The following is a 115343-nucleotide window of genomic DNA, read 5'->3' as shown; positions in this document are numbered from 1 at the left end:
TGGACGTCACTGATAATGACAAAAGCCCGGGGGTCAACGGACCTGACGATGGTTTGCAGACGCCTGAATTCCTGACGGGAAATAACGCAGTAGGCAACATGTTTCGCTTGCTTGGAGTAAGCACCGATGGCTGGAATCAGTGTTACGCCGCGGTCCATTTCCTTTGTAATCAGTTCGGCAATCTCGGGGGCATGGTCACTGATGATCATGAATGCTCGAGCGGAATATGCCCCTTCCTGAATAAAGTCGATAACCTTGGAAGCGATAAATACGGCAACCAGCGTATACAGTATTTTTTCTTTTGGAATGTAGATTAGGGAGATGCCAATAATAATAAAATCGATCCCCAGAAGGATCCGGCCCATACTCCATCCATATTTCCGGTTGAGAATGCGTGCGATAATATCGGAGCCGCCTGTCGTACCGCCGGAGCGGAATACAATGCCCAGACCAGCCCCAAGAGTGACACCTGCATAAAGTGCCGCCAGCAAGAGATCGTTCTCCGTATGGAGCGGCTCAATCCACCCCCAATGAATCATTTTCTCAAACAACCACAGAAACACGGTGAGCGCGCCGATCCCCACCCCTGTGTAGATCATCTGTCTGCCACCCAATATTTTGAGTCCGACCAGAAAGAGAGGAACGTTAATAACCAGGGTTGTCAGAGAAGGAGAGAAGCCGAACGCGTAATTTAACAGGACGGTGACCCCGGTAACGCCGCCTTCCATCAGCTGGTTGGGGATTATAAAGTACAGCAGTCCAAAGGCATACAAAGCGGTACCCAGCAGAATAGGGAGAATCAGTTTGAATTGAACCCATGTTTTGGCAGTGCTCATAAGATCCCTCTCCATATGTAAATTAATGATGAAGCAATACTTCCCATATAGTATACCTATTTATTGATTCTTTAAAAATGATTTGTGCCTTATGATGGTGGAAGTAAAACGGAATAACTGATATATTAGGAACAAATACGACACAATTTCAAAAGGAGAATCCGTTCTCATGGAGAAAAGCATCGCAGAAATGCAGCGCGAGGTTGACCTCTACATCTCCCAGTTCAAGGAGGGCTACTTCAGTCCGCTGGCCATGCTGGCCCGTATGTCCGAAGAGGTTGGAGAGCTTGCTCGGGAAGTCAATCACGAGTTCGGTGAAAAGCCGAAAAAAGCATCCGAAGCAGACAATTCCATTGAACTGGAGCTTGGGGATATTTTGTTTATCACGATTTGTTTTGCCAACTCGCTCGGGATCGATCTCGCGCAGGCACACGACAAAGTCATGCATAAATTCAATACACGCGATGCAAATCGGTGGACTCCAAAAAACACCGATTAGGCGTAGATTACATATGCTGTACCATCACCCGATTGGGGAGGGACAGCTTGGATGATGAAGCCGGAAGATTATATGCAGCAGGCTTACCGCTGTATTTTGCAAAATGATTTTGAGCAGGCGATCCGTTGGTTTGAATCGGCCATTCTTGCTCACCCGGAACATGCGGAGCTCCACTATCGCTGTTCCATTACGCATGCCCGCAGCCAGCATCTGGGCCCGGCGCTGGAACATGCACGCAAGGCAGTTGATCTGTCCGGCGGCACAGAGGAATATGTCCTGCATTTGCAGACATTGGAAGCCAAGCAGCTAAGCACACAGGCGAAGGTTTTGCTTGAACAGGCGGGCAGCGGTATGCAGGAGCGTTACGCTCGGGCAGCTGCTTTGCTACAACAGGCGGTTAAGCTTGATCCCCTGTATGTTGAAGCTCATGTGATGCTTGCACTGGCATATAGCGATCTAAATGAGTTCGATCGTGCAATGAAGGCTGTCCGGGATGCGTTATCGCTGGACCCGCAGAACGGGCAACTGCATCAGTTGTACCAACAAATCAAGCAGCGTAAAAATTCCATTCAATAAGAAATCCATTTTATCTGCATCGTGAAGGCGATGTGAAGAAATGGATTCAAATGATTGATCCAACATACAGTGAGGAGATGCAGCCAAGATGAGTGAAGTAATAAGAGTTGCCGTAATCGGAGCGGCTGGCCGGATGGGCCGGGAAGTGGTGAAGCTGGTGCTTCAGGATCCAGAACTGGAGCTCGCTGCCGCGGTTAACCGCTCCGGTGCAGGCACGGATGCCGGAACCCTTGTCGGTCTTCCCGAGTGCGGAGTGCTCGTAACCGATGATATCGAAATGGCCTTTGCTGAGACCAAACCGCAGGTTATGGTTGATTTTACAATACCGCAATATGCTTTCGCTCATACAGAACTTGCGATCCGTTATGGAGTCAGACCCGTTATGGGGGTTACCGGCTTCACAACGGAGCAGATTGAACAACTGGACAAGCAGTGTCAGGATAAAGGGATTGGAGGCCTGATTGCTCCAAACTTCTCCATCGGTGCCATATTAATGATGAGATTCGCAGCCCAGGCAGCCAAACATATGCCTAATGTTGAAATTATTGAGTACCACGGGGATCAAAAGCTGGATGCGCCTTCAGGAACAGCGATTAAAACGGCTGAATTGATTGCAGCCAACCGGGAAGAACTTCGTCAGGGTAACCCGAATGAAGAGGAGACCATTGAAGGCTCACGGGGTGGATACTATAACGGATTCCGTATTCATAGTGTTCGTTTACCAGGTGTATTTGCACAGCAGGAAGTGGTATTCGGCGATTTTGGCCAAACGCTCAAAATTCGTCATGACTCCTACGAACGTGCAGGATACATGCCTGGTGTTAAAATCGGAGTGCAGAAGGTTATGGAATATACAGGACTCATCTACGGATTTGATCACTTTATCGACTAAAGGAGATTATCATGTTGAAAATCGCATTTATCGCCCATGATCGCAAAAAAGAAGAGATGGTTAACTTTGTCACTGCCTATGAACCCGTATTTACTGACCATCAACTATATTCTACAGGTACAACGGGCCTTCGTATTATGGAAGGTACGTCCCTGAAAATTCACCGGTTTGAATCCGGTCCTCTAGGTGGAGACCAACAGATCGGTGCTTTGGTTGCACAAAATGAAATGGATCTGATTATTTTCCTGCGTGATCCGCTGATGGCTCAGCCACACGAACCGGATATCAATGCACTGCTTCGATTGTGTGATGTACAGGGCATTCCGCTCGCAACCAATATCGCAACGGCCGAAATTCTGGTTAAAGCACTGGATCGCGGAGATTTTGGCTGGAGAGAACTTGTGCATAAATACAAACCGGAAGCTGGACTGAATCAAGGTGATTCCCAATGAGTCTCGATATTCTGATTTTTGGGGCACACGCTGATGATGCGGAGATTGGTATGGCGGGAACAATCGCCAAACATACTGCCGCAGGCTTGAAAGTTGGCGTGTGTGATCTGACAAAAGCAGAAATGTCATCCAACGGGACTGTAGAGCGCAGAGCCGAGGAAGCGGAGGAAGCCTCCCGCGTCCTCGGTCTTTCGTGTCGAACCAATCTGGGTTTGCCAGACCGTGGCTTATACATAACCCCTGAACATATTCAGGCTGTGACGGCAGAGATTCGTCGTCACGCACCGCGAATTGTATTTGCACCTTATTGGGAAGACCGCCATCCGGATCATGTCATGTGCAGCAAGCTTGTACAGGAAGCGGTATTCAATGCCAAGTTGCGAAATTATATGCCGGACATGCCTGCCATCCAAGTGAAGGAACTGTATTTTTACTTCATTAATGATATTGGGCCAACGGATTTGATTGTCGATATTACGGAACACTATGAGCAAAAGGAAAGATCGCTGCTCAGTTATCGTTCTCAATTTGAATCAGGAGCAGGTACGGTTTCTACCCCATTAAATCAAGGGTATATTGAACGGGTAAGAGCCCGAGATTCCTTGCTGGGTCAGCGGAGCCTGATACCCTTTGCTGAAGGATTTGCAAGTATTACACCTTATGTCGTTGGGCAGTTTGGCGCAGCAGTCAGGTAATATCCTGCTGCGCTTGCTCGTATCCTGATATATCGTTTTATTTTCCGTTGCATTACATCAACCTGCAAACGCGGGAGATCAAAGGAGCGTCCACCGGATGGATCAAAAATTAAAGATTGGTATCACCTGTTATCCGTCCCTCGGAGGGTCTGGCGTTGTCGCAACGGAGCTCGGCAAATTGCTTGCCGAACAGGGTCACCAGGTTCATTTTATTGCGAATAGTATCCCGTTCCGTTTGGGTACTTTTCAGAAAAATATTTTTTACCATGAAGTTGAAGTGAACGATTATTATGTTTTTCGGTATCCACCATATGATCTGTCGCTGGCAACCAAGATGGCCCAAGTTGCTAAGGCCCAGCAGCTGGATCTGCTGCATGTGCATTATGCAGTTCCACACGCCGTATGTGCCTTCTTGGCCAAACAAATGGTGGGCGAAGACCTGAAGGTAGTTACGACGCTGCACGGGACAGACATTACCGTTCTTGCACAGGACGAATCCCTGAAGGATCTCATTCGCCTTGCGATTAACGAAAGTGATGCCGTAACTGCGGTCTCACAGGATTTGATTCGGGAAACGGTAGATCTGCTGGACATACAGCGTCCAATTGATTTGACCTACAATTTTATAGATAAACGAATATACTACCCTCGGGATGCTGCCAGTCTGCGCAGGGATTTTGCAGCGCCGCACGAGAAAATATTGATGCATATCTCCAACTTCCGACCAGTGAAGAGAACACAGGATGTTGTTGAAGTTTTCCGTCAGGTACAGGAGCAGGTTCCAGCCAAATTGTTATTTGTTGGTGAGGGGCCTGATCTGCCTAAAATCCAATGGAAAATCAATGACATGGGATTGAATGATAAAGTTCATTTCCTGGGTAAACAGGATGATATTGCACAAGTCATTTCCATGGCGGACATCCTTATGCTGCCTTCCGAGAAAGAAAGCTTCGGACTCGTGGCTCTGGAAGCGATGGCTTGCGGTGTGCCAACGGTCGGATCGCAGGCGGGAGGAATTCCGGAACTCGTACTGCACGGCAAAACCGGATATTTATCCCCGATCGGCGATACACAGTCCATGGCTGAGAACGCGATTCGTATATTAACAGACGATCGACTGGCTGCTGATTTCAGGGAAGCTTGTCTTCGTAGGGCTCATCATGATTTTTGTAACGATGCAATCCGGCATGAATATGAACAAATATACTATCGGGTGCTGGGACGTGAAGTTCCCAAACTGAAGCCCGTTTGTGGTTGATCTGTCGTAATCTTCGGCAGAAACAGCGGACTAAGGGAATACTGAGCAACAGGCAGGTAATGAGGTGATTGGTTTGGTGCAATGGACAAAGGTAGACCCGGAAATGGCTAGGCAGAGTGAAGAGGTGCTGCTGAAGTTAAACGAAGAAGGCTATGATGCCTTTTGGGTCGGTGGTTGTGTCCGTGACGAGCTGCTTGGACGCAGTGTAGATGATATGGATATTACAACCTCGGCTTCTCCTGAACAAGTGATGGAACTGTTCGCGGACTGTATTCCGACAGGACTTCAGCACGGTACGGTTACCGTACGTTCAGGCGGCTATTTTTTTGAGGTCACAACATTCCGCACGGAATCGGAATATAAGGACAATCGAAGGCCGTCTGAGGTTCGGTTTGTCAAGGATATAAAAGAAGACTTGCAGCGTCGTGACTTTACGATGAATGCCCTTGCGATGGACAGAAACGGCAAAATCGTGGATCCCTTTGGGGGCCAGGCGGATATTCGTGAAGAATGGATCAGATGTGTGGGTGCAGCAAACGAGAGATTCGGTGAGGATGCACTTCGTATGCTTCGCTGTGTCCGGTTTGCATCGGTATTTGATTTTAAGATTGCATATAACACATGGAAAGCCCTTGTGAAACAAAGAGATCTGCTTCAACATATTGCCATGGAACGGGTTCGTACCGAAATGGTGAAAATGATGGCTGGCCCCCATCCGCTGAGAGGATTGGAACTGCTCTCCCGCAGCCGAGCGTTGGAATTTATCAAGGCCCCAGTTTACGGGGAACGATTTGATAAAAACGTATTGGTTTGTATCGAACAATTGTCGGGAGTAAACGTCTTGCTGCGCTGGTCCCTCCTGCTGATCTCGGGTCAGTATATAAGGGAGGAAGCGGATGCTTTACTGCGCAAGTGGACCTTTTCCAATGATGATCGTTTGCGGATTACAGGGGTTCTTCAAGTTAAGGAATTAATGAAAACGGTGATTCGTGATAACAAGGACCAACGAATGCTACGATCGGAATGGATTATTACCGTATTAACGTGTGGGCGTCAGGCAGCCGAGGACTGGCTCAAAATACAACCACTTCTTCCTTCTGATTCGAGCCTTTCCGCTTCAGCAGAAAAGTTGTATCAAGATATCTATGCCAATGCAGCGGAGTGGAGTCAATCCATGAAGGTGCACGAACTGAAGGATCTCGAAATTACCGGAGAGAATATTCTTGAACAGCTGCAGCGTAAGGGTGGACCTTGGCTCGGTCAGCTGATGAAGCACTTGTTGCGTGAAACGGCGATTGGAAATATAGCGAATCAGCGTGAAGCGCTGACCGCTGAAGTGAAGCGGGTGGTTGCAGATGACCAAGCATGAAGAACTGTTACATATGTTAATGAATGCGGACGGGCAATTCGTGTCTGGTGAAGAAATCAGTAAGAACCTGTCCATTAGCAGAACGGCAGTCTGGAAACATGTGAACAAATTGCGTGATCTTGGGTACGAATTTGAGGCTGTTTCCCGCAAAGGATATCGCCTAATAACGAAGCCCGACAGTATTGATGCAGCAGGGCTCCAGCTGGCTCTGCAAACGTCAGTCTTCGGCCGTAAGGCAGTGATTCTGAATTCGACGTTGTCTACTCAAGGCGATGTTCAGCAAATGGCTGAACAGGGGCAGGCCGAAGGTGCAGTGGTCCTTGCTGAAGAACAAACGGGCGGACGGGGCCGATTCGGTCGTAAGTGGTATTCTCCGCCTGGCAAAGGCATCTGGATGAGCATACTGCTGCGTCCAAAGCAGCCCCTTCGGAACACTCCCCAGCTGACATTGTTAACGGGTGTTGCCGTCTGCCGGGCCGTTCGGGCCTATACCGGGGCAGATGCTGGTATCAAATGGCCGAATGATCTTTTGATCAATGGTCGCAAGATGTGTGGCATTTTGCTTGAATCTGCGGTTGAAGATCATGAACTGCGATACTGCATCGCAGGCATTGGGGTGGATGTCAATTTTGAGCTTGCGGATTATCCGGAAGACTTAACTTCAATTGCCACTTCGATCAAAGTGGAGACAGGGCAGCAGGTGGATCGAACGAAGTTGGCAGCGGCCATTTTGAACGAGCTGGAACATCTGTACTTTATGTATCAAAAAGAAGGTTTCGGTGTAATTGCGTCATTGTGGGAAGCTTTGTCCGTTTCAATTCACCGTGAGGTGAAGGTTTCAAACCCGCAGGGAAGCATCGAGGGAATGGCTATTGGTCTGGATCCTTCAGGTGCATTGATTGTAGAGAAGCCAAGTGGAGAACGCATCACCGTTGTATCGGGTGAAATATCTCTGATAGAGTAAGGAACTTGTCGAATTTCCACTAAAATAATGAACATAACACGTGAAGTTTGGGCTGATCTTTGGTATACTGTGTTCGTGAGGCGATATCGGCTATTGCAGACCGAATTGCACTCCGGCAACAGTATGCCTAATTGGCTTGAATATGAACAGATGCATAGCAAAATTGAAGATGTGTTAAGTGAGTTGTTGGATTCTGCTCTGAGCCGAAGAGGACCGAGACAGAAGGGACGATCGCAAGTGACTCTTTTTTGACTTTTCGGGACTTTTTAGTGGAAAACTAAAAGGTTTTTTTGTTGCGTTTTGAATTGAAAAGGAGAAAGGAGCCATGAAGAAAATGGCTAACAAACAAGCGTTGAATATTGTGAAAATGAAAAAATACAAGCAGGATGGCGTGCCGCTCAGCATGATAACAGCCTACGATTATCCAACCGCGCTACTGGCTGAGGAAGCAGGCATTGATCTGATACTGGTCGGCGATTCCCTCGGCAATGTAGTACTGGGATATGATTCTACCCTGCCTGTAACCATAGACGATATGGTATATCATACGCGTTCCGTGGTACGGGGTGCAGGAAACACATTTATCGTAGCCGATATGCCTTTCATGACCTACCACGGCAGTGTGGATGAGACACTGAAAGGTGTTCGTCGACTGATGCAGGAAGGGCATGCGCATGCAGTCAAAATGGAAGGCGGCGGGGAAATTGCGGATACGGTCAAAGCCGTGGTGCAAGCAGGTGTACCTGTCCTGGGTCACATCGGACTGACCCCGCAATCGGTAAATCAAATTGGTGGTTATCGCATTCAGGGTAAGGATGCAGCGGATGCCAGACGATTGATGGATGAAGCAAAGGCACTTGAAGCAGCAGGAGCCTTCGGGATTGTGCTTGAACTGGTTACCGAAGAAGTGGCAAGAGCCATTTCGGAAGAGCTGTCTATTCCTACCATTGGTATTGGAGCAGGTAGAGGATGTGATGGCCAGGTATTGGTGTTCCATGATGTCGTTCAGTATGCTTCTCCGTACATGCCCAAACGTTTTGTCAAAACCTATGGCGATGTGGGCACATTGATCCGCAGCAGCATTGAAGCTTATGTGAAGGAAGTCAAGGATCGTTCGTTCCCTGCCCAAGAGCATGTATTTACGGCTGCTGACGGCGTCGTGGAGCAATTGTACGGACATCGTAAAGAAAAGGTGGAGAGCAACTCATGAAAGTGATTCGGACCATCGCAGAATTAAGACAGGAAATTGGCTTGATGCGTCAAGCGAACCCGTCCAGAGAAGCCTCTGTTGGCCTGGTGCCTACAATGGGATATCTTCATGAAGGGCATGCGAGTCTGATGCATGCTGCCAAACAGCAGAGTGATATTGTAGTATTGAGCATTTTCGTGAATCCGATTCAGTTTGGGCCTAATGAAGACTTTGACAGCTATCCAAGGGATGAAGCCAGAGATGTGGAAACGGCACGTAAGCAGGGAGTGGATATCGTATTTATTCCCACCGTTGCAGAGATGTATCCACAGCCAACACAAACGACAGTATCCGTATCCCGTTTGACTAACCGATTGTGCGGCGCTTCTCGTCCTGGACACTTTGATGGAGTGACAACTGTTGTATCCAAGCTGTTTAACATCGTTCAGCCACAGCGTGCATTTTTTGGGATGAAAGATGCCCAGCAGGTCGCAGTCATTCAGCAAATGGTCAATGACCTCAACATGCCGGTTGAGATCGTTCCGTGTCCCATTGTACGGGAGCAGGATGGATTGGCTCTTAGTTCACGTAACGTCTACCTGAGCGCTGAAGATCGTCAGGAAGCTCTGGTACTGTCCAAGGCACTGCGTGCGGCCCAAGAAGCAGTCGATTCCAGACACAACACAACCGCTGCAGATATTCGCCGTATTCTGCGCGAGAACATTGCACGATCATCACGAGCTGTCATTGATTATGCGGAAATTCAGGCTTTTCCAAGTCTGGAACCACTCGCTGATCCGGAAAAAGTACATGGTCGTGACGATCTGCTGATTGCACTCGCAGTGAAATTTGGCAAAACAAGACTGATTGACAATACAAGACTGCAAACTACGGAGGTCATGTCCCATGTTTAGAACACTAATGAAATCCAAAATTCACCGTGCCACCGTTACGGAAGCCAACCTGAATTATGTGGGGAGCATTACCATTGATGAAGATTTGATGGAAACATCCGATTTGATGGAAAATGAAAAAGTGCAAATTGTAAACAACAATAATGGCGCACGCCTTGAAACATACGTGATTCCTGGTCCACGCGGCAGCGGAGTGATTTGTCTAAATGGTGCTGCTGCACGTCTCGTACAGCCCGGGGATACAGTCATCATTATTTCCTATGCGATGTTGTCTCAGGAAGAGGCTAATACGCACAAACCTACAGTTGTATTTGTAGATGGTCAGAACAAACCTGTTCAGACCATGAAGCATGAGGTTCACGCGACAATTATGTAATCGACTGGTAAGGGGAATGAAATCGGTCCCCCCTGCAAAAAATGAGTACAGGTCACGCACTAATCCATTTTTTCAAGGGTGGGGATGCATCGATGTTCCAGCATGTTTTCGCCGAGATGAACGACATGTTAGATGAAATTATCAAGCGCTACCCTTCCGCTGAAGGTCTGAACAAACAGGAACTGCTGCAAAAGTGGAACTTGCTGAAGCGGATGAGTGACGGGATGATTGATGAGTGGCTGATGTTTGAGGAGAAAATGAGTCAGGTTAAGGATTTGGAACAACCGGCTGCTCTTCAACCGGAACAGGAGGCAGTTACCGCACTGCCGGAGATCCATCTGGAAGCCTTTAGTCGCGGTCAGGGATACTTCAAGTTGCAAATGTATCCACAAGCCATCATGCAATTTTCACGGATTGTTGACGAATATCCTGACAGTGCACTGACTCGGTACTATCTGGGACTTGCACACATGAACCTCAACCAAACCGCTGAAGCGGGAAGTCATTTGCGGCTCATTGTGCACCTGAAGGGTTCCCCGAGGCTGAAGGGGCTAGCCTGTAATGCTCTGGGATGCATCGAAGCCAAGCTCGCGAATCCGAAGGGAGCCTGTTCTCTGTTTGCTCAGGCACTCCAGCATGACCCAACGCTGACCGAACCACTGTATAATATGGAAGCCTGCAGGCTGAACAGCGGACAACTGCAATATGGAATTAGCTGATTGTACCTGAACTTGAAGTACTTTTCAGCAGCATCAAGACGGTGTTTCCTCCTTGAACCTAATGGAGGGAACACCGCCTTTTTTGTCAGTTAATTTTCAAATGCCCGTTTTTTTGCTATGCTGTAACATAGACTGGAATGGAAGGGAATTGTACATTGCAATGAAATTTGCCGTATTGGATTTCGAAACAACCGGCACGCAGTCCGACGGTGAGATTATTCAAGCCGGACTTGCCATCATAGATCATGACTACAGCATAACTCAAATATATAGTTCTTATGTAAACCCGGGTGTTCCTATTCCGCCGTTTATTACGGGGTTAACCGGGATTACGGATGAAGATGTGGCGGACGCTCCCTCACTCGAAGAGATGATGATGGAGATGGTTCCGCTCCTTGACGATGTTGTCCTGGTCGGACACAACGTTGCTTTTGATTTTCATTTCCTCCAAAATGCGCTTGACCGATGTGGCTATTTGCCGTTCACCGGGCGTATTTTGGATACGATTGATTTTCTCAAAATCTCTTTTCCTTCTCTTGGCTCTTATCAGCTTGGGTATGTATCAGCCGAGTTCGGATTTCAACACGACCGGCCTCATCAGGCAGACAGCGATGCTCTAGCAACGGCCCATGTGCTGCTGAAGTGCCTGGACGAGCTGCGTGAATTGCCCTTGATTACCATACAGCGTCTCAGTGACCTGTTTGCTCCAGAGGACAGTGATCTGGGCTGGTTCTTCGACGGCATGCGCAGCGAGAGGGAAGCGGAGCCTATTCAGGATCTCGACGGACATACGTATTACCGTCAGCTGGCCTTAAACGTAAGTGACTGGACCGAGATTGGTGCACCACGCGATGAACGTGAAGGCAATCCGCTTGAAGGTATCAGTTTTGAACAGTATATGGATCAGGTTAGAGATAATCTGAAAGATACACTGGATCATTACGAAGAACGCGAGGCGCAGACGCAAATGTTCAGCAGCGTAAGACAGGCCCTGGACGAAGAAAAGCATCTGTTAATCGAAGCGGGTACAGGTACGGGGAAATCCCTCGGTTACTTGCTGCCTGCCATTTATGAAAGTGTGAAGCAGGAACGAAAAGTGATGGTTAGCACGCATACAATCAACCTGCAGGAGCAGCTTCGAGAGCGGGATATCCCTCTGCTCACCAAAGTAGTTCCTTTTCCGTTTAAGGCTGCTCTGTTCAAAGGACGGGGGCACTATCTGTGTCTGCGGAAGTTTGAGCACAAGATTAACAAACGTGAATTCGCCACACCAAAAGAAGACTATTTTACAGCGGCACAGATGATCGTCTGGCTCACCCAGACGGAAACCGGGGATGATGAGGAGTTAAACCTCAGCGCTCGCGGTGGGGATTTCTGGGAGACCGTGCAGAGTGAGTCTGAATCCTGTCTGGGACGCTCCTGTCCGTGGTTCAGGAAGTGTTTTTATCATCGGGCAAAACATGAAGCAGGTTTGTCTGATATCGTGATTACGAATCATTCCAAGTTGTTTACCGATGTCAAAGCAGCTCATCAGCTTCTGCCGGCTTATGACAGTCTTGTGATCGACGAGGCCCATCATCTGGAGGATGTAGCAGGCAAGCATTTGGGTCTTCATATGAAATATTTCACGTTGGTTCATACATTAACCCGATTGTTTAAAGATAGTCGGAATGGTCAGCTTCCCATGCTGCGAACTCAATTGTCTGGTCATGAGAAATCGGTACAATGGGGCTCAGTGATTGACCAGATGTTCCCGCTTGCTGTTGAAGTCAAGGAAATGTGGGATCGGCTGAGTGAGGCTTTATTTAGCCTGCTGCCTGAGCGAAGTGATGCTTCTCCGGGAGAAACAGGACAGTTTTCCCTTCGGTTGAAGCCTTCGCAAAAACCGGCAAAGTGGCAGGAGTTGCAGGATTATGAGAACCAGATTTATGTCACCCTTGGTGACTTGATCCGTAAGGGAGACAAGCTGCTTCTTGAAGTCAAAGAGGATCAGGACGACTATCAATCGGATAGCCTGATTACGGACATTACAGGTTTGCTTAAAGACTTGGCAACGCTAAAAGAGAATCTTCGCTTTTTCATGCGGATGGATGATGCCAAGACCGTATATTGGATGGAGGCAAGCGGGCAATTCCGCAGCAAATCACTACAGCTCTATGCCGTTCCTGTCGATGTTAGTGCACAGTTGAAGGACATGTTCTTCGATAAAAAGAAAAGCGTTGTTCTTACTTCGGCTACGCTCTCTGTGGATAAGTCATTTCAATTCATGATTGAACAGCTTGGTCTGCAGGAAGCTGCAGACAATAACCGTCTGCTTACATCCATGCTGCCGTCGCCATTCCGCTACCGGGATCAGGCTTTGCTGGTTATCCCGCGTGATTTCCCTAGCGTGAAGGGCAGTGTTGGTGATGCACACTTTGTGGACATGCTGGTGCGGTCGCTTGCCGAAACGGCTATTGCTACACGGGGACGCATGATGGTGCTCTTCACTTCATACAGGATGCTTCGTCAGGTCTATGATCCGTTAAAAGAAGCATTGTCCGGTAACGATATCTCGCTGCTCGGACAAGGTGTAGACAGTGGCAGCCGCTCCAAGTTAACACGTCGGTTCCAGGATGCCAAAGCCACGGTTCTGTTGGGGACCAGCAGTTTCTGGGAGGGTGTCGATATTCCCGGGGAAGCACTGACTTGTCTGGCGATCGTCAGATTGCCTTTCCAGCCGCCGAATCATCCGCTGGTGGAGGCGAAGAGCGAATTGCTGCAGGAACAGAAAAAGAACCCGTTTATGAAGCTATCGGTTCCACAGGCCGTCATTCGTTTCAAGCAGGGATTCGGAAGGCTTGTCCGTACAGCCAAGGACAGGGGCATTGTCATCGTCTATGATACACGGGTGATTGAGTCCTACTATGGCAAATACTTTTTATATTCATTACCCGGTCCCAAAATGGAGCATATGCTGACAGAACAGATGGTTCCACGGATTAGCGAGTGGCTGGAAGCGCCTGCGCATGACGAACCTGCTACAGAATAGGAATCAACATCATTGCGCAATGAGGTCTTCTCGCTGTAAACTTTATTAGATCATCAAAGTGATGATTCATTCATGAAGCACTTTTAATTTTATACTTGATAAGGCATCTTGCATGATTACATTCGGAAACGAAAACGTTATGCAGGATGCTCCATTTTTATTTATCTATCGTGGCCTTGGTAAGGGGGAGTTATGTAATGAAATCAGATAAAATTTCGGAAGCCGTGGTACGCAGATTGCCTGTTTATTTACGCTATTTGAGTGAACTGCATCAACGTGAGGTTAACACGGTTTCATCACAGGAGCTTGGACTCCGGCTGGATCTTAATCCTGCCCAGATTCGCAAAGATCTTGCATACTTTGGGGACTTCGGCCGCAAAGGTATTGGATATGACGTATCGTATTTGATTGAAAAAATTCGCCAAATTTTGAAGATTGATCAGCAAATCAATGTTGCACTGGTCGGAGCCGGTAACTTGGGGCATGCTTTGTCCAATTACAATGCGTACCTGAAAGACAACATGAAGATCGTTGCTGTTTTCGATGCTTACGGTCCCAAGATTGGCAGTCAGATTAACAGCCTGAAGGTACAGCCCATGAATGAATTATCGGATTCGGTCAAAAAGGATAATATTCGCATCGGCATTATTACCGTACCGGATACGGAAGCTCAGAATGTAGCCGATCAGTTAATTGAATCCGGCATTGAAGCGATTCTTAATTTTGCACCAACTATCCTCAAAACACCGCCGCATGTCCGTATTCATCATGCCGATTTTACAACGGATCTGCTTAGCCTTGCTTATTATCTGGAGAATGGAAAGGACGACGAGGAAGATGACGATAAATAGATGGGTAATTCATAACGGCAAATTTGCTGTTAACAGCGGTACGGAATGGAAAGTGGTATCAGGTTACATGGTAGTCGAAGATGACAAGATTGTGCATATTGGTGAGACATTGCCGGATGGGGATGAGAACCTGCCGAAGGTTGATGGTAAAGGACTGGTCTTTTTGCCGGGTCTGATCAATACGCATGGTCATGCAGCCATGTCGCTTCTGAGAGGCCACGGGGATGATCTGGCCTTACAGGTATGGCTTCAGGAGAAAATGTGGCCTATGGAGGCGAAAATGACGTCTGAGGACGTATATTGGGGCACCTCCCTGTCTGTCCTGGAAATGTTGAAAGGTGGCACAACTGCATTCCTGGACATGTATGACCATATGGACCAGGTGGCTAAAGTGGTGGAACAATCCGGTATCCGGGCTGCATTGGCACGTGGTGTAATCGGTCTGTGTTCCGAAGAAGAGCAAATGCGCAAACTGCAGGAATCGGCTGCCTTTGCACGCGAGTGGAATGGACAGGCTGGTGGCCGCATTACGACGATCATCTCACCGCATGCGCCATATACATGCCCTCCGGATTACATAGAGAAGCTTGTACAGGTTGCGCATGATCTGGATCTGCCGCTGCATACCCATATGTCGGAGACGCTTCGTGAAGTGGAGCAGAATGTGACGGATTATGGGTTGCGTCCTGTAGCACATTTGGAGAAGCTTGGCTTCTTCTCACGGCCTTCTCTCGTTGCACATGCGGTGCATCTGAATGATGAGGAGATTGAAATTTTGGCACGGCATGATGTTGCTGTCTCCCATAATCCGGGAAGCAACCTGAAACTCGCTTCAGGTGTAGCACGGGTTCCGGATTTGCTGAAAGCTGGTGTAACGGTATCCTTGGGAACAGATGGACCTGCGAGCAACAACAATCTGGACATGTTTGAAGAGATGAGACTTGCTGCGCTGATTCACAAAGGAGTATCCGGTGACCCTACGGCTGTTCCGGCAGGAGAGGCGTTGCTGCTTGGAACGGGCTATGGTGCCAAATCCATATTCCTGAACAATACAGGAGCACTTCAAGTAGGCATGAAGGCCGATTTCATTGCACTGAACATTGAACAAGCTCATTTCTATCCGCACACGGATCTCATATCCCACACGATCTACTCGGCTTCAGCCAAGGATGTGGAGCATGTATGGGTCGACGGCAAACAATTGGTGAAGCATGGGGAATGTCTTACTATGGATGAAGAGCGCATTCTGCGCGAGTCTCAACTTGCATTTGACGGACTGCTCGCCCGTTAATTTCAGAATTGCAGCAGCGTCATAGGGGAAAGGAAGTTCGGCTTTTGAAAAGAAAAAAGAAATGGATATGGATCTCGCTGCTCATCCTGATTTTGATCCTGTTTGGACTTCAGCGCTTTTATATCTATATAACCCAGGACCAGCGCAATGAAGAAGCACTAGCTATTCAAGCGGCACAGGATCAGCTGGGGATTACATCTTACGAGGATCTCCGAAAATACGTGTGGGGCCAAAAAGAAGGCGAAGACAATATTTACTGGACCATGATGGCCAAAAATAAAGATAATCAGGACATTGCCGTCTGGGTCAAGTTCGATGCAGCCAACAAACCTGTCACAGGGAATAACGCTGTACACAGTGAGCTGCTGCAGAACGGGTTGTCTGAAGCTCAGGTTCGGAATCGATTCAGCTCTGAAGTTCCCGGCGGAGAGATCAAGCGGATTATGCCTGGAGTTGTCAATGGAATCTATGTGTGGCAAGTGTATTACAAAGACGATACGCATAACTACTATCGATTCTATCGTTTTAGCAATGGCGAACAAGTTGATTTGGTTTATACCATTCCAAACAGCTAATCGATATAACAGAACTTTTTCTTAGGTAATTTCTTCAAAGAACCGGCAGACGGAAGCCCGTCTGATCCGGTTTTTTGGCGTACCCTGTGAATCATCCTGGATTTGAATAGTTAAAATTAATAATTTATTCATATTTTCGCCTTCGAAATTGTATATACGATGTGATATACTCAAATATGTATTCAAGGATACATTAAACAGGAATAAAACCTGTTGGGCACATCACAGGTCATTCGTACACAATTCATATTATGCCTATAAGCTATAGGGATGGGCTCAAAATTTGGGAGGGGAAACTCACTTGAAGCTAAAAGTATTGCCTATTGCTTTAACTGCCGTCATTTCAGCCGTTGTGTTGTTTGGAGGTTGGTTTGTGTATCGTCAAGTGGCCATGCAGAATCCGATTGAAAAAATGGTAACCCAATATGACGGGGTTAATGACGTTCAATTAACTATTAACCGCAATGACGTTCAATTGAAACTTGATTTGCAGCCAGATGTGGATCTGGGCAGATTGGTTCAATATATTCAGAAAGAAGGACAGACACTGATCGGCACGCGTGCATTGAAACTGGACGTGGTGGATCATTCTAATGAAGCCCTGGAAAACTGGTGGGGCGATGCCATGTTTACTGTCGCTCAAGCGATGGAGAACAAGCAGTACACAGATATTACACCTACATTATCCAAAATGGCGACCAATGGTATTCAAGTGAATACGGCCATGGATGACAATAACGTATACGTAAGTCTCCGGGATGGAGATGCCAGCAAGTTTATTATTCTGCCGCGTGTACCCGGTCAGATAGGAGTGTGGCCTAATGCCTAAATGGACGAAGGAAGTTGCCATTGGATTTGTCCCTGTTTTGATTATCTTTCTTGCTTTTATTGGTGTGAATATTTTCCCCATTTTGATTGCAGCAGCGGTTGTTGGCGGATTGCTGCTTATGATGCAGATGCGCGGGGGAATTACGGTTGGAGCAGGTCAGGAACGCAAGCGCAAGAAAAAAGGACCTTCTAAACTGACTTTTGAAGAAATCGGCGGCCAGGACAGTGCCAAGCAGGAGCTGCGGGAAGCGCTTGATTTTCTGATCCGTCATGAAGAAATTCAGAAGTTCGGGATTCGTCCTTTGAAGGGCATCCTACTTACCGGCCCTCCGGGAACAGGGAAAACGCTAATGGCCAAAGCGGCCGCACACTATACCGATTCCGTGTTCGTTGCAGCATCAGGCAGTGAGTTTGTAGAGATGTATGTCGGTGTCGGTGCCGGCAGAATTCGTGATTTATTTCGCGATGCGAGAACACGCGCAGCAAAAGAAAATAAAGAGAACGCCATTATTTTTATTGATGAGATTGATGTAATCGGCGGTAAACGTGAAGGCGGTCAGCAGCGCGAGTATGATCAGACACTCAACCAGCTGTTGACGGAAATGGACGGAATTTATACATCCGATACACCTCGCATCCTTGTTATAGCGGCAACAAACCGCAAAGAAATGCTGGACAGCGCCTTAACTCGTCCTGGACGTTTTGACCGTCATATCCAGGTAGACCTGCCTGACAAGAAAGGCAGAAAGCACATCCTGGAGCTCCATGCGGTGAATAAACCTCTGCTCGAGGGTGTAAGCCTGGAGAAAACGGCGGAAGAATCCTATGGCTTCTCAGGTGCACAGCTGGAAAGTGTCATGAATGAAGCAGCAATCTACGCCATGAGAGATGGACTGCTCAACATAGAACAGCGACACTTGTCTATGGCGATTGATAAAGTCATGATGGGTGAGAAAACGGATCGTGAATCCAGTGTAGAAGAGAAAAAACGGGTTGCCATTCATGAATTGGGACATGCCATCATGGCAGAGCTCGTACGTCCCGGCAGTGTGAGCCAAGTGGCGCTCAGCCCGCGTGGACAGGCACTCGGTTATGTACGTCACAATCCGCAGCAGGAGCAATTCTTATACACCAAACGTTTTCTGGAAGAGCAGATCATGATTGCACTTGGCGGCGCAGCTGCCGAGGAAATGTATTACGGTGGCCGCAGTACAGGTTCACGCAATGACTTTGAACAGGCGACCAATGTGGTACAGACCATGATGGCTTCTGGATTGACTTCCCTCGGAATCGTGAACATGGATATGGTTACAACGGAAGAGCTTATGCGTGAAAATAAAATGATTCTGCAGGATTTGATGGAACAGACCAAACGGCTTCTTGAAGAACAGCGGACAATTTTCGACAATTCATTGGATACACTGATGAGAGAAGAAGTGTTGTCTGGCGAACAATTTCGTTGTCAATTTCGTGACAGCGCCCTTTTACCGGCATAATTTATTTATGCCGGTTATTTTTTTTTACATTTCACTCGTGCTAAGATATTATTATATGTTGGGTCGAAATTTGTAATTTTCGGCGAACAGGGTACAATAGAGAAATAGAGAACCGAAAGGATGGAGCAGAACCATGTTTTTTAAAAAAATAGGAGTTGTCGGCGGCGGCACCATGGGACAAGGCATTTCCCAAATGCTTGCAGCCAAAGGACTTGATGTGCTTCTGGTAGAGCATACGACGGAGAAGCTTGACCATGCCTATGACATGATCGAAACAAACCTGGATAAACAATTGGAGAAATGGGCGATTACTAAAGCCGAGAAAAAATTGATTCTTTCCCGTATTACCAAAGTAGCTCATTTGGCTGAACTGGGATCATGCGATATGGTTATTGAGACGATTTCAGAGGATCTGGAAGCCAAAAAAGCAGTATTTGGTCAACTGGATCAAGTTTGCCCAAGCAATGTTATTCTTGCAAGTAACACATCCACGCTGAGTTTGACCGAGCTTGCAAGCTCGACCAAATACCCAGAGCGTGTTATTGGTATGCACTTTATTCACCCGGTTTCCCGGGTTGACCTTGTAGAGATTATTCGTGGCTTGAAAACATCCGATTCCACATTCGATGAAACAAGAAGATTTGTGGAAGAAGTCGTTGATAAAAAAGGCGTAATGATTTATGAATCCCCTGGATTCGTTACGTCCAGACTGATCTGCCTTTTGATCAATGAAGCACTTCATGTACTTCAAGAAGGCGTAGCTTCTGCTGAAGATATTGATGATGCAATGCGTATCGGATACAATTTCCAACATGGCCCGCTTGAGATGGCTGACCGTTTCGGATTGGATTCTGTGGAAGCTGCACTGGAAAGAATGTTCCGTGAATTCGGTGAACTGAAATACCGTCCTTCCATCGTACTGAAGAAAATGGTACGTGCAGGACATCTTGGTGTTAAAACGGGCGAAGGATTCTTCAAGTACGACAAGGATGGTGACCGGCTGTGAAAGTACTCGTAATCAACGCGGGGAGTTCCTCGCTTAAATATCAATTGTATGACATGACGGATGAGTCCGTATTGGCTAAAGGCTTGGTAGAACGGATCGGAATGGATTCCTCCATTCTGACGCACAAACCGACTGGCCGCGAGGATGTTACAGAAGTTAGTGAAATTCTGGAGCACACAACGGCAATTCGTAAAGTCATTGACATTTTGACAGATAAAGAAAACGGCGTTCTGGGTTCGGTAGATGAGATTCAGGCTGTTGGACACCGTGTCGTTCATGGTGGGGAAGCATTTAAGGAGTCCGCTCTGGTTGATGATGCATCCAAGGCTGAGATCCGTCGTTTGTTCGATTTGGCGCCTCTTCACAACCCAGCAGCAATGATGGGTATTCGTGCAGCTGAATCCAATATGCCAGGTGTACCTCAGGTTATGGTATTTGATACGGCATTCCATCAAACGATGCCTGAGAAAGCCTATCTCTACGCGATCCCTCGTGTGCTGTACAAAAAATACAAAGTGCGTCGTTACGGTGCCCATGGTACTTCCCATGATTACGTAAGCAAGACTGCAGCCGAGTATTTGGGTCGTCCGGTAGAAGATCTGAAAATCATCACTTGTCACGTCGGTAATGGCGGTAGTGTAACGGCAGTTCAAGGTGGCGTGTCTGTGGATACATCCATGGGTATGACTCCGCTTGAAGGTTTGATGATGGGAACACGCAGTGGTGACCTTGATCCGGCCATCGTACCTTACGTGATGAACAAGGAAGAACTGAGCGTGAGCGAAGTGAACTCCATGTTGAACAAACACAGTGGACTGCTGGCGATCTCTGGAATCAGCAGTGACATGCGTGAGATTACAGAAGGAATGGAGAACGGTGATGCGAACTCCACCCTTGCTTTCGAAATGTACGAATATCGTTTGCGTAAATACATCGGTTCCTATGCAGCTGCAATGAACGGTGTGGACGTAATCGTATTTACTGCAGGGGTCGGCGAGAACTCCGTAGTTCTTCGTCAAAAAGTATGTGAACAACTTACTTACCTGGGTGTTGAAGTGGATGAAGCTCTTAATGCCATCCGTTCCGGCGAACCGCGCCGGATCACAACAGCGAATTCCAAAGTGGAGGTACTCGTCGTACCTACCAATGAAGAATTGGTAATTGCTCGTGATACACACCGAATCGTATTGAATTCTAAGTAATCTAATTGTAAAGTGAATATAGCATGTCAAGGAAGTGCAGGGGACAGGCCGAGGCCTGCCCGCTGCATTTTCAAATTTAGGAATCAAGGGGAGATATGGGCATGAGTACGGATTGTGTAATTCGTAATGTGAATGAGCATGTGGGCGAAACCGTTAAGATCGGGGCCTGGATTAATAACAAACGTTCCAGCGGTAAAATTCAATTTTTGCAGCTGCGCGATGGAACCGGATATATTCAAGGGGTAGTCGTAAAGAGTGAAGTTAGCGAAGAAGTATGGAATGATGCCAAAAGTCTGACGCAAGAAAGTTCCTTGTATGTAACGGGAATTATTCGTGAAGAACCTCGCAGCGCATCCGGATATGAAATGACGGTTACAGGCGTCGAGATCATTCATTTGACAGAAAACTATCCGATTACACCGAAGGAGCATGGTGTTGATTTCTTGATGGATCATCGTCATCTTTGGCTTCGTTCCACGAAACAACGTGCTGTTATGGTGATCCGTGCAGAGATCATCCGCGCAGTTCAGCAGTTTTTTGATGGTAACGGATTCACACAGGTTGATCCTCCGATTCTGACACCTTCGTCTGCCGAGGGTACAACGAACCTGTTCCACATCAAATACTTTGATGAAGATGCTTATCTTACTCAAAGTGGACAATTGTACATGGAAGCTGCGGCAATGGCGCTGGGTAAAGTATATTCCTTCGGACCAACGTTCCGTGCCGAGAAATCCAAAACCCGCCGCCATCTGATCGAGTTCTGGATGATTGAGCCGGAAATGGCATTTGTGGATCACGAAGAAAGTTTGCGGGTACAAGAGAAGTTCATCGCACACGTGGTTCAGTCTGTCGTGAAAAACTGTCGTGCAGAACTGGAATCCATCGGGCGTGATGTATCCAAACTCGAAGGTATTGTAGCCCCATTCCCGCGTATTACGTATGATGAGGCAATTGAGTTCCTGAATGGACAAGGCTTCGATATTCCTTGGGGAGAAGATTTTGGTGCGCCTCATGAGACTGCAATTGCCGAGAAGTATAATACACCGGTATTTATTACGCATTACCCGGCTGGCATCAAGGCCTTTTACATGAAACCGGATCCGAATCGTCCCGAAGTTGTTCTTTGTGCTGATATGATCGCACCAGAGGGCTATGGAGAAATCATTGGTGGCTCGCAACGTATCGATGATCCCGAGTTGATGCAACAGCGCTTTGAAGAGCACAAGTTGTCCGACGAGGCATATCAATGGTACCTGGATCTGCGTAAATACGGATCGGTTCCTCATTCCGGCTTCGGCCTCGGATTGGAGCGGACGGTAGCATGGATCTGTGGATTGGATCATGTACGTGAGACAATTGCATTCCCACGTATGCTCTACCGTCTGTACCCTTAATGATTAATCGCGAATCTATGGAAGAAACCGGCTCCAAAGCGTGGCTGAGTGGCGTAGCTTACGGGTTGACGTCTGGGACAGCACAGCTCCCGTATGCTTTGTTGCGTTATTATCATCAACTTGGATTAACAGATTCCGAAGTGCTTTTGCTGATTCAATTGCTGGGTTACCGTCAGGCAGAATTCAATGAGTTTCCCACCTTGGAAGAGCTCGCGGCACGTATGGGACTTGCCCCTGAAGGCATCGCCAGAATGCTGCAGCGACTGATGCGGGATGGATATATATCCATTGATGAGCATCGGGACGAGGAGCGGGATATTCAGTACGAGCGTTACGATTTGCATGGACTGTATGCCAAGCTCGCAGCGTGTGTCGCTGAAGATGCAGCAGCAGCGCGAGCACAGCAGATGAGCATGAACGCACGTCCAAATTCGAACAGTGTTCAAATAGAAGAGGAAGAACGAAACATGTTCTCCATCTTTGAAAAAGAATTTGGTCGTCCGCTATCACCTATGGAATGCGAAACGATCTCCAGCTGGCTGGATCAGGACCGATATCAGGAAGAGCTGATTTTGATGGCCCTGAAGGAAGCCGTATTTGCCGGCAAAGTGCATTTCCGTTACATTGACCGCATTTTGCTGGAATGGAGCCGCAACCGGGTGAAGAATGTTCAGGACGCGAAGGCATACACGCAGCGTTTCCGAAGCGGGGGACGTTAATCCGCGTTTTAAAGGAACAATCAACGAACAGGCCAGAAGACATTCTGCGCCTGTTTTTTGAATTCTAGATTGAATTGATCAAGCTACCCATGGAATGATTTTATCTTTTCAGGCAATGTAATCACATGAATTTAAAAAATTTAAATAAATACGCAGGGGCAGCCCAGAAAGCTGTCGTCTATTGTAGTGGAGAGGAGGGGAGAGTCATTGACGAAGCGCGCTTAATCGAACAAATCCGTCAAGGGGATACATCCAAGTTTCGTTTATTGATCGATAAGTACAGCCAGCATGTATACCATGTGGCGTATTCCGTACTCAGGAACGATCAGGAAGCGCAGGATGCAGCTCAGGAGGCGTTCATCCAGATGTATAAATCTCTCCCCGATTACCGTTCCGAAGGGTTTAAAACATGGCTTACCCGAATTGCCTTTCACAAAGCCATCGATGCAAAACGCAGGCTGGGCAGACGAAGCAGTGAAGATCTGGGTGGAGAAGAACGAATAATCAACCTGCCTGGAAGCGAAGACGATATCCTGGCCCGTCTCGTTCGAGAAGAACGAAAAGAAACACTGCGAGAACGAATCAATCAACTGCCTGCCCAGCATCGGGACATTATTACTGCGTATTATTTAAGCGAAAAAAATTATGAGCAGATCGCCCATGATGCCCAGGTGGCTGTCAAAACCGTGGAATCCCGTTTGTACCGTGCCCGGCAGTGGATCAGAAGTCATTGGAAGGAGGATGAGTGGCGTGAGTAAAATCGAGATGTACGGCGTTCAGGACTGGACGGATTATATCGAAGGCCGAATTACCGGGGACCAAGCGATTCACATGGAAAAGGTATTAATCGAAGATCCGGAAGCCATGGATCACTATCTGGAAGCTATGGGTATTCATCAAACATTGCCGAAACTGGACAATCCGGCTCACTTTGCGGATTCTATTATGGAACGTATCACAATTTTGGAACATTCAAAGAGCAAGCGCAAATCACGTTCAGGGCGGAGCAGACGCTGGCTGGAGCATAAAGTGTTTCACTACGCGGTAGCGGCCTGTCTGACGTTAATCTTCCTCTCTTCTGGGGTGTTTGACAAGGTCGCACCTTATCACAAGTTCCACGAAGGCGAGCAGAGGGGATCTTTCACTCAAAAATGGACGGAGACAGCCACTTCATGGCTGGATAACTTCAAGCCTAAACCATAAATAATTCGCATTGCCTGAAAAGAAAGGATGACGACTGTGCAATCAGATCGTAACAAATTACTTGCATTTCTGTTAAATGCGGTCCCGGGTCTTGGTTTTCTGTACTGGGGTCGAACCGCAAAGGCCATGATTTATCCATTGCTCTTCTTTGGCACTTTGATCGGTGCATTCATGTTGATGGTGGTAACCAATGAAGATGAGCTTATGGTTATGGGAGCAGTAGCTGCCTTTTTCTTCTGGTGTATCAGCATGCTGGACATCACAATCACTCTGCTGCGCGCACCTTCTGCACGGAATGCTCATTACGGCGGCTATGGAGCCCATTATGGTCCTCATCAGGGAGCACCATATCAGCAGGCATATCCGGATCCAAGTGACCCTATGGAGCAAATGAATGGAGAAGAGATGCATCAGCATTCTACTCATGGATACGGCATACCAGAAGGTACATATGGTCAACCTATGTATCCAAAACGCAGCGAAGGTGAACGATTCTTTACGATTTTGCTGTCTTTCATCCCGGGCCTTGGGCATCTACATTTGGGCCTCCTGCATCGGGGATTATCGTTTCTGATTGCATTCTTTGGTTCCTTCGCGATGATGGTCTTTGTAGCCTCCATTACCAATGAAGATACCTTTCTGATGTTTCTGCTCATTCTTCCTGTCATTTGGGTGTACTGCATGTTTGACGCCGTGCAGCATGCGCACCGGAAGCAGGCAGGAGAAGTGCTGCAGGACCGAACGTTGTTCGAAGAACTGGAAATGGGAAGAGCTTCCGGACGACGAAGCAAGGTGTTGGCCACCCTTTTGTCCGCTTTTCCTGGGGCAGGTCATCTGTATTTGGGTCTTCAGAAACGCGGAATGCAATTAATGATCCTGTTCCTTGGCAGCATTTATATTTTGGACCTGCTTCATTTATCCGTATTCCTGTTCATGATTCCGTTGATCTGGTTCTACAGCTTTTTTGATGGACTTCAGTGTTCAAGCCGTTATGGCCGGGAACCGCTCACCGATCAACCTATTTTCAAAGATTGGGCTAAACATCAGCGTCTGATTGGCTTCGGGATCGCAGCGCTTGGTGTGTATTACCTGGCCATCCGGCTTGTCATCCCGCAACTGAATGAGATGTTCCCCAATCTCTTCATGACTTACGAGATCCGTTCCTATGTGAATACTGTTATTGTTTCCCTGTTGCTCATTTTTGGTGGTTTGAAACTGCTCTTCGGCAAGCAGCGTCCAATTGGACAGCATAGCGGAGTAAACGGAAAAGACGAGGAATCAGCCAATCTCTTCTTGTTCAGGGATCGGGATGATCGATTGTAAGTTGTAGTAATGCGCTAGACAAAAACACGCCATAGGCTGAATAAGCAGCCCGTGGCGTGTTTTTCGTTTGTTGAATATCGGAGAGGGATGATTTCTATTTCGTAGCACCTTTCAGCAGCAGTTGACGATACATCACTTCGAACAAAAACTCGAATGCTTCCAGATGTCTTTTTGCTTCAAACGCATCTTTACCCCAGGCATAAATGCCATGGTTGCGAAGCAAAATCCCTGGCACCTTCGGATCAAGTACACCTGGGACCAACTCGGCAATGGATGGTATATCGGCAAAGTTAGGCAGGACTGGCACACGAATCTCGGCATTTTCTTCCCAAATATTAAAAGCCTTGATCAATTCGATTCCTTGAATTGGCACATGTGCTTCTGCACCAAAGAACTCGCTAATCAGGTTGTTAAACACGGTGTGCACATGGAACACGGCACCACAGCCAGTCAAACGATAGATTTCACAGTGAATCAACGTTTCTGCACTAGGTTTCAGGGTTGTCGTTTCAATGGCTTGGCCATGCTTGTCCACAAACAGAAAATCTTCCGGTGTACGAAGAGATTTGTCTTTACCCGAAGCCGTAACCGCAAAATAAAATTGCTCCGGATCAAACTCTCCCACACGCATCGACAGATTGCCGCTTGTACCCGGGAACCAGTTGCGGCTGGCAAACAGTGCTTTAATATCAGCAAGTTCTTCCAGTACCTGGCGTTTGTGTTCCAATGTAATTTTTTCAAAACCCATCTTTACAGCACTCCTTGTGTTTGCTTCTGTTTCATGTCTTCCATGATATCGTAAAAGGTAGCGAAAGGCACATGATCTACGCCAAGCTCAATGCACTTGTCCGTCAAAATGGAGCGGGAGTAGACAAGATCGGCAATTTTGGCACCTTCAAAATCGGTTAAACTATCTCCAATCAAAATCCGATTATATTGATCTTCCGGGAACGTACGGATCACCGTTGTTTTGCACATGCCGCAGCCATTCTCACAAGGGGGCTGGCACGGATTGGGCCACTCAATGCGTATAAATTCACCCGTAAAGTCAGCACCGTTACAATAGACGTGGTCTTGCGGAATGTTGAATGGCGCAAGCAGAGGCTCGATAAAAAAGTCCATGCCGCCGCTGGTTACATTGAATTCAATGCCCTCATTTCGTACGTATTCCAGAAACTCACTGAATCCCTCGCGGATGCCTGCTTGTCCAAGAACAAATTCCACAATTTCATCTTTTTGCGATGCAGGTAGCAGAGCAAACATGGCACCGACACCTTCTCGCAGCGATATTTTCTGTTCGACAGTGTCTTTCATGATCGGTTCAATGCCTTCAGGCTTAAAATGCTTCATGATGGCTACGATATTGTCCGAAAGGGTGATCGTACCATCAAAATCGCAGAAAATGACCGTTTTCTTATCACTTCTCATCGTTCTCCACCCCATAGATCCAGTGCGCTTTTCAGCTCGGGATGTTCAGCAGCATATTCTGAAAGTGGAATCGAGCGTTGTGCTGCCTCGATGGCTTGCAAAAATGCGCGTCCACCCGCTTCAGTGCCCATTGGATGTCCGTGAATGCCTCCGCCTGCGTTAACGATGACGTCGGTGCCAAAGTCACGCAGAATAAGCGGCACAAGCCCTGGATGAATTCCTGCCGAAGGAACCGGCATACTGGTTCTTACCGGGAGCTCTTTTGAGAGCAGCTGTTCCGTAATGGCCATATTCTCCTCTTTCGGCATGGTCACCGATCCATAAGGTGATGGGAAGAGAACGAGATCTGCTCCGGCAAGACGCATCAGCTGACCGAGCAGCACCGAAGCCGAAATACCGTAATGCGGCGAAGGATAGAGTGCGCCTGCAAGCGCAGGGTGGGCCATGATGGGCACGTTGATGTCCGGATCGCTGCTAAGCTCATGCAGAACGTCATAGCCGTAGGATAGCACGTTAAACAATAAGGCATTTGCTCCAGCATCGATCGCTCGTTCAGCCTGCTTCTTCAACCGCGAAGTCGGGCCGGTCAGGTTGGCAGCGTAGAGCAGTTTCTTGCCAGTCTCGCGGCGAGCCTGTTCGGCAGCCTTCATGCAGACCTCGACTCTTTTTTCAATAGGTGTCAGCTTGTTCTCAAACAGAATTTCGTCATCCTTGATCAGATCGACTCCGCCTAGAGCCTGGCGGATAAACTGTTCGCGCAGCTCATCTGCATCCAGGCCAATAACCGATTTGAAGATGCTCATTAACAGTGGACGATCTTGGACACCAAGCAGATCACGGACACCATTCAGACCAAACTTGGGACCAGGGAACGCGCTCAGGAATCCGTCCGAGAAACCAAGTCTTGTCAACTTGATTCGGCCATCCATCGAAATTTTGCCAAAGACAGTGACAAGCAGGGCCGGAATATCGCGACTGAAGTTTACATCGGGATAACCAATTGTAATATCAGCATACCGCTCGCCCGGAGCCATGCCCTCAGTTTCATGTACGTTTACACTGATGACTTCGCCTAGATGTTTCTGCATCGCTTCACGCTTGGCTTGTGGCAATTCGGTCCAGCTGCCGACAGTCATGCCAACAGCAATGGATTCCGCCTTTTTGCGAAAATCCGCACGATCATCGTGCAGACGATATGTGGCAGTGCACATGTTATTCATCTTAAATCTCCTTCCAAGGCAGCCCCCATCTCCCGTGAGCGCTCTGCACAGCGGTTGACGGCTGCAATTACATTTTCAAAGAAATCGCCCTCATCCAGTGTTTTCAGTGCGGCTTGTGTAGCGCCTCCAGGTGAGGTGACATCACTGCGAAGCTTCATGGGTTCCGCTCCAGTCTGTTGAACCATCCGCGCTGCACCGAGTACGGTTTGTACGGTTAGATCGCGCGATTGCTGACTGGACAGACCACCACGGATTCCTGCGGCAATCATGGCTTCCATTAAATAGTATACATAAGCCGGGCCACTTCCGGAAATACCCGTGAGCACTTCCAGTTTCTCCTCAGGTACAATGGTCACGATGCCAACCGCTTCAAACATCGTCATAACCGTGCTGCGCTGTTCATCCGTAATTTCTGCGGAGAAAGCAAGACCGGTTGCACCGAGTCCAATGGTGCTGGATGTATTCGGCATGGAACGTGCAATCGGCTGTTTGCGGCCGAGCAGTGTTTGCATCGTACGAATGGATAATCCCGCAATAACAGAAACAATGAGTTGATCCGGTGAAAGGAGGGGACCCAACTCGCGAAGAGCTCCAGCAGCGTCTTTTGGTTTCATGGCCAGTACGATAACGGGAGAAGCGGAGAGCAGTTCAAGTGATTGGGAGGCTGTTCCGGTATGAACGGCATACCGGGTACTCAGCTCTTCCTGACGTTTCTGGTTGCTCCGGTTCAGCATTGTAATATCCTGGGGACGTACAACGAGGCGGGAGATCAGTCCGCGCACGATGGCTTCTGCCATGGCACCTGCTCCGTGGAAAGTAATCTTATGCTGTAATAACGTCTGTTGTTCTTGACTCATGGTTATCGTTCCTCCTATATGTCTGTAACTGCGATTTTACTGCCGAATTTGTCCGTTGCCAGTAATGCGATATTTAGTTGAAGTAAGAGCTGGCAGACCCATTGGGCCACGTGCATGCAGCTTCTGCGTGCTGATACCAATTTCGGCTCCATAGCCGAATTCGAATCCGTCCGTGAAACGTGTGGATGCATTGTGGTACACCGCGGCAGCATCTACGTCATGCAAGAAGCGTTCCGCATGAGCTGTATCGCGAGTGACGATACATTCGGAATGTTTTGTGCCATAGGTTGCTATATGATTCATTGCTTCTTCCAAATTCTGTACAACCCGTATGTTCAAAATATAATCGTTATACTCTGTCGCGTAGTCTTCCTCCGTCACGGGAATGGCATCAGGTACGAGACGGCGAGTGGTGTCACAGCCTTTCAATGAGACATTAGCCTCACGGAATTGTTCGGCCAGGGCAGGCAAATGCTGTTCTGCGTAAACGGCATGAAGCAGCAGGGTTTCCATGGAATTACATACGGACGGACGCTGTGCTTTTGCATTAATTGCAATTTCTGCTGCCATCACCGGATCAGCCGATTCATCCACATACGTATGGCAGATTCCTGCACCTGTTTCAATGACAGGTACGGTCGCGTTGGCAACCACGTTGCGGATCAGAGAGGCACCGCCGCGAGGAATAATTACATCCAGCAGGCCATTCAGCTTAAGCATTTCATCGACTGAAGAGCGGTTTGCATCTTCCACGAGCTGCAGCGCATCTGGCGGCAGGTCTGTTTTTGCCAGTGCTTGGTGCAGCACCTCCACAATTTTCCGGTTGGATGAGAGAGCAGAAGAACCACCTCGAAGCAGAACGGCGTTTCCGGTCTTGAGGCATAAACCGGCTGCATCCACCGTAACATTGGGACGAGCCTCATAGATGATGCCAATCAGACCGATCGGCACTCTCAATTTTTCAATATGCAGCCCGTCTGGACGTGTGAACGACTCCAGCACTTCACCAACAGGGTCTGGCAGCTCGACAATTTGACGTAAGCCTTCAGCGATTCCTGCAATGCGCTCTTTATTTAAGGAGAGGCGGTCCAGCATGGATTCTGGCGTGCCTTGTTCTCTTCCGCGTTCGAGATCCTCAGCATTGGCTGAAATAATGGATTCCGATTCGGTAATTAATGCGTCCGCCATGGCGAGCAAGGCCTTGTTCTTCTGTTCTGTACTCAAGCGGTTCAACTGTGGAACGCTGCTTTGAGCCTTGCTGGCTTTTTGTCTAACTTCACTCATCTGGAATTCCTCCTTGATATATAAGTTCAAGTCATTACCTTATACAAGTACTTGTTATTTTAACGTAATCCACTCGTCTCGATGAATGACCTCAAGTCGATGGATGGCATTTAGTGTATTCATCACTTCGCCGCTTGGCTTACCTGCGATGAGACGAAGTTGATCATCATCATAATTGACAATGCCTCGGCCCAGAAGCGTCTCATCCATGCCAATGACTTCTACGACGTCACCTGCGTGGAACGTGCCAAGCACGTGTTTGACTCCTACGGGCAGCAGACTATGACCACCGTGGACAAGGGCTTCTTCGGCGCCGGCATCCACTACAACTGTACCGAGGGGGGTCGACATGAAGCCGAGCCATTGCTTTTTGCGGGAGAGTGCAGCCAGACGAGTCTCGAAGTAGGTCCCCTTACCACAGCCCTCAACAGCATTTTGCAAGTCCCCGGGTTCCTTGACACTACCAACAAAAACGGGAACCCCTCCGCGTGTTGCCACTTTGGCTGCATCGACCTTGGAGCGCATGCCGCCTGTACCGACCGACGAACCTGAACCTCCGGCATAAGCATAGATTTCTTCAGTAATTTCAGGTATCCGATCATAACGCACAGCGGAGGGATCCTTACGAGGATCTGCTGTGTAGAGTCCGTTGGTATCGGTGAGAATAACGAGATGCTGCGCTTTTACCAAATTGGCAACGAGTGCCGATAGCAGATCGTTATCCCCGAATTTCAGCTCGTCTACAGAAACCGTATCATTCTCGTTAAAAATGGGAATGACCCGCTGTCTGAGCAGCTCTTCCACCGTCATGCCAGCATTACCCATCCGTTTTCGGCTGTGAAAATCGGTTCTTGTCAGCAGAATTTGCGCTGTAGTAACGCGGTGCGCTGCAAAAGCTTGTTGATACGCCTGCATCAATAATGCCTGCCCAACTGCGGCCGCAGCCTGCTTCTCATGCAGCATTTTGGGACGATGGGGGTAACCGATCTCGCGGAATCCGGCAGCAACGGCTCCGGAAGTGACCAAGAGGACTTCATGCCCCTGTTCAGCGAGCGAAGCGATCTCATCGGCAAAAAATGAAATGGAACTGCGATCAAGTCCACCTTCCTCCGTGGTAAGGGAACTGCTTCCAATCTTAACTACAATACGTGAAGGCATGCTTTCACTTCCTTAAACATGATTAATGAGATACCAGCGGACGGTTATCCCGGTACAAAAAAAACTCCCGTCCTTTGTTGTAAAAAGGACGAAAGTTTGTGACTTCCGCGGTACCACCTTTATTGATGATTGGTTCATCCGGCTTTGCGCCCTGTAACAGAAGGCACCGTCCTGCATAAACAGGCCGCTCAGGGGTAGGTTTCGGAGAGAAGCCGCGGTAAATTCTTGCAGCCCGGTGGAATTTACTCTCTGGGCGCGGCCTGTTCTCTCGTACTGGTCCCGTCATCACGTTTCGTTCGATATTTGTTAATAACATACCATGGAAACTTGGCAGATGCAAAGGGGTATGTACCCTCTAATTACTTAAACAAGTTCAGCTTGCCAATCCGCTCAGCGGCTTCCTGCAATCGTTTTTCGTCACTCAGCAGACCTGCCCGAACGTAACCTTCCCCGTGAGTACCAAACCCTATTCCTGGGGCCACAGCCACTTTCGCTTCCCGAAGCAGCAAATCTGCAAAGTCAGCTGAAGTAAAGCCGGCAGGAACAGGCAGCCAGCTGAAGAACGAACCTCCTGGCTTCGCAGCCTGCCAGCCTATGGATGCGAGTGCCTCGTAGAATGCATTACGTCGGGATTCATATCGTGCTACCAGATCCGTAACACATTGTTGTGAGGAAGTCAGTGCAGCAGCAGCTGCAGCCTGAATGCCGCCAAAGAGGCTGACATAAATATGATCCTGCAGCAAATTGATCTTGGAGATAATCTCCGCATTACCTAGGGCAAAGCCAACCCGCCAGCCTGCCATATTGTAGGTTTTGGATAATGTATAAAATTCGATGCCGACTTCCTTGGCACCCGGAGCCTGCAAGAAACTGACCGGACGATGACCGTCGTATCCAATCGCGCCATAGGCGAAGTCGCTGGCGACTACGATCTTATTTTGAATGGCGAATTCCACCGTGTCTTCATAGAAGGAAAGTGGGGCCGTTGCAGACGTTGGATTGTTGGGATAATTCAAGTACATCAGCTTGGCCTTCTCCCGATCTTCAGCCGAGATGGCCTCATAATCAGGAAGGAATGCGTTTGAATCGAGCAGCGGCATAAAAGACATGTGTGCTTTGGCAAGAGCAACACCGGACCAGTAATCCGGATAACCTGGATCAGGAACGAGACATACGTCTCCAGGATTAAGCAGCACTTGAGGCAGCTGGACGAGACCTGTTTTTCCTCCAAACAGAATTGCAACTTCAGTCTCCGGATCAAGGTCAACGTTGTAGTCCTCCTTATAACGGTGGGCGATTGCCTCCTTCAGGAAAGCATGACCGCTAAAAGGAGAATATTTATGATAAAGCGGATTTTCAGCGGACTCTTGCAATGTTTTTACAATGTGTGGAGGGGTAGGCGTGTCCGGATTCCCTTGACCGAGATTAATTACGTCATGACCACTGGCGATTTCGCGATTCACATTTTGCACAAGGGTTGCAAAAAATTGCGTTGGCAGCTGTGTCATGACATCTGAGGTAGGTATATTAAAAGCCGAACGACCCGAATGTTGCTGTTGATTATTCATTATTTTTATCACTCCGGTTCATAAAGATGGGAATAGTATTCATTAATTTATCACGCTAATCCCGAGCTGTATAGAGGGGATAGTTTAGAATGGTCCTTTTTGTACAGGGGGTAAATAGGATTTTGCACAAAACCCAAATCGCCGGATTCGTGGTTGTCCATTTTCGAAAAAACCTTTATTTTATGATCATTGACTGGACCGGTCACGAAGTAGAAGTTCCGACCAATCCACAGCGTGTCATTTACCAAGGTGAAGTTACAGGCGATTTACTAGCCTTAAGTGTAGTTCCTGTAGGTATCCTTAAAAATGAAGGTACCGTGTTTGATGATCAGGTGGCACAACCAGAAGACGTTGGCTTTCCAATCCGTGTTGAAATGTCGCTATCACTGAATCCCGACCTGATTCAGAAGGATCAAAACGATGTTGCAGGCTTTCCGGTGATCACGCTATGATAACAGGTATTACGGTTCAGAGGAGTGCATGTCATGACAGAACAACAACAGGGGGAAATGCGTGTTGCCCTGATTCAGGGGGATATTCAGCTCGGAAATCCTGAGGCCAATCATAAACATATGCAGACATTGCTCGAACGAGCGGTGGAACAATATCCGGATCTGAAACTGGCAGTGCTGCCGGAAATGTGGAATACAGGCTATGCTTTGGAGAAAATCCAGGAGCTTGCTGACCCGGAAGGTCAAAGATCACGGGCATGGTTATCGGCTTTTGCCCTGAAACATCAGATTTCCATTGTTGGGGGATCCATAGCCGAGAAGCGAAATGGCCAAATTTTCAATACAATGTATGCTTATAACAGAAATGGAGATCAGGTCACCCGTTATGATAAATTGCATCTGTTTCGTCTTATGGATGAAGAGAAGTATTTGCAGCCAGGCGCCGATCCTGAAATTTTCGAACTGGAGAACGGTCTTACAGCGGGTGCTTCCATCTGTTACGATATTCGCTTTCCTGAACTTGCCCGTACGCTTGCGTTGAATGGGGCGAGAGCATTGATAGTACCTGCTGAATGGCCGAATCCGCGTTTGCACCACTGGCGTACACTATTGACGGCACGGGCCATTGAAAATCAGATGTACGTCATCGCCTGCAACCGGGTAGGTAAAGGGGGAGACACGGAATTTTTCGGACATTCTCTCATTATTGATCCTTGGGGTGAAATTGTAGCTGAGGGCGGAGAAGGGGAAGAAATCGTGACAGGACTGATTCGTCCTTCTCTCGTAGATGAAGTGCGGGGACGTATTCCGGTTTTTGAAGACCGCAGACCTGGCATTTATTTTGGGGGAAAATAATAAAAGATATTTCAGTAAGGTGTTTATTCTTCCAGGAGGCGGGTAATGATAACTATCCCGTCACCAAGGAGGATGATCAATCAATGGACAACCATGTGAAAGATACGCTCAGGAGACTGGAACAGGAAAACACAAGGGAAGATCACTTGAGGCCATTCTTAGAGAATGGGGCAGGAGGGCTATCACCCCCTGAACAAGCTGTTCAGGACGAAGGCCGACTGGTCAATCAGCAGAACAGGCTGACGAGTGAACGTAATTTGCGAAAATAAACAGCTAGAATTGAAAATCTCTTATGTACGTTTCTACGTTAACTTAAATCATGATATCAGCAACATGGTGCTGTAACGAAGCATTGCGATCTCATGCAAGAACTTGATCCTGCTTATGCGGGAGACGAGTATATAACAAAGGCTTGGCCCGTACGGGTCAGGCCTTTGTTTGTTTTGATCATGGAGATGTTTATTTTACGTAAGCAGTATTTTCGTGATCACCCTCAGAGAGCTTGGCAACGGTCTGTTTAAATGTGTCAATAAAAGCTTCTGCTGCCTTGGACAGTACGCGTCCCTGGCGGTAAGCGACGACGAGAGTACGACTCGGGACAGGTTCAGCGAGCGGCACATATACAGGCACGAATTCACTTCGTGGTGCCCTCGCAATAAAGCGTGGAACAAGCGTGATTCCCATGCCTGTAGCTACAAGGGACTGCACGGTTTCAATGTTGTTGCTTTCAAACACGACACTTGGATCAAATCCGGCCTGCTCGCACAGATCAAAGGTCAGTTTACGGAAGCCTTGCCCTTTCTTCAGGACAACAAAAGACTCATCCCGCAGCTCCTCCATGTGCACGGGAATCGGATGTTCCGGATTTCCTCTGATGGCCAGGGGATGATTAGGTGGAACCGCCAGATCGATCCGCTCTTCACCGATCGCAACGTAAGCCAAGCTCGGCTCCTGGAGAGGCAAGGAGAGCAGACTAAGATCTGCCTTGCCGCTTGCTGTCAATTTCTCCAGTGTAAGTCCGGCGTCTTCGAGCAAGGTAACTTCGATATCCGGATAAGCTTGCTGGTAAGCAGGGAGAACATGCGGAAGGAGGTGTGAACCGGTGATCGGCATGCTGCCCACAACGACTTTGCCCTTGCGCAGCTGGGAGATATCCGACATTTCCTGTCTGAGCAGCTCCACGGCATCAACGATTTTCTGGGCTTGCTCCACAAATGTGACCCCGGCATGGGTCAACTCGACGGTGCTTGTATTACGCTGGAAGAGCAGAACACCCAGCTCTTTCTCCAGTTTGGATAATTGCTGACTCAGTGAAGGCTGAGCGATATGAAGCTTCTCGGCTGCCCGGGAAAAATTCCGTTCCGCAGCAATCTGCAGCGTATATTGAAGTTGTCTGAATTCCATATGCACTTGTCATTCCTTTCGTTATGCCACCATTATAACATTCCGGGTGAATAAATCATTTTCCTGTTGTGAATCCGTAGAAAAAGCATTGACACCATTGGTGAAGGAACGTAGTATAAGTTGTATGTGATAATGATAATTGTTATCAATTGAATGCCGCTGTGTATGCAGTGGTCTATTGGCATTTGCCTCATTATAGGTCAAACCTATTACATCTATAGATATTATATCTTGGAACAATGAAGGACAGGGTGATATATTTATGTCATTCAAGAGCTTCACCGTTTGGACAAAAAAGAAGCTCTTCCAAGGACCGAACTTATGATGAGGTGAAAATGATGAGTAAAAAAACGATGTTTGAGAAAATCTGGGAAAATCACGTGATTCATCAGGAAGAAGGAAAACCAAGTATTTTGTATATCGATCTGCATCTGGTACACGAAGTAACTTCTCCACAGGCATTTGAAGGACTGCGCTTGAGTGGTCGTAAAGTACGTCGCCCTGAGCTTACATTCGCAACAATGGATCACAACGTACCAACCAAGGATCGCTTCAACATTACAGATCCGATTTCCAAACAGCAAATTGATACGCTCTCTCAGAACTGCCGTGATTTCGGCGTTAAACTGTATGATCTGGATACGATTGATCAAGGTGTCGTACACGTTATGGGACCGGAATTGGGTCTGACTCACCCAGGTAAAACCATCGTTTGTGGTGACAGCCATACGTCCACGCACGGTGCATTTGGTGCACTGGCATTCGGAATCGGAACAAGTGAAGTTGAGCATGTTATGGCAACCCAATGTTTGCAACAAGCGAAAGCCAAAACGATGGAAGTTCGCTTCGTCGGGAAGCGTAATCCGGGTGTAACCGCAAAAGACATGATCCTCGCAGTGATTGCCAAATACGGCACAGACTTTGCGACAGGTTATGTTATTGAGTATACTGGCGAATCCATTCGCGAACTCAGCATGGAAGAGCGTATGACGGTCTGCAACATGTCCATCGAAGGTGGGGCAAGAGCAGGAATGATCGCACCGGACGAAACGACGTTTGAGTATCTTCGTGGACGTGAATATGTACCTGCAGATGCCAAATTCGATGAAGCTGTTGCAGCATGGAAAGAGCTTGTTACCGACGAGGGTGCTGAGTTTGATCGTGTCGTTGAGATTGATGTGGAATCCCTGATTCCGCAAGTAACTTGGGGTACGAGTCCGGGTATGGGAACGGATATCTCATCCAAAGTACCGGTACCAGCTGAACTGCCAACTGAAAATGAACGTAAAGCAGCTGAAAAAGCGCTTGAATATATGGGACTTACACCAGGAACACCGATCTCTGAAATTCCGGTTGATTATGTATTCATCGGTTCTTGTACCAACGGACGAATTGAAGATCTGCGTGCGGCAGCACAGGTTGCCAAGGGTCATAAGGTGTCCAGTAATGTTACGGCAATCGTTGTTCCTGGCTCAGGCCGTGTTAAAATTCAGGCTGAAAAAGAAGGTTTGGACAAAATCTTCACAGAAGCAGGATTCGAATGGCGTGATGCGGGATGCAGCATGTGTCTCGCAATGAACCCGGATGTATTAAAGCCAGGACAACGCTGTGCATCGACTTCCAACCGTAACTTCGAAGGACGTCAAGGACGCGGAGGACGTACGCACTTGGTATCTCCAGCAATGGCAGCTGCAGCAGCAGTTAAAGGTCACTTCGTTGACGTACGTGACTGGAATTTCAAAACGGAAGCAGTTATCTAACCAGTAACGGACAGAAGGGAGAACGGATCACATGGAAGAATTTAAAACACTGCAAGGCATCGTTGCACCGGTAGACCGGGTCAATGTAGATACAGACGCAATCATTCCGAAACAATTTTTGAAACGAATTGAACGTACCGGATTTGGACAATTTTTGTTCTATGAATGGCGTTTTGATGAAGAGGGGAACAACAATCCTTCCTTCGAAATGAATAAATCCCGCTACGAAGGAGCGTCCATCCTGATCTCCCGTGCGAACTTTGGCTGTGGCTCATCCCGTGAGCATGCACCGTGGGCGATTATGGATTATGGATTCCGTTGCGTCATCGCACCGTCTTTTGCGGACATCTTCTATAATAACTGTTTCAAAAATGGCATCCTGCCAATCAAGTTGTCCGAAGAGCAGGTAGAGGATCTGTTCCAGCGTACAGCTGCGCATGAAGGTTATGAACTGAATGTGAATCTGGAAAACAAAACGATTACAGATACACACGGACTGCATATTGATTTTGATCTGGATGAGCATCGCCGTCAATTTTTGCTGCAAGGTCTGGATGATATCGGTCTGACGCTGCAGCATGATGATGAGATTACGGCTTATGAGCAGCGGCACGCGGCGAAGCTGTTTGGATAAGTTACTCCCTAAATAGCATTTCATAACATGTATAGTCTATCAGCCTCCATAATGGGCAGGAACCTGGTGTTCCTTACTCAATATGGGGGTTGTTTTATTTTTTTGTGCATGCGCTTATCTGCGGGAATACAGGGTTTTTCCGACTAAATATGACAACGTTGTAACCGGATGATCAGACAATATCTGATAAACTGTTTAGTATATTATGGAAAGTTACATAGAGGAGAAGTGGAAGGTAGTTAAAGGTACAAAACACAACAGAACGGTGGATGATTTATGAAGAAATGGTCTGTTGCAGTCGTTTTCTTTCTGTTTATGTGTTTATTTCCTGTCATGGCCAATGCCGATGCGGGGCCCTCGATTGTGCTTGATGGTGTGACAATTGATCAGCGATCTGGAGCGCCAGCCGAGAATATAGGGAAGACCGTGATGGTACCTATTCGCATTGTTTCGGAAAATCTTGGTTATCAGGTGAAGTGGGAAAAGGCAACGAAGTCGGTTCTTGTTCAAAAAGGAAACAGCAGCATTGAGATGACGGCTGGCAAAGATGCAGCAACGGTCAATGGAAGCGTTGTGGAGCTGGATTCCCCACCTCTGATCAAACAAGGAACCACACTGGTCCCCTTACGTTTTGTCGGGGAAGGCATGGGGCTAAAAGTGGGATGGGACAATGGGACCAAGACGGTAAGCCTATTCACCGTTCCGCCAGTGGCAGAATCGAATGAAGAGAAGGATGCAAGCGAAGCCCCTGCGCCGAGCATGAATGCAGAGCTGCAGAATATCAGTTTCAGCGGGGATCGACTAATTGTTGCAGTGAATGGTGAGATCATGCCAAAGCTGTCTACGCTTGGTGAGCCGGATCGCATTATCGTAGATTTGCCTGGCACAACCTTCTCTCAGGATTTCCTTCAGGGACAAGCCTCCAGACCCGATGGCAGCGGCAGTATTGAAGTGGCGGATTCCGATCTGGTGTCCAAGGTTCGATATGCTATGTTCAGCAGCTCACCATCTACGGTTCGTGTCGTGTTTGACTTGAAACAGGCCGCAACAGCCAAATGGTCTCTTGGAGAAGACAATGTGATGCTTGTCGATCTGACAGCAAGTAGTGGTGAGTCTGCAAGTAAACAAGCCTTACCAAACGATGACGGCAAGAAAATAGTAATTATTGATCCGGGACATGGCGGAAGGCAGTCGGGAGCTGTAAGTATTTCTGGCAAATATGAGAAGGATTTTAATTTAGCTGTGGGTTTAAAGGTACAGGCACTGCTGCAGCAATACGATGACATTCAAACAGTGATCACACGACAGGATGATACGGAACTGTCATTAAAGCAGAGAGTAGATATTGCGGAACTCAATCAGGCGGACATCTTCATCTCCATTCACGGCAACAAATTTACGACTCCTGTTCCGAACGGAATAGAGACACTTTATAGTCGTAAAGACAGTAAATCTTTGGCGGATACACTTCACAAATATGTGTTGCCGGTTACGGGACTTAAGGATCGTGGTGTGAAAATGGTCAGCCTGCATGTAACCCGTGAAACAACCATGCCTGCCGTTTTGCTAGAGCTCGGTTTTATGAGCAATCCAACAGATGAGGCAACTATGCTCACTGAGGATTATCAGGACCAGTGCGCTCAGGCGATTGCAGACGGAATAGCAGAATATTTGGGGCTCTAAGGCTGGTTATTCGTAAAAACGCAGTTTAGGACAGTCCGTTGTTTTCAGATGTTTAATTGATAAAAAAGGAAATAAACAGACATTAAAATGTAGAAAAAGCTTGATTTGACAACGTTTTTTTTCTGTTATGTTGGAATATATTCGCAACTTTTGAGAGCGTGTGGCGTCTAATAGGTGTCTGGTAATGCCCACGTGGTCAGTCGGAGCTGTAAGTTGCAACATGCGGCGAAAAAATATGAGAATGGTAGGGGTGAAGGATGAAGAAGTTCGGTTTTTTGGTACTGTTATTTGTCTTTGGGCTCGTTTTCCCGGGCTATAGTCATGCAGCAGCAGATACGAAAATTATCCTAGACGGGAAAGAGATTGTGCAGCCATCGGATGCCAAGGCGGAGATCATCAACAGCAAAGTGATGGTTCCGATTCGGGTAATTTCCGAGAGTCTGGGGTACGGTGTGGACTGGAAACAGAGTACAGGCACTGTGACTATAAGCAAAGACAACACTGCCATGCAGATGATTGTTGGACAGAAGACGGCAACGGTGAACGGCAGTAACGTGAACCTGGATGCCCCGCCACTCGTAAAAAATGGTACTACGCTTGTGCCACTCCGATTTATCGGTGAACAAATGGGTCTTAAGGTGGGTTGGAACAACACCACGAAGACGGTAACATTAGTTACCCAGAATTCAGGTTCCGGAAACGGGACAACCACTCCTCCGAACTCCGGGAATAATGGCGGAGGATCCAATGAGGAAGGTCTTGTACTGGTGAACGGCATCAGCTTCAGCGACAACCGCTTTTTGATTGCAACAAGCGGAAGTACGAAGCCGAACGTCTTCACGATGACAGGACCGGATCGAATTGTTATCGACTTACCTAATACCGCATTCGCTGATTCTTTCAGTGAGGGACAGGCTCTTGACAGCAACCAGAATGGACAGCTTGTAGTCAACGGTTATCCCGATGTATCCAAGATTCGGTATTCGTTATACAGCAACAGTCCTTCTACAGTACGTTTTGTCATTGACCTCTCCAGTGCCAAAGGTTATGACGTCCAAAACGATTCTGGTTTAGTTATGATTGATCTGAACAAACAAGGTGAAACAACTGCTCCTCCGGTCGGAGATAATGGCAGAAAGGTTGTCGTAATTGATGCAGGGCACGGGGATCATGATCCTGGAGCAACCGGTGTAACCGGAAAACGGGAGAAAGATTTTAACTTGGCGATGGCTTTGAAAGTGGAAGCTTTGCTGAAGAAGGAGTCCAAAATTGACGTTGTATTGACACGCAGCGACGATACTTTCCTGGCTTTGAAGGAACGTGTGAAAATTGCCGAAAAAGTAAACGCGGATATCTTCATTTCCATTCATGCCAATAGTGGACCTGCTGCTGCAAACGGTGTAGAAACGTTCTATACTCGCTCCAACAGCAAGGCTCTTGCTACAGTCATGCATAAGTATCTTTTGCAGTCCTCAGGACTGAAGGATCGTGGTGTGAAAACGGCAAGTCTCCATGTTACCCGTGAAACGACAATGCCAGCGGTTCTGCTGGAAGGAGGTTTCCTCAGCAATAAGAGCGATGAAGCGGCGCTGTTCACTGAAAGTTTCCAGAACAGTGTAGCCAAAGGTATTGTTGCAGGAATCAAGGAGTATCTGGGAATTAAATAAGGGTTAGCCCTTATGATCAGGAGGCGGAGTTAGAATGAACAAAAAATTATGGATTGCAGCACTGTTGGTAACGGTTATGGCAGTTGCTGCCGGATGTGGAAGCAAGCCAACAGCAGCTCCTGCTCCAAGTCAGACTCAGGGTGCTGGAACTGAAACTAATGTTCCTGAGGATCAAAATGTGACGGATGACACAAATGATAGTGAAATTACGGATCCGGTAACCGTGGAGACGGAAGGTACGACATCTACACCGGATTCGACACCAACCAGCTCGGGTTCGGAAGGAGCAACTTCTTCGGGAGGAACTTCTTCGGATTCCAGTAGTACTTCACAGAGTACAGAACAAAAAACAATCAATGTCTTTTATACCGATCCGGAAGAGCTGGATCTGCATGAAGCCACTGCGAGTATCTCCTACGCAACAGATGACGACAAATACAAGGAAGCATTTGCAGCTTTACAACAAACAGCAGATGACAAACTCGTTCCACTATGGGCAAAAGAAATCGAATTGAAGTCCGTGAAATTTGATGCAGGTGCACTTACGTTGGATATTCATATGCCTGATACGGCGCGTCTTGGTGCAGGTGGAGAAGCATATGCTATTGATGCCTTGCAGAAAACATTCTTCCAGTTTGATGAAGTCAAATCGCTTGATTTGTTGGTGGACGGGCAGCAATCTGAGAGCTTGATGGGCCATGTTGATCTTGAGCATCCCATGACGAGATCCGAATAGGTTCGCTGCAGCATGTTGTTTTACCGTTTTCCAAGGGATATCGACCGTTTTACATGAGAGGGGAAATCATAGGTGACTTTTAAATATAACAATCCATCACACTCTAAAAAAGTAGTATCAGCCGTGCTTGCAGGCATGATGGCCCTTAGCGCTGGCGGAGCTGCAATGGCAGCAGAATCAACAGAAGCGGAGCAAAGCCAGACTGCAGCTGTTAGCAATACGACTGCACCTGCAGGTTTATTCAGTGATATCAAGGTTGGATACTGGGCTGAGAAGCATGTATATAAACTGGCAAACCAAGGTATCCTTCTCGGTAACAATGGTCTGTTCCGTCCAGGAGATGCGGTAACACAACAAGAAGCTGTAACCATGGCGATCCGTTTTATGAACCAGGAAGGCCAGTTGAACGACAGCACGGCTGCGGCATTACCGACAAATATGGAAGTGGGGAACTATTTCAAGCCATATGTCGCTTTGGCGCTTCAACTGGGACTGATTGATAAAACGGAAGAATCCACAGCAGACGTCTCCAAAACAATATGGGGACAAAAGCCTGCATCGCGTGAGTGGATTACCAAATTACTGATCCGCTCATTGAACAAAGAAGCTGAAGCAAAGGCACAGAACAGTCAGTCCACTGGCTTCGCCGATGATGCAAGCATCTCCGAAGATGGGAAAGGTTACGTCAATCTGGCGGTGAGCCTGGAGCTTGCCAAAGGAGTGGAGGGCAACAAATTTAATCCTACTGGCTCGGTAACGCGCGCCCAACTGGCGACTTTCTTCAGCAGAGGAGAGGCGTTAACAGATACGGCATATCCGAACACCTTTACGGGTTATGTGACTGGATTAAAGGATGGTCAGATCAGCATGCTGGTTGATGGCAAAGCAATGAACTTTGCGGTGAACAGCAGCACACCATATTTTACAAAAGACAGTGAAACACGTGCGCCAGAAGCCAATGTTAAGCTCTATACCAAGGTACAGGTGGTTGGCTCTGCTGGAAATGCTTCTTATGTGGAAGTTGTGGATCCGACACCACAGGTGGAGAGCGTGGAAGGTACTTTTGCGCGTTCATTGTCAGGCAATAAAATTGGTATCTTTGTAGGCGAGAACTATGAAACGTATGGATATGATGAAGCTACGGCTTTTATTGATCAGAACGGTAATGCGATTAAATTGTCTGATATTACAGCAGACAGCCTCATTGAAGTGCAGCGCGAGACCTTCTCTGCTGACAAAAAGACCGTTGCCATTCGCGTGAAGTCGGGTATCGTTAACAAGAGTGACAGCGGTGTGATTGCGGAAGTGAGCACGACTGGAAAAACGATCAAGTTTACGAATGCCGCAGGAACCACTGAGCAGTTTGCGTATAGTGATAACCTGATCATTCGCTATCAGGATCGAATATTGTCCCTCGCGGAGCTTAAAGCAGGTAGTGCCGTTAAGTACACCGTTAAGGACAGTGTTCTGCAAACCATTGAATTATCTCAAGGTGTGGAGCAGTCTGTACGGGGTACGTTGGTAGAAATCGGTGGCAATCAATCCACACTAACCTTCAAACGTGAAGGAGGCTCCCTGGAGGCAAAACTTCTTGCGGAGAATCCGGAAGTGGTGATTAACGGAATTCAGGATGCCACACTGAATGATCTGATTACGGATGCAACCAATGGTGACCAAGTTGAATTGACGCTGAACGGGGAAGATCGCGTAACGCGAATTCAGGTGATTGGGCGTCAGATGGAACCCATGAATGGTGCTTCCGTGGTATCCTATAACAGCAAAACAAAAGTGTTGACTGTACTTGACAGCAACAAAAAACCATTTGTATTTACCCTGGATGATAAGACGAAGCTGGACTACAACACAACCAAACCTACGCTGGCTGGATTGGAATCGCTGTTGAACGAAGGACGTAAACTTGATCTGACTTATGTTGGAACACGTGCATTATCCGTAAAAGTAATCTACAAATATGAAGGTACACTTAGCAGCATTGACACAACGAACAAAAAAATCAGTATTCTGTCTGGTAATCAAACCATCACCGTACCATACTCCACCGTTCCGACAATTGAGATGTATAACAAGTCTGGAGCAGGTTTGAGCGACCTGAAAATTGGTGATAAAGTGACAGTTACACTTGGTTCTAATCAGGATTACGTACAGAAAGTGTCACTGAACACTGTGGCCCAATTTGATGTCGTATCTGTAGAGACCAATGGCCGTGTTCGTGTGAAATCAGATTCGTTGACAAGTCAGTTTTACGTGGATCAGGCTGTTTTGACTGGTGAAAGTGGACAATCGATCACGGCTTCCCAGTTAACAGCAGGCAACCTGATTAACGTCACATTCGAAGGAACTACCCCTAAAGCGGTTCAGGTCGTGAAACGTACGCTTGCGGAAGTGACGTCTGTTGATGCGACTTCGGTTACACTGAAGTTGTTTAATGGACAGAGCGAAACCGTACCTGTCAGCGGTGCTGTAAAAGTCATCAAGTCGGGTTCCACATTAACGACATTAAACAGTCTTACAGTGGGTGATCGTGTGGAAATGACAAAGGATACGGACAATTCGACACGATTCAGAGTGATGACGATTATGAGCAAACAGTTCTGGTCTTATGATGGAGTAGGGAACCAAATTTTGGTTAAACGCGAGTCTACTTCAGACACAAATTACCGTTTTGCACTCGGTACAGGCGTATTTGTTCACCAGGGTGACAACACTTTAAGCGTGCAATCTCTCAAAGATAATGATAATATTGTATTGTATCTCCTGAACAATGTAGTTATGGAGATCCAAAAACAGTAATCGTTTCTTTTCGAGGATCAAAAGAATGACCGTCTTGATGCGGGATCTTTCCTGCATCAGGACGTTTTTTTTGCAAGCTTTTTGGGCGTCCCCGCAGAACACTCGAAATAAGCTTGGAAGTAAGTCTCCACTCTGTGTGGTGATTTTGTGGGAGGTAGCTCTTCATGAATGCAGCAACGGTTAGGCACATACTCGATACAATGGAAGCGATGTTCCCTGATGCACATTGCGAATTAAATCACAGCAATGCGTTTGAATTGACTGTAGCTGTCCTGTTGTCTGCCCAATGTACCGATGAGACGGTAAACAAGGTGACCGCAGACTTGTTCCAAAAGTACACCAGTCCTGCCGACTATCTGGCGGTTCCTCTCGAAGAGCTGGAACAGGACATCCGGCGTATTGGTTTGTACCGGAACAAGGCCAAGCATATTCAGAACATGTGCCGTATTTTAATAGAGCAGTATGGCGGTGATGTACCGCAGGAACATGATCAGCTTGTGACCTTGCCAGGCGTTGGGCGGAAAACCGCGAATGTGGTTGTTTCCAATGCGTTTGGTGTACCAGCCATTGCGGTGGATACTCACGTTGAACGTGTATCCAAACGGCTCGGGCTGGCAGGCTGGGACGACTCCGTACTTGAAGTCGAGAAAAAACTGATGAAGCGCGTACCCCGGGATGAGTGGACCTTAACTCACCACCGGATCATTTTCTTTGGACGCTACCATTGCAAGGCTCAAAATCCCCAATGTCATATCTGTCCATTGCTGGACATATGCCGGGAAGGGAAAAAGCGTATGAAAACGTCCCAAATCAGGAAAGATAAGGAACGTGTTACTACCCCAAAACGAAAAATAAATTAATGAGTAGAAGAGGATGAGTAATCATGAAATGCATTTCCGTGTACACTGACAATTTTGAGGCTTTTTCCGATATTTTCGAACAAATCGTTGAACAGGAAATGGCTGAAAATGAAGAGAAAGAAGTAGAAGGCATCACTGTAAGCCACTCTGGCGATGTGCCTGAGCACTATTTGGAGCGCATGTCTACAAAACCGGAAGTTGTAGTTATGAGAGACAAAGGAAGAGACATCACTATTCTGCAGCATGGACAAGTATTTGAAATTTTGCTGCCTTCACTGGAGAATGCTGTTTCCTAATTTTCTTGCTAAACGCAAGAGGTGTTGCATCAATGCTGGCATCGAACTTCCCACATAAGTTCATGCTGGCATTGAATGCAACATACATAGTAATGAACTACCGACATGATGTCTTGAACAGAAAATACATCACAACACAGATAAAACCGACAGATCGGTTTTATTTTTTTTAGCTAAAATAATCTGTTGTACTTGCAAGGCCGATCATCAATACGTGCAAACCGTTCAAATTCAGGTCGTCTAATGTTAAAATAAGACTATTATAAGATAAAGGCATTAAACAGATGCCAAATTAGAGGAGCCAGGGGGAAGGCCAGTCATGACCAGAACAGATTACCCAGTAGAAATGGCCAAACCTCTGCTTTCACTGCGTGGGGCGATGGAGCAGACAGAAGACCATACTGCTGTACAGGCTATAACGGATCTGATGAGCAAGGCGGAAATGAAGCAGTTAACGATCGCATTTTGTGGGCACTTCTCAGCAGGAAAATCGAGTCTTATCAATAGTTTATGCGGTAAGCGGGTCCTGCCTTCAAGTCCTGTTCCTACAAGTGCCAATGTGGTGTCCATTCGTAATGGTGCGCCTCGTGCATTGATTTATACGGCTGCTAACGAAAGCGCTGACAACCAGGCAGCTCCTCTTGAGGTATCTCCTGAACAATTGGAGGAGTACTGCAAAAATGGCGGGGCATATCGTTCTATTGAAGTATGGGATGATATTCCTTTGCTAGCGGACGATGCCGTGCTGCTTGATACGCCAGGTGTGGATTCGACCGACCGGGGTCACGGCTTGGCCACACATTCGGCGCTTCACCTGGCAGATGTGGTGTTCTATGTGATGGATTATAACCACGTCCAGTCTGAAAGCAACTTATCTTTTGCCAAAAGTCTATCGGATTGGGGGAAGCCCTTATTTCTAATTGTGAACCAGATTGATAAACATCGGGAACGCGAACTTGCCTTTGACGAGTATGTGAAAGGTGTAGAGGCCATTTTTGATGCGTGGGAAGTCCGATATGATGGCCTGCTGTTTACTTCGCTTCGCGATAAGAGTCATCGTTACAATCAATGGGAGCTGCTTCCTGATTTGATTCAACACATGCTGAAAGAGAAGGAAGCCTTAATTCAACATAGCCTTGTGAGTTCAGCAAGCCATATAACCGAGCAGCACTTGATAAGACAGGCGGAACAACGGGAAGACGAAGAGGCTGCTCTTCTGGAGGAAATTGGAGGACAGGAAGGCATAGACCGGTTGGAACGAGACCTGGATAAGCTAAAGGCAGAAGAAGAGGAGCTTCGTACGAAGCCTGCACGTGAGCGTGAGAAGTTCCGGGCCGAGCTGGAGCCTCTTCTGACGAATGCCAACCTCACTCCAGCAGATATTCGGACATCGGCGGGAGCCTATCTGGAGAGCCGGAAGCCTGGGTTTCGGGTAGGTTTGCTCTTCTCGGGTGGCAAAACTGAACAGGAGAAGCAGCGCCGTGCAGCTGAGCTTGTAAAAATGCTTCAGGATCAAACCTCGGGTCAAGTAGAGGTGCACATCCGCACCATGCTCCGCAAGCTGGGAGAATCTCACCAGTTGTGGAGCCAGGAGTGGGAACAGGCATTAAATGCGGAGCTGCCTGTTCTGGATGAAGCACTGCTGGAGATGAAACGAAGCGCCAGCGCAGAGGTGTCTCCCGAGTATGTGCTTCAATTCAGCAAGGAGGTGCGGGGCGAGATTGAGGCCCGCTACCGCAAGTCGGCCATGATGCTGGCCGACCGTTTGCTTGAGGCGCTGGGTGCGCAGGGCGAAGCCGCGCTCCAGGCGCTGAACGCCAGCCGCGCAGCGCTGCTGGCGCAATCCGCGGCGGCGGCGCGCTATACAGCGCTGCAGCGTGCCGCCGCCGCAGAGGCAGCAGGGCTGCGCAGCCTGCTGCCCCCTGCGGGCCCCCTCACCTCCGGGCTGTTGCCGGAGGTGCAGGGCCCGCACGTGCCCGCGCAAGAGCCGAGCGAAGCTCACGGCTCTCGCCCGGGCACGGCAGCGTCTGTGGCTGCGCAGCCACAGACGGAGGCGCCGCCGCGCAAGGCTGCGGCGCACAGGCAGCCGGCGGCTGGCGCACAGCGCCGCCGGCGCCTGGACGCAGCGGCGGCACGGCTGGAAGCCGCCGCTGCACTGGTAGAGCCGTACCCCGCCATGGGCTCGGCGGTACGGGATCTGCGTGCACGCGCGGCTTCGCTTGCGGGCGGCACGTTCACTCTGGCGCTGTTCGGGGCATTCAGCGCTGGCAAATCCTCCTTCGCCAACGCATTGCTGGGCGAATCGGTACTACCCGTATCGCCGCATCCAACGACAGCGGCGATTAACCGGATCATGGCTCCAGCCGGAGGCGCGGAACATGGAACCGCCCGGGTCCGGATGAAGACCCGAAATGCGTTTCAGGAGGATCTGGCCTATTCGTTCCGTTTGCTTGGACTGGGAGAACCAGGAGCTGATTGGCAGAAACGGGTCAAGTCTTTATCGCCACAAGAGGTACATCCGGCAGGGCGACCGCATTACAGCTTCCTGCAGGCAGCGGCTGCAGGCTGGGATGACACGGCAGATCAGCTGGGCCAGGATGTCCAGGTAGACCTGAACGGATATCGAAACTTTGTGGCCAATGAACGGAAATCCTGTTTTGTTGACAGTATTGATCTGTACTACAGCTGTGCTGTCACGGAACAAGGCATTGTACTGGTGGACACACCAGGAGCAGATTCGGTGAATGCCCGTCACACTGGTGTAACATTCAATTATATGAAGAATGCGGACGCGCTTATTTTTGTAACCTACTACAATCATGCTTTCTCCCAGGGGGATCGTCAGTTCCTTAATCAACTGGGACGGGTGAAAGACAGTTCTGCCATGGACCAGATGTTTTTTGTCGTTAATGCCAGTGATCTGTCTTCATCCGAAGAAGAGCTTGAGCAGGTTCTCGACCATGTCAGCACACAGCTGCGAACGAACGGAATCCGTGCGCCCCGATTATTTCCTGTTTCCAGCCTGCTCGCGATGGAGGGCAAGAGTACGGGAGATGCAAATATGCTTGAGCAATCGGGTTTTATCCGATTTGAAGAGGAGTTTAATCGATTCGCAGGTACGGAACTCGCTGACCTTGCTGTTGGAGGTGCTGCCGAAGAGTTATCACGGGTCGTACAGCGGTTGGATCAGCGTGCACATGATGCCGTTCAGGGTGAAGAGGTGCTGCAGCAGCGCAGGCAGGAACTTCATGCCATCATGGATCAATCACTCACTCGAATCCGGACCCTTTCGGAGCGGTCCATGAGAGAAGAGCTTGCCCAGGAAACGGCTGAATTGCTCTTTCATGTCAGACAGCGTCTGGGTTATCGTCTGGGTCTATTTATGGCTGAAGCGTTCCACCCCTCCGTACTGCGGGAAGACCGTGGCAATCTGAAAGGCGCATTTGCAGCTTGTGGTCGAGAATTGCTGCGCATGATCGCTGTAGAACTTGAACAGGAATTGCTTGCGACCACACTCCGACTGGAGCAAACAGGGAAGAGCTGGTTAATAAAGCAGATCAATGATTGTGTCCAGGAACTCAAACAACAATCAGGAGGAATGGATCTGTCGCTGGCCTTTGAAGAAAGTTGGAGCACACCTGTGCTCGAGGAGATCAGGCTGGAGGAACCATCGGGTTGGAAAACCTACCTTGGCTACTTCCGCAATCCGAAGCAGTTCTTTGAAGGTGACGGAAGACAGCGACTGCAGGAGGCGCTAGATCCGGTGATTAAACAAATGGTGGCTGGCGCTCTCCCTGCTGCACAGGAGAAGCTGGTGCAGTTCTATGATGCCCAGCTGCATCAATCTTTGCAGCATCAATCCAGCCAGCTGGAAGATCGGCTGAAAGAAGCTGTTGCTGCATTAAATGAGACACTGACGAGCGGTGTCCCAGCAGACGAATGGCATAGTCTGTCTGTCCAAGTGCAGCAATTCGTACACGAATAAGTATACACGCAAAGTGTATGCATATGTATCCGGAAAAAGGCTCCTGACCGACCAGGTCATACAGGGAGCCTTTTTTTGTCCGAACAACCTGAAACAAAGAGAATATTCAAACATTTGATTGATAGGTGGTCTTTTATTCCTGTTAATGACGCATTAAGGAGAAAGTAGCCTGAATATGGTCAGTTATTCGCTTTGCCGCGAATGAGGGACGGTGATAAACTTCATAAATGTTCATACTGTTTTTGAACGAGACAAGAGGAGGAGAAACATGGATGTTCTCAGGCAACTGCAAACCTTTTTTTGGGAAAAGCGTACGTATTTATTTGTATCAATCTTGTTCCTCGCCATAGCGACTGCGCTGGGGCTGGTGTATCCGAATTTGCTCAGGATACTGATTGATGACGTAATTGTACCGCGCAATTTTGAAGACGTTCCCATACTTGCTTTAACCGTGTTAGGTGTTGTGATTTTGAAAGCAGGAATGCAGTTTTTACACGGTTTTTTTGGAGGACGCCTCGGTAACTTCCTGGCGTACCGACTTCGTAACGCATGTTACGAAAAGCTTCAATTTTTATCCTTCCGTTACTATGATACGGCCAAGACGGGTGATCTGATGTCCCGCCTCACGGGAGACCTTGAAGCCATCCGTAACTTTATCGGGTTCGGCTTTGCACAGATTCTCAACATGGTTTTGATGGTCGTATTCGGCGCAATCATGATGATGACGATGAGTTGGCAGCTTACCTTGCTGACACTCATATGTATTCCTCTGCTTGCCTTCGTTGCGCTGAGATTTGAATCCCAAATCCACCCCGCGTTCCAGGAGATGCGACTGGCGCTCAGTTCACTGACGACAGCCGTACAGGAAAATATCACCGGAGTGCGTACCGTAAAATCTTTTGCGCGCGAGCCTTACGAAGTGGAGAAGTTTTCCACACGCAACGAGCGTTACAAAACGAATCAGATTCATGCTGCAACATTGTGGAGTCGCTACTTTCCGATCATGGAGATTCTTGCTTCTGTAAGCGTTGTACTGCTTCTTGTCATTGGAGGAAGAATGGTCATCCAGGAGTCATTGACACTTGGTCAACTCGTTGCCTTCTTCAGTTTGATCTGGTACATAATCGGACCCATGTGGAACCTTGGTTTCCATATCAACAACTACACGCAATCCAAAGCTTCGGGTGAACGGGTGCTTGAACTGTTGAATACTCCAGTGGACGTGCAGGAGACAGAAGATCCAATCATTGTCGAGGCTGATCAGGTTAAAGGGCATGTAACGTTTGAGTCTGTAACCTTTGCGTACGGCAATAAAATGGCGGCAGTTACCGATATTAATTTTGATGCGCCTCCGGGCTCCGTTATCGGTTTCCTGGGAGGCACAGGCTCCGGTAAGTCCACCATTATCCAGCTCCTGATGCGTGCATATAACGTCAATTCGGGAACAATCAAATTGGATGGCAAAAATATTAAAGAACTGGGCATCCGCAGCTTGCGGAGTCAGATCGCTTCCGTGTTCCAGGAAACGTTCCTGTTCTCATCCAGCATACGCAACAACATCTCGTACGGTCTCAAAAATGTAAGCATGGATGAAATCATACGGGCAGCGAAGCTGGCCAAAGCTCATGATTTCATCATGGAATTTCCGGACGGATATGACACGGTTGTGGGTGAACGAGGCATGGGGCTGTCCGGTGGTCAGAAACAACGGATTGCAATTGCGAGAGCTTTGCTTAAAAACCCGAAAATTCTGGTACTGGACGATGCGACAAGTGCAGTGGATATGGAGACCGAGCATGAGATCCAGTCCGGATTCCAGGAAGTCATGCGAGGAAGAACGACCTTTATTATCGCACACCGTATTTCTTCACTGCGTCATGCAGATGAGATACTTGTACTTGACGAAGGACGTGTTGTTCAGCGTGGTACACACAAACGCCTCATTGAAGAACCTGGACCGTATCAGGATGTTTACAAGATTCAATACGCAGATTATATCGCCCGCGGCAAGCGGGAGGCTGGGGAGCAGGTGAACTCATGAGTGCCGAAACGGTAGCAGACAGGCGCGAGGTCAAAGGGACCTCTGAGAAGAATCTTAATGAACGATTTGTCTATCAGGATGATGAAATCATTGAGAAACCGTTTAACTGGAAAGAATTTGGACGTTTGTTCGGATATATGAAACCTTATGCTAGGCAGCTCCTGCCGCTGGTCATATTAATGATGATTTTGGGTACTATTACCAAACTGTCCGTTCCTTTTTTGATTAGTTTGGCAATTGACAGAGCAATAGCGCCCGCGAACGGACTGCCAAGCATGACAATGTTATATCTTATTGCGGGATCAGTACTCCTGCTGTATCTGATCCAGTGGGCAGCCAATACGTACCGGATCAAACTGACCAATATTATAGGACAGCGAGTCATTTATGACCTTCGCTCGGATCTGTTCAAACACATCCAGAAGCTCTCCTTTAACTTTTTTGACAAAAGGCCAGCAGGCTCCGTACTGGTGCGTGTCACGAATGATATCAACTCATTGCAGGACTTGTTCACAAACGGTGCTGTCAACGTCATGATTGACTGTGTGCAGTTATTGGGAATTATCGTAATTTTGCTCTTAATCAACTGGAAGCTTGGTCTTGCAGTCATTATCACGGTACCGATCATGTTTATCATATCCACCAAACTTCGGGTGTTAATCCGCCGAGCCTGGCAGGATGTACGCATGAAAAACTCCCGCATCAACTCCCACTTGAATGAATCTATTCAGGGGATTCGTGTGACGCAGGCGTATACACAGGAAAAAGAAAACATGAAATACTTCGACAACATGAACTTGTCGAGCAAACAATCATGGGACAAAGCATCGGCCATGAACCAGGGGTTTGGACCGCTGATCGAAATCACCGGCGGTTTCGGTACATTGATTCTTTTCTGGTTTGGTGCTTACCTGATTCAGCATGATCAATTGACCGTAGGTTTGCTTGTAGCCTTCGCCAACTATGTCGGCAACTTCTGGGACCCGATTAACCGTCTGGGACAGATGTACAATCAACTGCTGGTAGCGATGGCTTCCTCGGAACGAATTTTCGAATTCATGGATGAGAAACCAAGCATAGCCGATAAACCGGGTGCGAAACCTATTCCTTCCATTAAAGGAGATATCGTATTTGATAATGTCGTATTTGAATACGAGAAAGGCAGACAGGCGCTAAAAGGAATCAGCTTTACCGCTGGTGCAGGCCAATCGATTGCGCTGGTTGGTCACACAGGCTCAGGGAAAAGTACGATTATTAACCTCATTAGTCGTTTCTATGACATTACTGGGGGAAGACTCACCATTGATGGTCGGGACATACGGGACGTAACGGTAGAGAGTTTGCGCAGCCAGGTCAGTATTGTACTGCAGGATACGTTCATCTTCTCCGGAACCATTCGTGACAATATTCGTTTTGGCAGACTGGATGCAACGAATGAAGAAGTGGAAGAGGCAGCGAAGGCGGTCAATGCCCATGAATTCATTATGAAGCTTCCTGGCGGATACGATACAGAGGTTGAAGAGCGAGGGAATGTACTGTCCATGGGGCAAAGACAATTGTTATCTTTCGCACGTGCATTGCTTGCCGATCCGCGGATCCTGATTCTGGATGAAGCGACAGCAAGCATTGACACCGAAACAGAGCTCAAAATTCAGGAAGCCCTGAAAGTGTTGTTGAAGGGAAGAACCTCATTTATGGTAGCTCACCGTCTCTCAACAATTCGGAATGCGGACAACATTATCGTGCTCGATCACGGTGAGATCAAGGAAGAAGGAAACCATGAGCAACTTATCCAGAAACAAGGAGTTTATAATGGATTAATAGAAGCTCAATACAGATTTTTGTAAAAAATGATCGAAAAAACACAAAAAGTCTTGTAAAATTCACAAGAAAAATAGGGAGCACTCTTGCATTCTTTAACCAAAACCCCGAAAATAGAGAGACAGATATAGAAGATTTCTCTTTGGGAGGATTGGAAAGAACATGTGGGGTGCTCCTTTTACGGCTCAAGCCAAAAAAATGCTGCTGTTGGGCAGCGGAGAATTGGGAAAAGAGGTCGTTATTGAGGCCCATCGACTGGGAGTAGAGACGATCGCTGTAGATCGTTATGACAATGCGCCTGCCATGCAGGTCGCACACCGGTCTTACTGCATCGACATGTTAGATGCCGAAGCTTTGAAACAATTGATCCGTAAGGAAGAACCTCATCACATCGTACCTGAGATTGAAGCGATCGCAACAGAAGCCTTGCTGGAGCTTGAGGAAGAGGGATTTTGTGTTGTGCCTACGGCCCGTGCTGCCCGCTTAACCATGGACCGTGAAGGGATCCGTCGTTTGGCAGCCGAACAACTGAACCTTCCGACAGCAGCCTATCTTTTTGCAAACAACCTGGAAGAGCTTCAAGAAGCCGTTCGTGAGCTGGGTACACCTTGTGTGATCAAACCCCTGATGAGTTCTTCCGGCAAAGGGCAGAGTGTATGCCGCACGCCGGATGACGTAGAGAATTGCTGGAATATCGCTCTGTCTGGAGCGCGCGGCAAATCTGTACGTGTCATTGTGGAGAGTTTTGTGAAGTTTGATAGCGAAATAACGCTGCTCACTGTAAGATCAGTATCCGGAACCGTATTCTGTCCTCCGATTGGTCACATTCAAAAGGATGGGGATTATGTCGAATCTTGGCAGCCGCATGCCATGACGCCGCAGCAATGGGAGCAAGCTTGTCATATTGCCAAGTCTGTGACTGATGAACTCGGTGGTTATGGGCTGTTCGGAGTCGAGTTATTCCTGACATCAGACGGAGTCGTGTTTAGCGAGGTGTCACCTCGTCCGCATGATACAGGTATGGTTACCATGGTAACGCAAGACAGCTCCGAGTTTGCATTGCATGTGCGTGCAATTCTTGGTTTTCCGGTTACAGATGTACATCTGCTTACACCGGGAGCTTCAGCAACACTGAAGGCGAATGTTGAAACAACTGACTTTACTGTAGGCGGGATTGAAGAAGCACTGGCCCTTCCACGCACTCAGGTTCGTGTATTTGGTAAGCCTGAGACGAAAGTGGGACGCCGAATGGCTGTGGCACTTAGTGCTGGCCAGGATGTGGAAGAAGCTCGTAAAACGGCGGTTCAAGCCGCAAATATGCTGAAAGTGGAGGTAAATCATGTCCAATAATGCCCAGGCCCCTGTACTGATGATCCGAGAGTGTGAGCTGCGAGATGCTGAAGCGGTAACGGGACTGATGCGCGAGGTCAGCTATCCGACAACAGCCAATGTTATGAAAGAGCGCATTGAAGGTTTGGAGAGCAATCCAAACGCATGCATGCTTGTTGCCGAAGTGGATGAACAAATTATTGGTGTGATCGGCTTGCAATGTGTGCAAAGTCATGCCTATCCGGAACCTGCCGCTCAAATTACGTCCTTGATTGTAGGGCAGGAACATCGTGGAGGCGGCATTGGTCGTCGTCTGATGGCTCGTGCCGAGGATTGGGGCAGACAGCAAGGTGGGAAACAATTGTTTGTCACCGGTGCGAATCGTGAAGTTGCTTCATCGACATATTCTTTCTATGAGCATATTGGTTTCCAAAAGAGAGGATATCGTTTCAGTAAAGTCCTTCTATAGAAAGATTCTTCTGAACTAAGGCACCAAATTGTCAATGAGATGAATGATATATTGGTTCCTCAGGACATTCAGACAAGTTTTATTTGTCTGGATGTCTTTTTTTTGGTTAAAAAAGGACGGCCCTCAAAGTCTGTTTTTCCGATATGATAATCCTTAGGCCAAGCACTGAAGTAAAGGAGCTATTTCAACGTATATAGAGATTATATTAATTATTCATTTAAGCATGCGTAAATCCGATATATCTTTTATAGCAAGTATGGATTACATAACCCAATTCATGGTGTGAGCCTTCATGATATAAACTTTTTTATTGCTTTTGAATCAAGTTAAATATTACAAAAAAGTAACTTTTCCATAATTTATAGGTTCACATCATGATTATGAATTGGTATACTGCTAGAGTACTGATTACAAAGTTGTAACTAATTTAACTTCTGAGGAGATGAATGAATTTGAAGAATAACTGGATGAAAACTGTCGTTACTGGAAGTCTGACAGCTGTATTGGCCGTAGGGATTATGATGCCTGCTTCTGCATCAGCTGCAGAGGTGTCCACATATAAAGCAACGTTTAAACTTACGGATGCTGCGAGCCTGAAAACAATGCTTGAAAAATGGATGAAAGACAACGGAATTACGGTATCGAATGGTCAAGTTGTTAAGCAGCCAGAAACAACAAAACCAGAGACCACCAAACCGGAGACAACAAAACCAGAAACAACTAAACCGTCTCAACCAACGCAAGAAGAGAAACCGGCTCCTAAACCAACGGAAAAGCCTGAGAACAGCGGCAGCACTGGCAACACGGGTAATGCAGGTAACAACACAAGCAACAGTGGTAATGAATCGGCTCAATCCGATTTCGCAGCACAGGTTGTAAAACTTGTGAATGCTGAGCGTTCCAAAGCAGGTCTGAGCGCACTGGCCTCAGATGCACTTCTTGATAAAGTCGCTCTTGCCAAAGCAAAAGACATGAGCAACAATAACTATTTTGACCACCAATCACCAACTTATGGTTCTCCTTTTGATATGATGAAACAATTCGGAGTAACTTACAGCTACGCTGGTGAAAACATCGCCAAAGGTCAAAAAACGCCTCAGGAAGTTGTTACTGCTTGGATGAACAGTGAAGGACACCGTGCCAATATCCTGAGCAAAAACTTCACCCATATCGGTGTTGGATACTACAATGGCTACTGGGCTCAAGAATTTATCGGCAAATAAGTCATTTGAATGAATAATATTCAGATTTAATTTGTAAAAAGGTTATGTCAGCACAGCGAAGTCTGTGCATGGCATAGCCTTTTTCCATTACCAAAATTAGATGATATATGTAGCGGCAAAATTTGCAAATTATCGACAGAACATTTATGTTATTTAGAAAAAGCGTCATCTTAATGTAAAACCATTTTAAATTCTAAGTACCCAACCAGGTGTACATGAGCGGAGATGTGATGAATGAAAAGAAAAAACCTTGATTCAGCGCCATGGATCTGGAGAACAATCAGTACGGTATCCATTCTGGCTACGCTTTTGCTATTATTCGGTTTTGGTTACGCCATAAAAGACGTCATCTTTCCTACGGGAGATTCAACATTGGGAACGACTCAGCCATCGACTACGCCTGCCGATGAAGCTGGTAAACCAACCGCTCCCATCGAGGAAGGGAAGATTCGTATGGCTGTCATTGGTGATTCTCTGGCAAGAGGTACGGGGGACGATGAAGGACTTGGTTTTGTACGACGTGCAGGGAACCTCCTGAAAGAACAAGGATATGATGTCCAGGTTCTTAACAATTTGGGAGTTAACGGTCTGAGGACTGACGCTTTACTGAATAAACTGGACGAACAGGGCGTACGTTATGTCCTCCAGCAATCCAACTTTATTCTGTTGTCCATTGGAGCTAACGATCTGTTTCAGGGGGGGCAGGTTTTGCAAGGGGAGGACCCGCCAACTGCTGAGCAATTGGCTGCAGCATTACCTGAAACGTCCAAGCGTCTCCAGGAGATTTTGAAGAAAGTAAAAGAGATTAATCCGGACGCACAGATTGCATACATAGGGCTGTATAACCCGTTTGGCGATGTGAAGGAACTGGAGCTGCCCGGAAACACAGTTGTAGCTGCATGGAATGATGCTGCTCTCACGATTTTGAACCAAGAGGACAAAATGATGCTTGTACCAACCTTCGATCTGTTTGAAAATCATCTGGGCGAGTATCTTTCTTCAGATCACTTCCACCCTAATGGTGCAGGATACGAGGAAATTGCAACTCGTATTGCACAGGAATATCAGGCTGAAACCGCGGCAGAAGGGGGCACAAATTAATGGAAGAACCACAAACCGATTCGGTACTCTCTGTACAGCAACTTAAGAAAAAGATTGGACGCAAGTGGATTATTAAAGATGTCACTTTTGACGTCAAGCCCGGCGAGATTTTTGGTTTTCTGGGTCCTAACGGGGCGGGTAAAACGACAACCATTCGTATGCTGGTTGATCTGATCAAGCCGACGGAAGGTAAAATTAAAGTTTGCGGTTACGATGTGAATCGCGATCCTGAACGTGCTTTGAAATATGTCGGTTCCATCGTGGAAAATCCGGAGGTATACACATACTTGACCGGTTGGGAGAATTTGGAGCATTTTGCCCGGATGCAGCCAGGGGTGGATCATGCCCGTATTCAGGAAGTGGTGGATATCGTTCGTCTTGACCAGCGAATTCATGATAAAGTAAGAACTTATTCATTAGGTATGCGTCAACGGCTGGGTATTGCTCAGGCGCTGCTTGGGCGCCCGCGTCTGCTGATCCTGGATGAACCCACAAACGGACTTGATCCCAAAGGGATTAAGGAACTCCGTGTCTTTATCAAACAACTCGCAAGTGAAGGCATGGCTGTGTTTGTCAGCAGTCATCTATTGAGTGAAATCCAGCTTCTGTGTGACAGGGTTGCCATTATTAGCGCAGGCCGCGTTCTTGCGGTTGGAGGTGTAAACGAATTAATCGAGGATCATTCCAAGTTTGCCATTTGGCATGTTTCGCCTTTGGATGAAGGGAAAAGTATGCTGCTTGACGCAGGCATTACGCTGATAGATCGACCGGCTGAGGTAATGGATGATACCATTATTGCAGGGCTGGGGCCCAATGCAGTTGTTGCTGAAATGCATGAGGACCGTATACCCGGTCTGGTAAATCAGATGGTTCAGGCAGGAATTCAGGTTGAAGGTGTGCAGCGGATTCAGCCAACACTGGAACAATTATTCTTAAAGATGACAGAAGGTGAATCCATTGAGTAATATCATGCCCCTTATCCGGAATGAAACGATCAAGATGGTGAAAAAGAAACGTCTTTATATTATTTTTATCGTCCTTGCGGTTCTGGTTCCGATGTTTACGTATGCGCAGATGAAATCTGCGGAAAATAATCGTGACAAGTTCGGGGGAGATTGGCGGCTTGAACTTCAGCAGGCAATCACGGATAATCAGAATTCACTGGGTAGTGACCGGGTGCCGGAGGAATATAAAAAATACAGAATGGTTTACATCCAGCAGATGCAATATTATCTGGAAAATGACGTGAATCCTGAAGAACCCAATGGTGTAACCTTTACACGGGAATTCATGAACAATGCTGTTGGCTTGTTTATTCCCCTGCTCATTATGGCCATTGCATCGGATCTGGTGTCGGGTGAGCGTACAACAGGTACCATCAAGATGCTGCTTACTCGTCCGGTTAAACGCTGGAAAGTACTGCTCAGTAAACTCATTACCCTGCTTATGTTTGTGTCTATAATCGTCGTATCTGCGTATATTATCTGTTACGTCATATCCGGTGCGGTATTTGGCTATAAAGGTTTCGGCATGCCGATCTTTACCGGATTCAAGGTCGTGGGCACCGATGTGGATATGTCTGCCGTACACGCCGTGGATCAATGGCTGTATCTTCTCATGCAGGCAGGATTGATTTGGTTTGTCAGTGTCATCGTGGCGATCCTGGCATTTATGGTTTCCGTCCTGGTCCGCAGTACTGCAGCAAGCATTGTCATTATGATGGCTGCACTTATAGCAGGCACAATTCTTACAAGCATGGCTGCATCCTGGCAGTCAGCCAAATACCTGTTCATGGTTAATCTGGAACTTCCGGATTATTTGTCTGGCGGGCTGCCGCCAATTGAGGGAATGAATTTGGGTTTTTCCCTTATTGTGCTTAGTGTTTGGGGCATTGCATCACTCATTGTGTCATTCCTTGTCTTTACGAAACGGGATATCTTGAATTAAAATGGACAAGGATAAGAAAACATCTGTTTGCATTTTAGGCATTTTTTTAGTTGCAAGTTAAGAAGGGGGAGCATGAATGGTCGAGCAAATCGATATGTCGGCAGGTTCGACAGGCGGAGGACAGGGGTCTTCAGGCTACGACGCGGACGACATTCAAGTACTTGAAGGACTGGTAGCGGTTCGGAAACGGCCGGGGATGTACATCGGCAGCACCAGCACTTCGGGTCTTCATCATTTGGTATGGGAAATTGTGGACAACGCTGTCGACGAGCATCTCGCCAAATTCTGCTCCAAAATCGATATCACGCTGCATAAGGACGGTTCTATTACGGTTCAGGATAACGGAAGGGGAATTCCGACAGGTATACATAAAACAGGGATTCCTACTCCCCAGGTCGTGTTTACGATTTTGCACGCAGGCGGAAAGTTTGGTGGATCAGGATACAAGAAATCAGGCGGTCTGCACGGCGTAGGTGCTTCGGTTACAAACGCTTTGTCAGAGTGGCTTGAAGTCGAGATCTTCCGTGATGGCAAGATCCATCGTCAACGTTTCGAATATTGGCAGGATAAAAAGGGTGTCGAACATGTCGGTGAGCCGGTATCGGGTCTCGAAGTACTTGGTAATACCAACCGTACAGGGACTAAGGTTACGTTTAAACCCGATATTCGCGTTTTCCAAAACGGCATTCAATTGAATTATGATACACTGGCAGAGCGACTTCAGGAGATTGCTTTTCTGAACTCCGGCCTTAGGATTGTACTCAAAGACGAACGGTCAGGCAATCAGGACGAGTACATGTATGAAGGTGGAGCAAGCCAGTTTGTTGCTTATTTGAACGAAAATAAAGACGTACTGCATGATGTCATTCACTTCTATGCGGAGAAGGACGACATCGAGGTCGAAGTGGCAATTCAGTATAACGCGGGTTATACCGAAACGCTGGCTTCTTTTGTTAACTCGATTCCCACAAGGGGCGGCGGTACACATGAGACCGGATTCAAAACAGCTTATACCCGTGTGATGAACGACTATGCAAGACGTACCAGCATGATTAAGGAAAAAGATAAAAACCTGGAAGGCAATGATCTGCGTGAAGGCATGATGGCCGTAATCAGCGTCAAAATGTCCGAAGTTGAGTTTGTTGGACAAACGAAAGATCAACTCGGTAGCGCTTCCGCTCGCAGTGCAGTCGATTCGGTCGTTTCGGAGAACATGCAGCGGTTTTTGGAAGAAAACCCGCAGGTAGCACAGACGCTTATTCGCAAAGCGGTTCAGGCTTCCAAAGCAAGAGAAGCTGCGCGCAAAGCCCGTGACGAAATGCGTACAGGCAAAAAACGCAGTGAAAGTTCCAACCTGAATGGCAAGCTGACTCCGGCACAGTCCAAGGATTTCACCCGGAATGAGCTGTTTATTGTCGAAGGTGATTCTGCAGGCGGTTCTGCCAAACAGGGACGTGACTCGAAGATTCAGGCCATACTGCCTCTTAAGGGAAAACCGCTTAATCCGGAAAAATCAAAGCTTGCGGATATTCTCAAAAACGAGGAATATCGTGCGATTACGGCAGCGATCGGAGCGGGCATTGGGACTGAGTTTGCCGTTGAAGACAGCAATTATTCCAAAATCATAATCATGACCGATGCGGACACGGATGGAGCACATATTCAGGTGCTGCTGCTGACTTTCTTTTACCGTTATATGAAACCGTTGATTGATCAGGGTAAAGTGTTTATTGCTCAGCCGCCGCTTTATAAGCTCACTCGCAAATCCGGCAAAATGGCAAGTGTTCGTTATGCCTGGACGGATGATGAGCTGGCGAACTACATGAAGGAATTTGGAAACAATGTCGAACTTCAACGTTATAAAGGACTGGGTGAGATGAATCCGGATCAATTGTGGGAGACAACGATGAATCCGGAGACACGGACATTGCTTAAGGTGGAGATTGTAGATGCAGCCAAAGCCGAGCGCCGTGTATCAACACTTATGGGTGATAAAGTCGATCCGCGTAAACGCTGGATTGTAGAGAATGTCGACTTTACAGAGTACGAAGAATAGAAGGTGCTTGGAATGAGTCTATCAGAACAATTTATGCCGGCCTTTCTCGAAGAGGTCGTAGGTGACCGGTTCGGTCGCTACTCCAAATATATTATTCAGGATCGGGCCATTCCCGATGTTCGGGACGGATTGAAACCTGTGCAGCGTCGTATTCTGTACGCCATGTACGATTCCGGAAACACGCCTGAGAAGCCTTACCGTAAATCAGCAAAAACCGTTGGGGACGTTATGGGTAACTATCATCCCCACGGTGACTCATCCATCTATGAAGGTATGGTGCGGATGGCACAGCCATGGAAAATGGGCCATATGCTCGTGGACGGTCATGGCAACTGGGGATCGCAGGATGATGACCCGGCTGCAGCGATGCGTTATACGGAGGCCCGTTTGTCACCGATCGCGATGGAGATGCTGCGTGATATCGAGAAACGGACCGTCCTGTTTAAGGACAATTTTGATAATACGGCCAAGGAGCCGGTTGTACTGCCATCCCGGTATCCCAACCTGCTGGTGAATGGCGTAAGCGGTATTTCCTCCGGTTTTGCAACGGAGATTCCAACACATAATTTGCGTGAAGTCATTGATGCCTGCATTGCAGTGATGGAAAAACCGTCGATTGAGCTGGACGATATCATGATGTTTATCAAAGGCCCGGATTTCCCAACCGGTGGATTAATCATGGGCGGCGACGGAATTTTGGATGCTTATCGTACAGGCAAAGGAAGAATTTATATCCGTTCCAAAACCGATATTGAAAACATGCGTGGTGGCAAGCAGCAGATCGTAATCACGGAGATCCCATATCAGGTTGTTAAATCCCGCCTTGTCACAGCGATGGAGAATATCCGCCTTGAGAAAAAGGTGGAGGGTATTGCCGAAGTTCGTGATGAGAGTGGACGTGACGGTCTGCGTATTGTGGTTGAATTGAAAAAAGAAGCGGATGCACAAGGAATATTGGCATATCTGCTGAAGAAAACCGATCTTCAGGTAACCTACAATTTCAACATGGTTGCGATTGTGAACAAGGCGCCTCAGCAGCTTGGATTGAAATCCATTCTGGAAGCTTATATTGCCCACCAGCGCGAGGTTGTGACATTCCGTACCAAGTATGAATTGGAGAAAGCGGAAGACCGTGCACATGTGCTGGAGGGTCTGGTCAAAGCTCTTAACATACTTGACGAGGTCATCGCAGCAATCAAGGCATCCAAAAATCGTCAGGACGCGCAAAATAACCTGATGTGGATGTTTGGTTTCTCGGAACGGCAGGCTGATTCCATTCTGACGCTGCAACTGTATCGTTTAACCAATCTGGAGATCACTTCTCTCCAGAAAGAGCTCGATGATCTGATGAAAAAGATTGCACAACTGCGCTCCATTCTGGATAGTGACCGCAAGCTGATTGGTGTCATTCGCAAAGAATTGATGGAAATTCGGGAGAAATACGGGATAGATCGTCGTTCGGCCATTCAAGGCGAAGTGGAAGAGCTTAAAGTGAATCTCGAAGTGCTGGTCAATGCGGAGGATGTATTTGTTACATTATCCAAAGAAGGCTATGTGAAGCGTACTGGCATGCAGTCCTTTACCCGATCCGGGGGCGAACGCAACGCAAGCGGTGTGAAGGAAGGCGACTATATCTCCCAGGTGCTTGAAGTCAACACACTTGAAAACCTGCTTGTCTTTACGAAAAAGGGACAGTACTTCCTCCTACCCGTTCATCAGGTACCGGAGTTCAAGTGGAAAGATCCTGGAACGGCAATAGTTAATGTTATTCCATTAGCGAAAGATGATCGTATCGCGAGTGTGCTTGCGGTCAAATCTTTTGAAGAGGAAGGTCACAGCCTCGTTTTCGTTACACGCAAGGGGCAGGTGAAACGTACCGAACTGAAAGAGTACGTTACCAAACGTTCTGGTGCTGTTGCTGCTTGCAAAGTGGGCAAGGATGATGAGGTATTATCCGTACATCTGAGCACGGGTGGCAAGGATATCATGCTGATTACCAAGGAAGCGATGGCGATCCGTTTCCGTGAGGACGAAGTCAATCCAATGGGGCGTGTATCCGGAGGTGTACGTGGTATACAGTTAAAAGATACGGATGAAGTCGTCTCTGCCCTATGGGTGGAAGGTGATGAAGGCGAGATCGCCGTATTGTCCGATTTGGGTTATGGTAAACGTTCATTGCTGCTGGATTATGCATTGCAGAGTCGTGGAGGCAAAGGCATTGCGACATTTGAATTCAAAGAAGGCAAGCGAGTGAAACCGAATGGCAGCCGCATTGCTGGAGCCTTCTATTGCAGGGAACAACGAAATGTAACGGTTATGACCAAAGAAGGGCAAGCTTATCCGATTTCTTCTGAAGGTGTACCGATTACGGAACGCAAACATATTGGCAAGCTGCTGGTTCATGTAGACAAACAGGATGAAATTGTGGAACTTCTCATGAATTTCGATGAAAACCAGCCGGCATCAACTTCTTAAAAATGAATGTAAAAGACTTTTTGCACAGCAGGTTATCCTGTCGTGCGAAGAGTCTTTTTTTGTTGTTCAAACTCGGATTAAAAGAGGCTGTACATGCGAAGTTTAACAACCTTCGTCGATTACGGTCGATCGCTGGGAAATTGAAAAAATGCAGCAGGAATGCGGCTTTGGAGCGCGAAAAGTTAAGCTAGTGAAGTGATAAACCGGGTTGCAGAGAGGAGCGATGCAAGATGTACAATTCCGATTTTGCCAAGTGCTGGTCAAGGCTCACCAAGGATTACAAACTGCATATGGATCATGAACTGGCACCCTCATTAACAGAGGCACAGCTGGCTGTACTGGAGGTTCTTGAGGATCATCAGAAAATGAAGCCATCCGATCTGATTCCTTTTTTGGCTACAACACCTGCGGCGGTAACGATGCTGCTTGACCGAATGGAGAAGAACGATCTAATCCGCAGAGACCGGGATGATCAGGATCGTAGAATTGTGTGGGTATCCTTGTCTGACAAAGGACGCATGGAGACAGAACGGGGCATTGCCATTCGAAATGAATTTATGAATTCTGTACTGAGCAATATTTCAATGCATAATCAGCAGCTGCTCGTCTATCTGCTGGGTAAGATGACAACCCCAAAAACGAAGGAGCATGCTTTGTCTTCTACGTCTTAATGATGATGGATGGATAATGATAACCATGGAACTCTTGCTGATTAATGCAGGAGGTCCATGGTTATTTTAATTTTATCGTGTGAGTTTTGCCAGCTTCGGATGACTCAGAATAAATTTTTATATTTTATATGTAAAGAGTTGACTATGTCATTATTTTTGTTATAATAAATAATTGTTCCCCTGATATTTCGTGTGCGAAATATTATATTCCAAAAGTAAAAAGGGTGAATTAATGATTGATACGTATGAAGTATTCTACATTATCAATTCGTTCCGGCAAGTGAATCAAATGCTGTTTCGAGCATTCTGGAATGAAAACAAGCAGATCGAGTTAACTTCCATTCAATTCATGGTGTTATCCATTTTGAAGGAGCGTCCATCCATCGGAATCAACGAAGTGGCTGAACTCTGTCATATGGGCAGCAGCTCCATGAGTGCTGTGGTTGAACGTCTGGTCAAGGGTGAGTATATCGTCCGGACCCGTTCCCATTCTGATCGCCGATCCGTCATGCTGCAAATTACGGAAAAAGGGGATAAGGTACAGCAGGAAACACACCGTTTGTGGATGGAAAGAGTATCCCCCATATTGGATATCCCAAAAGAAGACCTCGAGCACCTGCTAAGAATCCATACTCAAATGATTGAAAAGTTAGAAGGAAGAGAGATGAACAACCCATGAGTACTACCGCTGCAGCTCCATCTTCAATGATGGACAATATTAAGAAGGGACCGATTGTAGCCGCACTTTTAATTGGTGCATTCGTAGCCTTCTTGAACCAAACCCTGATGAACGTAGCTCTTCCTAAAATCATGGAAGATCTCGCTATCGGGGCCAATACAGCCCAATGGCTGACAACAGGATACATGCTCGTCAATGGCGTGCTGATTCCGGTTACCGCATATCTTATTGCCAGATTTTCAACCCGCCAAATATTCATTACGGCGATGTCGTTATTTACATTAGGAACACTGGTCTGCGGAATCAGTCCGACTTTTGCTGTCCTAATGGTCGGTCGTGTTATTCAAGCAGCAGGTGCAGGTATTCTGATGCCGCTGATGACCGTTGTATTCCTGACGATTTTCCCGATTGAGAAACGCGGTCAGGCCATGGGTACAATGGGGATCGCCATGATCCTTGCTCCGGCCATTGGACCGACACTATCCGGTTATATCGTTGAACATTATTCCTGGAGACTGTTGTTCTACATCATTTTGCCGTTCTCCGTTATTGCAACTGCAATCGGAATTGCATTTGTTAAAAACGTAACACGTCAATCCAAACCGAAGCTGGATTACCCAGGTGTTATTTTGTCCACACTTGGATTTGGTAGTTTGCTGTACGGCTTCAGTGATGCAGGTACAGATGGATGGGGAAGCACAATTGTTATCAGTTGTCTGGTCGTAGGGGCCATATCGTTGATCCTGTTCGTTATTCGTCAATTGACAACCGATCATCCACTGCTCGAGTTCCGCATTTTCAAATACAACATGTACACTTTAACAACGATTATTAATATGCTTGTGACAATGGCGATGTTTGCCGGTATGATTCTGCTTCCGATTTTCTTGCAAAATATTCGCGGCTTCTCACCAATTGAATCAGGTTTACTTATGATGCCAGGAGCGATCCTGATGGGGATTATGTCTCCAATTACAGGCCGCATCTTCGATAAAGTGGGCGCTCGCTGGTTGTCCGTTGCAGGTCTTGCAATTACAGCGATTACGACCTGGGGACTTAGCCGCCTGTCGATTGATACGACTTACGGTTACATGATGTTTATCTATACTGCGCGTATGTTCGGTATGTCGATGTTGATGATGCCAATCCAGACTGCCGGGTTGAACCAACTGCCACAGCGTCTGAATGCTCACGGTACGGCAATGTCGAACACACTGCGTACGGTTGCAGGTGCAATCGGTACAGCCATTCTGGTTACGATCATGAGCAGCAAATTGAAATCACACTTGGCTGATACTCTTGCCTTGGGACAGATTAATTCCGAAGATCAAGCCGCCATGCTTGGTGCTACGGCCGATGCAACCATCTATGGGGTAAACTACGCATTTACGGTAGCTACCTGGATGACCGTTGCAGCTATGCTGTTGGCGTTCTTTATCCGTAAAACGAAGCCGGCAATTGAACCGACAGCGGTTGAGCAACAACAGAAAGCGAATGCAACAGCTTAAAGGTAATTCAGTTATGATTATCTCGTAATGATTTGGAATACATCTAATTCATACAGTGATTAAATTAAAAATAGCCCCGACAGTTTTTTTAAACTGCAGAGGCTATTTTATTTGTGTTCGGAATTGGTTGATATGTTATTATTCTGGACTGGCAGGCAGACCGTTAAGAAATGCCGGCCCAGGATCATAACCAAACTGCTGGAGGTTAATGGTTCCATTCGGTTGGAATTCAACCCCTTCGCTGATGAGCTCGGTCTCCTGCATCATGCGTGAGTGCTCATCGGGAATGGCAATCTCACCTTTGGCGTTCACGACACGGTGCCAGGGAAGGCGTTCCTTACGGCTCATGGAGTGAAGAATGCGCACAACCTGTCTGGCTGCACGAGGACTGCCGGCATGGGCTGCAATCTGGCCGTAGGTCATTACCTTGCCTTCCGGTATGGCTGCAATAATGGCTATGACTTGTTTAGTAAATGGTGTCATATGAATGCTGTCTTCCTTTCTCCGTTTCGGGAATATTCGCTGATGCAGCAGATCTTTGTCTCAATGAAATGCATTTTAACATATTGTTGCAGCTGATCCGGACCTTGTAAAAAAACCGTGTATCCAGATGTGAAACTGGATACACGGTTCGCCTGTTAACCTTTAAAAGCTTCCTCATAGACGCTGGATGGCCACTCAGCCCACGGAAACTCCCGTGGAGGCAACGATCTTAGTGTCACTTCGTCCTTGGTTACTGGATGTGGAAAAGCAGCGATGGATGACCAGAGGGCAATCTGCTGTCCTGGTTTGTTTACACCTGCACCGTACTTCTGGTCTCCGAACAGAGGACAGCCCGCTTCTTTCATTTGAACCCGAATCTGATGGGATCTGCCGGTGTGAAGTTCAATGTGTACAAGACTGTATCGATCCGTTTGACCAATGACCCGGTAATCAAGCACTGCGTCTTTACCGCCAGGCGTGCCTTTGGGCACAGCTGTTACTGTATTGGTACGCGCATCCTTCAGCAAAGTATGTTTTAACGTCCCCTGTTGAGCAGGCAGCTTCCCATGGACAACGGCAGCATATATTTTCCTGAAATGACGTCCCCTGACGGTCTCGGACAATCTTGAAGCCGCCTTGGAGGTCTTCGCAAAAATCATCGCACCCCCAACGGGACGATCCAGTCTGTGAACCAGACCGAGATATACATTGCCGGGTTTGTTGTATCTTTCTTTCAAATCCTGTTTCAACAGTGTAAGTAAATCCGGATCTCCTGAAGCGTCTTCCTGGGTAGGCACATTAACGGGTTTCGTAATGCCTAGGAGGTGATTGTCTTCGAATAGTACAGGAATTCCCCCGGATGGCTTCACATGATCAGACATCATCAGGACTCCCAGCGGCCTAAAATACCGCAAGGCAGATCCAGCCCACTACGCGTAATTGGCAGTCCGATCTCGCCAGCAGTAATGCTGCCGCCGTATTTGGCAGACATCGTCATCGTTAACATGTTGCGCAGAACGGTTGGAGAGATGCCTGTTGTATACGAGTTGATGAGCAGGAACAGCGGATTATCCGACAAAATATCCATGCAGGACTTCAGGAATGGATACAGGTTCTGCTCCAGCTTCCATGTCTCTCCATTAGGTCCCCGGCCATAGGAAGGCGGATCCATGATAATCGCGTCATAGCGGTTACCACGACGCTGTTCACGTTGCACGAATTTGAATACATCATCGGTAATAAAACGAACAGGGCGGTCTGCAAGACCCGAGAGTTGAACGTTCTCCTTGGCCCATTGCACCATGCCTTTGGCTGCATCCACGTGTACTACGGAAGCACCCGCATAGGCTGCAGCAACCGTTGCCCCGCCCGTATAAGCAAACAGGTTCAGCACAGAGATGGGGCGGCCTGCACCTGCAATTTTATCCATCATCCAGCTCCAGTTGGCTGCCTGTTCAGGGAACAGACCGGTATGTTTAAAGCTGGTTGGTTTAATGTGAAATTTGAGGTTTTCGTATCCGATGGTCCAGCGTTCCGGAATCGGCTTTTTCATGTCCCAGCTGCCGCCACCGGAGGAACTGCGGTGATAGTGACCGTGCACCTGACGCCATTCATTCGTTTCTTTTTCGAGAGGCCAGATAATCTGTGGGTCGGGTCTGCGCAAGATGACATCGCCCCAACGCTCCAGTTTCTCGCCGCCTCCTGTATCGATTACTTCATAGTCCTTCCAGTTCGATGCTACGTACATAGTTGTTTATCCATCCTTCAAAAGTCATTTGGATACTATTGTACAACAATTAAGGGCCTGTACGCCAGTTGGAGCAAGCGTAAGGATACTTTTGTTGTTGTGAAGAGGGTGTAAGACCATATACTGAAAATGGAGCAAAGTTCAAAATTTAATTTGACAATGATAATCATTATCACATATGATTTTGATAATTCAAAATTCTTTTAATCGTTTGATCTAGATGACTAAAATAAAGTGAGGGAAAAATAGATGGCTAAATTGTTGGTTGCTTATGCGAGCATGACCGGGAATACGGAAGAAATTGCAGAATTAATTGTGGAGGGAATTACTCAGGGTGGGCATGAAGTGGTCCTCAAGGACGTTATGGATTGTAATGCAGCCGATGTGCTGGATTATGATGGCTTCCTTATTGGTGTGTACACATGGGGAGATGGCGAACTGCCGGATGAATTCCTTGATTTTTACGAAGAGCTGGATGAACTGGACCTGAGCGGCAAACGAGCGGCTGTCTTCGGAAGCGGAGACACTTCTTATGAGCAATTTTGCGGGGCAGTGGACCTGGCTGCTGCGAAGCTGCAGGAACGTGGGGCGGAGGTATCTCCAGAGATGCTGAAGATTGAATACAGTCCGATGGAGCAGGAGAAGGATACTTGCCGTGATTTTGGCAAACGCTTCGCCGCTGCTGGATTACAGGTATCCTAGAAATCGTGAGAAAACTTAATGTTCAGGCAGCCGTGCAACCGAAAGGTGCAGACATTCCGGAGCGATTGCTTGAAGATTATAAATTGGAGGAGATGCTGCGCAGCCCGCATCGGTTCATTCGCCCAGAATCGGAGGCTGCTCAGCGCTCCCCGCTGCAATGGAGACACCGTGTTCAGTATGCGGTCAGTCATGCGGTCAACGCCTTTTATAGTATGGACCCGGATGTGCGCAAGGAGGTCCCGGTACAATATTTGCTGGAAAAATGGTGGCCCAAAAAGGCAACGGGTTTCGATTCAGTCCTTCATTACTGGGATGTAAAAAATAAAATGATCGATGAGTTGTCATTGGCAATCGCCATGAACGATGACTTGAAGCATCCCGTGATCCTGTTCGAACAGTGGAGGACCGAAATCCCTTCACTCTCGATGCATTTGTCGATGATTTTCCAGGCTGCATGGCAACCTGAAGGATGGGACTCTCTGCTCGTTCAGAAATTCATGGTGGTCCATGATCCTAACGTGGTCGAAGCATTTCAGCACATGGTTAGTGTGTTCTGCTGGGAAGCCTTCGGCAAGCTGCCAGGCATGATAGAGATTTATTGTTTGCTGGAAGGGCGTAAAATCCGATACATCCCGGGACGTCAATCACTGATTCGTTCAATGGATTATATCAGGCTTGTACGCGACAGTATTCCGCAAGCGGAAGATTTGGAATCCGATCATTTCACTTCCCGTGACAAAGCACGCATTCATGAGGAAGTTGACCGCTGGAGAGGTGAAGTGGAGCCCAAAAAGAATTGGCTCATGTGAGTTTCGCAGAAGATTGTTGATCGAAAGTGAAGATAAAGGAGGAGCGATACAATGTTAACCGGTGTGAATCAGGATATGGGGAGTGGCAAGAAACGTGCAGGAAGCTGCGAATTCAGTCCGCTTCCGGTACCACAGTCGGTGATCGGACGGTTGCTTGATGAAGCGGATCCTTCATTGTACGTGATTAGTTCTGAACCCTGGCGATTTATGCTTTTTGCTGGAGAAGGGCGCCAGCTTTATTTAGAAGCGGTCAGGCAGAGCTACCCTCCTCACTTGGCGGACCGTTATGGTGATTGGGCTGCCTATCAATATACGGAAGCCATACCCGCGCATCTGATCGTCGTTGCTCCGACCAGCAGCAGAGAGGATCATCTTCTGCCGGCTAAGGCCTGGAGCAGGCGATTCTCCATGCTGGCAGCCGAACAGGGGCTTCAGGCCGTTTGGAAAATGAATGATTACCAACAGCATCCCGTTTTTATGAATCTGATGGGGTTAACCAGTGAGGAACAGGTTCTGGGGGTATTTCATATCGGTTACGGAGACCAGCCTGCATTAAGAGATGTGGATATAAGCAGACCAGCCTCTGAACTGATGACAGTCTATGACCATCTGGTTTAAAATCGTTCCCGGCTAAACGAACAGGATATTATTTATTCGTGTCTGCAAGAAATTCGTTTACGAGCTGACGGTATGTGTTATCCCCTGAATAGGTCGAGTACAAGCGATTGGACACCGTAATGGTATTTCCGAAGAAGAAGCGTTCGAATTGTGTCTGCCTGCCACCGAATGATCCTGCTCCCAGCTCCCAAATCAGGCGAAACAGGGCAGTGCGCTGGTGTGCATCCTGATCACTGCCTCTCAGGTAAGTATCCAAATGACCAGCAACATTAGACCCGAATTCTTCTTCCTGTGGTACCATGATCATTCCGCTGGATGCAAGCAGTTGCATGATTTCAATCATCTCGGGATATAGCTTCGGATATAGAATATTGGCAGCCATCAACGGTTGGGGTGCGGGCAATATAAAGCCTCTACCGTCAGGGATAGCTCGAGCTTCAGCTGCAACGGCTATGGCCTTTAGAGACTCCAGACCAGCTAATACACGAGCTGTTTTCTCAACGACGTGTGCTTCGGATGCCAGATCAAGCGTATCGGTGAGCAATTGGAGGGTGCCGAGGATAAATTCGGTTTTGGCAATATATCGGCATAATACTTGATGTCCCGCGTGAATGTGGAAATTGCTTTCGCTAAAGAGACGTGTGGATATTTCTTCATTTCCAGCAAAGAAAATCCGATCATGGGGTACCAGCACATGATCAAAGATGACGATGTTATCCATTTCTTCGTATCGGGAGCTGAGTGGGTAGTTGAAGCGGGATTCAGCCGCGTAGGTATCCCGGCAAATGAGGCTGATGCCAGGCAGATCATTGGGTACGGCAAACGCAAAGGCAAAAGGATTCTCATCATCAAATGGAGCGGGCGAAGGCGATGGATATACAAAAATTTCGTCACTTGTTGCACCCTGTGTAGCCATCATGAAAGCACCGCTGATAATAAGACCATCCTGAGTCTGCTCCACCACTTTGGCTGCAATTGCATCCTCGGTCGCGTCCATCTGCCCGGATATTTTGCTGGCATGGGGCTGGATAAAAGCGTGAGAGAGAGTAATATCGTTGTCTCGACAGAAGGCATAGTAGTTCTTCAGATTTTCCGCGTACTGAGGGGATAGCTCGGTAAGGATATCCGCACCCGTGTAGAATGCCATGATTGCTGTGTTCATGTAGTCAGGCGATCGACCCAGGAATCCGTGATGAGAGCCCGACCAGATGCTCATGGCTTCACGGCGCCTGCGCAGATCATCAACCGTTGTTGGTGGCAGAAATGATAAACCCACAGGTTTTCCGTCCGCAGGTGACTCATATGTCATTTGGCCTGCCAGTTGTGGATTAGTCTGCATGTCGTAAAGTTGCGCTTGCGTCTCCATGAGCCCTTTGAAAGCAAGATGTTCTGACCTCTTACCGGTAATGAGTTCACCCTTGTACCAGCAGGGCACGGTCTGGGCATTGATACGTTCCGTATACTGCTTGCCACTTTTAACAGGCATCGTTATTCACCTCTTGGATCTAATCGTTCATGGGCAGATTCACTGCTCTCGTAGTTTACGTGAGCAGCCTGTTCAATGTGCATCATGGGAGTGGAATAACGTTTTGCAGAATAGGGCTTGATAATAATTATCATTCTTGTTACAATACAAAAAGAAAAAGGAACCGGCCAGGGCTCCTTTAACTTAAAGTAAAAATGAAATTGTTATTTTACTTCAAACGTTTTGCAGTCTGTTTCAGCAGACTGGCTAGCTTCTTTGGAACTGTGGCTCACGATATAAATCGAAGAAGCGTTACATTTGTTCTCTTCAGCCCAGTGCACACAGGAATTTACTTCACACAATACGTCTTTTGCCATGATAAATAACCTCACTTTGAGTTTTATTACATTCGTTGGTATAAAGAAATATCCCAATTTGCAAGTTGCCGCTTGCTCATTCGGAATCTTGTTGCTCTCTGAAACAGAGGGCTTATTTGCGTTATACACAACGATGCACTTTCAGAATAGCAAATTTTGTTACAGCTTGCAACATGGGCAGTTGGTTGCACTGCATCTGGGGGGGGGCTCATGGAACCGAAACTTTGCAAAAAGGGAGCCGTATGTTATTATTAAATAGTAATAATTACGATTAAGTGAGAAATCTAATCAGAAAACAAATTAAAAACCACTTCAGAAAGAAAAATCGCTAGCATTCCAAGAAGTGATTATTCTCTTCTGAAACGATAAGCCCGGGGATTCGCTTCTTACTCTCCCGGCATGGAACGAAGGAGAACAGTGAAGACATGAGCAAAACCAATCATATAAACCGTATTCCCCGTGCCAAAGGGATCGATATGGCTGCTTTTTATTCACCTAAAGAGTGTGCACGCAAAGTCAAACATATTGTATTCTCGCAAGAAAACGAGCGGGTGATCGAAGAATTCCTGACCATTCTCGGGATGAAAGAACGCTTTGTGGAACATGATGTTCCCATGCCGAATAAATTGGTGATGTTTGGCCCACCTGGTACCGGGAAGACGTTAACGGCTTCCTATTTGGCATCTCGGCTGAATCTTCCGCTGGTACTGGTACGTCTGGATGCGATCATCCACAGTCATTTGGGAGAGACCGCCACGAATGTGCGCAAACTTTTCGAATATGCACGTGTGAATCCGTGTGTACTGTTCCTGGATGAGTTTGATGCGATCGGTCGAACCCGGGAGAGTAACGATGAAGTGAAAGAGATGGCCAGGGTGGTTAACACATTGCTGCAATGCCTGGACGAATTCGAAGGGGATAGTGTGCTGGTAGCGGCCACCAACTTGGAGACACAGCTGGATCATGCGGTCTGGCGGCGATTCGATACCAAAATAACGTATGGCATGCCGGATGACCAGAGCAGGCAGCTATACATTAACAAACTGGTTGGACAATTCGAACATCAGCCCGACTTGCAAACGGTTATGTGCAAACAACTGAAAGGTTGCAGCTTCGCAGATGTCGAGCAGATCGTGCTCAAAGCTAAACGGAAAGCGATTATTGCGGACAGTCCATTGCATGAACAATTGATTACAGATGCATACGAAGAGTACATGCCGCGGTTGTTGTCTACATAGAAATCGGAGTCAAGTCTGTATTGTGGGCAATTTGAAAGACCTCTGTATAACGAAACAGCCCAGCCAGGAGTCCATTCAGGAGGCCCGGCTGGGCTGTTCTTTTATTTCTAGTGATTTAAGCATTCACAGGTGAACGATAGGCTTTTTCCAGGGACGGCGCATCAGGTGCTTTCCAGCGTGGCAGTTTGAGGGTGAACAGACTCCCTTGGGGGCTGCTTGACGTGAGGGTCAGATCTCCACCCTGGGCTTGAGCGAGAAGACGGCTGTATGTGAGCCCGAGTCCCAGACCACGCGACAGACGTTTTTTGATCTCTCCACGATAGAAACGTTCGAATATTTTGGATCGATCTTCCTCGGCAATGCCTGTACCGTTGTCCTGAACGTCCACGAAGAGAAATTGTTCTTCAGCACGCAAACGAAGTTCAAAGGCGGCCCTTTGGCCGGAATCTGTCGCCTGTAAGGCATTATTGAGCAAATTAACGATAATTTGCTGAATTCGCAAAGCATCTCCAATGGTATAAAGCGAGCCACTGGGTGCATGTAATACAACCTCTGGTGATTTATCCTCATAAGCAATTTTCCACTGATAGATAATTTCTCCCACCAGCAAATTCAGATCTATGCGTTCCTGGCGTACAGCAACGCTGCCTGCACTCATCGCATTATAGTCCAGGAGATCAGCCACCATACGTTCCATACGTTCGGATTCCTTCAATGCAATATCAAGAAACTCTTTGCCTTCCTGCGGGCTGACGATATCATCACGAACGGCCATAACCAGTCCTTTGATGGAAGTCACCGGGGTTTTCAGTTCATGAGTTACTCCCGCCAGTGACAGTGTGCGCCATTCCTCCAGCTGCTGTAAACGAAGGGACATCTCGCGAAAGGAATTCACGAGTTCATTCATTTCCTGCTCCCTGGCATCCAGATCCAGGTTCACCTCATAATTGCCGGTTCGAATCTGCTCTGCGGCATGAGCGACCTGTCGTATAGGCTTGGACAGCTTGCGAGACAGAAGGTAGATCGTAAACCAGCCGCATAGAATTAGGGCTGCAAACAGCAGACCTACAATCAGCAGTGTATCCGAACTGTATGTGATGGCTTTTTTGGACTGCATCACCCATACCTTGCCCAGTGTCTGATCGGCATCCACTACATTGACGGTAACACCGGCAAATTTGTTGTTTCGCGGCTCCAGCAGATCGTCAGACAGTCTGGAATATACATCTTGCTGTGTCATTTTCGGTTTGGAATAGATCAATTGGTTATTGTTGTCGAGGATCATAATGCAAAAATGATTATCCGTATTAAAAAGCTTTGTACGCTTATCCACCAGCCTGTCGAGATCAGGGGGGATGTGCAGCCTGTTCCCGGACACGGACACCTTTTCTGCAATTTCCAGTCCCAGAAGCTCAGCCGTTTTGAGGCCTTTCTCAAGGGAAGTTGTTCTGATCCAGTAGAGTGCACCCGCAACGATAATGGTGAACCCGATGCACAGGATCAGAAAATATTGAAGTGTCCAATAAGACAGAATGGATGTTTTTCGTTTTGGCGTTTTTCGGTTTAGTTTGCGATCCAAAATTGATACCCCATTCCCCGTAAAGTCCGGATTTCTCCCGTTTCTGGCAGCCAGTGAGAGAGGGCCTGACGCAGCCGTTTAATCGAGAGATCCACGGCGCGGTCGCTTCCGTCATAATCCATGCCCCATACCTGTTCAATGAGATGCTCCCGGGTGAACGTGCGATTTGGATATTCGGACAGAAACATCAGTAATGACAAATCACGAGGGGTTAGCGCAACTTCTGCCCCATTTAGCAGCACCTGCTTGGCTGCCAGGTCAATGACCAGATTGCCGAAATAACGTTTGCCTTCACCCTCCGCAGTCCAATGCGGGTTGCGGCGAAGTACCGCGTTAACTCTTGCCACAACTTCCTCCGGTACGAAGGGCTTGCTCATATAATCGTCAGCACCCGCATTCAGACCGTTGAGACGGTCCTGAATGTCATCCAGTGCTGTTAGCATAATGACAGGACAAGAGCTCTTTTCACGAATCATCCGCAGCAGATCCCATCCGTCCATTCCTGGCAGCATCACATCGAGCAAAACCAGGGCAGGGACATCAGAGTCAAATAGAGTTAGGGCAGTGGGTCCATCAGCTGCATGACGGACGTCAAAACCCGCTTTTCTCAGATAAGCAGCCAGTACACGTGCAATAGCTTGCTCATCCTCGACGATGAGTATGGATTTCAAGAAGGTGTCTCCTTTCACGACATAAGCTTGTGTACTGATTTTACATGAGCCGGGGCCTAAAGCCAATCTGGCAATTATTTTCAGAAAAAAATAAGTTGTGCGTCAAGTTTTGACGTCATCCTGACACATTGGGCTGTTAAGATTCTTGCAACAACCAACATATACAATAACCAATTGGAGGAGATAGAGATGAACAAAAAGACAAAAACATGGGTGATATCCGGCGTGGCTGCGATTGCTATTCTCGGGGGCGGAGGTTATTATTTCGCCAACAGTTTCATGGGGAACAACGTGGATATCGAGCAGGTACTTCCAGCGAGTACGGCAGCATCCACAACAGATGCAGGCACTGGTACAGCAGTAGCGAATGAAGCAGCCAGCGCGGAGCAATTGAATGGAGACTGGACGATCAGCGAAGGTTCGAAGGTGTATTTCTCCGTAACTACATCGCAGGAGACCGTCAATTTTGTGGACGAGCAGGTCAGTGGAACCTGGACTATTAATGTGGACGATGCTTCCCAGATGAAAGCAGACGGCCAGATTGAAATGAGCGGAATTGACTCGGGTAACGGTCAGCGGGATAATCACGTAAAAGAAGCAGACTTCTTCGATGTTAGCACGCACCCACAAGCGACGTTTACGGCAACCTCATTTGAAGGCGTACCTGCGGAGTGGACGGCAGGGCAAACGGCAGAGTTTAAAATGAACGGTACCCTTACGGTAAAAGGCGTTGAGAAAGAAGTCACTTTTGATGCAAAGGCCGCTTATGAAAATGATCAGGTATTGTTGTCTGCCACAACGATGGTTACGTTCGAAGATTTCAACATGGAGAATCCACACTCCGTAGTGTTATCCACCGAGAACGACATTCAGGTGCAATTGGAACTGAAACTTAGCAAATAAAAGAGGTTGTCTATTGAAAGGACAAGGTAAAGTTTTGGATTTATAACAAGGTCAGCACTGTCCCTAATCGATATAATAATATAGCTTACCAAAACCTGTTCCCTGCCGTCTTTAGGCAAAGGGACAGGTTTTTTTGCGTTGTGGCGTTGTTTTCGTACTGATAAAAGGGACAGACTGAGTCCGTTTCAGGTAATAGCCAGAACATCAACCTGTTAAAATAAATGCTGTTTCCTTTGAATAATGCCGTGTCGCAGCCTGTTATAAAGCGCTTACAATTAGATAGGACTCATCCATGATTAGACCATGTACAACCAAACAAAAGGGGGAAACAAAGAGTGAAGAAATACATAAGCGGCTGTCTTGTCTTGTTAATGCTGTTCTGTGATTTGGGAATGCTGGCACGTCCAGCTGCTGCAGCCCAAGTGAACGTGGCATTGAACAAACAGGTTACCGTCAGTGCGGAAGATCTGCAATACAATGGGAACAAGGAGTATGCCGTAGACGGCAACGCCGATACCAAGTGGAGTGCAGACAGCAGGAATGAAGCAGATCAGCCTCATTGGTTGATGGTTGATCTTGGAGGAACATATCAGGTGTCCGGAGCTGAGCTGACGTGGAAAGATAAAGGCCAAATCGTGAAGTATCATGTTGAAGTATCATCAGATGCCGTTCGATGGACAACAGTTGCCGATCAGACAGCAAACGAAACAGCCGAAGATACGGCGAAAGTGACTTTTCAGGCAGATGACGTGAGATACGTGAAGGTAACCATTCCTTATTACGCTGGACCGGATTGGTGGCCAGGCATTGCCGAGCTGAAAGTATGGGGACAGGAAGAGGGGCTTGAGCCAGAACTTATTACTGCTTATTCTCCGATTAACATTTCCACCTTAAAAGGTGTCGCACCCGTGATGCCTGCTGAAGTTCAGGCTCTCTATCAGAATGGAAAATCGGCAAATATTCCGGTGGCATGGAATGAAATAGAACCTGCCGAGTATGCTTCCACTGGAAGCTTCACCGTTACTGGTGCGGTATACGGAGCACTTATTCAGCCGGTGGCTAATGTACAGGTTGGGGGATACCGCGATGATTTTATACGAGGGGTGGATATCTCAACGCTAACGGCAATCGAAGACAATGGCGGTAAATATCTGGACAGCAATGGGGTGGAAAGGGATCTGCTCGACATTCTTAAGGACCGCGGTGTGAACTATGTTCGTCTTCGTCTGTGGAATGATCCACAGAAGTCAGGAGGCTATAATGACAAGGCAGATGTAATCCGCTTAGCCAAGCGTGTGAAGGAAAAGGGGATGAAGATCCTGCTCGATTTCCATTATTCTGATGAGTGGGCTCATCCAGGTCAGCAGCTTCGACCCAAAGCATGGGAGGACCTGTCTTTTGAAGAACTGAAGAAGGCCGTATTTGATTATACTTTCGAGGTAGTAGGCGACATGAAAGCGGAGGGTGCCATGCCAGACATGGTCCAGATCGGAAATGAAATTAACAGCGGTGTTCTTAACGGCTTGAACAGCAATGTGAATTTTGATGAAAATGTCGCGCTGCTGCAGAGTGGCGTAGATGGAGTGAGGGCCGTTGATGGGGGCGATCAGGTTGAGATCATGATCCATCTGGCTGAAGGCGGCAAACCCGAGATGTTTGATTGGTACTTCGGAGAAGTGGAGAAGCGTGGACTGGATTATGACATTATCGGGCTGTCCTACTATCCTTTCTGGCACGGAACCTTTGCGGACGTGCAACAGACAATGAATAATGTCTCCGCCAAATATAAAAAAGAAGTTCTCATTGCCGAGACTTCTTACCCGTTCTCCTATAAAAATGGGGATGCTCATGGCAACATTATAGGCAGTCCGGAAGCACTTCATGTGGGGGGCGCAACTTTTCCGGCAACTGTACAAGGTCAATATGACGCCATTGCCGGCATTATGGATTTGATTGCAGAAGTTCCTGATGGACGCGGAGCAGGGTTCTTTTACTGGGAGCCGGCATGGATTGCGGCTAATGTAGGCTGGATTGCTTCAGAGGGTGATGCTTGGGAGAACCACGCGATGTTCGACTACGATGAATATCCTGCCAATGGAGGGTACTCTTTCGAAGGACGTGCCTTGGAATCATTGGATGTATACAAACGCGGCATGGAATCTGTGCCGGCAGATCGTCAGCATTTATGGGCTGCCATTAAACGTGCAAGTGAATTGGTGGCATCGGATTTTACACCAGCCAGTTGGCCAACACTGGAACCAGCCATTCAGGCAGCGGCTCGCGTGTACCAGCAAGCTTACACCTCGGAGGTCCTGACACAACAAGAGACAGATGCAGCTGCAGCTGCACTCGAAGCCGTCATGCAGCAGCTTGAAGTCATTCCTGCCGTTCGGAAGGCGCTTGAAGATAAAATCGCAGAAGCTGGAGCATTCCATGAAGCGGATTGGTCACCGGCTACATGGACTGTTTTTAGTAAAGCACTCGCCAAGGCGAAACAAGTTCTGGCCGATCCGAGGGCTACCCAGACCGAAGTGGATAAGGCAGTTGCAAGTCTGGACAAAGCCATTCAGGGATTATCTGATGTAGACAAAACCATGTTGGTACAGCTCATAGAAGAGGCTCAGCAGCAGAGCGAATCTTCATATACTTATCGGAGCTGGAATGTTTTGCAAACTGCTCTACAGGCAGCCATTGTCGTGAGAGACAAGCCGGATGCAGTACAGGCTGAAGTCAATCAGGCTAAGGAACAGCTTCAACAAGCTGGTCGCAACCTTGTTCTGCTGGAAGCTTTAACAACTGACAAGACAGCAACGGCTTCCTCAAGCGCAGGTACGGGCGGCGGACATGACAACTCACCAAACGGAGCCATTGACAGCAACCCCAATACGTCCTGGGGAACAGATCAAAGTGTGGGCAGTTGGTGGCAAGTGGACCTCGGAACCGTTGCGAATATCCGTAAGTTCGAAATGTCCATGTGGAGTGGCGGCATCAAATACAAAATCGAAGTGTCTGAGGACAATCAAAACTATGTCACGGTTGTTGATACAACTAGTGATGTCGTTGTTTCCACCAGTCCAAGACACATTCTGCCAGAGCGTACACAGGCGCGTTATATTCGGGTTACCATTACTGCTGGCTCAACATGGGTGGGATTCATGGATTTTGAAGCATATGGTACGTTCCCTGCGGACAAAACGGTTCTTCAGACTACCGTGGATTCAGCTTCGAAACTGCAGCAAAATCAATACACGGCTGCAAGCTGGAGCAAACTGGCGGAGGCGCTCGCTGCAGCCAAACAATGGATTGACGATATAGAAGCTTCTGTTCAAGACATAAGTCATGCGGACTCATCGTTAAAAGAGGCAATACGTCAGTTGGTGCGGCAAGAGACAGTCCCTGGACCGTCACAACCAAGTCAACCATCACAGCCATCATCTACTGGAAGCCCTGCTGTTACTGTACCTGCACCGGAAACGGAAAACCAGACAGTAGGTAGTACGAACCTAGTCAAAGGAACTTTGACCGGGGATCATCAGTACGCTATTCAACCCGATGCGCAGCAATGGATTCAATGGGGCAAAGGATTGAAAGCAGGAAATAAACAGCTGCAGTTGATTGCTGACGTTCCCAGCACATTCAAGGCTGTGACGTTCCATGTGCCTGCGAGTTCATTGGCAGCTTGGATTCAAACGCAGGAGGTTGAGTCACTGGAGCTGAATGTAGATCTTACATCGGTACGTATACCGGTGAAATCACTGCAGAGGATCGATGCTGCTGCCAAAACACTTGATGTTGTAGTATCGAAAGGTTCCACCGAGAACCTATCCGAAACACAAAAAGCAGCCATCGGTAATCATCCCGTAATCAACGTCAATCTGTTCGTGGATGGTGAAGTAATACCCTGGACAGATCGGACCATTGAAATTGCATTCTCGGGTACAGGTAAACCCAAGTCAGATCATGCTGTTCTCGTTGTGCAATCCATATTGCCAGATGGTCCAATGAAACCAGTCACGTATTCCGCATATGATGAGACTGCTGGGGTAATGACCTTCAAGCCCCTTCAATCCGGTTCCTTTGTTGTAACTGAGGTTCAGATACCTCTAAAAGATATACAAACCCATTCATGGGCAGTAAATGAAGTGAAGAATTTGTATGGTAAAGGGATTATCTCAGGGATGTCCGAGAAGCGTTTCGATCCGCTGGGAGAACTGACAAGAGGGCAATTCTTGCATATGGTCATTCAAGGGATTGGCAGCACTCATATGCCAAATGCAACCCAATCTTTGCTGAGTGATGTGCCAGAAGGGCAATGGTATTCCGATTCGATCCGTCTTGCTTTAGAGATGAACATCATTCAGGGTCGTGCTGATGGATCCTTTGGAGTCCATGATCTCATTACACGTGAAGAAATGGCAGTGATACTGGATCGTGCAGTTCAAACTGCCAAACAGGATGGAGATTTAGGCCCAGTTTCAGTCACTGGTGCTGAGTTCAGGGATAACGAACATATCGCAGATTATGCGAAGCAGGCTGTTTCTTCCATGCAGCAGCTAGGATTGTTGAAGGGAATGAGCGACGGAACCTTCGCACCGAAACAGACGGCTAACCGTGCACAAGGAGCAGTTGCCGTTGCTAGAATGATGGAACAGCTGTATTAAAATGGGTAAATTAGTGGAGTTGGAGGGTTGAGCCATATAGGCTGGCTCTCCAACTTTTTTTTTCAGAACGAACATTAATCTGGACAAGATGAAAATAATTCTGCTATGATTCAAATGATAATGATTCCCATTATCAAATAACGCGATTTTTGGGGGGCCATCATGTTTAAGTTGAGATTCAGATCCACTCTATCGTTATGCACATTGTTTCTTGTCTTTGTTCTTGTTCTTGCCGGGTGCGGCAGTGCGGAGACAGCAAATCATGAAACAGGAAGCGGCAGCGGACAAACAACAGAGAATAATGGCAGTGCCGGAAATGATAACGCATCCGAGGAATCAAGTGATAACGAGACACGTATCTACAAAACAGCCAAAGGTGACATTACCATTCCCGCGCATCCGCAGCGTATTGTAACGGATTATTATGGCGGTGAGATTTTGTCCGTTGGAGGCAACCTGATTGGTGTGGAGCCAAGTGCCTTTGAAAATCCGTTTATTAAGGAACAGCTGAAGAACACGACGGATGTTGGTTATCCGGTGAATGTAGAGAAAACGCTGGAACTGCAGCCCGATCTGATTGTGGTGATGTATGATGATAATTATGAAGAGTTGTCCAAAATTGCACCAACGGTTCATATTCCCTACGGAACAGCAACGGACATTTACAAGACTGTGGAGCTGTTCGGTGACCTGATGGGTGAGAAGGAGCAAGCTGAAGCATTTATTGCCGATTATGAGAAAAAGGCGGAAGAAGGACGCGAGAAGCTGAAAGGCATTGTTGACGAGAATACAACTGTAGGACTATATGAACTGACCGACAAAGGAGATCTCTGGACATTTGGAGACAACGCAGGCCGTGGCGGACAAGCCGTATATAATGCGTTGAAGCTGAAAATGCCAAGTAAAATCAGCAATGACAACCAGACTGTGCAATTATCTCTTGAAGTGCTGCCGGAGTATGCAGCAGATTATATGTTCATGACGGTATACGATCCTGAGAAAAAGGGAGATGCATTGAAGGAATTCAAACAATCGAAGGTATGGAATGGTTTGGAGGCAGTGAAAAATCAACGCTTCTTCGAAAATGATTTTGATACGTTCTATCGCTATGACCCGATTGCCATTACGGCCCAGATTGACCTTTTCGTGGATCTAATCACCAAGAGTGCACAAGCCAATAAATAAGCAAATAAACGAAATTGAGACCTGTCTTAAAGCTGCGGCCAAGAGACGGGTCTTTTTGTTATCAAAAAAATATAAAAGAAAATCATTAATGTCATATTGACATTATCAAAAACGTTTGTTATCATTTCGATAATATCATAATGACATTATTAAGGAATGGGGAATGAGCGATGTTTGGATTCCGATTCGTGAAGTTTCAGCCCAGTGAATATGTAATGAAAATTAAAAATGGGAAGGTACAGCGAGAGGGTGTGGGATTGTCCTTTTACTACTACGAGCCAACAACTTCGGTTGTTGTACTGCCCGTATCTTCCGTGGATGTTCCTTTTATGTTCGAAGAAATTACGGCTGACTATCAAACGGTGACGGTTCAGGGCCAATTGAGCTACCGCATTGTGAACTACCTGAAAATTACGCAAAGTTTGAATTACACGTACAATTTACGCAAGAACAAGTATATCTCTGACGATCCGGGCAAGCTGGACCAACGCGTGATAACGACAGCCAAAGTATTGACCAAAAAGCATTTGGAACAGATGCCCCTCAAGGAGGCCATTCAATCCAGCGAACGGCTCGCAAGCAGCATGAAGCGTGAAGTGGTGCAAAGTGAGGAGCTGGAGAAACTGGGAGTGGAACTGATGAGTTTATCCATTCTTGCCATTTTGCCAAACAAGGAAACGATGCGGGCGCTGGAGGCGCAGGCACGCGAAGAAATTTTACGTCAAGCGGATGAAGCATTATATGTGCGCCGGAATGCCTCCATTGAGCAGGAGCGTCGAGTGAAGGAAAACGAACTTAATACCGAAATTGCCGTAGAAACGAAAAAGCAGCAAATCAGAGAAACACAATTGCAGGCAGAGCGTTCGGTCAAACAGAAAGAGAATGAAATGGAGCAGGAGCAGCTTGAATTCAACACGGCAATGGAGGAGCGGAAACAACAGCTCATCGAATTGACGATCGCCAATCATAATGCCGAAGCTGATGCGAAAGCCTATGAAATTGCTGCTGTCATGAAATCATTGCAGGATGTGGAACCAAATGTGCTTCAGGCGATGGCCAACATGGGAATGAATTCGGATAAACTGATTGCTCTGGCGTTCCAGGAACTGGCGGAGAATGCGGGCAAAATTGGTCAGCTCAACATCTCACCTGATTTGTTGCAAGGATTAATGTCTGCACCAGCCAGAGAACAGGGAGGTCGATCACGATGAGACTTGGGCAAACAAGTAAGTCCTCGCGCATACAACATGCTGACCAAAACCATCTAGGCGATAGCAAACTAATTTTAGTGAAACGTAAAACAAGACTGGAAGAATTGGTTGTTCGTTATAACACTGTACAACAAGCCCAATTTTATATCGAACGTCTTGGTGCTGATTTTAGCGATTATATGGAGGAGGATCGACGTTATCGGCAATCCGTGCAGCAGGCTCAGCAACAGCTGAGTCAGCTCGGCCGGGTGCAGACCATTGATCGGGAACATGTGCCCAATTTTATATTTGGTGAACAGGATATCGTTGTGGTTGTAGGACAGGATGGACTTGTGGCGAATACGCTGAAATATGTAACAGAGCAGCCGCTCATCGGCGTGAATCCCGACCCCATGCGATGGGATGGAGTACTGCTTCCATTTACCGTGGAGGATCTGAAGATGATCATACCGGATGTCATACGAAAGCAGCGTTCCCTGAGAGAAGTGTCACTGGCAAAAGTGGAACTGAATGACGGACAATTTCTGTATGGGGTTAATGATTTGTTCATCGGACGGAAGACGCATGTATCTGCCCGTTATGAAGTTCGTCTCGGTTCATCGGTAGAACAGCAGTCATCCAGCGGTGTGATTGTATCTACCGGGTTGGGGGCGACGGGCTGGTTCAAGAGTGTGCTGGCTGGTGCAGCCGGCATTGTTGGCTCCGAGGCATGGAAGCATATGCACATGAAAGAAGATGTCAACTCGGTGAGTGCCATTACTCATGAAAATAGAATGGAGAACTTTGGATGGGATGCCCCTTATTTGTACTTTACGGTTCGAGAACCGTTTCCCAGCCGGACAACAGCGGCCAACCTGGTATTCGGAAAGGTTCATCAGAAGCAACCTCTGCGGATTGTATCACAGATGCCGGAAGACGGAGTCATTTTCAGTGATGGGGTGGAACAGGACTTTCTTGAATTTAATTCCGGGGTGGAAGCCACCATTGGGCTTGCAGAGAAACGAGGACATCTCGTCGTCTGACCCTTTATTTCCGAGGCATTTCCGTCTAGAATGGGTAACTAGATGTGAACAGGGCATTCTGGTGCGGAAAGAGAGGTTATACAATGCAATCGATATTGTTGGTTGAAGATGATGCCAAGCTCGCAGGCTTACTGTCATCGTATCTCAACCGAAATGGTTTCCAGGTACATGTCGTGGAGGAGTTCCGCCATGTACTGGAAGAATTTTTGAAGATCGGTGCGGATCTGGTCCTTATGGATGTGAACCTTCCACAATATGATGGTTACTATTGGTGTCGGCAGATCCGCACGCATTCCATATGTCCCATCTTATTTATTTCAGCACGTGACAGCGGTATGGATCAGGTTATGGCGCTGGAACACGGTGCAGATGATTATATTACCAAACCTTTTCAATATGAGGTGGTTTTGGCCAAGGTGAGAAGCCAGCTGCGCAGGGCGTATGGCACGTATGCTGCAGCCCAGCAAGAGTTAAAAGTCCGAAATGGACCCATGGTGCTGTACCCCGAAAGGTTCGTACTTGAACTTCATCATCTAACTGTGGAGCTGACCCAAAAAGAATCTGTTCTGGTTGAAGCATTGATGAGCAAGGCTGGGCGGGTGGTTGGTCGTGAACGTTTGCTTGATCTGATGTGGGAGGATCAGCACTTTATCGATGATAATACATTGAATGTGTATATTACCCGTGTCCGTCGCAAGCTGAAGGACCTGGGTGCAGAGGATTTGCTGGAGACGGTTCGGGGAGCGGGCTATCGTTTACTCGATTTGGGGACGGCTGCTCAGGAGGGCTTGTAAATGAAACTTTTCTTCAGAGACCAGTTACCCCTGATTGGCTTCTATTTGCTTCAGATGCTAATAGTCCCTTCAGTATACTGGCTTTCGGGCGAGTCTCGTCCTATTCGTATTGTCCTGTACGGCATGTTGATCAGCACGGTTATCTTCGTCGTGTATCTGATTGTGCGTTATGCTCAGCTTCATCATGTCTATCGCGCACTTCAAGAGCCAAAGAAACTGGTCAGGGAACCTTTTCAGCCGCTGGGTCATGCTCCAATGGCGCAAGCCATTAAAGGGGTAATCCACGAACAAGAACGAAATCGACAGCAAGAGATGGGTGAACTGCGTACTCGAAACGAGCAGCAGGTCGTTTTTATGAATCGCTGGGTTCATCAGATGAAGACGCCATTGTCGATCATTCAATTAACACTGGAGGATGTGGAGGATCAGACGGCTGGAAGCATTCAGGATGAACTGGACAAGATGCGCAAAGGGCTGGAGATGGTTCTTCATTCTTCCAGATTGGAACAGTTTGAAGGAGACTTTCGTGTAGAGCGTCTCTCTCTTGGTGAAGTGATCCGAGGCAGTATTGCTGAAAATCGTCGCCTGTTTATTCGCAAAGGTATCACACCGGACATCCGAATCGAAGAGGATCTCCACATATACAGTGATGCCAAATGGCTGCGTTTTATGTTTACCCAAATCTTGACCAATGCCGTTAACTACTCGGACAGCAGATCTGGCAAAAAGGTCATTATGACCGCTTACGTTCAGGGAGACCGCACCATTTTGGATGTTCAGGATGAAGGAATTGGCATATCAGCGGAAGACATTCATCGAGTGTTTAATCCTTACTTCACAGGGGAGAGGGGAAGGCAGTATCATGAGTCCACCGGGATGGGGTTATATCTTGTCCGCGAGATAAGTGCACGTCTGGGGAACCAGGTTGAACTATTCTCCAAACTGGATGAAGGAACGCTGGTCCGCTTCAGTTGGATGAATCAAAAGTAAGAGCACTATGCCTGTTGGCAGTAAAAAAGGGCAGTATTGTGATTCGGAATCAGATATTTATGTGTGTGATCAGGTTGGCCAGGCACGATTGGCTGTCCTGTTTTTTGCTTTTTGATAGAATGTCTGGGAGAGCGGAAGATATGCAGCCGACCAAGCCCAACATCATTTTTTATCCAGGAGGCTTGGTAGAACCGGAGAGCTATTCCCCATTGGTTAGGGAACTCGCTAAAAGGGGTCACCGGGTCTATGTTGCAGAAATGCCACTGAATCTGGCGATATTCGGTCAGAATACGGTGGAAAATTGGGTTAAAGGGTTAGAATAATAGGATGGAATAAGGCTGATTTGGGATCTGAATTGGTCATATCCTAACTGGCATTCTAAATGTGATAAGTTCGGGGTTAGTTTCAGCAAGGACATGACGTTGCTCTATGCGTCATGTCTTCTTTTTTTTGTACTCATTCGAAAAGCCGGTTCGTAGAGCTGAAATACAAGAACAGCTATGATTTAATTTACATCATGGAAGAGAACATAACCTTAAGTTCACTGTAAGGAAAGTTTAAGGTAAATCGATGGCGGGCCTGAAGCCGGTCCGTTAGGATAAAATAAGGGAACACAAGAATGATACATTGGGGGGAATAGTTATGGAGATGTTACAGGTCTCGGCACTTAATAAAATATACCAGGGTAAAGTACAAACTCAGGCCCTTAGCGATATTCATCTGACGATCAAACAGGGTGAGTTTGTTGGCATTATGGGTCCTTCAGGAAGTGGTAAAACGACGCTCCTGAATATGGTCTCTACAATAGATGAACCCAGTTCGGGCAAAGTGCTGATTAACGGCATGAATCCTTTTGATATGAGAAAAAAAGAACTCGCCATGTTCCGGCGCAGGGAACTCGGATTTGTATTTCAGGATTTCAATCTGCTGGATACGCTGACGGTTGCAGAGAATATCGTATTGCCGTTAACGCTGGACAAGGTAAAATATAAGGAAATGGAGAGCAGGTTGACACGGATCACGAACCAGCTCGGGATTGATCACATACTCGATAAACGCATTTATGAAATTTCAGGCGGACAGCGGCAGCGTACAGCCATCGCCAGAGCAATGATTAACATGCCATCGCTCGTGCTCGCGGATGAACCGACAGGGGCATTGGATTCCACCTCTTCGCAAGCCGTGATGGAATCACTTGAACAGATTAATCAGCAAGAGAAAACGACCATCATGCTGGTGACGCATGATCCACTTGCCGCCAGTTTCTGTCATCGCATCGTATTTATCAAGGATGGCAAACTGGCTGCAGAGGTCCATCGCGGGGATAACCGTCAGACCTTCTTTCAGCGGATCATCGACACTTTATCCTTCTGGGGAGGTAATTCACATGAGCTTTCCTCAGTTCGCGTTTAATAATATTCGGCGGAATGGACGGGCGTATGTTGCCTTTTTTCTGAGTAGTGTATTTATGGTTATGATCTTCTTCGCTTATGCGGTATTCAGCTATCATCCTTATGTGGCGAATATGCCGATTGGCAAGACAACGGCGTCTGGAATGCAAATTGCTTCAATTATTGTGTATGTATTTGCAATCTTTTTCGTCATGTACTCCATCAGTGCTTTTCTTAAATCGCGGAATAAGGAATTCGGCATCTTGACCATATTGGGTGCAGAACCAGGACAGATTCGAAGACTCGTCATCATGGAAAATATGCTGATTGGTTCCCTGTCCATTGTGGCTGGAATAGGTGGTGGCATGTTGTTGTCCAAGCTGTTCCTTATGCTCACTACTCGGTTTATCGGTATGGAGGATCTGCCCTTTTATTTCCCGACAAAAGCGATTTTGATTACGGTTGGTGCCTTTTTGCTGCTGTTTTTCTGTATTTCCCTGTTTACGTTGCTTTTTATCGGTAACAAGCGGGCACTCGAGTTGTTAAAAGGTACGAGTAAACCGAAAAAGGAGCCCAAAGCATCCTGGCTGCTTTCACTTATAGGGCTTGCGTTGCTGTCGGTCGGTTTTATTGCCCTATACAATGATTTATCGGGTGGAAACATACTGATCGCTGCGGTAGCAGGCATAGCTGGGACCTATTTTTTCTACTCCCAGCTCTCAGTTCTGGCTATTCGATTGATGAAACGCAACCGTAAGCGGGTGTGGCACGGAACCCGATTGTTGTGGATTTCAGAGATGAGTTACAAGATTAAGGATAATGCACGCATGCTGTTTATGGTGACGGTCGTGATTGCCATCGCATCGATGAGCGCTGTAGTCATCCTATCTCTGGATCAGCAAAATCGTCAGGTCTTTAAAGACAATGTGTTCCCGATTCGTTACAACGTATATAATGCATTAGACCAGCCCAATATGGCTCCTGTTAATGAGGTTCTGGACGCTGCCGGCCTGGATTATCAGGAGGTTTATCTGGAGTATCTATATGCGAACACGGATGACATGCGTATAACAGTGATGTCCTTAAGTGACTTCAACCGTTTCAACACCATGCGGAGCAAACCGACGTACACTTTGGCAGATCACTCAGGAATTTTTATTGATTCCAGGAATGATGACAGGCCGTTAGAGAATGAAAGATTTCGTCCACATGCGGATGGAGATCAGCTCGTGCTGAATACCGAATCGGAGTCTCTGGAAGTCAACATCGAGCATACTGAAAAAGACCCAGTATATAGCGATATCCTCTATTCAACAGCCGTGGCGGTTATCAATGATCAAGAATATAACGAACTCACGAAGTCATTAGATAAGCGCGAGCTTTCTGGCAAATATCTTTATCAAATCCCATCATGGGGACAGTCTGTACCGGATCGTGAATCATCTGAAGCTCTGGTCAGTGACCGCTTGAAAGACATCGATGAAGTCATAAAGGAGCGCTCTGCGGATAGGGAATTCTCCGGTTATTTTACGACACGATATACTGATTTCGAAGAATTCAGACAGACAACAGCGCTAATTACCTTCTTGGGTATTTTTATCGGTTTGATCTTTTCAATCTCGTCAGCAAGTTTTCTGTACTTCCGATTGCACACGGATCTCGAAGCAGATGGAAGAATGGTACATTCCCTTTCGAAGATGGGACTCAGTTTCCAGGAGATGAAGAGATCATCCACGATTCAGATTGCGGTTCTCTTTTTCTTCCCTATTCTGATCTCGATCGTGGAAACACTGGTTGTAGTTAGACCGTTCCTGACTCAATTCGGGATCGCCAACTATACCGTTCCCGTATTAACTGTATTCGGTGCGTTTTTGCTGGCACAGACATTTTATTTCTTTGTTATTCGTGCAAAATATATCTCTTCGCTGCGCAAAATGATGGTATAGATCACACTAAGCCGGCGTTGCTCAACAGAATATCATGGAGAGCCATAGTCGGGATTCCTTGATTCCAATCAAGGTGATCCCGGCTATTGTGCTCTATGATGAATTTATTCCAGAACATCGAAGGAGGAATAAACGATGAGCACAATCTCTTTACAAGCCATAAAGGAGTTTCATCCAGAACGTTTTACAAAGCGCATTTTGTTTCAACACAACGGTGGGGTGACATTTGCACTTCATTTTTTGCCGGGACAACAACTGCCTGTTCATAAACATCCGGGAACGGATGTGATTGTCCTTGTTATGGAAGGGGAAGGAACGTTGAGCTTGAATGGTGTTGAACAAGAGATCCGGCAGGAGGATGTAGTCTGCTGCAGTGGAGAGGACACCTTTGCGTTCCATAACACGGGATCACGTGAAGCACGGTTATTTGTTGTATTGAACAAGGTGCCCGATGAATCGTATGCCCGGGACGTATAAATGGAACTGAATCGCTCCAGTCTGTAAAATCCACAACAATAATAAAAAATCATACCAAGCAAAAAGCGTACTATACTCTCTTAAATGCAGAGTTTTAGTACGTTTTTTATCGTGTTTATATGTTCGTCTCACGAGCCATATGGATTACCAACTTAAAAGTATCCCAGCATTTCCTTTGCTTCATTCGACATCATCTCGGGAGACCACTGGGGTTCCCATACCAACTGTACATCGACATCCTTATGATCTGTATGCTCCTGCAATACCCATTTCACAGCTCCGAGAATCGTATCATGAAGCGGGCAGCCCGGAGTGGTCAATGTCATGCGGACCGAAACCCGTTCCGGCTCCTCCTGAACTTCATATATGAGCCCAAGATCAACAATGTTAACGCCTAGCTCCGGGTCGTAGACCTCCTTAAGACATTCAACTAGTGGGTTCACCTGTTCCGTCTGTTCCATACGTTCCACGCTCCAGTTCCATTCTTAATGTTTGAACACCCTTGCAATCATGAAGATATAAGCCATAGAGAAGATAGATAAAAGGGTACCGCCGACCATCATCACCTCTGCCAGATTGATCAACACACCACTGATAAGCAGAAGACTGGAAGCAACCATTGCGATCAATCCCCAGCTCACATGTCGTTGACTTAACATGCCAGCCATAAGAGGCGTTCCTGGTTTACCGGCTTGCTTGCCATATTTGTGCGTCCACCATAGAAAGGGGACAATCTTCGATGCATAACCCAGAATGGTTAATGAGACCCAGCCACCAAGGTAGATCCAACCTGCCAGAAGGACTACCCGCGGATGAAGCAGCAGTTCAGGTCCTTGCGACGCATAGATCAACAGGGCGACCATAAAAGCTCCCAGTGCACGGCTTGCGTAGACAGACCAGCGGATGCCTGGACCGGGATTGTTTTTGTGACGTTTTTCCTGGATTTGTTCCAAATGATGTACGTAAACCAGCATACCTGCTGTCAGTAACAGGAGTGCGAGCCAGAGCATACCTCTCTTCAGATCGGTCAGAAATGCCATAACACCTGTGATTACAGCTGCATTCCACAATAACAGGACTACCTTTTGAAGTCGGACCGGGTAATTATGCGAAAGGTAGAACATGGGCAGCATTTTGTAGCTAAATCCAGTAATTAACATGCCGAACCATCCGATGGTCCCCATCCAGATATGAGCCCCGAATATTCGTTCATGCAGTCCGTTCCATTGTCCGAAGGCAAAATTCAAGCCCATTAACATGCCCGTCAGCGCGGTAAGAACCAAATAGAGACAAGCACAAGCCGTACTTACCGTAATGGGATTCCATTGCGATGCTTTATATAGCGTGACCGCCATATTCCACCCGAACAGCAGAATCCCAATCAGGGCACAGGTAGCAAAACCAGCAAGCCAGTGCACATCTGCCCGAATGAAACCATATAACATGCCAAGGACACCGATGCTAAAGATCATATAGTGAATGTAACCAAGCCGTGTACTATAAATATCCGATTGCAAAATCACATGAGTCAGTTGATATACAGCCCCCATGGCCAGCATGGTCGCCCATCCCAAGACAAACAGATGGGCATGGAACCATCCTTCCGGCCCTCGTAACTCATCACCAAGCCAGCCTGTCAGGGACAGAAGGGAAAACGCATGGTACGCAATAAATCCGAGGATGCCTGTACCGATAAACCAAAATGGCAGCCTGGACATGACGCTTCCCTCCCTTATCCTTTTACGATTCTAAGCTTGGCTGTACCATCCACCTGATCCTCTACGGTGTAAGAGCATCCGAGATTATTCAGCTCTTCCATCAGAAATACAGGAACACGGTCATTATGAATGAGAACCATCTGTCCAGGCTCACAGCGCTTTAGTGCGGCCAGTGTTCTCATCATGGGCTGTGGCGGCTCTAATCCCCGGTTATCCAATGTGATGGTTGGGGACAGGGTCGTCTCATCAGAGCTGTAAGTAAATTTAGTTGATTCAGGCTCGCCAGTGCAGCCAGAGGAAGCTTCTTCCAGGTTCAGGACTTCTGCGTTATTGAATGTCACGTCCTTGGACCATGTTTTATTTTTCCGGTGTACGAAAGTGGTACACCAATGCTCGGCATTGATTCGTTCCGAAGTATGGGAATAGCCTCTCATTTTAAGAATGCCGAGCAGGGGTGTCGGCTTGAAAGGAGTGTGGAGCACAAACACATCCATGGGGTCCAGCCCCTTAACGGTACTCATAATGAGTTGGAACGGCTCTATCTTTTTGCTTAAATGGGGCCGGACATCGAGTTCTATTATTCGGTAATCCGTTGAAGACATGCGGCTCACATCCAATCCTTAAGTTCGTGCTCAGTTTGGAGCATCCATTTTACAATTTACTGATTTTAATCTGGAAGACAGAAGGACCCTGTTCGATATATTCCCAGGTGAAACCGTCTGGATGAGTGGATTGAAACTGGAAACGTAATGGCACCGGATCATGGTCATTGATCAGCAGCATGGCTTCATTCGGCGGCAATTGTTCAAAAGTCTCGAAGATGATTTTATGTTTCAGATGCGGTGGATACTCGGTTGCATTAATGGTTGCTGCATATGTGTTCATGGGTTATTCCTCCTGAATCGGTTTAGTGTGGTGCTGCAAACTGAGTATAAAAAAGATGTGTAGACACCTGTGTGAGCGTGCTCACACATTTTGTTTTGTCATAATCTTGCCTTATTTTCACTCGCTTCCAGCTTGGGACACGGATTACGGGAGATTTAGAAATAGGTGATGTGCATTATGTTTCAGTTATTGTGATTTTTTGCACAGTTACGATACGGAGACATCCTTATATTTAGCGACAAGATGACAAGTGATGAGAGGGATGGTTTCAGTCCTCCATCCAGTCATAGAGAGATCATACCCAGAGGAAGGAGGAGCCTGATATGAAAGCAAGACTGGTCGACCCCTTTGGAAGAATTCATGATTATCTTCGAATTTCGGTTACAGACCGCTGCAATCTGCGATGTGTTTACTGCATGCCAGAGGAAGGCATGCAGTTTGAGCCAGCGGAACAGATTATGTCATATGAAGAAATTGTCTCCGTTGTTCAGGCGCTTGCTCCACTCGGAATCAGAAAATTGCGTTTGACCGGAGGGGAGCCTCTTGTTCGAAAAGGACTTGACCAACTAATTGCAAATTTATCTGTGATTCCTGGCATTGAAGATATTGCAATGACTACGAATGGCATTTATCTGGCCGCCTGTGCGGACCAACTGAAAGCAGCAGGGCTGACAAGAGTGAATATCAGCTTGGATTCCCTGAACCCTGAACGGTTTGCCAAAATTACCAGGGGAGGAAGACTGCAACGGGTGCTTGATGGAGTGAGAGCCAGCCAAAAAGCCGGACTTCAGCCGATTAAGCTGAATGTGGTGCTAATGAAAGGCGTGAATGATGATGAGGTGGAGGATTTTCTGCGCTTGACTCTGGATGATGAGATTCATGTCCGCTTCATCGAATACATGCCCATAGGGGAGAGCGGTGATGCCTGGAAATCGAGTTTCATGTCTTTGCAGCAAGTGTTGGATACATGCGAAGCCAGGTGGAATTACACAAGCTGTGATGTCTATAGTAATGGCCCGGCAGATAGTTACCGTATTGATGGGGCAGCTGGTACATTTGGTCTGATTCACCCTGTAAGCAGTCACTTTTGCGGTACATGTAACCGAATGAGACTGACGGCAGACGGGAATATCAAGCCCTGTCTTTATTGGTCGGATGAATTCAACGTACGTCCACATGTCGGGAACGACAGTGCAGTTCAAGCCATGTTTCTCAGAGCACTGGGGGTTAAGCCCGAGACACACGACATGCTCAAGGCTCTAAAAGGTGAAGAGATCCGAGGTGTTCCGTCCCTCCGGCATATGTCCCAAATCGGTGGTTAGCAGAATAAAAGTGATAAATGTCGGCTCTGGATGTGATTCCGATCTGAAACTACATGTCATATTAGCAGGAGGAAAACAATGAGTAAGCAAAGCACACCATGGATGGGGAAACTTAAATATTTTGCGAAACGGGAAAAGAATGCGGAGGGCTGGAGCGAGATGTCACCGGAAAACCGGGACTGGGAGGACGTCTATCGGCGGCGCTGGCAGCATGACAAAGTTGTGCGTTCGACACATGGCGTCAATTGCACCGGATCCTGCAGTTGGCAGATCTATGTGAAAGACGGAATTGTTACCTGGGAGACGCAAGCCACCGATTATCCTTCCACAGGTCCGGATATGCCGGAATTCGAACCAAGAGGATGTCCGCGCGGAGCGAGTTTTTCCTGGTATCTCTACAGTCCGCTGCGTGTTAAATATCCTTACGTTCGAGGAGCATTGCTGGATCTGTGGCGTGAGGCACTTCAATTGCATGGTGATCCGGTCAAGGCCTGGTCCAGTATTGCGGATGATCCGGATAAGGTCAAAAAATACAAATCCGTTCGCGGTAAGGGGGGATTGATCCGTGCGTCATGGAGTGAAGTAACCCAGATTATATCGGCTTCCCTTATTCATACGATCAAGCAGTACGGTCCTGATCGAATTATTGGCTTTTCGCCTATTCCTGCCATGTCAATGGTCAGTTATGCCGCAGGTTCGCGATTCTTGTCCCTGATGGGATCGCCGCTGCTCAGCTTCTACGACTGGTACGCCGATCTGCCTCCAGCCTCACCACAGATTTGGGGCGATCAAACCGATGTGCCGGAGAGCAGTGACTGGTACAATTCCGGATATATTCTTGTCTGGGGTTCCAACCTGCCAATGACGCGTACACCAGATGCTCATTTTTTGGCTGAAGCACGCTACCGGGGAACGAAGGTCGTATCCATCAGCCCGGATTATGCCGAATATGTCAAATTTGCGGACACATGGATGTCAGTCAAACAAGGTACTGACGGAGCTCTTGCCATGGCTATGGGACATGTAATTCTCAAAGAATTCTATATCGAACAACCTACGGAATATTTCATGCAGTATGCCAAACAATATACGGATTTTCCAAACCTGCTGATCGTGGAGGAGAAAAATGGAGTACACACAGCCGGCAGATTTCTTGTCGGAGAGGACTTGGGCATCACGGGCAACAATATGGCCTGGAAAACACTCGTCTACGACGATAACAGCGGTACATATGCGATGCCGAAAGGAAGCCTGGGATTCCGCTGGGGTGAGGAAGGGACCTGGAATCTGAAAATGGAACAGGTCGAGAATGGCGAACCCATTGATCCGCGGTTATCTCTTCTCGGGGTGCATCATGACTTGGTCACGATTCAGCTGCCTTATTTTGACGATGAGGGAAGGCATGTTATGGAACGTCAAATTCCTGTTCGTCAAATATGGCTTGAGGATCGCTGGATTATGGTAACTGCAGTGTATGATCTGGTCCTTGCTAAGTATGGAGTAGAACGTGAAATGACACGTTCAGCAGATTCTGCCGAAGTAATCACGATCCCTGACATGGCGCGGGCTCGACGAAGTACAGCGTATGAGTCAGTGGATGGTTTGCTGAATGGTGGGCAAGTGAAGCCGTTCACACCTGCGTGGCAGGAACAGATTACAGGCGTACCGCAGGAAACCGTGGTGCAGATTGCGCGTGAATTTGCCCAGAATGCGATAGATACCCAGGGACGTTCCATGATTATCATGGGAGCCGGGATCAACCACTGGTACAACTCGGACGTGATCTACCGTGCGATTATCAACCTGATTCTCATGACCGGTTGTCAGGGCGTTAATGGCGGGGGATGGGCTCACTATGTCGGACAGGAGAAACTTCGTCCCGCAGAGGGATGGCAGACGATTGCCTTTGCCCGTGACTGGACAGGGCCAGCACGTCTTCAGAACGGTACATCGTTCTTCTATTTTGCAACGGACCAATGGAGATACGAGGAAACGAAAGTAGGCGAGCTGACTTCAGCACTGGAGGGTGAACCCCGATTCCAACATGTCGCAGATTACAATGTCATGGCTGCCCGCATGGGCTGGCTTCCGTCTTATCCACAATTCAATCGAAATTCGATTGATCTGCATCAAGATGCTATCAAGTCTGGAGCCACAACGAAAGAGGAAATGGGTGCTTATGTGGCATCGGAATTGAAAAATAAAAACCTCAAGTTCTCCATTGAACAGCCGGATGACCCGGCGAATTTCCCTCGTGTGCTGTTTGTATGGCGAGCGAATCTGATCTCCAGTTCGGGCAAAGGTCATGAGTATTTCCTGAAACATTTGCTCGGTGCAACAAATGGCTTGCTGAACGATGATGATAATGGCTTACGGCCAGAACACGTGGAGTGGGTGGATGAAGCACCCGAGGGCAAGCTGGATCTGATGATCAATCTTGATTTTCGCATGGCAGGAACAGCGATGTATTCCGACATCGTTTTGCCAGCTGCGACCTGGTATGAAAAAAGTGATTTAAGCAGCACGGATATGCATCCGTTCGTGCATCCGTTTAATCCGGCAGTCGCCACGCAATGGGAGTCCCGTTCGGATTGGGACACTTTCAAGGAGATCGCACGTGTCTTCTCGGAGATGGCCGCGCAGCAATTCGACGGACCGCAGCATGAGATTGTGGCGACACCGCTGCTGCATGATTCACCCGATGAACTGGCTCAACCGTATGGCGAGATCAGAGACTGGAGTGCGGGAGAATGTGAGCCTGTTCCCGGCAAAACGATGCCTCACATTCAAGTTGTGGAACGCGACTATGCGGCGGTATATGACAAGATGATCTCGCTTGGTCCTGTGGTGAAGGATAAACCGATTGGAACCAAGGGCATCTCTTGGTCAGCCAGTGAAGAGTACGAGAAACTCAAGGGCATTCTGGGTACGCGCAGGCAAGCGGGAGCAGGGCAAGGTTGTCCTGACTTGAGCACTGACCGAAATGTGGCTGAAGCCATTCTGACCCTATCCACGACAACAAACGGCAAGATGGCGGTACGTGCATGGGAATCGCTTGAGCAAAAAACAGATTTGCATCTCAAGGACTTGGCAGAAGAGCGTTCGGAAGAATGTTTTACTTTTGATGAGATTACTTCCAAACCCAAAACGGTTATTACGTCACCGGCATTCAGCGGATCGGAAAAGGGCGGCCGACGCTACTCGCCATTTACAACCAACGTGGAACGGCTTATTCCATGGCGTACGCTGACAGGCAGACAGCAATTCTACATTGACCACGAAATGCTTCGCGAGTTCGGGGAGACACTGGCGACGTTCAAACCAGTGCTGAAACATACGCCTTTCCAACCTAACAGCAAACGTCCTATTGAAGGCGGCAAGGAAATTGTCCTCAACTATCTCACGCCTCACAACAAGTGGTCGATTCACAGCATGTACTATGATGCACTGCCCATGCTGACGCTGTTCCGGGGCGGCCCGACGATCTGGATGAATCATGAGGATGCGGAGGAAGCGGGGCTTGTCGATAATGACTGGATTGAATGTTTTAACCGGAACGGTGTTGTCGTAGCCCGTGCAGTAGTTACTCACCGGATTCCTCGCGGAATGGCATTCATGTATCACGCCCAGGATCGGCACATTAACGTTCCGGGGACCAAAATATCAGAAACCCGCGGAGGTACGCACAACAGTCCGACAAGGATTCATGTGAAGCCGACCCACATGATCGGCGGATATGCCCAGTTAAGCTATGGATTCAATTATTATGGCCCAACAGGCAACCAGCGTGACCTGAATGTCATCATTAGAAAACTGCAGGAGGTGGATTGGCTTGAAGATTAAAGCACAAGTCAGCATGGTCATGAATTTGGATAAATGTATCGGGTGCCATACGTGCAGCGTTACGTGCAAAAATACATGGACAAACCGATCGGGTGCGGAATACATGTATTGGAATAATGTAGAGACCAAGCCGGGAGTCGGCTATCCCAAACAGTGGGAGAATCAGGAGCGGTATCGCGGCGGTTGGGAGATGAAAAATGGCAAGCTGGAGTTGAAATCCGGTACACGTACCAGACGATTGCTTAATATCTTCCATAATCCGGATCAGCCGACCATCGACGATTATTACGAACCCTGGACCTATGAATATGAGAAATTGACGAGTAGTCCGGAGAAAAAGCATCAGCCCGTGGCTAGACCCAAATCCCAAATTACGGGTGAATACATGAACCTGGAGTGGGGGCCGAACTGGGAAGATGATCTGGCCGGTGCACATGTGACCGGGATGGAAGATCCCAACATGAATGGTGTCGAGGAATCGATCAAAATGGATTTTGAACAGGTGTTCATGATGTACCTTCCGCGAATCTGTGAACATTGCCTCAATCCTTCCTGTGTGTCTTCCTGCCCTTCGGGAGCGATGTACAAACGGGAAGAGGATGGTATTGTGCTGGTCGACCAAAACGCATGCCGAGCCTGGAGATTCTGTGTGTCCAGCTGCCCTTACAAAAAAGTATATTTCAATTGGCAGACCAACAAAGCCGAGAAATGCACCCTGTGTTTTCCGCGGATTGAGGCGGGTTTACCAACGATCTGTTCGGAAACCTGTGTCGGTCGTATCCGATACATTGGTCTGATGTTATACGATGCAGACCGCATTGAAGCGGCGGCTTCCGCGGAGAGTGAACAGGATATGTATGAATCACAAATGGATATTTTTCTGGATCCGCATGACCCTGAAGTAATTCGCGAAGCAAGGGAGGCCGGCATTCCGGAGGATTGGATCATCGCCGCTCAGCAGTCGCCCATCTACAAAATGGTTGTGGACTGGCGCATTGCGCTTCCGCTTCACCCGGAATACCGGACTATGCCGATGGTATGGTATATTCCTCCGCTGAGCCCGATCACGAATCGGGTAGAAGGGCAGGGAAGTTCGCTGGATGCAAATGATATCTTCCCTGCCATTGACAACATGCGAATACCAGTAGAATATCTGGCCAATCTGCTCACCGCAGGAGACACGGAACGCATACGTGATGTACTGCGCAAAATGGCGGTCATGCGGATCCACATGCGGAATCAGCAAACCGGAAAAACCAGTGATCCTGCGTTACTTAACCGGGTGGGTATGGACAAACAGGAAGTCGAAGACATGTACCGACTGCTCGCCATTGCCAAATATAATGACCGCTTTGTGATTCCGCCTGCTCATCGGGAGGAAGTGGCGGATCTCTTCAGTGAACAAGGAAGCTGCGGGCTTGATTTTGCAGGGGGACCAGGTTCCTGCGGTGTATTCTGATGGGAGAGGAGACAACGACTACGATGACGACCGATATAAATACGGAATGGAGTCAGGCATCGGACGAACGGATGGGTGGGGCTAGAAAAGCATGTAAGCTGACCTCCTATCTGCTGCAATATCCAGATACAGCATGGAGAGAAGGGCTGCAGGGTGTTCGATCTGCTGTGCAATCTTTCACGGATGAAACAATGAAAAGGGTAATTCTTACATTTGTCGACGAAGCGGAATCTGTGGATTCCACGATCTGGCAGGACAGATACGTACGGACGTTTGATTTTGACAAAAAATCAAATTTATACTTAACCTATGCTCTCTATGGAGACGAAAGGGACCGGGGGCCTGCTTTAATTGACTTGAAACGCAGATACGAAGCTGCGGGGTTTTACATGGAATTGAATGAGCTGCCCGATTATTTGCCCATGGTGCTTGAATTTATAGCGGAGGCTCCTTCTGAAGATGCTTATGGAGTGGTGTCGAGTTGTTATAAGTCTTTGGTAACGATCACAGATAGTGTATTGGGGCAGAACAGCCCCTACAGTCCATTGTTAAAGCAAGTCTTGAAGGTTATCCCCAAGCCTGCTCATGTTGACGAAGAAGTTCAGGACCATACCCAGGCACCTCAAGCCGTGTCAACCTGGATGGGGAGGGGGAGCCGATGAGCACACCGGAGTTGTTCTTATGGGGGGCCCTCCCTTACATGGTTCTCATTTTTTGTGTAACTGCAACCATTTGGAGGTACGTAACGAATCCTTTCAGCTGGACATCCAAGTCCAGTGAGATGTTAGAAAAACGTATGCTGAAATGGGGAAGCTTGCTGTTTCATATTGGCATATTCGCAGTGCTCTGTGGCCATATTGCCGGATTAATTGTTCCGGTGGAATTCTATCGCTGGATTGGCCTAAGTGACGAAGGCTATCATCTGATTGCCATTGCGGGCGGGTTGCCTGCGGGAATTATCGCGTTTGCCGGGGGAGTCATACTGCTGGTACGCAGATACGTGGCCACCAAAGTGCGAGCGACAAGCACTACAGGGGACTGGATTGCCCTCGGCATGCTTCTTGTCGTCATCATAACCGGTATATTGGCGACATCTGCTAATGCAGTAAATCATACCGGCTTTGATTACCGTACTACGATCAACCCTTGGCTGCGCGGGTTAATGGTATTTCAGCCTGATCCAACGTTGATGCAGACCGTGCCTATGAACTTTAAAGTACACATCCTGCTTTCGTTTGTCCTGTACTGCGTCTTTCCGTTTACCCGGCTTGTGCACATGTTAAGCATGCCGCTCGGTTACCTTAAGCGCAGTTATGTATTGTACCGCAGACGTGACGGGTCTGTTTATCCAGATCAAAAACCAAACAAAGAAAGGGCGATGTAAATGCAGAACAAAGGCAAAGTCCAACTGCCTTTGCAAACGGCAAGTTTGGTTCTCGGGTTCATGGTGTGGGTTATACTATCTTCCTTAATGCCATTTATTAAAGAGGATATTGCGTTGACCTCTTCACAGCTAGCCTGGTCTACAGCTATTCCTGTACTCATTGGTTCAGTTGCCCGGATCCCGATTGGATACTGGACGAACCGATATGGGGCACGCAATATTTTTATGATCAGTTTTGTTCTGCTGCTCGCGCCAATATGGTGGATCAGCCGATCCACTTCTTTTCTGGATTTGATTATAGGTGGTTTTTTTCTCGGGATTGGCGGAGCGGTGTTTTCCGTAGGTGTAACTTCACTGCCCAAATACTATCCCAAAGAGAGACACGGATTTGTTAACGGGATCTATGGTATCGGTAATCTGGGAACTGCATTGTCTGCTTTTGGTGCTCCGCTGATTGCGGATCAAATGGGGTGGTCCAAAACAGTTCTCCTGTACAGCATTCTGCTGCTGGGAATGGCTGCCTTGAATTTTGTATTGGGTGACAAACAGGAAACAAGGGTTAACGTACCGCTGATCCAACAATTAAAAGCGGTCTCGCGAAGTCCTAAATTATGGCTGCTGTGTTTATTTTACTTCCTGACCTTCGGTTCCTTCGTTGCGTTCACCGTGTACCTTCCCAATTTCCTGGTCAGTCACTTTCAGATGGATAAAGTGGATGCAGGGATACGTACAGCGGGATTCATATTGGTTGCTACCATTATGCGTCCGGTCGGGGGCTGGCTTGGCGACCGCTTTAATTCCTTTAAAATACTGATGTTTGTATTCGGCGGATTAACTGTTGCGGCGATCGTATTATCCTTCGCGCCGTCAATTTACATGTATACGGTTGGTTGCCTGACCGTTGCCTTATGCGCCGGTACGGGAAACGGAACTATTTTTAAGCTGGTCCCAATGTATTTCGTCAAACAACCAGGTGTCGCTAACGGTATTATATCTGCAATGGGTGGACTTGGCGGCTTTTTCCCACCATTAATGTTGACGCTGCTCTACAGCATGACAGGTCATTATGCGATCGGATTTATGGCACTCTCAATGATTGCACTGGTGAGTTTGGTGCTTGTCTTCTGGATGTTCTATGAGGAGAAGCTTCAACTGTCTGCGAGCATATTGGAAAACACGATCGAGGCCATCCTGATTACGGATACAAACAGCGTTATTCGCTCCGTGAATCCGGCTTTTACAGCAGTAACCGGTTATCGTTCCGATGAAGCTGTTGGGCAGAAGCCCAGCCTGCTGAAATCAGGCAAACAGGATAAATCGTTTTATGAACAGCTGTGGGCTGATCTGAAGCAGCAAGGGTATTGGCAGGGAGAGATATGGAACCGGAAGAAAAACGGAGAGATATATTTGGAATGGCTGAGTATTACTGCGATCCGCAATGAAGCTGGGGAAGTAAAGTTCTATGCGGGCATGTTCAGTGATATGGGGAAAAGGGATCTTCCTTCAGCATAATATGCTGCATGACGAGTGAATACGGCAAAAGACCTTAACAACAGTGTCATTGGTGTTAAGGTCTTTTCATTCGTAATTAGTTTATACGATTTTATGTTCATTAAATCTTAGCATTAGAGGTAGAGTTTTGATATCTGCTTACGTGTCGCGTTGATGCTTCAAGGCCTGCAGATCATGGATAATGATTTGTTTGCGATCCACTTCGAGCAGATTTTCCTTGGTGAGCTGATTCAACAAACGATTGGCTGTTTCCCTGGTCGTGCCAATGGAATTGGCGAATTCCTGATGGGTCATGGGCAGGTTGATAATGATTTTGTGACCGGAAGGCTGACCATGCTGCTCAGCCAACATCAACAGGAAGGACAGCACACGGTTGCGCACGTCCTGACCGGAGAGCACTTGCAGTTTATCCTGCAGTTCGCGAATTTTATCGCCGAGTACCCGCATGATTTTGATCGCAATGGCTGGTGTATTTAGCATCAAGCGTTCAAACAGTCTGACCGGGATGGCAATCAATTCCGCTGGAGTGATGGCTTCCGCTGTAGCAGGATAAGGATGGGCGTTGAAGAAGCCCGTATGCGGGAACATATCTCCCGTTTTCAGAAAGGAAACGATCTGCTCGTGCCCGTTCTCATCCGTTTTATATGCTTTTACGATGCCGGTTCGGATAAAAAATACAGCTTCCTTTTCGCTGCCTTCGGCAAAAATAACCGTTTTTTTATGAATGTTTCTTGAAATGGCGATATCCTCAACCTGCTTCAATTCCTCAGGACTCAGATCCTGGAAAATGGGGAACTGTTGGAGGAACTCCGCTGCCGTATCTTTGTTTTCCCTGCGCATTAAGATTCTTCCTTTCTATATCCATATCCATTAGGAGGTCAATGGTGAAGTGACAGTACCTAGAATCGTTATTCCTCATGAACATGGCGGGTGGGCCATGGTAAGTGTACCTTTTGCGGCAGGCGTAATGGCCAGCGGACCACAGTGGCTGCATCTGCCACTATTTATGGCATGGCTTGGACTATACCTGGCGGTATACCCTATGCTGCAATCTCTTAAAAGAAAAGCGGATCATCGCCGCCTGTACACATGGGCAGTTATATATGGGATGGCTGCAGCGGTATGTCTGGTGCCCCCGTTGATCGGGCATCCTTCCATACTGGCCTTTGGCCCAGTTCTGGTCATATTATTGCTCGTTAATATCTGGCATGTCAGACACAAGGCTGAACGTTCGCTTACGAATGATCTGTGTGCCATGTTGATGTTCTCGCTTGGAGGCGCAGCAGCATATCTCATTGGAACGGGAGTCTGGGATTACCGTATGGCAAGCGTTCTGTTGTTTTCCTTTTTACATTTTACAGGAAGTACATTCTTTGTGAAATCAGTCTTCCGGGAACGAAACAACAAACGCTGGGTAACCATGACCCGTCTGCTGCATATCATCCTGCTCATCATTCCCGTCTTAGCCGGATATCCATGGATGAGCTTAGCATATGTCAACTCGGCTGTTCGAGCATATGTATATGCTGGTCGGACTCTGCGTCCCATGAAAGTGGGCATGATCGAGATTGCTGGAGCGGTGCAATTCCTGGCTTGGTTTGTTCTCTTTTAGTATCAGTCAGCATCATTTTATCATAACGCGATATCTGAAATTAACGGGTGACATAGATCACATGGCATGTGATGAGGAATACAAACGATCACGCAATATGCATCTTATCTTGCGGCATGGCTCCTTGATGTTTTTGGGGCAGCAACCCAGGTTAATGAAAGGATAGATGTTATATAGACATGAGAGGGGATGACCCGGATGTGGACTGCATTCATGTGGGGAGGCATCTCCGCTTCAGCAGTAGTTATTGGTGCGCTCGCGGCACTGTTTCTCAAGATTCCCAAACGGGTGATCGGCTGGATTATGGCCTTTGGTACGGGAACATTGATTGGGGCAGCTTCATTTGAACTGATTGGAGATGCACTGAATGATGGCGGGATTATCCCGACAGCAATCGGATTTACGGCGGGTGCTGTGGTGTACACTTTGTTCGACCTGCTTATTTCCAGTAAAGGCGGTGCTGGGCGCAAACGTTCAGCACATTCGAAACCCGGAGGCAGCAGCCAGAGCGGGCTCGGGATTTTTGCAGGTACGGTTATGGATGCTATTCCGGAATCCATCATGCTAGGCGCAAGCCTGCTGACCGGAAAGGGCGTGAGTGTGGTACTCATCGTTTCTATTTTCGTCAGCAATATCCCTGAAGGTCTATCGAGTACAGTGGGTTTGCGAGGCAATAACTACACCAAGTCCAGAATTATCCTGATGTGGCTTGGTGTACTACTGATTTCTGCGCTTGCAGCCTTGTGTGGGTATCTATTTCTGGAACAGCTTCCGGATGAGATGGCTGCGGCCATTGGGGCGTTTGCAGGTGGCGGTATTATAGCCATGATCTGCTCCACCATGATGCCTGAAGCTTTTGAAGAAGGCGGGCCCATCGTAGGCTTTATTGCTTCTATGGGGCTTCTCGTGTCCCTGCTGCTTGATCTGTAAAATCTCCAAGTAAAAGCAGCGTACCAAAAAAGAGTATCCGCTCAAGTATAATGTTGAGGTTCGGATACTCTTTTATCTTGCCAATGAATACGAGTGGTTTCTCAATGATTACTTGAACAGTTCCCTCCACAACCACATGCTTCCTTGTGCACTTCACCCGGTTTGAGCAGCCGGTTTAATTCAACGGATTTGGTGAAATACTGGCTAATCTGTTGATGCAAAAGGCTAAACTCGCGCTGGGCATACATGAATCTGCGGATAAGCGGGTGTTCATAGAGCGCACGTTCTTCTTGTTCATACACCTGCATTTCGGATGTCAGCAATTCAATATTTTGACGTTCTTTTTCCTCCAGAGCCTGATGTTTCTCCATAAACTGCTCATATTGCGCTGTAGCCTGCTCATCTGCGGCAAACTGATCGATCATCTCCCGCATCTCACGGTAACCTTTATCCTGTAGCAACACGGAGCATAATTCTTCCATTTTAAGCATGATCGCCTGTTTGTCCATTTTTACGATTGTACTCATCTTGTTAACCTCCTGTAGAGTGTTCCTTTTATTATCACTGTATACCTGATCCTCGTGGTGCACTGTGACGATACTCACATCTTGTATGAGTTATAAAACGTTCCTGTTCGCGGGCTCTATACCCGGATTATTGAATTCTTTGCTGAAGCTCTTCCAGTTGAAGAAGATGAATGACATTCCCAGCTACCTGAAGCAGACCTTCAGACTGCAGGATGGCCAGTTTGCGACTCAAGGTTTCGGGCGTAATGCCTGCCAGCAGTGCCATATCCTTTTTGAAAACAGGAAGCTTGATTCCATTTGTCTTCATATTTCTCGCATGGAAATTCAATAAAAGCTTAGCAATTCGTTGTTCAGGTTTCATTAAACTAAGGGCAGTATTCCAGTCTTCAGATTGTTCAAGAAGATCGGAAACAGCCAGAAGAAAATGATAAGCAAGCATCGGATTGTGGTCTATTAATCTGTCAAAGTCCTGCCTATGAAGGGTGCATAAAGTCGATATTTCCAACACCTCTGCATGAACTCCATACGGTTTTTGGTGTAACAGAGCGTCATGTCCGAAGAAATCACCGGGAAACAGGAAGCGGACAATATGCTCTTTGCCGTTCTCGGCGTATTTGGATAATTTCACACATCCCTGATGAACCATATATAACTTAGCTGAACCTTCCCCTTCCTTCACAACAATTTCCCCTTTATGATAGCTCCGTGATTGCAGCAAGGAAGCGAGCAGGGTGGATTCTTCCGGTGCGAGGTGCTGGAAAAGGGGGACTTTGACAAAGCATGGAGCCTTGATTTGAGAACCACACATCATGATCAGGATCCACCTCGTTTCATTCGATTTATGTGTTGGGGATATAGCAGGGACTAGTGTTTCATCGCCTTTCCTCCGTGATTCTTGCCATCAGAGGTTACACGAAGAACAGCAGAAGCACCCTTGGACACATGTTTGAACTGATGGGTTACAATGGGATAATCGCCCTCTTCCGTTACGGTAAACTCGACGACTGCACCTCCACTTGCAGGAAGCATAACCGTCTGTAATCCATATTGGATATTACGGGGATTTCCATCCATGTAGACCCGGTCCATAATGGTCCCGACGACATGGAAGGAGGAGACTTCGTTTGGCCCTGCATTGCTTACATAAATTCGCACCGTATCACCAGTCTTGGCGAGCAAAGGAGAGTTGACCAGACCATAGTCGTTGCCATTAAAGACTACGTAATCCGGCTCATCATTCATAAAAGCATCGTAGCTATGCTCTTTGTACCATTCACTTTGTACGAGTGTGTATTCACGATCAATCTGGCCGTCAGAAGGGTAGCCGGCCTTCGGCTCAACAATAATCATGCCATACATGCCGTTCGCGATATGGGCAAGAACCGGACTTGTTCCGCAATGATACATGAAGACTCCGGGCGACGAGGTGCTGTAAGTAAACGTACCCTCCTCACCTGGCATAACGTCTACGAATTTGCTGCTTGGTGAAGCGTGTACGGCATGAAAATCCATGGAGTGCGGCAAGGCAGAATCCTTATTTTTCAAAGTGAAAATTAATGTGTCGCCTTCGGTTACGCGCAGAATGGGTCCAGGTACGGTGCCGTTAAAAGTCCAGGCATTATAGATTACTCCTGCGGAGATCTCGATATCGGTGACTTGGGCTGTCATCTCAATGTACACTTTTGAGCCTTCTCTGCGGATGACGGGATCAACAGGTTGACGACTGGTTGACTCCACAGGAGCAGCGTCGTGCTGAACAGGCTTATCTATTTCCGCAGCATTGCAATGGGAAAGGACGGCCGTACTTAATGTCAATGCAAAAGACAATTTGATTAGACTCAACCAGGAGAACATGGGAAACACAACCTTATTCAAGTGATATAATTCACAAATAAACCAATATCATGATGCAGCCATGTCTAGTGTACGACAGTTCACTGGAGACAGGTGTGACCTGAAACACACTCTCCAGAGGTGATTCGTTTTTTTTAAATTTCCGCAGATATAGACACGTTTCTTGTACTACGCGATGGAGTTACTTTTAATTTTAAGTAGGGTAAAATGGGAAATATTGATGGTTGAATTTGCGGTAGTGCATATAAAACATAGTTTCCAGTGAGAGGAGTGGATTTGAAATGAAACGGTTCGAGGATGAAGGAGCCTATAAATATAACTTCTATTGGGTGCTCCGCCGAGGTGAACGTGTCGATGTCAAATGTCAGGCATGCGGCGGTCACGCTTTTATCGAGCAATGTCAGGATCAAATGCAGTGGAAATGCTCAACATGTTATGCTTATGGGGTGGAAAAGCCGGTATATCAATATCATGCCAAGGGTAATTGTGCCCTGTGTGAACGCTGGTTCAATATTGAAGTGACGGACGAGAAACAGACTTCTCACAAATCAACACATATTGATTGTCCACACTGCGGCGCCGTCAATCAAGCCCAGCTGCATAGCAAGCGGGTTTGCAGAAGATATATTATGGACACTCGGGATGGGAGAGATCCGATTTACGGTATGGAGTTATATTTTCTGGACTATGTTCGAGGTAAATTGGTGTGGGCTGTTAATCGGGCGCATTTAAATTACCTGATTTCATATGTTTCTGCCGATTTGCGAGTGAGACGTGGGAATATACCGTTCAAGACGGCGTCGCATTATCTTCCGGTTTACATGAAGGAAGCGAAGAACAGGGACCAGATGGTCCGTACGCTGACCAAGCTTTTGCACAAGACAGGCTGAGGAGGAACCAAGGGAAGGGACGAGGAGGAATGGAATGAAGTTGCAACCTCACTTCATTTTTATAACAAAGAAGAGCAGGAGATCTATACCTACGAAACGACGGGCTAAGGCGATAGGAATTTGGTAAAATCTATTATTCATCAGGGGATGACTCGTTCCCATAATGGAGGAAGTGAACCGGCACGTGACCCATACTTTTAAACATTACGGCATTATTTCACGATAAGCTGAATGTGGATGTAAACCTTACGGTTGATGAAGAACAAAAAATCGTATGGATACGAATGAATAATGTGGAGGCGAAATCATGAATTTGTTTGGCGTACATAATGGACCAGCATATCTGGAAGGGATCGTTCAAAAAGAAACAGATAGGGAGAACCAGGAAGTCGAGTGGAAAGGCAAGTTGCAGACAAAGGATGGTCATGACAAGTTCCATATCTTTTATTATGGTGACTTGATGGAAGATGATCTGATAACCTGGCAGGATTCGACACCAGTAATCGTATATGCAGAGCACACTGTGACCGGAGATCGTTATTTGCTTATCGATGCAGCTAAACATGGTTATGATGCAATGTTGTGTGAAACCTATCCGGAGGAAGAACTGAGCAAAAGGTCGCTGCGTCCATATCTGGACGTGGAGGGAGAGGATACATTTGAAGTCCACTTGTCAGCCTTTTATAACGTTCCATGGGATGAGGAATTCGGAGAAGATGTGGATGATGACGGAACCTACGAATTGATCACTGGCGAATGTATGGATTTTAACCTGGTTAAACGGAATGGATATGATGCGTTCTCCATCAGCATCGTGAATCGTAAAGGCGTAAAAACAGAAATTGTTCAGGAGGAGCTTGCCTGAAAAATCCATCATTGGTTTTGTAGATGAATGACCTGAAGATAGGAGATGTCATTAATGTATGTGGTAACCCGTACGCTTAAGCCAGTATCCGCAGAGGAGCTTGTACGTTTTGAGCAGCAGCATTCCGTTTCATTGCCAGTTTCTTATCGGCAGTGGCTAGAGCAATATGGGGAAGGAACCTATTCGGGCTGGATGAACGTACAGCGGCCGGATCACGAGGTATTGAAGCCTTTTGCGGAATATGATTTTTGGATGCATACCGACGATACCCCTGTCAGTCAACAACAGCTGGAGGATTGTATTAGCATAGGCAGCTCCGTGGATGGCGACTTTCTGGCCATTCATCCTGAAATTGACGGACTTTTGTGGCTCCCTCGCCACGATGAGCAGATTACTTTGTGGAAACATACGGAATCGGAGTTTGGCGACACGCTGGACCGGATCTATTGTGGGTATTACGGTCAAGCTGAAACGATAAAGCCAAGCTATTTTGAACCCTGGAATGAGCTGAGGAATCACACCTTTTATCATTTGGAAGATCACGAGGATGGGATGTCAATCCAACATCTAGCCAGCTTATGTCAAGCACAGTTCAAGTGGGACGCTGTGATGGAAAGTGAGTATACATGCAAGCTCTTCATGGCTTCCATTGGTGGATACCTGCGTTTTAATTATGCGAATGGCAGGGAAATTGCCCTCTTTTATGAAGAGATCCACGGGGTGGAAGGGACCACGGATTACGATATAGAGCAATTTTTGCTCGCACATCACTGTAGAATCATGAATTGAGACGGAGTGGAGGAATCATGGATGAGTTGGTTAAACGAAAAAATTGCAGAAAAGTGGAGGAATGAAGGGAAACGCTACGCCCAGAGTGTAAATGATTTTGTACGCAGAAGTATCGCGGGAGAAGAGCCGGATGAATCGAAACTGGCGAACGACGGACGGGCAGAGTTCAGTGCGCAAGTATGGGACATGGTGAAGAAGGCAAACGTACAAAACGATCTGCATCGACTGCGTAAGGAATTGCCTGCGGCAACCTGGCCTTTCAATGAAACATTTCAGTCATCTATGCAGGCTGTGCGCGTAGCGGGATATCTGGATAACGATACTGTTGTCTTTAATAGTGGTTTCCTGACGGATAAAGGATGCGTATATACCGCTGATCCCGATAACGTGCGTTCTTTTCCACAATATCAATTCGCTGGGCAGTCCCCGGATGGTAAACAGTATGCTCTGGCAGGCAGTGAGGGGATCCGCGTGATTACACAGCCAGATCGTCATCTGGAAGGAAAAGAATTGGCGTTGTTCCGCTGGGACGACATCCAATCAGCCATTCACCAGGCGCTGCCCCGAATCGAGTCTCTTGCAGACTGTGAATATCCGGAACGCACACTCGAAGGTCTCATTCCGTTTGATCGCGGTCAGGCGCTCATCATTTTGTCCCATTACGGAATTTACCTGGTGGAGCATGGCAAGGTATCTCCGATGCACCCTGATCCTGCAGAGGTGGAGGAGCATGAATTGGAGGATACACAAATTTCCATGGGGCATGCAGCGGTATCTCAGGATGGTCGATGGATTGCGTTTGGCAGTCAGGTTAGTGACCATATGCTTCTTGATCGTGAACGTAATCATACCTATGTGCTTTATCCGGAATCCAGTTACCCGCATCATGCGGTGTTTACCAGAGATCATCAGTACGTCTGGTTTAATGCGTGCCATTTTTACAATGGAGTTACGATGCAGGTGAATTTGGATGAAGTGGAAGGCAATGAATCCAAAGAAGATTGGCCTATTATGGATGAAAGTGCTCGTGTATATGCTGCAGTAGAAATACCAGAAGGTATGGTTCTTGGCGATGCTTACGGTTACCTCAAATGTGTGGATGAGAAGGGTCAGGAGGTATGGAGACATTTTGTAGGCAGCACCATCTATTCTCTGGCAATCTCACCTGATCAATCCAAGCTCGCAGTAGGTACGTTTGGGGGCATGGTGCATATCCTTGATCTGCATTCCGACCGAATGGATGACTACAGTATTGGAACAGGAACTCTCCGTGAACTGGAGCGTTTTGTTTTGTGGCGTGGAGAAGAACCTTTACGTTGGTAGGACGGGTATCTGGATCATAGGAGCTTAGAAGAGGGGAACTGAATTGAAGACTGAAGATGCTCTCGTTTTGTTGAAATGTCATGCCTTTTTCTATGATGATGTAGATCATCCCAAAATGGAAACCGCGTTTCTTGGAAGCCTGCGTCCTTTTTCGTGGACATTTAATTGAAGAAAATTTTCATGAGTTAATGGAAATTCTCCACATTCTGGCACCGGAGCTTAGGCAGCCTGCACTGGATCGAGAGGTGATGGCTTGTTTATGGAGCATACTTCATCTGGGGCGTTCATGGGCGGTCGAGCCAGATGGAATGCTTCGCAGCAACAAACTTATTTCGGATGAACAGGTTGCTCTGATGGAAGAGTGGCTGAATATGCTTTCTTACGCAGTCATGATCCTGATCGAAGATGGTGGGGAAGAGGAGGCGTTCTGGGGCTACAAGGCGTATATGCGTGAACGGACATAAAACAGCTGAGAATGGGGGAGTCTTATGCAAGCGGATATGAACGAAAGAATGAATGAGCTGATGAATCATTTGAATGAATTATTAAATAAAAAAGTGAAGGATGAAGAGATTAGACAGTTGTATGAAGAATATCAGCAGCTGGGAGGGGCTTCCGAAGACAGCTTGGCCCTTTTTGAGACAGAGTTTGGTGTCCGCCTGCCAGAAGATTTTCGGGAATTCTACAAGTGCAAGAATGGCAGTGGTTATGCATTTCATGTCCTCTATCCTGGCGATGCCGAGAGAGAGGAATGTACCCCGTTTTACTTGATGTCATTGCAGGAAATCCGGGAAACCAAGCAATATTTCTGCGAGCGGGATGAGAAGCTGGATGAGCACTATTCAGCAGAAGAGATCAGTAAACTGGATCTGGAGATCAAGCCTTATTTATTTCATAAACCGTGGATTCCATTTGCGACGATGGCTGGGGGTTCCCTTTATCTAATGCTGGACTTTGATCCTTCAGATCAGGGAAGTTATGGTCAGATTATCATTTATGTCCATGATCCGGATTTTGTTTATTATATAACAGACACGTTTACGAGCCTGCTGCAAGCCTCCAACCGCAACCTGGAGATCATGGATGAGATTGAGTACTGACCTAGGTCTTCTGGATGGCGAAGCGGTTGCTATTCAACGAATGAAATAGTAAAAATTAAAATTGCAGGAACTGCATGTAGCAGCTCCTGAATGGTTCGAATGTTATCCCTGCTGGAAAAAGCGATGACCGTGAAAACCTCCACCTGAAGGGCCTCCATGCCCCCCGGGAGCTCCACCGTATGGGCCGCCATGATAGCCACCACCAGGGAAGGGTCCGTGATGGCCGCCTGGATACCCGCCTCCCGGATATCCGCCATGCCACCAAGGGCCGCCGACGGAAATCGGCAAGGGCAGCGGGTAAAACGGCGGGTATGGATAGGGGTACGGATAAGGATAGGGATAAGGTGGTTGCGGTGCTGGTGGGTAATAAGGATAGGGATAACCCGTAGTTGACGGAGATGAAACTGAGCCAGGTCCGTATGCCATGTGATAAGCCTCCTGTATTTGGATTGGTGATATCAGCCTATGCCATAATGCAATTGTGTGACACTGTTGCAATCATCGGAACAAGTTGAATATTAAGGGGGATTTGCTTGAGAGCGATACCTTTTCATACGGCTCCAAGAGGCGCTGCATACATACAATTAATTGACGAATTGATCGAGAAGACGGGTCGCTTTTTCCTGGTGGACAGACGATACAGAGAGGATACTCCTGCAGGAGTAGCAAGAGTTTTACAGAGATTGAAGCCGTATCTGATTGAGAGTTGTACTACGGAAGAAATGATGATGAAGACAAGAGCATTTTATACTGAAGGAATCTACTATATATATGAATGTACGCCAGGCTCTGGACAGATCCTAAAGGAAGAGGCTGATAGTTTCCTGGATTGGCTGTATCCTTCTTTGCCAGATGATCTGTGCTTTCTGAAGGAAGATGGGAGTGACTATTTGTTTACGGAAGCCCATGAGGACGGATGTGGAATGCGCATTACAGAAGAAGAAGCGACAGATCTCATGAAGCGTATTCCTGGGTTATCGTTTATCTTCTAATGGTTTCCTACCTAATTGTTATATCGGAACTAAAGTCAACGTCAGATTCATGAGTCTTAAATGATATTCCGATTCTGGAAAAAGACCTTTGAAGAGTGCAATTTTGTGCAGACTTTATTGGAGAGTTAATTATGGGTGGTTTTAAGAAAAAAGGAAGATATAAAGGGAAGCTGCTCTCTATGATGTGGTAAATTACTATTGGAATAATTTACAACTATCAAGCTGGTTCCCAAAATGATATATTATTCTTCCGGCCGCAAAAGCCCGGAAAACTCAAAAAAATATTTTGAGAAATATCTTTACAAGTTATAAAGATATGTGGTATATTCTAATTCCGGCTTTGAAAGAGTCGGAAACGAAGTTTGATCTTTGAAAACTGAACAACGAGTGAGTAACGATCTTGCTTGCAAGATCGACGCTGAGAAATCGG

General features: G+C 47.4%; 105 protein-coding genes (1 of these 105 running past the window's edge). 80 read left to right on the top strand and 25 right to left on the bottom strand.

Features of this window, described 5'->3' with window-relative positions; translation table 11 throughout:
* Positions 1-836, bottom strand: partial view of a YitT family protein gene (locus AB3N00_RS15185; protein ID WP_413035375.1) — the 5' portion only. Its footprint begins 34 nt before the window's first position; the window shows 836 of its 870 coding nt (coding positions 1-836); its start codon is at positions 834-836; the stop codon falls past the left edge of the window.
* A gap of 169 nt (positions 837-1005) precedes the next feature.
* On the opposite strand from AB3N00_RS15185, the gene AB3N00_RS15180 reads away from it, so the two are divergent.
* The 25 genes from AB3N00_RS15180 to AB3N00_RS15060 all read left to right on the top strand — a co-directional run bounded on the left by AB3N00_RS15180 (position 1006) and on the right by AB3N00_RS15060 (position 25661).
* Positions 1006-1335 carry a nucleotide pyrophosphohydrolase gene (locus tag AB3N00_RS15180; RefSeq protein ID WP_056696770.1) on the top strand — a complete coding sequence of 110 codons (330 nt, stop codon included), beginning with the start codon at positions 1006-1008 and terminating at the stop codon, positions 1333-1335.
* Between the two features lie 51 nt (positions 1336-1386).
* Positions 1387-1911, top strand: coding sequence for a tetratricopeptide repeat protein (locus tag AB3N00_RS15175; protein ID WP_413035374.1), 525 nt, complete (start codon positions 1387-1389; stop codon positions 1909-1911).
* A gap of 88 nt (positions 1912-1999) precedes the next feature.
* Positions 2000-2803 carry a 4-hydroxy-tetrahydrodipicolinate reductase gene (dapB, locus tag AB3N00_RS15170; RefSeq protein WP_413035373.1) on the top strand — a complete coding sequence of 268 codons (804 nt, stop codon included), beginning with the start codon at positions 2000-2002 and terminating at the stop codon, positions 2801-2803.
* Positions 2804-2814: 11 nt separating this feature from the next.
* The gene (mgsA, locus tag AB3N00_RS15165) at positions 2815-3255 is read left to right on the top strand and encodes a methylglyoxal synthase (RefSeq protein ID WP_413035372.1); all 441 of its coding nucleotides are present in this window, start codon (positions 2815-2817) and stop codon (positions 3253-3255) included.
* Positions 3252-3950 (top strand): bacillithiol biosynthesis deacetylase BshB1, encoded by a 699-nt coding sequence (gene bshB1, locus AB3N00_RS15160; RefSeq protein ID WP_413035371.1) that lies wholly within the window; start codon positions 3252-3254, stop codon positions 3948-3950. Before mgsA ends, bshB1 begins: the two co-directional genes overlap by 4 nt.
* 97 nt (positions 3951-4047) lie before the next feature.
* Positions 4048-5208, top strand: coding sequence for an N-acetyl-alpha-D-glucosaminyl L-malate synthase BshA (gene bshA, locus AB3N00_RS15155; RefSeq protein ID WP_413035370.1), 1161 nt, complete (start codon positions 4048-4050; stop codon positions 5206-5208).
* Positions 5209-5284: 76 nt separating this feature from the next.
* A complete protein-coding gene (locus AB3N00_RS15150) occupies positions 5285-6577 on the top strand; it encodes a CCA tRNA nucleotidyltransferase (protein ID WP_413036043.1) in 1293 nt (430 codons plus the stop codon).
* Positions 6564-7541: a biotin--[acetyl-CoA-carboxylase] ligase gene (locus AB3N00_RS15145; RefSeq protein ID WP_413035369.1), complete on the top strand. Its 978-nt coding sequence runs from the start codon at positions 6564-6566 to the stop codon at positions 7539-7541. The genes AB3N00_RS15150 and AB3N00_RS15145 overlap by 14 nt, the downstream gene beginning before the upstream one ends.
* 334 nt (positions 7542-7875) lie before the next feature.
* Positions 7876-8751 carry a 3-methyl-2-oxobutanoate hydroxymethyltransferase gene (panB, locus tag AB3N00_RS15140; protein WP_413036042.1) on the top strand — a complete coding sequence of 292 codons (876 nt, stop codon included), beginning with the start codon at positions 7876-7878 and terminating at the stop codon, positions 8749-8751.
* Positions 8748-9644: a pantoate--beta-alanine ligase gene (gene panC, locus AB3N00_RS15135; protein ID WP_413035368.1), complete on the top strand. Its 897-nt coding sequence runs from the start codon at positions 8748-8750 to the stop codon at positions 9642-9644. The genes panB and panC overlap by 4 nt, the downstream gene beginning before the upstream one ends.
* Positions 9637-10020 (top strand): aspartate 1-decarboxylase, encoded by a 384-nt coding sequence (gene panD / locus AB3N00_RS15130; RefSeq protein WP_413035367.1) that lies wholly within the window; start codon positions 9637-9639, stop codon positions 10018-10020. Before panC ends, panD begins: the two co-directional genes overlap by 8 nt.
* Positions 10021-10061: 41 nt before the next feature.
* Complete coding sequence (locus tag AB3N00_RS15125) at positions 10062-10739, top strand: tetratricopeptide repeat protein (RefSeq protein ID WP_413035366.1); 678 nt, start codon at positions 10062-10064, stop codon at positions 10737-10739.
* A gap of 160 nt (positions 10740-10899) precedes the next feature.
* A complete protein-coding gene (dinG, locus tag AB3N00_RS15120) occupies positions 10900-13770 on the top strand; it encodes an ATP-dependent DNA helicase DinG (RefSeq protein ID WP_413035365.1) in 2871 nt (956 codons plus the stop codon).
* Positions 13771-13967: 197 nt separating this feature from the next.
* A complete protein-coding gene (locus AB3N00_RS15115) occupies positions 13968-14621 on the top strand; it encodes a redox-sensing transcriptional repressor Rex (RefSeq protein WP_175397884.1) in 654 nt (217 codons plus the stop codon).
* Entirely contained in the window at positions 14608-15912 is a 1305-nt protein-coding gene (locus tag AB3N00_RS15110) for an amidohydrolase (protein ID WP_413035364.1), read from the top strand. The genes AB3N00_RS15115 and AB3N00_RS15110 overlap by 14 nt, the downstream gene beginning before the upstream one ends.
* Before the next feature lie 44 nt (positions 15913-15956).
* Complete coding sequence (locus tag AB3N00_RS15105; RefSeq protein ID WP_413035363.1) at positions 15957-16487, top strand: hypothetical protein; 531 nt, start codon at positions 15957-15959, stop codon at positions 16485-16487.
* A gap of 301 nt (positions 16488-16788) precedes the next feature.
* A complete protein-coding gene (locus AB3N00_RS15100) occupies positions 16789-17316 on the top strand; it encodes a hypothetical protein (protein WP_413035362.1) in 528 nt (175 codons plus the stop codon).
* Positions 17309-18811, top strand: a complete 1503-nt coding sequence (locus AB3N00_RS15095; protein WP_413035361.1) for an AAA family ATPase — start codon at positions 17309-17311, stop codon at positions 18809-18811. Before AB3N00_RS15100 ends, AB3N00_RS15095 begins: the two co-directional genes overlap by 8 nt.
* 133 nt (positions 18812-18944) lie before the next feature.
* Positions 18945-19817 (top strand): 3-hydroxyacyl-CoA dehydrogenase family protein, encoded by an 873-nt coding sequence (locus tag AB3N00_RS15090; RefSeq protein WP_413035360.1) that lies wholly within the window; start codon positions 18945-18947, stop codon positions 19815-19817.
* Positions 19814-21019 carry an acetate/propionate family kinase gene (locus tag AB3N00_RS15085; RefSeq protein ID WP_175397890.1) on the top strand — a complete coding sequence of 402 codons (1206 nt, stop codon included), beginning with the start codon at positions 19814-19816 and terminating at the stop codon, positions 21017-21019. Before AB3N00_RS15090 ends, AB3N00_RS15085 begins: the two co-directional genes overlap by 4 nt.
* 101 nt (positions 21020-21120) lie before the next feature.
* Positions 21121-22416: an asparagine--tRNA ligase gene (gene asnS, locus AB3N00_RS15080; RefSeq protein WP_095292784.1), complete on the top strand. Its 1296-nt coding sequence runs from the start codon at positions 21121-21123 to the stop codon at positions 22414-22416.
* A gap of 17 nt (positions 22417-22433) precedes the next feature.
* Positions 22434-23135 carry a DnaD domain protein gene (locus AB3N00_RS15075; protein ID WP_413035359.1) on the top strand — a complete coding sequence of 234 codons (702 nt, stop codon included), beginning with the start codon at positions 22434-22436 and terminating at the stop codon, positions 23133-23135.
* 125 nt (positions 23136-23260) lie between these two features.
* The gene (locus AB3N00_RS15070) at positions 23261-23893 is read left to right on the top strand and encodes an RNA polymerase sigma factor (RefSeq protein ID WP_413035358.1); all 633 of its coding nucleotides are present in this window, start codon (positions 23261-23263) and stop codon (positions 23891-23893) included.
* Entirely contained in the window at positions 23886-24338 is a 453-nt protein-coding gene (locus tag AB3N00_RS15065) for a hypothetical protein (protein ID WP_413035357.1), read from the top strand. The genes AB3N00_RS15070 and AB3N00_RS15065 overlap by 8 nt, the downstream gene beginning before the upstream one ends.
* A 36-nt stretch (positions 24339-24374) precedes the next feature.
* Positions 24375-25661: a multi-tm2 domain protein gene (locus tag AB3N00_RS15060; RefSeq protein ID WP_413035356.1), complete on the top strand. Its 1287-nt coding sequence runs from the start codon at positions 24375-24377 to the stop codon at positions 25659-25661.
* A gap of 94 nt (positions 25662-25755) precedes the next feature.
* Here the strand turns inward: AB3N00_RS15060 and AB3N00_RS15055 are convergent, their stop codons facing one another.
* From AB3N00_RS15055 to AB3N00_RS15025, 7 genes are all read right to left on the bottom strand, one after another.
* A complete protein-coding gene (locus AB3N00_RS15055) occupies positions 25756-26409 on the bottom strand; it encodes a methylthioribulose 1-phosphate dehydratase (protein WP_413035355.1) in 654 nt (217 codons plus the stop codon).
* A 2-nt stretch (positions 26410-26411) separates the two neighbouring features.
* Positions 26412-27089 carry a 2-hydroxy-3-keto-5-methylthiopentenyl-1-phosphate phosphatase gene (locus AB3N00_RS15050; RefSeq protein WP_413035354.1) on the bottom strand — a complete coding sequence of 226 codons (678 nt, stop codon included), beginning with the start codon at positions 27087-27089 and terminating at the stop codon, positions 26412-26414.
* The gene (locus AB3N00_RS15045; protein WP_413035353.1) at positions 27086-28309 is read right to left on the bottom strand and encodes a 2,3-diketo-5-methylthiopentyl-1-phosphate enolase; all 1224 of its coding nucleotides are present in this window, start codon (positions 28307-28309) and stop codon (positions 27086-27088) included. The genes AB3N00_RS15050 and AB3N00_RS15045 overlap by 4 nt, the downstream gene beginning before the upstream one ends.
* A complete protein-coding gene (gene proC / locus AB3N00_RS15040; RefSeq protein ID WP_413035352.1) occupies positions 28306-29166 on the bottom strand; it encodes a pyrroline-5-carboxylate reductase in 861 nt (286 codons plus the stop codon). Before proC ends, AB3N00_RS15045 begins: the two co-directional genes overlap by 4 nt.
* A gap of 36 nt (positions 29167-29202) precedes the next feature.
* Complete coding sequence (locus AB3N00_RS15035; RefSeq protein WP_413035351.1) at positions 29203-30450, bottom strand: glutamate-5-semialdehyde dehydrogenase; 1248 nt, start codon at positions 30448-30450, stop codon at positions 29203-29205.
* Between the two features lie 54 nt (positions 30451-30504).
* Positions 30505-31608: a glutamate 5-kinase gene (gene proB, locus AB3N00_RS15030; RefSeq protein ID WP_413035350.1), complete on the bottom strand. Its 1104-nt coding sequence runs from the start codon at positions 31606-31608 to the stop codon at positions 30505-30507.
* A gap of 359 nt (positions 31609-31967) precedes the next feature.
* Positions 31968-33176, bottom strand: coding sequence for a pyridoxal phosphate-dependent aminotransferase (locus AB3N00_RS15025; RefSeq protein ID WP_413035349.1), 1209 nt, complete (start codon positions 33174-33176; stop codon positions 31968-31970).
* A 122-nt stretch (positions 33177-33298) separates the two neighbouring features.
* On the opposite strand from AB3N00_RS15025, the gene AB3N00_RS15020 reads away from it, so the two are divergent.
* The 3 genes from AB3N00_RS15020 (at position 33299) to AB3N00_RS15010 (ending at position 34752) form a co-directional block, all read left to right on the top strand.
* The gene (locus tag AB3N00_RS15020) at positions 33299-33628 is read left to right on the top strand and encodes a hypothetical protein (RefSeq protein ID WP_413035348.1); all 330 of its coding nucleotides are present in this window, start codon (positions 33299-33301) and stop codon (positions 33626-33628) included.
* Between the two features lie 33 nt (positions 33629-33661).
* Entirely contained in the window at positions 33662-34483 is an 822-nt protein-coding gene (locus AB3N00_RS15015) for a carbon-nitrogen family hydrolase (protein ID WP_413035347.1), read from the top strand.
* 83 nt (positions 34484-34566) lie between these two features.
* Positions 34567-34752 carry a hypothetical protein gene (locus AB3N00_RS15010; RefSeq protein ID WP_095292751.1) on the top strand — a complete coding sequence of 62 codons (186 nt, stop codon included), beginning with the start codon at positions 34567-34569 and terminating at the stop codon, positions 34750-34752.
* 190 nt (positions 34753-34942) lie between these two features.
* Here AB3N00_RS15010 and AB3N00_RS15005 read toward each other — a convergent pair whose 3' ends face one another.
* Positions 34943-35887, bottom strand: a complete 945-nt coding sequence (locus tag AB3N00_RS15005; RefSeq protein ID WP_413035346.1) for a LysR family transcriptional regulator — start codon at positions 35885-35887, stop codon at positions 34943-34945.
* Positions 35888-36225: 338 nt separating this feature from the next.
* Between AB3N00_RS15005 and leuC the strand changes: the two genes are divergently transcribed.
* The 22 genes from leuC (at position 36226) to AB3N00_RS14895 (ending at position 67639) form a co-directional block, all read left to right on the top strand.
* On the top strand, positions 36226-37647 hold the full coding sequence (gene leuC / locus AB3N00_RS15000) for a 3-isopropylmalate dehydratase large subunit (RefSeq protein WP_413035345.1): 1422 nt from the start codon (positions 36226-36228) through the stop codon (positions 37645-37647).
* A 31-nt stretch (positions 37648-37678) separates the two neighbouring features.
* Positions 37679-38281 carry a 3-isopropylmalate dehydratase small subunit gene (leuD, locus tag AB3N00_RS14995; protein ID WP_413035344.1) on the top strand — a complete coding sequence of 201 codons (603 nt, stop codon included), beginning with the start codon at positions 37679-37681 and terminating at the stop codon, positions 38279-38281.
* Positions 38282-38557: 276 nt separating this feature from the next.
* The gene (locus AB3N00_RS14990; protein ID WP_413035343.1) at positions 38558-39964 is read left to right on the top strand and encodes an N-acetylmuramoyl-L-alanine amidase; all 1407 of its coding nucleotides are present in this window, start codon (positions 38558-38560) and stop codon (positions 39962-39964) included.
* Between the two features lie 257 nt (positions 39965-40221).
* Complete coding sequence (locus AB3N00_RS14985) at positions 40222-41631, top strand: N-acetylmuramoyl-L-alanine amidase (RefSeq protein WP_413035342.1); 1410 nt, start codon at positions 40222-40224, stop codon at positions 41629-41631.
* Positions 41632-41665: 34 nt separating this feature from the next.
* Complete coding sequence (locus AB3N00_RS14980) at positions 41666-42367, top strand: GerMN domain-containing protein (RefSeq protein ID WP_413035341.1); 702 nt, start codon at positions 41666-41668, stop codon at positions 42365-42367.
* Between the two features lie 72 nt (positions 42368-42439).
* Positions 42440-45178, top strand: a complete 2739-nt coding sequence (locus AB3N00_RS14975) for an S-layer homology domain-containing protein (protein ID WP_413035340.1) — start codon at positions 42440-42442, stop codon at positions 45176-45178.
* Between the two features lie 164 nt (positions 45179-45342).
* Positions 45343-46038, top strand: coding sequence for an endonuclease III (gene nth, locus AB3N00_RS14970; RefSeq protein WP_175397908.1), 696 nt, complete (start codon positions 45343-45345; stop codon positions 46036-46038).
* 23 nt (positions 46039-46061) lie between these two features.
* Positions 46062-46334 (top strand): NAD/NADP transhydrogenase alpha subunit, encoded by a 273-nt coding sequence (locus tag AB3N00_RS14965; RefSeq protein WP_095292936.1) that lies wholly within the window; start codon positions 46062-46064, stop codon positions 46332-46334.
* A gap of 319 nt (positions 46335-46653) precedes the next feature.
* On the top strand, positions 46654-50319 hold the full coding sequence (locus AB3N00_RS14960; protein WP_413035339.1) for a dynamin family protein: 3666 nt from the start codon (positions 46654-46656) through the stop codon (positions 50317-50319).
* Positions 50320-50587: 268 nt separating this feature from the next.
* On the top strand, positions 50588-52360 hold the full coding sequence (locus AB3N00_RS14955) for an ABC transporter ATP-binding protein (RefSeq protein WP_413035338.1): 1773 nt from the start codon (positions 50588-50590) through the stop codon (positions 52358-52360).
* Positions 52357-54207: an ABC transporter ATP-binding protein gene (locus tag AB3N00_RS14950; protein WP_413035337.1), complete on the top strand. Its 1851-nt coding sequence runs from the start codon at positions 52357-52359 to the stop codon at positions 54205-54207. Before AB3N00_RS14955 ends, AB3N00_RS14950 begins: the two co-directional genes overlap by 4 nt.
* Before the next feature lie 136 nt (positions 54208-54343).
* Positions 54344-55531 (top strand): formate-dependent phosphoribosylglycinamide formyltransferase, encoded by a 1188-nt coding sequence (gene purT, locus AB3N00_RS14945; protein WP_413035336.1) that lies wholly within the window; start codon positions 54344-54346, stop codon positions 55529-55531.
* Complete coding sequence (locus AB3N00_RS14940; protein WP_413035335.1) at positions 55521-55979, top strand: GNAT family N-acetyltransferase; 459 nt, start codon at positions 55521-55523, stop codon at positions 55977-55979. Before purT ends, AB3N00_RS14940 begins: the two co-directional genes overlap by 11 nt.
* Before the next feature lie 452 nt (positions 55980-56431).
* Positions 56432-57202, top strand: a complete 771-nt coding sequence (locus tag AB3N00_RS14935) for a CAP domain-containing protein (RefSeq protein WP_413035334.1) — start codon at positions 56432-56434, stop codon at positions 57200-57202.
* 234 nt (positions 57203-57436) lie between these two features.
* Positions 57437-58303 carry a GDSL-type esterase/lipase family protein gene (locus AB3N00_RS14930; RefSeq protein WP_413035333.1) on the top strand — a complete coding sequence of 289 codons (867 nt, stop codon included), beginning with the start codon at positions 57437-57439 and terminating at the stop codon, positions 58301-58303.
* Positions 58303-59268, top strand: coding sequence for an ABC transporter ATP-binding protein (locus AB3N00_RS14925; protein ID WP_413035332.1), 966 nt, complete (start codon positions 58303-58305; stop codon positions 59266-59268). The genes AB3N00_RS14930 and AB3N00_RS14925 overlap by 1 nt, the downstream gene beginning before the upstream one ends.
* Complete coding sequence (locus AB3N00_RS14920; RefSeq protein ID WP_413035331.1) at positions 59261-60250, top strand: ABC transporter permease; 990 nt, start codon at positions 59261-59263, stop codon at positions 60248-60250. Before AB3N00_RS14925 ends, AB3N00_RS14920 begins: the two co-directional genes overlap by 8 nt.
* 76 nt (positions 60251-60326) lie before the next feature.
* Entirely contained in the window at positions 60327-62306 is a 1980-nt protein-coding gene (gene parE / locus AB3N00_RS14915; RefSeq protein WP_175397918.1) for a DNA topoisomerase IV subunit B, read from the top strand.
* A 12-nt stretch (positions 62307-62318) separates the two neighbouring features.
* Positions 62319-64781: a DNA gyrase subunit A gene (gene gyrA / locus AB3N00_RS14910; protein WP_413035330.1), complete on the top strand. Its 2463-nt coding sequence runs from the start codon at positions 62319-62321 to the stop codon at positions 64779-64781.
* 230 nt (positions 64782-65011) lie between these two features.
* Positions 65012-65452, top strand: a complete 441-nt coding sequence (locus tag AB3N00_RS14905; protein ID WP_413035329.1) for a MarR family winged helix-turn-helix transcriptional regulator — start codon at positions 65012-65014, stop codon at positions 65450-65452.
* A 232-nt stretch (positions 65453-65684) separates the two neighbouring features.
* Positions 65685-66131 (top strand): MarR family winged helix-turn-helix transcriptional regulator, encoded by a 447-nt coding sequence (locus tag AB3N00_RS14900; RefSeq protein WP_413035328.1) that lies wholly within the window; start codon positions 65685-65687, stop codon positions 66129-66131.
* Positions 66128-67639 carry a DHA2 family efflux MFS transporter permease subunit gene (locus AB3N00_RS14895; RefSeq protein WP_413035327.1) on the top strand — a complete coding sequence of 504 codons (1512 nt, stop codon included), beginning with the start codon at positions 66128-66130 and terminating at the stop codon, positions 67637-67639. Before AB3N00_RS14900 ends, AB3N00_RS14895 begins: the two co-directional genes overlap by 4 nt.
* Positions 67640-67777: 138 nt before the next feature.
* On the opposite strand, the gene AB3N00_RS14890 is transcribed toward AB3N00_RS14895, so the two are convergent.
* The 3 genes from AB3N00_RS14890 to AB3N00_RS14880 form a co-directional block, all read right to left on the bottom strand.
* Positions 67778-68122: an MGMT family protein gene (locus tag AB3N00_RS14890; RefSeq protein ID WP_413035326.1), complete on the bottom strand. Its 345-nt coding sequence runs from the start codon at positions 68120-68122 to the stop codon at positions 67778-67780.
* A gap of 155 nt (positions 68123-68277) precedes the next feature.
* Positions 68278-69003: an RluA family pseudouridine synthase gene (locus tag AB3N00_RS14885; protein ID WP_413035325.1), complete on the bottom strand. Its 726-nt coding sequence runs from the start codon at positions 69001-69003 to the stop codon at positions 68278-68280.
* 2 nt (positions 69004-69005) lie between these two features.
* Positions 69006-69869 (bottom strand): class I SAM-dependent methyltransferase, encoded by an 864-nt coding sequence (locus tag AB3N00_RS14880; protein WP_175397924.1) that lies wholly within the window; start codon positions 69867-69869, stop codon positions 69006-69008.
* Positions 69870-70118: 249 nt separating this feature from the next.
* Between AB3N00_RS14880 and AB3N00_RS14875 the strand changes: the two genes are divergently transcribed.
* From AB3N00_RS14875 to AB3N00_RS14865, 3 genes are read left to right on the top strand one after another with little or no spacing between them, the layout of a single operon-like run.
* On the top strand, positions 70119-70571 hold the full coding sequence (locus AB3N00_RS14875) for a flavodoxin (RefSeq protein ID WP_175397925.1): 453 nt from the start codon (positions 70119-70121) through the stop codon (positions 70569-70571).
* Between the two features lie 5 nt (positions 70572-70576).
* On the top strand, positions 70577-71380 hold the full coding sequence (locus tag AB3N00_RS14870) for a hypothetical protein (protein WP_413035324.1): 804 nt from the start codon (positions 70577-70579) through the stop codon (positions 71378-71380).
* 51 nt (positions 71381-71431) lie between these two features.
* The gene (locus AB3N00_RS14865) at positions 71432-71998 is read left to right on the top strand and encodes a nitroreductase family protein (RefSeq protein WP_413035323.1); all 567 of its coding nucleotides are present in this window, start codon (positions 71432-71434) and stop codon (positions 71996-71998) included.
* Between the two features lie 28 nt (positions 71999-72026).
* Here the strand turns inward: AB3N00_RS14865 and AB3N00_RS14860 are convergent, their stop codons facing one another.
* Both AB3N00_RS14860 and AB3N00_RS14855 read right to left on the bottom strand, forming a co-directional pair.
* Positions 72027-73484 carry a 4-hydroxyphenylacetate 3-hydroxylase family protein gene (locus AB3N00_RS14860; RefSeq protein WP_413035322.1) on the bottom strand — a complete coding sequence of 486 codons (1458 nt, stop codon included), beginning with the start codon at positions 73482-73484 and terminating at the stop codon, positions 72027-72029.
* Positions 73485-73687: 203 nt separating this feature from the next.
* The gene (locus tag AB3N00_RS14855; protein ID WP_175397929.1) at positions 73688-73840 is read right to left on the bottom strand and encodes a DUF1540 domain-containing protein; all 153 of its coding nucleotides are present in this window, start codon (positions 73838-73840) and stop codon (positions 73688-73690) included.
* Positions 73841-74265: 425 nt separating this feature from the next.
* Between AB3N00_RS14855 and AB3N00_RS14850 the strand changes: the two genes are divergently transcribed.
* Positions 74266-75078: an AAA family ATPase gene (locus AB3N00_RS14850; RefSeq protein ID WP_413035321.1), complete on the top strand. Its 813-nt coding sequence runs from the start codon at positions 74266-74268 to the stop codon at positions 75076-75078.
* Between the two features lie 115 nt (positions 75079-75193).
* Here AB3N00_RS14850 and AB3N00_RS14845 read toward each other — a convergent pair whose 3' ends face one another.
* Positions 75194-76657, bottom strand: a complete 1464-nt coding sequence (locus AB3N00_RS14845) for an ATP-binding protein (RefSeq protein WP_413035320.1) — start codon at positions 76655-76657, stop codon at positions 75194-75196.
* Positions 76642-77328 carry a response regulator transcription factor gene (locus AB3N00_RS14840; RefSeq protein ID WP_413035319.1) on the bottom strand — a complete coding sequence of 229 codons (687 nt, stop codon included), beginning with the start codon at positions 77326-77328 and terminating at the stop codon, positions 76642-76644. The genes AB3N00_RS14845 and AB3N00_RS14840 overlap by 16 nt, the downstream gene beginning before the upstream one ends.
* A gap of 189 nt (positions 77329-77517) precedes the next feature.
* Between AB3N00_RS14840 and AB3N00_RS14835 the strand changes: the two genes are divergently transcribed.
* From AB3N00_RS14835 to AB3N00_RS14785, 11 genes are all read left to right on the top strand, one after another.
* On the top strand, positions 77518-78231 hold the full coding sequence (locus AB3N00_RS14835; RefSeq protein WP_413035318.1) for a YceI family protein: 714 nt from the start codon (positions 77518-77520) through the stop codon (positions 78229-78231).
* 335 nt (positions 78232-78566) lie between these two features.
* Positions 78567-82892: a glycosyl hydrolase 53 family protein gene (locus tag AB3N00_RS14830; protein WP_413035317.1), complete on the top strand. Its 4326-nt coding sequence runs from the start codon at positions 78567-78569 to the stop codon at positions 82890-82892.
* Between the two features lie 162 nt (positions 82893-83054).
* On the top strand, positions 83055-84077 hold the full coding sequence (locus AB3N00_RS14825; protein WP_413035316.1) for an iron-hydroxamate ABC transporter substrate-binding protein: 1023 nt from the start codon (positions 83055-83057) through the stop codon (positions 84075-84077).
* A gap of 170 nt (positions 84078-84247) precedes the next feature.
* The gene (locus AB3N00_RS14820) at positions 84248-85288 is read left to right on the top strand and encodes an SPFH domain-containing protein (RefSeq protein ID WP_413035315.1); all 1041 of its coding nucleotides are present in this window, start codon (positions 84248-84250) and stop codon (positions 85286-85288) included.
* The gene (locus tag AB3N00_RS14815; RefSeq protein ID WP_413035314.1) at positions 85285-86310 is read left to right on the top strand and encodes a sugar kinase; all 1026 of its coding nucleotides are present in this window, start codon (positions 85285-85287) and stop codon (positions 86308-86310) included. Before AB3N00_RS14820 ends, AB3N00_RS14815 begins: the two co-directional genes overlap by 4 nt.
* 83 nt (positions 86311-86393) lie before the next feature.
* Positions 86394-87104 (top strand): response regulator transcription factor, encoded by a 711-nt coding sequence (locus AB3N00_RS14810; RefSeq protein ID WP_413035313.1) that lies wholly within the window; start codon positions 86394-86396, stop codon positions 87102-87104.
* Positions 87105-88094, top strand: a complete 990-nt coding sequence (locus AB3N00_RS14805; protein WP_413035312.1) for a sensor histidine kinase — start codon at positions 87105-87107, stop codon at positions 88092-88094.
* A gap of 119 nt (positions 88095-88213) precedes the next feature.
* Positions 88214-88417, top strand: coding sequence for an alpha/beta hydrolase (locus AB3N00_RS14800; protein ID WP_413035311.1), 204 nt, complete (start codon positions 88214-88216; stop codon positions 88415-88417).
* A gap of 319 nt (positions 88418-88736) precedes the next feature.
* Positions 88737-89507 (top strand): ABC transporter ATP-binding protein, encoded by a 771-nt coding sequence (locus AB3N00_RS14795; RefSeq protein WP_413035310.1) that lies wholly within the window; start codon positions 88737-88739, stop codon positions 89505-89507.
* Positions 89482-91431 (top strand): ABC transporter permease, encoded by a 1950-nt coding sequence (locus AB3N00_RS14790; RefSeq protein WP_413035309.1) that lies wholly within the window; start codon positions 89482-89484, stop codon positions 91429-91431. The genes AB3N00_RS14795 and AB3N00_RS14790 overlap by 26 nt, the downstream gene beginning before the upstream one ends.
* A gap of 135 nt (positions 91432-91566) precedes the next feature.
* Positions 91567-91908: a cupin domain-containing protein gene (locus AB3N00_RS14785; protein WP_413035308.1), complete on the top strand. Its 342-nt coding sequence runs from the start codon at positions 91567-91569 to the stop codon at positions 91906-91908.
* A gap of 152 nt (positions 91909-92060) precedes the next feature.
* Here the strand turns inward: AB3N00_RS14785 and AB3N00_RS14780 are convergent, their stop codons facing one another.
* Genes AB3N00_RS14780 through AB3N00_RS14765 form a run of 4 tightly spaced genes read right to left on the bottom strand, consistent with a single transcriptional unit; the run spans position 92061 to position 94511 of the window.
* Positions 92061-92369 carry a metal-sulfur cluster assembly factor gene (locus AB3N00_RS14780; protein WP_175397942.1) on the bottom strand — a complete coding sequence of 103 codons (309 nt, stop codon included), beginning with the start codon at positions 92367-92369 and terminating at the stop codon, positions 92061-92063.
* 24 nt (positions 92370-92393) lie between these two features.
* A complete protein-coding gene (locus tag AB3N00_RS14775; RefSeq protein ID WP_413035307.1) occupies positions 92394-93626 on the bottom strand; it encodes a hypothetical protein in 1233 nt (410 codons plus the stop codon).
* Between the two features lie 14 nt (positions 93627-93640).
* Positions 93641-94228 carry a DUF2249 domain-containing protein gene (locus AB3N00_RS14770; protein WP_413035306.1) on the bottom strand — a complete coding sequence of 196 codons (588 nt, stop codon included), beginning with the start codon at positions 94226-94228 and terminating at the stop codon, positions 93641-93643.
* Between the two features lie 49 nt (positions 94229-94277).
* Positions 94278-94511, bottom strand: a complete 234-nt coding sequence (locus AB3N00_RS14765; protein ID WP_175397945.1) for a DUF2249 domain-containing protein — start codon at positions 94509-94511, stop codon at positions 94278-94280.
* A gap of 323 nt (positions 94512-94834) precedes the next feature.
* On the opposite strand from AB3N00_RS14765, the gene moaA reads away from it, so the two are divergent.
* From moaA to AB3N00_RS14735, 6 genes are all read left to right on the top strand, one after another.
* Positions 94835-95833 (top strand): GTP 3',8-cyclase MoaA, encoded by a 999-nt coding sequence (moaA, locus tag AB3N00_RS14760; RefSeq protein ID WP_413035305.1) that lies wholly within the window; start codon positions 94835-94837, stop codon positions 95831-95833.
* A gap of 78 nt (positions 95834-95911) precedes the next feature.
* Complete coding sequence (locus AB3N00_RS14755) at positions 95912-99676, top strand: nitrate reductase subunit alpha (RefSeq protein ID WP_413035304.1); 3765 nt, start codon at positions 95912-95914, stop codon at positions 99674-99676.
* Positions 99666-101135, top strand: a complete 1470-nt coding sequence (gene narH, locus AB3N00_RS14750; RefSeq protein WP_413035303.1) for a nitrate reductase subunit beta — start codon at positions 99666-99668, stop codon at positions 101133-101135. Before AB3N00_RS14755 ends, narH begins: the two co-directional genes overlap by 11 nt.
* A 23-nt stretch (positions 101136-101158) precedes the next feature.
* Positions 101159-101797, top strand: a complete 639-nt coding sequence (gene narJ, locus AB3N00_RS14745; RefSeq protein WP_413035302.1) for a nitrate reductase molybdenum cofactor assembly chaperone — start codon at positions 101159-101161, stop codon at positions 101795-101797.
* Entirely contained in the window at positions 101794-102519 is a 726-nt protein-coding gene (gene narI / locus AB3N00_RS14740) for a respiratory nitrate reductase subunit gamma (protein ID WP_413035301.1), read from the top strand. Before narJ ends, narI begins: the two co-directional genes overlap by 4 nt.
* Positions 102520-104031, top strand: coding sequence for an MFS transporter (locus AB3N00_RS14735; protein ID WP_175397951.1), 1512 nt, complete (start codon positions 102520-102522; stop codon positions 104029-104031).
* Positions 104032-104169: 138 nt separating this feature from the next.
* On the opposite strand, the gene AB3N00_RS14730 is transcribed toward AB3N00_RS14735, so the two are convergent.
* Positions 104170-104871 carry a Crp/Fnr family transcriptional regulator gene (locus AB3N00_RS14730; protein WP_175397952.1) on the bottom strand — a complete coding sequence of 234 codons (702 nt, stop codon included), beginning with the start codon at positions 104869-104871 and terminating at the stop codon, positions 104170-104172.
* A 49-nt stretch (positions 104872-104920) separates the two neighbouring features.
* Here AB3N00_RS14730 and AB3N00_RS14725 point away from each other — a divergent pair, with 49 nt between their 5' ends.
* Complete coding sequence (locus AB3N00_RS14725; protein ID WP_413035300.1) at positions 104921-105643, top strand: YwiC-like family protein; 723 nt, start codon at positions 104921-104923, stop codon at positions 105641-105643.
* A 198-nt stretch (positions 105644-105841) separates the two neighbouring features.
* Entirely contained in the window at positions 105842-106573 is a 732-nt protein-coding gene (locus tag AB3N00_RS14720; protein ID WP_175397954.1) for a ZIP family metal transporter, read from the top strand.
* Positions 106574-106674: 101 nt separating this feature from the next.
* Here AB3N00_RS14720 and AB3N00_RS14715 read toward each other — a convergent pair whose 3' ends face one another.
* The 3 genes from AB3N00_RS14715 to AB3N00_RS14705 all read right to left on the bottom strand — a co-directional run bounded on the left by AB3N00_RS14715 (position 106675) and on the right by AB3N00_RS14705 (position 108954).
* The gene (locus tag AB3N00_RS14715; protein ID WP_413035299.1) at positions 106675-107100 is read right to left on the bottom strand and encodes a YlbF family regulator; all 426 of its coding nucleotides are present in this window, start codon (positions 107098-107100) and stop codon (positions 106675-106677) included.
* A 127-nt stretch (positions 107101-107227) separates the two neighbouring features.
* Positions 107228-107911 carry a Crp/Fnr family transcriptional regulator gene (locus tag AB3N00_RS14710; protein WP_413035298.1) on the bottom strand — a complete coding sequence of 228 codons (684 nt, stop codon included), beginning with the start codon at positions 107909-107911 and terminating at the stop codon, positions 107228-107230.
* A 53-nt stretch (positions 107912-107964) separates the two neighbouring features.
* Positions 107965-108954: a multicopper oxidase domain-containing protein gene (locus AB3N00_RS14705; RefSeq protein WP_413035297.1), complete on the bottom strand. Its 990-nt coding sequence runs from the start codon at positions 108952-108954 to the stop codon at positions 107965-107967.
* 281 nt (positions 108955-109235) lie between these two features.
* Between AB3N00_RS14705 and AB3N00_RS14700 the strand changes: the two genes are divergently transcribed.
* From AB3N00_RS14700 to AB3N00_RS14675, 6 genes are all read left to right on the top strand, one after another.
* Positions 109236-109844 (top strand): hypothetical protein, encoded by a 609-nt coding sequence (locus AB3N00_RS14700; protein WP_413035296.1) that lies wholly within the window; start codon positions 109236-109238, stop codon positions 109842-109844.
* 307 nt (positions 109845-110151) lie between these two features.
* Positions 110152-110709 (top strand): hypothetical protein, encoded by a 558-nt coding sequence (locus AB3N00_RS14695; protein WP_413035295.1) that lies wholly within the window; start codon positions 110152-110154, stop codon positions 110707-110709.
* Positions 110710-110763: 54 nt separating this feature from the next.
* Positions 110764-111498, top strand: coding sequence for an SMI1/KNR4 family protein (locus AB3N00_RS14690; RefSeq protein WP_413035294.1), 735 nt, complete (start codon positions 110764-110766; stop codon positions 111496-111498).
* Between the two features lie 21 nt (positions 111499-111519).
* On the top strand, positions 111520-112821 hold the full coding sequence (locus AB3N00_RS14685) for a hypothetical protein (RefSeq protein WP_413035293.1): 1302 nt from the start codon (positions 111520-111522) through the stop codon (positions 112819-112821).
* 188 nt (positions 112822-113009) lie between these two features.
* Entirely contained in the window at positions 113010-113285 is a 276-nt protein-coding gene (locus tag AB3N00_RS14680) for a hypothetical protein (protein WP_413035292.1), read from the top strand.
* Between the two features lie 36 nt (positions 113286-113321).
* Positions 113322-113921 carry an SMI1/KNR4 family protein gene (locus AB3N00_RS14675; RefSeq protein ID WP_413035291.1) on the top strand — a complete coding sequence of 200 codons (600 nt, stop codon included), beginning with the start codon at positions 113322-113324 and terminating at the stop codon, positions 113919-113921.
* A 102-nt stretch (positions 113922-114023) separates the two neighbouring features.
* Here the strand turns inward: AB3N00_RS14675 and AB3N00_RS14670 are convergent, their stop codons facing one another.
* On the bottom strand, positions 114024-114347 hold the full coding sequence (locus AB3N00_RS14670; RefSeq protein WP_413035290.1) for a hypothetical protein: 324 nt from the start codon (positions 114345-114347) through the stop codon (positions 114024-114026).
* A gap of 107 nt (positions 114348-114454) precedes the next feature.
* On the opposite strand from AB3N00_RS14670, the gene AB3N00_RS14665 reads away from it, so the two are divergent.
* Positions 114455-114913, top strand: a complete 459-nt coding sequence (locus tag AB3N00_RS14665) for a hypothetical protein (RefSeq protein ID WP_413035289.1) — start codon at positions 114455-114457, stop codon at positions 114911-114913.
* Positions 114914-115343 lie beyond the last annotated feature (430 nt).

It is taken from the genome of Paenibacillus xylanilyticus, from assembly GCF_047246825.1.
Classification (GTDB): Bacteria; Bacillota; Bacilli; order Paenibacillales; family Paenibacillaceae; genus Paenibacillus; species Paenibacillus xylanilyticus_B.
Note: the sequence above shows the minus strand (reverse complement) of the source record. Positions and strands in the feature narration are given on the sequence as shown.

Bases quoted from the DNA above. Each gene is read 5' to 3' on its own strand.
- AB3N00_RS15180 (WP_056696770.1), top strand. From the start codon at position 1,006: ATGGAGAAAAGCATCGCAGAAATGCAGCGCGAGGTTGACCTCTACATC.
- AB3N00_RS15175 (WP_413035374.1), top strand. From the start codon at position 1,387: ATGATGAAGCCGGAAGATTATATGCAGCAGGCTTACCGCTGTATTTTG.
- dapB (WP_413035373.1), top strand. From the start codon at position 2,000: ATGAGTGAAGTAATAAGAGTTGCCGTAATCGGAGCGGCTGGCCGGATG.
- mgsA (WP_413035372.1), top strand. From the start codon at position 2,815: ATGTTGAAAATCGCATTTATCGCCCATGATCGCAAAAAAGAAGAGATG.
- bshB1 (WP_413035371.1), top strand. From the start codon at position 3,252: ATGAGTCTCGATATTCTGATTTTTGGGGCACACGCTGATGATGCGGAG.
- bshA (WP_413035370.1), top strand. From the start codon at position 4,048: ATGGATCAAAAATTAAAGATTGGTATCACCTGTTATCCGTCCCTCGGA.
- AB3N00_RS15145 (WP_413035369.1), top strand. From the start codon at position 6,564: ATGACCAAGCATGAAGAACTGTTACATATGTTAATGAATGCGGACGGG.
- panB (WP_413036042.1), top strand. From the start codon at position 7,876: ATGGCTAACAAACAAGCGTTGAATATTGTGAAAATGAAAAAATACAAG.
- panC (WP_413035368.1), top strand. From the start codon at position 8,748: ATGAAAGTGATTCGGACCATCGCAGAATTAAGACAGGAAATTGGCTTG.
- panD (WP_413035367.1), top strand. From the start codon at position 9,637: ATGTTTAGAACACTAATGAAATCCAAAATTCACCGTGCCACCGTTACG.
- AB3N00_RS15125 (WP_413035366.1), top strand. From the start codon at position 10,062: ATGAGTACAGGTCACGCACTAATCCATTTTTTCAAGGGTGGGGATGCA.
- dinG (WP_413035365.1), top strand. From the start codon at position 10,900: ATGAAATTTGCCGTATTGGATTTCGAAACAACCGGCACGCAGTCCGAC.
- AB3N00_RS15115 (WP_175397884.1), top strand. From the start codon at position 13,968: ATGAAATCAGATAAAATTTCGGAAGCCGTGGTACGCAGATTGCCTGTT.
- AB3N00_RS15110 (WP_413035364.1), top strand. From the start codon at position 14,608: ATGACGATAAATAGATGGGTAATTCATAACGGCAAATTTGCTGTTAAC.
- AB3N00_RS15095 (WP_413035361.1), top strand. From the start codon at position 17,309: ATGCCTAAATGGACGAAGGAAGTTGCCATTGGATTTGTCCCTGTTTTG.
- AB3N00_RS15090 (WP_413035360.1), top strand. From the start codon at position 18,945: ATGTTTTTTAAAAAAATAGGAGTTGTCGGCGGCGGCACCATGGGACAA.
- asnS (WP_095292784.1), top strand. From the start codon at position 21,121: ATGAGTACGGATTGTGTAATTCGTAATGTGAATGAGCATGTGGGCGAA.
- AB3N00_RS15075 (WP_413035359.1), top strand. From the start codon at position 22,434: ATGGAAGAAACCGGCTCCAAAGCGTGGCTGAGTGGCGTAGCTTACGGG.
- AB3N00_RS15070 (WP_413035358.1), top strand. From the start codon at position 23,261: ATGAATTTAAAAAATTTAAATAAATACGCAGGGGCAGCCCAGAAAGCT.
- AB3N00_RS15055 (WP_413035355.1), bottom strand. From the start codon at position 26,409: ATGGGTTTTGAAAAAATTACATTGGAACACAAACGCCAGGTACTGGAA.
- AB3N00_RS15050 (WP_413035354.1), bottom strand. From the start codon at position 27,089: ATGAGAAGTGATAAGAAAACGGTCATTTTCTGCGATTTTGATGGTACG.
- AB3N00_RS15045 (WP_413035353.1), bottom strand. From the start codon at position 28,309: ATGAATAACATGTGCACTGCCACATATCGTCTGCACGATGATCGTGCG.
- proC (WP_413035352.1), bottom strand. From the start codon at position 29,166: ATGAGTCAAGAACAACAGACGTTATTACAGCATAAGATTACTTTCCAC.
- AB3N00_RS15035 (WP_413035351.1), bottom strand. From the start codon at position 30,450: ATGAGTGAAGTTAGACAAAAAGCCAGCAAGGCTCAAAGCAGCGTTCCA.
- proB (WP_413035350.1), bottom strand. From the start codon at position 31,608: ATGCCTTCACGTATTGTAGTTAAGATTGGAAGCAGTTCCCTTACCACG.
- AB3N00_RS15025 (WP_413035349.1), bottom strand. From the start codon at position 33,176: ATGAATAATCAACAGCAACATTCGGGTCGTTCGGCTTTTAATATACCT.
- AB3N00_RS15015 (WP_413035347.1), top strand. From the start codon at position 33,662: ATGACAGAACAACAACAGGGGGAAATGCGTGTTGCCCTGATTCAGGGG.
- AB3N00_RS15010 (WP_095292751.1), top strand. From the start codon at position 34,567: ATGGACAACCATGTGAAAGATACGCTCAGGAGACTGGAACAGGAAAAC.
- AB3N00_RS15005 (WP_413035346.1), bottom strand. From the start codon at position 35,887: ATGGAATTCAGACAACTTCAATATACGCTGCAGATTGCTGCGGAACGG.
- leuC (WP_413035345.1), top strand. From the start codon at position 36,226: ATGAGTAAAAAAACGATGTTTGAGAAAATCTGGGAAAATCACGTGATT.
- leuD (WP_413035344.1), top strand. From the start codon at position 37,679: ATGGAAGAATTTAAAACACTGCAAGGCATCGTTGCACCGGTAGACCGG.
- AB3N00_RS14990 (WP_413035343.1), top strand. From the start codon at position 38,558: ATGAAGAAATGGTCTGTTGCAGTCGTTTTCTTTCTGTTTATGTGTTTA.
- AB3N00_RS14985 (WP_413035342.1), top strand. From the start codon at position 40,222: ATGAAGAAGTTCGGTTTTTTGGTACTGTTATTTGTCTTTGGGCTCGTT.
- AB3N00_RS14980 (WP_413035341.1), top strand. From the start codon at position 41,666: ATGAACAAAAAATTATGGATTGCAGCACTGTTGGTAACGGTTATGGCA.
- nth (WP_175397908.1), top strand. From the start codon at position 45,343: ATGAATGCAGCAACGGTTAGGCACATACTCGATACAATGGAAGCGATG.
- AB3N00_RS14965 (WP_095292936.1), top strand. From the start codon at position 46,062: ATGAAATGCATTTCCGTGTACACTGACAATTTTGAGGCTTTTTCCGAT.
- AB3N00_RS14960 (WP_413035339.1), top strand. From the start codon at position 46,654: ATGACCAGAACAGATTACCCAGTAGAAATGGCCAAACCTCTGCTTTCA.
- AB3N00_RS14955 (WP_413035338.1), top strand. From the start codon at position 50,588: ATGGATGTTCTCAGGCAACTGCAAACCTTTTTTTGGGAAAAGCGTACG.
- AB3N00_RS14950 (WP_413035337.1), top strand. From the start codon at position 52,357: ATGAGTGCCGAAACGGTAGCAGACAGGCGCGAGGTCAAAGGGACCTCT.
- purT (WP_413035336.1), top strand. From the start codon at position 54,344: ATGTGGGGTGCTCCTTTTACGGCTCAAGCCAAAAAAATGCTGCTGTTG.
- AB3N00_RS14940 (WP_413035335.1), top strand. From the start codon at position 55,521: ATGTCCAATAATGCCCAGGCCCCTGTACTGATGATCCGAGAGTGTGAG.
- AB3N00_RS14930 (WP_413035333.1), top strand. From the start codon at position 57,437: ATGAAAAGAAAAAACCTTGATTCAGCGCCATGGATCTGGAGAACAATC.
- AB3N00_RS14925 (WP_413035332.1), top strand. From the start codon at position 58,303: ATGGAAGAACCACAAACCGATTCGGTACTCTCTGTACAGCAACTTAAG.
- parE (WP_175397918.1), top strand. From the start codon at position 60,327: ATGGTCGAGCAAATCGATATGTCGGCAGGTTCGACAGGCGGAGGACAG.
- gyrA (WP_413035330.1), top strand. From the start codon at position 62,319: ATGAGTCTATCAGAACAATTTATGCCGGCCTTTCTCGAAGAGGTCGTA.
- AB3N00_RS14905 (WP_413035329.1), top strand. From the start codon at position 65,012: ATGTACAATTCCGATTTTGCCAAGTGCTGGTCAAGGCTCACCAAGGAT.
- AB3N00_RS14900 (WP_413035328.1), top strand. From the start codon at position 65,685: ATGATTGATACGTATGAAGTATTCTACATTATCAATTCGTTCCGGCAA.
- AB3N00_RS14895 (WP_413035327.1), top strand. From the start codon at position 66,128: ATGAGTACTACCGCTGCAGCTCCATCTTCAATGATGGACAATATTAAG.
- AB3N00_RS14890 (WP_413035326.1), bottom strand. From the start codon at position 68,122: ATGACACCATTTACTAAACAAGTCATAGCCATTATTGCAGCCATACCG.
- AB3N00_RS14885 (WP_413035325.1), bottom strand. From the start codon at position 69,003: ATGTCTGATCATGTGAAGCCATCCGGGGGAATTCCTGTACTATTCGAA.
- AB3N00_RS14880 (WP_175397924.1), bottom strand. From the start codon at position 69,869: ATGTACGTAGCATCGAACTGGAAGGACTATGAAGTAATCGATACAGGA.
- AB3N00_RS14875 (WP_175397925.1), top strand. From the start codon at position 70,119: ATGGCTAAATTGTTGGTTGCTTATGCGAGCATGACCGGGAATACGGAA.
- AB3N00_RS14865 (WP_413035323.1), top strand. From the start codon at position 71,432: ATGTTAACCGGTGTGAATCAGGATATGGGGAGTGGCAAGAAACGTGCA.
- AB3N00_RS14860 (WP_413035322.1), bottom strand. From the start codon at position 73,484: ATGCCTGTTAAAAGTGGCAAGCAGTATACGGAACGTATCAATGCCCAG.
- AB3N00_RS14855 (WP_175397929.1), bottom strand. From the start codon at position 73,840: ATGGCAAAAGACGTATTGTGTGAAGTAAATTCCTGTGTGCACTGGGCT.
- AB3N00_RS14850 (WP_413035321.1), top strand. From the start codon at position 74,266: ATGAGCAAAACCAATCATATAAACCGTATTCCCCGTGCCAAAGGGATC.
- AB3N00_RS14835 (WP_413035318.1), top strand. From the start codon at position 77,518: ATGAACAAAAAGACAAAAACATGGGTGATATCCGGCGTGGCTGCGATT.
- AB3N00_RS14825 (WP_413035316.1), top strand. From the start codon at position 83,055: ATGTTTAAGTTGAGATTCAGATCCACTCTATCGTTATGCACATTGTTT.
- AB3N00_RS14820 (WP_413035315.1), top strand. From the start codon at position 84,248: ATGTTTGGATTCCGATTCGTGAAGTTTCAGCCCAGTGAATATGTAATG.
- AB3N00_RS14815 (WP_413035314.1), top strand. From the start codon at position 85,285: ATGAGACTTGGGCAAACAAGTAAGTCCTCGCGCATACAACATGCTGAC.
- AB3N00_RS14810 (WP_413035313.1), top strand. From the start codon at position 86,394: ATGCAATCGATATTGTTGGTTGAAGATGATGCCAAGCTCGCAGGCTTA.
- AB3N00_RS14805 (WP_413035312.1), top strand. From the start codon at position 87,105: ATGAAACTTTTCTTCAGAGACCAGTTACCCCTGATTGGCTTCTATTTG.
- AB3N00_RS14800 (WP_413035311.1), top strand. From the start codon at position 88,214: ATGTCTGGGAGAGCGGAAGATATGCAGCCGACCAAGCCCAACATCATT.
- AB3N00_RS14795 (WP_413035310.1), top strand. From the start codon at position 88,737: ATGGAGATGTTACAGGTCTCGGCACTTAATAAAATATACCAGGGTAAA.
- AB3N00_RS14790 (WP_413035309.1), top strand. From the start codon at position 89,482: ATGAGCTTTCCTCAGTTCGCGTTTAATAATATTCGGCGGAATGGACGG.
- AB3N00_RS14785 (WP_413035308.1), top strand. From the start codon at position 91,567: ATGAGCACAATCTCTTTACAAGCCATAAAGGAGTTTCATCCAGAACGT.
- AB3N00_RS14780 (WP_175397942.1), bottom strand. From the start codon at position 92,369: ATGGAACAGACGGAACAGGTGAACCCACTAGTTGAATGTCTTAAGGAG.
- AB3N00_RS14775 (WP_413035307.1), bottom strand. From the start codon at position 93,626: ATGTCCAGGCTGCCATTTTGGTTTATCGGTACAGGCATCCTCGGATTT.
- AB3N00_RS14770 (WP_413035306.1), bottom strand. From the start codon at position 94,228: ATGTCTTCAACGGATTACCGAATAATAGAACTCGATGTCCGGCCCCAT.
- AB3N00_RS14765 (WP_175397945.1), bottom strand. From the start codon at position 94,511: ATGAACACATATGCAGCAACCATTAATGCAACCGAGTATCCACCGCAT.
- moaA (WP_413035305.1), top strand. From the start codon at position 94,835: ATGAAAGCAAGACTGGTCGACCCCTTTGGAAGAATTCATGATTATCTT.
- AB3N00_RS14755 (WP_413035304.1), top strand. From the start codon at position 95,912: ATGAGTAAGCAAAGCACACCATGGATGGGGAAACTTAAATATTTTGCG.
- narJ (WP_413035302.1), top strand. From the start codon at position 101,159: ATGACGACCGATATAAATACGGAATGGAGTCAGGCATCGGACGAACGG.
- narI (WP_413035301.1), top strand. From the start codon at position 101,794: ATGAGCACACCGGAGTTGTTCTTATGGGGGGCCCTCCCTTACATGGTT.
- AB3N00_RS14735 (WP_175397951.1), top strand. From the start codon at position 102,520: ATGCAGAACAAAGGCAAAGTCCAACTGCCTTTGCAAACGGCAAGTTTG.
- AB3N00_RS14730 (WP_175397952.1), bottom strand. From the start codon at position 104,871: ATGCGCAGGGAAAACAAAGATACGGCAGCGGAGTTCCTCCAACAGTTC.
- AB3N00_RS14720 (WP_175397954.1), top strand. From the start codon at position 105,842: ATGTGGACTGCATTCATGTGGGGAGGCATCTCCGCTTCAGCAGTAGTT.
- AB3N00_RS14715 (WP_413035299.1), bottom strand. From the start codon at position 107,100: ATGAGTACAATCGTAAAAATGGACAAACAGGCGATCATGCTTAAAATG.
- AB3N00_RS14710 (WP_413035298.1), bottom strand. From the start codon at position 107,911: ATGATGTGTGGTTCTCAAATCAAGGCTCCATGCTTTGTCAAAGTCCCC.
- AB3N00_RS14705 (WP_413035297.1), bottom strand. From the start codon at position 108,954: ATGTTCTCCTGGTTGAGTCTAATCAAATTGTCTTTTGCATTGACATTA.
- AB3N00_RS14700 (WP_413035296.1), top strand. From the start codon at position 109,236: ATGAAACGGTTCGAGGATGAAGGAGCCTATAAATATAACTTCTATTGG.
- AB3N00_RS14695 (WP_413035295.1), top strand. From the start codon at position 110,152: ATGAATTTGTTTGGCGTACATAATGGACCAGCATATCTGGAAGGGATC.
- AB3N00_RS14690 (WP_413035294.1), top strand. From the start codon at position 110,764: ATGTATGTGGTAACCCGTACGCTTAAGCCAGTATCCGCAGAGGAGCTT.
- AB3N00_RS14685 (WP_413035293.1), top strand. From the start codon at position 111,520: ATGAGTTGGTTAAACGAAAAAATTGCAGAAAAGTGGAGGAATGAAGGG.
- AB3N00_RS14680 (WP_413035292.1), top strand. From the start codon at position 113,010: ATGGAAATTCTCCACATTCTGGCACCGGAGCTTAGGCAGCCTGCACTG.
- AB3N00_RS14675 (WP_413035291.1), top strand. From the start codon at position 113,322: ATGAACGAAAGAATGAATGAGCTGATGAATCATTTGAATGAATTATTA.
- AB3N00_RS14670 (WP_413035290.1), bottom strand. From the start codon at position 114,347: ATGGCATACGGACCTGGCTCAGTTTCATCTCCGTCAACTACGGGTTAT.